This window comes from Streptomyces araujoniae, assembly GCF_050871195.1.
Classification (GTDB): domain Bacteria; phylum Actinomycetota; class Actinomycetes; order Streptomycetales; family Streptomycetaceae; genus Streptomyces; species Streptomyces bacillaris.
This window is the reverse complement of record NZ_CP194070.1, coordinates 5,461,244-5,574,103: the sequence shown is the minus strand read 5'-3', so window position 1 is coordinate 5,574,103 and position 112,860 is coordinate 5,461,244. Positions and strand designations below refer to the sequence as shown.

Here is a 112,860-nt window from a genome sequence, read left to right as displayed (position 1 = left end):
GGTGGTGGACGCGGTGGCCGTCCTCTTCGACGAGCTGGAGCTCCCCGACCGGGGCAGCCTGGCCGCCGACGTGCAGGGCGTGGTGCTCCAGTTCGCCGCCCTGCTGGAGCGGCCGGAGACCCGGACGGCGCTGATGGCGGTGGTCGCCGAGTCCACCCGGGACGACTCGCTGCGGATGCGGATCCGGGACTCGATCGTGGAGCGGCAGAAGCGGCTGGTGCTGGAAGGCCGGGAGCGCGCGCAGCGGCGGGGCGAACTGCCCGTCGAGCCGGACGCGGGGGTGGCGGACCGCACCGCCGATCTGATCTTCGACGTGATCGCGGGTGCGGTGGTGCACCGGATGCTGGTGAGCGCCGAGCCGGTGGACGCCGCGTGGGCGAGCGGGTTCACCACGCTGTTGCTGCTGGGGCTTTCGGGGGCGCGGCCGGGCTAGGGCCTGTCGTCGAACTGCCGTCGTCGCCCGGAGGGCGGCCGTGCGGCGTTCGACGGTGTTGGCAGGGGCACTACAAGAATGGCGGTGCGGACTCTAGGGTCGGGGCGATCCTTCCGACCAGAGGAGTCGCCCCGTGCGTACGCGCTTACTGGCCCCGCTCGTCCTTCTGCTGACCGGCGCCCTGCTCTCCCCCACCACCGCCACGGCCGGCCCGGAACGGCCGGAGCCGGTCGCCACCGCGGCGGAACCGGCCGCCGCTCCCGGCTGGACTCCCCCGCTGAGCACCCGGGGCCGGTGGATCGTGGACGCGGAGGGCCGCCGCTTCAAACTGAGGTCCGGCAACTGGCACGGCTCCAGCGGCACCTGGAACGGCTCGGGACCGGAGGACGATCCGGCCAACAACCACGCGGGCGAGGTCGGACGCCGGGCACCGCTCGGGCTCGACCGGAAACCGATGGGCGAGATCATCGCCGATTTCCGGGAGCTGGGGCTCAACAGCGTACGGCTGCCCTTCTCCAACCAGATGATCGACGACACCCGGCCGGTCACCGGTCTGGCCGCCAACCCGGAGCTCAACGGCCTCCGCCCGCTGGAGGTGTTCGACCGGGCGGTGCGCGCGCTGACCGACGCCGGGTTCGCGGTGATCCTCAACAACCACAGCACGGCGTCCCGCTGGTGCTGCGGGGTGGACGGCAGCGAGCGCTGGAACAGCGGCCAGACCACCCGGGAGTGGGTGGACGACTGGGTGCTGCTGGCCAAGCGCTACCGCTCCAACCCCCGTGTGGTCGGAGCCGATCTGCGCAACGAGGTGCGCCGCGACGTGTGGGACGACCCCAACTGGGGGCTCGGCGACGCGCACGACTGGGCGGCCGCCGCACAGGAGGCGGGCGACCGCATCCTCACGGAGGCCGATCCGGAGCTGCTCATCATGATCGAGGGCATCAACTGGGCCGGTATCCCGGTGGACGGCTTCTGGCGCGACCGCCCCCACCTCAAGCCCGTCGCCACCCTCTCGCACACCCTGGTGCGCTCCCACAAGCTGGTCTACGCGGCCCACTACTACGGTTACACCGGCCCCCGGCACAGCGGCGCGACCGGGATCGGTGAGACGAGCGATCCGCGCTACCGCGACCTGGGCCGGACGGAGCTGTTCGCCGAGATGCAGCGCAGCTCCGCCTATGTGGCCAACACCCCCGACCGGCACTTCACCGCACCGGTGTGGATCAGCGAGTTCGGCGTGGCGAAGGACGCCGGCGCCGTGGACCGGGCGTGGTTCACCGACACCGTGGACTTCCTCGTCGCGAACGACCTGGACTTCGCCTACTGGCCCGTCGTGGGCTTCCACGAGAACGACCGGGGCAACCAGTGGGGGCTGTTGCGCTACGACGCGGACGGCGCCCGGCGCAGCGTTCTGGACCCGGACGACTGGCGCTCGGCCGCCTGGCGCGCGCTGACCTCCGCCGCCGGCCGTCAGGGCGTGGTGGAGCCGGTGCGGACCTGGTCGATGCTGAAGGGCACGCACGCCGACGCCAACCGCTCGCTGCGGGCGGCGGCCGACTGGGACAGCGGCGCCCGCAAGCTGACCTGCCCGGACGACCAGCGCCTCATCGGCATCAGCCAGCGCGGCCAGGGCGGGCTGTGCACCGACGCCGGGGCCCCGGGCCTCGGGGCTCCGGGGGCGCTGCGCACGGTGACGTCGGAGGCGGGCGTCACCACGGACTGGGCGCGCGGCTTCACCAAGTACCAGTGCGCCGAAGGCCAGTTCATGACCGGCTACAGCGTGCGCGGCAACCGGGTGTCGGCGGTCCTGTGCTCCCCGGCCCGGATCGCGCTCGCGGGTCCCGGCCGCACGCTGTGGGACGACCGGGGCGACAGCCGGCCGTCCTCGGGCGAGGGCGGGGACTACGCGACGGGCTTCTACAAGGCGCAGTGCCGGGCGGACGAGTACGCGGCGGGGATCGCCTTCTCCACGGCGATCGGCCGCGCGGGCACGCCGGACGCGCTGTACTGCCGGGGGCTGCCGGGCTGACGGCCCGCTCCCCGGCCCGCGCGGGCCGGGGGCTGCCCGGACGACGGCGGCGCTCCCCGGCCCGCGAGCACGGCGCGGGCCGGGGAGCGTGCCGCAGGGCGGGGACGTGCCGCGGGCCGGGGAGCGTGCCGCAGGGCGGGGACGTGCCGCAGGCCGGGGAGCGCCGCGGCTCAGAAGCCCGGCGGCTCCGTGTACGTGCCCCACTCCTCGCGCAGCGCCTCGCAGATCTCGCCGAGCGTGGCCTCGGCCCGGACCGCGTCCAGCATCGGCGCGATCATGTTCGAGCCGTCGCGGGCGGCGACGAGCATCGCGTCCAGCGCGGCGCTCACCTTCGCGTCGTCCCGGGCGGCCTTGCGGGCGGTGAGCTGGCTCACCTGGTCGCGCTCGACCTCGTGGCTGACGCGGAGGATCTCCAGGTCGCCGGTGACCGAGCCGTGGTGGACGTTGACGCCGACGACCCGCTTGTCGCCCTTCTCCAGGGCCTGCTGGTAGCGGAAGGCGGACTCCGCGATCTCGCCGGTGAACCAGCCGTCCTCGATGCCGCGCAGGATGCCGGAGGTGATCGGCCCGATCGGGTGCCGCCCGTCGGGGTGGGCCCGGGTGCCGCGCTCCCTGATCTGGTCGAAGATCTTCTCGGCCTCGGCCTCGATCCGGTCGGTGAGCTGCTCCACGTACCAGGAACCGCCCAGCGGGTCGGCCACGTTGGCCACCCCGGTCTCCTCCATCAGCACCTGCTGGGTGCGCAGCGCGATCTCGGCGGCCTGCTCGGAGGGGAGGGCGAGCGTCTCGTCCAGGGCGTTGGTGTGGAGCGAGTTGGTGCCGCCGAGCACGGCCGAGAGCGCCTCGACGGCCGTCCGTACGACGTTGTTGTACGGCTGCTGCGCGGTGAGGGAGACCCCGGCGGTCTGGGTGTGGAAGCGGAGCCACTGCGCCTTGTCGGTCTTGGCTCCGTACGTCTCCTTCATCCAGCGGGCCCAGATGCGGCGGGCGGCCCGGAACTTGGCGATCTCCTCGAAGAAGTCCAGGTGCGCGTCGAAGAAGAAGGAGAGCCCGGGGGCGAAGGTGTCGACGTCCAGGCCCCGGGAGAGGCCCAGCTCCACGTAGCCGAAGCCGTCGGCCAGGGTGTACGCCAGCTCCTGCGCGGCCGTCGCCCCGGCCTCGCGGATGTGGTAGCCGGAGACGGAGAGCGGCTTGTAGGCGGGGATGGAGGCGGCGCAGTGCTCCATCAGGTCGCCGATGAGGCGCAGATGGGGCTCGGGCTGGAAGAGCCACTCCTTCTGCGCGATGTACTCCTTGAAGATGTCGGTCTGGAGCGTGCCGTTGAGCACGCCCGGGTCGACGCCCTGGCGCTCGGCGGCGACCAGGTACATGCAGAAGACCGGGACGGCGGGTCCGCTGATCGTCATCGAGGTGGTGACGTCGCCGAGGGGGATGTCCTTGAAGAGGATCTCCATGTCGGCGGCGGAGTCGATGGCGACCCCGCAGTGGCCGACCTCGCCCAGCGAGCGTGATTCGTCGGAGTCGCGGCCCATCAGGGTCGGCATGTCGAAGGCGACGCTGAGGCCGCCGCCGCCCGCCGCGAGGATCATCTTGTAGCGCTCGTTGGTCTGCTCGGCGTTGCCGAACCCGGCGAACTGGCGGATGGTCCACGTACGGCCCCGGTAGCCGGTGGGGTGCAGCCCCCGGGTGAAGGGGTACTCCCCCGGCCAGCCGATCCGCTCGAACCCCTCGTACGTGTCGCCGGGGCGGGGCCCGTAGACGGGCTCCACCGGGTCCCCGGAGAGCGTGGTGAAGTCCGCGTCACGCTTGCGGGCCTTGTCGTAACGGGCCTGCCAGCGGAGGCGGCCCTCCTCGATCGCGTCAGCGTCCATGCTTCGAATTTACTAGGACGTCCTAGTAAATGTCGATGGCAAACCGCCCGGCGCTTGCGCGCGGGGCGGTTGGGGGTGCCGTACCGGTCAGGCCTTCGCGGGCGCCGGGGCGGTCCCGTCGACCAGCGCCTGGGCCTCGCGGCTCACCTTCGGCTCGACGAAGAAGGAGGCGAAGGGGATGCAGCCGGCCGCCAGCACCCACAGGAGCTTGCCGAACGGCCACTTCGCCTTGGAGCCGAGGTCGAAGGCGAAGATGACGTAGACGATGAACAGCACGCCGTGGATCTGGGAGATCACCATGGTGTCGCCGGTGTCGAACCCGTACTTCGCGATGATCGCCACCGTGAAGACGAGCAGCCAGATGGCGGTGACGTAAGCCATCACCCGGTAGCGGGTGAGCACGTTCTGTTTCATGGAACGAGCGTAACCGTGCGCCCGGGGCGATCTTCGCGCGGGCCCGCCGTTACGAGGACGCCGCCCTCACCCCTCGTCGAAGTCCTGGGCCGCCACCCGCAGCGGCCGGAGCATGGCGAAGATCTCCGCGCACTCCTCGGCGTCGTACGCCCCGAGCCCGAACTCCATCGCCATCAGCTCCTCGGTGGCCGACTCGACGACCTCGCGCCCCTTGTCCGTGATGGAGGCGAGCGTCCCGCGGCCGTCGTTGGGGTTGGGGCGCTTGCTGACCAGGCCGGACCTGACCAGCCGGTCCACGGTGTTGGTGACCGAGGTGGGGTGCACCATCAGCCGCTCCCCGATCTTCGACATCGGCAGCTCGCCCGCCTTGGAGAAGGTGAGCAGCACCAGCGCCTCGTACCGGGCGAAGGTGAGTCCGTACGGCTTGACGACGGCGTCCACCTCGGCCAGCAGGATCTGCTGCGCCCGCATGATCGAGGTGATCGCCCCCATGGCGGGCACGGGCCCCCAGCGCTGCCGCCAGAGTTCCTCGGCACGGGCGATGGGATCGAAAGGAAGGCTGAGCGGCTTCGGCACGGCAATGACCTTACCGACTGGTCATATGCCGGTCAGCCCCGTCTCGCCTTTCGGTATCGGACATCCGTCCGGGGGCCGTCCGGCGGACCTCCGCGACGACGAGCAGCGTGGTGACGGTACCGATGATTCCGGATCCGGCGACCACCTGGTGCACGGGGAAGAACTCGGCCGCGAGCCCCGCCAGCGCCATGCCCGCGCCCTGGATCGTCATCAGCCCGGCGGTGAGCAGCGTCATGGCCCGGCCGCGCAGCTCCGGCGGTACGGCGTCCACGAACCACTGGTCCAGCCCGATGACGTACGAGGCGCCCATCCCGGCCAGCGCGAGTGCGGCGAGGGCGAGCGGCAGCCCCGGCCGGACCGCGTACACCACCAGCGGCAGCAGCCCTGCGGCGGCGACCGGCAGCACGATCCTCGATCGGGTACGGGGCCGGAGCCCGGCCCCCACGAACAGCTCGGCCCCCACGTGCCCCACCGCCATCGCGCAGAGCAGCAGCCCGAGGGCGGCGGGCGGGGCCCCGATCGCGTCGGCGTACGGAGCGGCCAGCGCCTCCGGGGCGACCACGAACATCGCGGGCAGCCAGAAGAGCAGGAGCAGCGCCCGGACGCGGCGGTTGCCGAGCACCAGGCGGGCCCCGGAGAGCGACTCCCCCAGCAGGGTGGCGCCGCCCCCGGAGGACGCCGTACGGGCCGGGCGGTCACGGGTGCCGAGGCGGAGCAGGGCCGCCGAGCAGAGGAACGTGACCACGGTGACGGTGATCGCCCCGCGCGGGGAGAGGACGGTGAGCAGCACCCCGCCCGCGCCGAAGCCGAGGAGCATCGCGCTCTGCGAGACGATCCGCAGGAGCGAGCGGCCCAGGACGTAGAGGTCGCCCTCGCCCAGGATGTCGGTGAGCGCGGCCATCCGGGTCCCGGTGAAGACCGGCGCGATCGCGGCGACCAGACAGCGCAGGGCGAGGAGTCCGGCGACCGGGGTGGCGGGCAGCAGCATCGCGGCGACGCAGACCGCGCAGACGAGATCGCAGACGACCAGGACCCGGCGGGCCGGGTAGCGGTCGGCCACGCCCGCGAGGAGGGTCCCGCCGACCGCGTACGGGAGGAGCCCCAGCGCGAACGTCAGCGCGCTGAGCAGCGGGGAGCCGGTGAGGTCGTAGACGAGGACGGTGAGGGCGAGTTCGCTGACGACGACGCCGAGGAGCGAGAGCAGGTGCGCGGCGAAGACGGCCCGGAACTCGCGGACGGCGAGGACGGCGCGGTAGCCGGTGGGAAGGACGGAGGAGGACGCCTGGGACATGACCCGCAGCCTGGGGCCGGGGCGTGGATCGCCCTAGACTTTCGGCCGGGGACGAATCTTCGACGCGGGGGCCGGTATGCCGTTCCAGCTGCACTTCGACGAGAGCGACCTGCTGCGCTGCCGGTTCGCGCTCTCGCCGCTGGTCGAGACCCAGGAGGCGGTCCGCACCCTGGCCCGCCGCCACCGGCACGGCTACCACCTGCCCTGGCTGCGGCGGATCAGTGCGGCGGCCGCGACGCTCGCCCTGGAGCCGCTCTGGCTGCTGATGCCGGACGGGGGCCACAACCCGGACTTCATCTGCCCGCCGCCGATCGGACCGCTCGCCACCTTCGAGGAGGAGATCGCGGGCGTGCGGGCGGTCGATCCGGAGGTGGCGCGGGCTGACATGGAGGCGGCGCTGGCGGAGCGGCCCGGCGCCCGGGAGTCCGTGACGGGCCGTCGGCTGCTGGCGGACCCGGCGCGGGCCGTGCGGGAGATCGCCGACCTGCTGGAGCGGGCCTGGCAGGTGCTCATCGAGCCGTACTGGCCCCGGCTGCGGGCGCTGCTGGAGGCGGACATCGCCTACCACTCGCGCAAGCTCGCGGACGGCGGGCTGGCGGGGCTGCTGGGCGAGGTGAGTACGCAGCTGAGCTGGAACGGCGCGACGCTCACCGTGCAGGGGACCCGGGGCGACCACGAACAGGTGCTGGGCGGGCAGGGGCTGGTGCTGATGCCGAGCGTCTTCGTCTGGCCCGAGGTGGTGGGCGGCCATCGGGAGCCGTGGCAGCCGGGGCTGATCTACCCGGCGCGCGGGATCGGCGGGCTGTGGAGCGGGGCCGGGGAGCGGACGCCGGAGACTCTGGCCCGGCTGCTGGGCCGGGTGCGGGCCGATGTGCTCTGCGCGCTGGACGAACCGGCCGGCACGAGTGTCCTGGCCCACCGGCTCGGCCTCGCCCCCTCCTCCGTGTCGGCACATCTGTCGGTGCTGCGCGGGGCGGGGCTGCTGACCTCGCGGCGGTACGGACACCAGGTGCTGTACGAGCGGACGCCGCTGGGGATCGCGCTGGCCGCCGCCACCTGAGCGGCGCCCGGTGGCGGATGGTGTGGCGGCGCCACTCCCGGTGACCGGTATGCCACGATTATTCACGTTTCCGTATGCGTGTTCAGGCGACCCCGACGCCTGCCCGCCGTGCGGCGTCCCGTATCCGTGAGCCACCGCCGTCCGAGGGGGCTGGATGTCCGGCCGTAGAACCATGTCCAGAGGCTTCGGCCTGTTCTCCGCCCTTGCCGCCGCCACGCTCGCGGCCGCTCTCACCGCCGGGTGCTCGACGCCCGGTTCCCCGAGCCCGACGGCCGCCGACGCCGACCCCGTACGCGGTGAACCGGCGCCGAGCGCGGCCTCCCCGTACTGGGTCGACCCGGACAGCGACGCCGCCCGCCAGGTGCGCGCCTGGGACCGGGAGGGACGGAAGGACGACGCGAAGGCGCTGCGGCGGATCGCGGACCGGCCAGTGGCGCTCTGGCCCGCCTGGGACGCGCCCGGGCCGGAGATCGTGGCGGCCACCAAGGACGCGGCCCGCACGAAGAAGACCGTCGTGCTCGTCGCGTACAACATCCCGCACCGCGACTGCGGCCTCTACTCCGCGGGCGGCGCCAAGGACGCGGACACCTACCGGTCCTGGATCCGGGAGTTCGCGGACGCCATCGGGGACGCCCCGGCCACCGTGGTCCTGGAGCCCGACGCGCTCCCCCACATCGCGGACGGCTGCACCCCGCCCGAGCACCACGCCGAGCGCTACCAGCTGCTCTCCGAGGCCGTGGACACGCTCAAGGCCGGGGCCCGGACCACCGTCTACCTGGACGCGGGCAACCCGGACTGGATCGTGGAGCCGGAGAAGATCGCGGAGCCGCTGCGCCGGGCCGGGATCGACCGGGCCGACGGCTTCTCGCTCAACGTCTCCAACTTCCAGTCCAACGCGAGCGTGAAGGAGTACGGCGCCCTCCTCTCCGGCTCCCTCGGCGACGCGCACTACGTGATCGACACCAGCCGCAACGGCGGCGGCCCCCTCACCGGCGACCGCGCCGAGGCCTGGTGCAACCCGCCGGGCCGGGCGCTCGGCACGCCCCCGACCACCGACACCCGCGACGACCGCCTCGACGCCTACCTGTGGATCAAGCGGCCCGGCGAGTCGGACGGCACCTGCCGGGGCGGCCCGGAGGCGGGCACCTGGTGGCCGGAGTACGCGCTGGGGCTGGCCTCCCGCGCCACGTCCTGAGCGGCCCGGGACCCGTGGCACCGTAGTTCAAAGATTGCGCAAGCTCTAAAGTGTTGCCATGGGATACGAAGCCAGGGCACACACCACCACACCCCAGGAACGGCGGCGGGCACAAGAGGCGTCCGCCGCCGCGGAACCCACCCAGGAGGCCGCCGTACTCGTCGGCGGCCCCGCGGACGGCACCCGGATACGGGTCGCCGGCCGCCCCTCCGTCGTGCAGATCACCTACCCCTGCGAGCTGGACGGACCGGCGGGCGGCGCCCGGGCGGACGCGCTCTACGTCTACCGGCGCGATCCGCGCGTGGCGAGCGAACCCCTGCGCTACGGGGTCGACCCGGCCAGTCCCTGACGTACCGCTCGCCGGGCGGCGCGGGAACGTCTGGCCCGCAGGAGCGCGGGCTCAGGACGCCTTGACCCACTTCGCCACCGACGGGACGCCGTCGGTGTCCGTCACGAAGAGCATGTACCAGCCGGGCGGCACCAGCGTGGCGTCGTCCGGCACGGTCACGCTCACCTCGCCCTTCCCCTTCTTCAGCGTCAGCTCGATGGAGCGCTGCTCCACGTCCGTGGTGTGCGTGACCGCGCTCGGCCGCATCAGCCGGGCCGTCGCGATCCGGTCCGCGTCACCGGTCTCGAAGGTGACCGTCTTCCCCAGCTCCACCGCCTGCGGACCGGCCCCGATCACCGGCCGCTCGCCCTTGGCCCGGTGCAGGGCGGGCGGGGTGTAGACCTCCATGCGCTGCTCGAACTTGCCGAGCTTGGTGTTGTCCTTGTCCCCGTAGAGCGAGTCGGAGCCGAAGGTGGCGACCCGGCCGTCGGGCAGTAGCAGCGCCTCGGAGTGGTAGTTCCGGCCGATCGTCGGCTCGGCCGCCTCCTCGAAGGTGTTGGTCCTGGGGTCGTAGGACTGCGCCTTGAGGATGTTGCTGTCCCCGCGGCCCCGGTAGTCCTCGGAACCGCCGCTGGTGAAGACGGTGTCGTCCGGCATGATCACGCTGTTCAGGTAGCGCGTGCCCTGCGGCAGATCGGGTCCCGCCCTGAAGGCCGGGCTGGCCTCCTTGAGGTCGATGACGGCCGTGCGGGCGGTCGACTTCTTCGACTCACCGACCCCGCCGCCGCCCAGCACCATCACCTTCTGGTCCTGCACGGGCGGCAGCAGCAGCGAGGCCGCCGTCTCCAGCTGGTCGGTGTCGGTCAGCCCGGGGATCTTGGTGAAGGTGTTCTTCTCGATGTCCCACATCCCCGGGTCGCGCCCCTTGTCGGCCGGTCCGTAACCGGCGTTGGCGCCCGGGTAGAAGAGCTTGCCGCCCTTGGTGAGGAAGAGCGCCGGGTAGGTGGGGAAGTACTGGAAGGGGCCCTTGGTCCACTTCTTGGTCTTCGGGTCGTAGATCTCGTTGTCGCCGGGGAGGATCGCGCCCACGTCGTCGAGGCCGGAGACCGAGAGCACCCGGCCGTCCTCCAGGCCGACGAGCGTCGGATACCAGCGGGCCTCCTTCATCGGGTCGACCTTGATGTACTTCTCCGCCGTCGGGTCGAACTCGTAGGCGGCCTTGATCCCCTGGAAGTCCTGCTTGTCCATGGTGATCTTCTCGGCGAGCCCGTACGAGTTGTCGGCCTCCTTGCCCTTCAGCCCGACGATCTCGTACTGGGCGGCCTTCGTCGCCACCGCCTCCGGGCCGTCCTTCACCGCCTCCACGAAGACCCGCTGCTCGGCCGCCGTCACCTTCGTCTTCCACGGCTTCATCTGGCCGCTCTTGAAGTACGTGACCTCGAACTCGCGCTTCGCCTTGGGCACGGTGACGTCGAACTTGGCCACGTACTCGGCCCCGGAGGGCGAGCGGAAGACCGTGCCCTTCTTCAGCTTCAGCGGCTTGTCCGGGTTCTCGTTCTTCACCCGCATCCCGCCACCGGCCCGCTGCACCTTGTCGTCCAGCACCTCGTAGCGGGCGGTGCCGCCGGCGATCAGCAGCCGCCCGTCCGGGAGCTGGGCGTGGCCGCTGCAGAAGAAGTCCTCCGGGGTGGGGACCTTCTGGAAGGTGTTCTTCGCCGGGTCCCAGAGCACGGTGTCGAAGGTGCCCTCGTCGAAGTGCTTCTGGTCGTTGCCCGACCCCGCGACGATCAGCACCTTGCCGGTGTGCAGGAGCGCCGCGTGGATGGCGTTGGTGCGGTACTCCTTCGGGATCTCGACCTGCTCCCAGGAGCCGTACCGCGCCTTGTACTTCGGCTGGGCGATCTTGTACGCGTGGTACTGGTCCTCCGCGAAGGAGAGCGCCGCCGGCGCGTTGAGCCCCGCGAGCACGACGACCGCGCCGCCGCCCAGGAGCGTCTTCCTCATCTTCTTCGAAGGCCGGTAGGCCATGGGTCAGTTCCCTCCTGCGGTGGTGGTGGCGGTGGTCCCGGCCGTCGCGGTGCCGGGTGCCGGGGCGGTGGGAGCGGCGGCGGTCGTCGTGGTGACGAACGCGGCCTCCGGCAGCGGCTGTACGGGGGTGGGTGCGAGCGCGGCCGCGGGCGCGGACGCGGGGACGGTGCTGCGGGCACGCTCACGCCGGTCCTTCCACTCCGTCCAGACCCACACCACGACCGGGGAGAGGGCGATCGCGAGCCCGAGCGTGGCCCAGGTCCGCATCGCCACATGCGTGTGGTCCAGATAGACGGAGGCGATGAGCGAGGAGAGCAGGACCGCGGCCCAGAAGAGGTGGATACGGAAGGTGAGCAGCCGGTCCGGGGAGACCTGGCCCCCCTTGGGGGTGACGACGAACCGCCCGTCGGTGCGCAGCAGCGCCGAGCCGAGGGACTTGAGGTAGATCGGCGCGGAGAGCGCGGACATGGCCATCCCGGCGAGACCGCCGGAGCCCTCGGGTTCGTGCGGGGAGACGTTGTGCCGCCGGTTCCAGAGGTAGAGGCCGATCTGGAGGGCCGCCGCGTCGCTGTAGAGCATCAGCCAGATGGAGGCGGCGACCTGGGTGCCGGAGGCCCCGAACCAGAGGAAGAGCACACAGCTGCCCACGCCGAGCAGCCAGTTGACGGCCGTCATGGGGTAGTAGACGAGCATCAGCGTGTAGCTGAGGAGCCGGCCGGGCGGCACCCGGAAGAGCATTTTGGCGTACTGCTTGAACAGCGTCTCGTACGTCCCCCTCGACCAGCGCAGCTGCTGGGTGAAGAAGTCCGTCCAGGAGGCGGGCCCCTCACCGACGGCCAGCACGTCGGGGGTGTAGACGGAACGCCAGTAGCGCCCCGTGGCGGGGTTGCGGCGGCGGTGGATCTCGAAGCCGGTCGCCATGTCCTCGGTGATCGAGTCGTAGAGGCCGCCGACCTGCCGCAGCGCGGCGACGCGGACGACGTTGTTGGTGCCGACGAACATCGGGGCGCCGTAGCGGTTGCCCGCGCGCTGGATCAGGGCGTGGAAGAGGAACTGCTGCGACTCGGCGGCCTTGGTGACGGCCGAGTCGTAGTTCCCGTACACCTGCGGTCCGACGACGAAGGCGACGTCGGGATCGCGGAAGTAGCCCAGCATCCGTTCCAGGAAGTTGGACATCGGCACGTGGTCGGTGTCGACGGAGGCGAAGAAGTCGTAGTCGTCTCCGTGCAGGGCGATCCAGGCGTTGTAGTTGCCGTGCTTCGTCCTGGCCTTGTGGGCGCCCTTCCTGCGGTTCCACTCGGGCACCCCGCGCCGGGTGAAGTGGTGCACCCCCAGCTCCGCGCAGAGCATCCGGGCGGCGGGGTCGTCGCCCTCGTCCAGGAGCCAGATGTCCAGCGGTCCGGAGTGCGTGAGGCGCACCGCGCCCTTCAGGGTGGCGCGCACCATGGAGAGCGGTTCCTTGCCGGGGACGTACGTGGTGAGGAAGGCGACCCGGGTGCCCGGCTCGGGCGTGACGGGTACGGGGTCCCGGGCGACCAGCGTCGCGTGGGCGATGGAGACCACGTTGACCAGCATGAAGAGCCCGATCAGGCCGATCGAGACCAGCATCGCGGTGTCGGCGACGACGAGCCAGCGCTCCCCGTTCTCCCGGTCGGTCCAGTGGGTGGGCCAGACCAGGTAGAGCATCAGGGTGGCGGTGAGGACCGGGGCCAGCGTCATCAGGAGGACGGCCCTTATTCGGTGCTTCTCCGTAGAGAGCAGGGATCGGTACCGCACCCGGTATCCCTCGGGGTCCGGCTCGGTGAGCGGTCCCGCGAGCCGGCTGTAGGTGTCGTAGTCGTAGCCCTCCGACCGCACCGGTGCCCTCCTACTGTCGAACAGGTGGATACCCCTACAGAAGGGGACATGTTTCACCGTGTCGACCCGGCAGGTCCGAGTGAGCGGTTTTCGACCCGGGAACGGAAGAGCCCCCGGCCGTGTGGCGCCGGGGGCTTATCGGGTGAACGCGGGGCGGTGGGCGGCGGACGGGCCGTCAGGGGGCAAGATAGCGCTCCACCGTCTCGACCTTCGAGGTCAGACCGTCGGTGACACCGGGCCGGATGTCGGCCTTCAGTACCAGGGAGACGCGTCCCGCGCGGGCCTCGACGGCGGCCACGGCGCGCTTGACGACGTCCATGACCTCGTCCCACTCCCCCTCGACGGAGGTGAACATCGCGTCGGTCCGGTTGGGCAGACCCGACTCCCGTACGACCCGCACGGCGTCGGCCACGTACTCCCCGACGTCCTCACCGACACCGAGCGGGGAGACCGAGAACGCGACGATCATGCGCTGACCGTGCCCTCGCGGCGGGCGCGGGCGGCGATGACGCCGTCGGCCTCGTACTTCTTGAGCAGCTTGTCGCCGTAGAGACCGCCGAAGGGGATCACGGCGAGGAGGAAGAAGAAGGCGACGCGCTTGAGCGGCCACTTGGCCTTGATCCACACGTCCAGCAGGAACACCACGTAGATCGTGAAGAGGATGCCGTGGATCATGCCGAGGGGCGGCATCAGGAAGTCGATGTCCGAGACCCGCATGAGCAGCGAGCCGAAGATCAGCAGGGCCGGGAAGGAGAGCGCCTCGGGGAGCGAGATGAGGCGCAGCCGGTGCAGGGCGGAAGCGGTCTTGATGTCCACAGGGGCACCTTCGGTGGAGGGGGTCGTGTGGGCGGGAAAGGGCCGCACGGGCTTGTGAACGCGGGCACAAGCCGCCTCCATTGTGGCATCGCGCCGGGCGGCCCCCGGCGCCGGGGGCCGCTCCTCCCCCGCGGGCACGTACCGCCGCACAACCGGTCGCGCGGACCGCCGCGTATCAGGGCCGGTCCGGGTACGCATCACCAGGACCGGTCCAGGTGCGCATCAGGGGGGCATCAGGGACGTAACGGTTCCGTAGGACCTGGTCCGGGCGGCGGCCGGGCGGCTACCTTCGTCGCGTGGCGATGTTCCGACTCCAAGGCAGCAAGACGCTCGCCGTCGATCTGACGGGCGATGCCGTCAAGGCGAAGAACGGCTCGATGGTCGCGTACGACGGCCGGATGACCTTCAAGAAGATGACCGGCGGCGGTGAGGGGCTCCGCGGGATGGTGACCCGCCGGCTGACCGGCGAGCAGATGGCCGTGATGGAGGTGTCCGGGCAGGGCACCTGCTACTTCGCCGACCGGGCGAGCGAGATCAACCTGGTCGCGCTGCACGGCGACAAGCTGTACGTGGAGGCGAGCAACCTGCTGGCCACCGACTCCGGGCTGCGCACGGGCACCACGTTCACCGGCCTGCGCGGCGGGGCGAGCGGCAACGGCCTCTTCACCACCACGGTGGAGGGCACCGGCCAGGCGGCGATCATGTCGGAGGGCGAGGCGGTGCTGCTGCGGGTGACCCCGCAGTATCCGCTGATGGTCGACCCCGGCGCGTACATCGCCCACCAGGGCAATCTGCGCCAGCAGCTCCAGAGCGGGGTGAACTTCCGGACGCTGATCGGCGAGGGCTCGGGCGAGGCGTTCCAGATGCGGTTCGAGGGCGACGGCCTGGTCTACGTGCAGCCGAGCGAGCGCAACACCGTCGGGGGCGATATCTGATGCCGTTCCGGGAGATCAACTCCAAGATGGTCGAGGCCCTGGTGTCCCCGGGCCAGCGGCTCTTCAGCCAGCGCGGCGCGATGCTGGCCTACCGGGGCGAGGTGTCCTTCACCCCGAACATCCAGGGCGGCCAGGGCGGCTTCGCCTCGATGATCGGCCGCCGGGTGGCGGGCGAGGCGACCCCGCTGATGACGGTGGAGGGGTCGGGCACGGTGCTGTTCGGCCACGGCGGCCACCACATCCAGGTGATCAACCTGGCCGGCGACACCCTGTACGTGGAGGCCGACCGGCTCCTCGCCTTCGACGGCTCCCTCCAGCAGGGCACGATGTTCATGGGCTCGCAGGGCGGGGTGATGGGCATGGTCCGGGGCCAGGTGACCGGCCAGGGCCTGTTCACGACGACGCTGACGGGCCACGGCGCGGTCGCGGTGATGGCGCACGGCGGGGTGATCGAGCTGCCGATCACCCCGGGCCGGGACATCCACGTCGACCCGCAGGCCTACGTCGCCCACCACGGGGACGTCCGCAACAAGCTCTCCACCGCGCTCGGCTGGCGGGACATGGTGGGGCGCGGCTCCGGCGAGGCGTTCCAGCTGGAGCTGAGCGGGAGCGGCGCGGTGTACGTCCAGGCCTCGGAGGAGAAGCTGTGAGCGCGCCCGTGACCGTCGGGGAGAAGCCGATCGAGGAGAAGTCGTGAGCACCCCTGTGATCTTCGATCCGATGACGCTGCCGTCGGACGACAACGTCAACTCCTACACCTTCTGCGTGGAGCTGAAGGGGAGCCGGTGGTTCCTGCAGAAGGGGAAGATGATCGCCTACTACGGGCAGATCGCCTTCGACGGCATCGGGCACGGCCGCTTCGAGCGGCTGGTGCGCACCAGCTTCCATTCGCCGCTGCACGCGAGCGACTGGGTGGTGGCCGAGGGCAGCGGGAAGATGCTGCTGGCGGACCGGGCCTTCGACGTCAACTCCTTCGACCTGGACGACGGGAACCTGACGATCCGGTCGGGGAACCTGCTGGCGTTCGACCCGGCGCTCTCGCTGAAGCAGTCGATCGTGCCCGGGTTCGTGACGCTGATCGGTACGGGGAAGTTCGTGGCCGCGTCGAACGGGCCGGTGGTCTTCATGGAGCCGCCGCTGCGGGTCGACCCGCAGGCGCTGGTGGGGTGGGCCGACTGCCCCTCGCCGTGCCACCACTACGACCACGGCTACCTGACGGGAGTGATGGGCGGAATCCGGTCACTGACGGGCATCGGCGGCACCTCGGGCGAAGAGCACCAGTTCGAGTTCGTGGGCGCGGGCACGGTGCTCATGCAGTCCAGCGAGGCACTGATGGCGGAGCAGGCGACGGGTGCCGTACCGAGCGAACCGGGCGTTCCGGGCGGCGGATCCACACCGCGCATGCCCGGCCAGCTGGGGGACCTCCAGCGTCGCTTCGGCTTGTGAGCGGTAGGCTGCGGAGTGTGACGTCGAACGTCTGCGCCCAGCTGTCGGTCCTTGCCAACAGGCCCGCCGCCTCCCCGGCCCCGCCCGTCGGCACTCCGGTCCCCCCGGGGTGCCCGCCGTCACACCCGTTAATTTCGTCCGGCTTTCAACTTCTTAGGTAGAATCCATATATGGAGACCGAGACGGCCACCCGCTGGCTGAGCGACACGGAGCAGTGCGCCTGGCGCACCCACCTGGACGTCAGCAGGCTGCTGACGCACCAGCTGGAGAAGGACCTCCAGCCGTTCGGCCTGACCATGAACGACTACGAGATCCTGGTCAATCTCTCCGAGTCCGAGGACCAGCGGATGCGGATGAGCGACCTCGCCGCCGCCACCCTGCAGTCCAAGAGCCGGCTCTCGCACCAGATCACCCGCATGGAGACGGCGGGCCTGGTCCGCCGCACCCACTGCGAGTCCGACCGGCGGGGCCTGTACGCGGTCCTGACCGAGCACGGCGCCGAGACCATGCGCAAGGTCGCCCCGCACCACGTCGAGTCGGTGCGCAACCACTTCATGGACCTGCTCTCCCCGGAGGCCCTGGACCAGCTGCACGCGGCGCTGACCCCGATCGCGGAGCACCTGAGGGGGCGGCGGGGCAAGCCGTAGGGGCGTCGGCGCCGACCGGTCCGTACGGGGCGGGGCGGACGGGCGGTTCGTACGGCTCAGGTCACCCGGCGCGGGCCCCGCGTGACGGCTCCGGTCGACTGCGCGCCGGCCCCTTGCCTGACGGCGTTCAGGCGACTCCGTACGGCGCCGGCGGACCCGGCGCGGGCCCCCGCGCGAGGACTCCGTGCTCCCGTGCGGGCCTCTGCCTACCGGCGGCCGGGCGACTCCGTACGGCACCAGTCACCGGCGCCCCCGCGTGACGGCACCGCTCACGCCGCCCGGGGCAGCCACAGGCGGAACGCGGCGCCGCCCTCCGGGGCGCGGTGGACCGTGAGGGTCCCGCCGTGGCGGGCGGCCACGTCGCGGGCGATGGCGAGGCCGAGACCTGCGCCGCCGTCGTCGCGGCTGCGGGCGTCGTCCAGCCGGACGAACCGCTCGAAGATCCGCTCCCGCTCGTCCTCCGGAACGCCCGCCCCGTCGTCGCGGACCTCCACGCGCACGCCGCGCCCGTCGGCCGCCACCGACACCGCGACGAGCCCCTCGGCATGGCGCTGGGCGTTGTCCAGCAGATTGCCGACCACCCGGGCCACCTGCCCGCGCGACCCGTTCACCTCGTACGCCGCCTCCTCCGTGACCTCCACCGTCACCGGGATCCGGTCCGCCGCCCGCTGGGACACCTCCTCGCGGACGAGCGCCCCCACCTCCAGCCGGGCGGTCCCCGGCCTCTCCCCCGCGTCCAGCCGGGCGAGGAGCAGCAGGTCGGCCGCCAGGACCTGGAGGCGTACGGTGTCGGCGACCGCGCCCGGGAGGTCCAGCAGCTCCGGGTGGGCCTCGGCCACCTCCAGTTGGGTCCGGAGCGAGGCGATCGGGGAGCGCAGCTCGTGGGAAGCGTCCGCGACGAACCGCCGCTGCCGCTCCACGGACGCCTCCAGGACGGTGAGCGTCTCGTTGGTGGTGCGGGCCAGCGCCGCGATCTCGTCGCGCGAGTCGGGCTCCGGGACCCGGCGGGCCAGGTCCTCGGAGGCGGTGATCGCGGCCATCTCGCGGCGGATGCCCTCGACGGGCCGCAGCGCGCGCCGGGTCACCAGCCAGGTCACCCCGGCGACGACGGCCAGCAGGACCGGCAGCCCGGTGAGCATGGCCCCGCGGACGGTGTCGACGGCCTCCTGCTCGGGGGCGAGCGGGGCGCCCGCGTGGACGGTCAGGGTGATACCGGCGGAGGTGGTGGCCTCGACGGCGGCGAACCGGTAGTCGGCGTGCTTGCCGTCGACGGTGGCGGTGCCGTCGGAGAGGTCCGGGTCGTCGGAGGAGACCTCGCCGCGCGCGGGCCGCCGGCCGTCGTCCCCGTCGTCGTCATCGTCATCGTCGTCGTCGGGCGAGGCGGTGGCGCCCACCGAGGCGGAGGGTACGGGGCTGACGCCCGGCGAACGGGTCCCGGAGACGGCCTGGAGCCCCTGGGAGACGAAGACCACCCGCCCCTCCTCGTCGGTCACCTGGACCGGGTGGTCCTCCGCGTCGTCCAGGTCGAGATCCTCGAACCGGGTGTCCAGGGCGAGCTGCCCGGCCACCTCGCGGGCGGCCACCTCCGCCTGGAGGTCCGCCTGCCCGATCAGGTTGTCCCGCAGCACGAGCAGCACGGCCAGCCCGGCGGCGACCAGGGCGACGGCGACGACCAGGGTGGCGCCGATGGCGGCCCTGGCCCGTACGGACCTCATCCCGCCTCCAGCCGGTAGCCGGCGCCACGCACCGTACGGATGGAGGCGGCGCCCAACTTGCGGCGGAGGGTGGAGATGTAGACCTCCACGATGTTCGGGTCGCCGTCGTAGGCGAAGTCCCAGACGTGCTCCAGGATCTCCGCCTTGCTGACCACCTGTCCGGCGCGCAGGGCGAGTTGCTCCAGGACCGCGAACTCCTTGGCGGTGAGGGCGCATTCGTCCTCGCCCCGGTGGACCCGGCGAGCGGCGGTGTCGATACGGAGGGTGCCGACGGTCAGCACGGGCGCGGCGGTCCCGGCGCCCCGCCGCCGCAGCAGGGCCCGCACCCGGGCGACGAGAACGACATAGCTGAAGGGCTTGGTCAGATAGTCGTCCGCGCCCGTGTCGAGCCCCTCGGCCTCGTCGTACTCGCCGTCCTTGGCCGTCAGCATGAGGATCGGCACTTCGTGCCCGGCGGCGCGCAGGGCCCCGCAGACCCGGTAGCCGTTCATGCCGGGCAGCATGATGTCGAGGACGACCAGGTCGTAGCCGCCCTCGCTCGCGCGGTGCAGCCCTTCGAGCCCGTCGTGCACGACGTCCACGGCGAAACCTTCGGCGGTGAGTCCCCGGGCGAGGGACACCGCGAGACGCTTCTCGTCCTCCACGATCAACAGGCGCATGCGCACAGCCTCGCAAACTCCACCTGAAGACGCCTTCAGGTGGCTTCAGGCTGCGTTCAGCAAGCGGTCGGCAGTGTGGAACCCGTCGAACAGCACGCAGTTCTCGGGGAGGAACCTCATGAAGCGCAACGCCACCATCGCAGCGATCACCGCGGCCGTCCTGATCGGCGGCACGGCCGCCGCCACCGTGGCCTTCGCGGACGACGACGGCGACCGCCGCCCGGCCACGACAACCCAGCAGCCGACGACGACCGGCCGGGACACGGACGACCGCGACGACGACCGCGACGACCGGAACGACGACCGCTCCCCCGCCACCGGGACCGGTACCGGCACCACCGCCATCACGCTGGACCAGGCGGTGGCGGCGGCCCTGAAGAGCGTCCCGGGCACGGTCACCGAGGCCGAGCTGGACGACGACGATGACGACCACGGCGGCCGCACGGTCTGGGAGCTGGACGTCCACGGCTCCGACAAGAAGTGGCACGACGTCACGGTGGACGCCACCACCGGCAAGGTCCTGAAGACCCGCCAGGACGACGACAACGACGACCGCGACCGCCACGCCCCCCGCTCGGCCCCCGTCACCCTGAACGCGGCGGCCGACGCGGCCCTGAAGACCGCCCCGGGCCGCATCACCTCGATCGACCTGGACGACGATGACGATGACGACGACGGCCGCCGGGGCAACGTCCTGCGCTGGGACGTCGACATCACCGGCAAGGACGGCAGGCAGCACGAACTGAAGGTCGACGCCAAGACCGGCAAGGTGACGGTGGACCGGGACGACGACCGGGACGACCGCGACGACGCGGACGACCGGAACGACGACCGCGACGACGACTGACGCACCGCCCCACCCCCGGGCCGGGCCCCGTACCGCTGCGGCGGTACGGGGCCCGGCCGCTCCCGGTGCCCTACTCGTCGTTCTCGGGCGGCAGGACGAAGCCCCGCGTCGGCCCGCTCCGCCGGCGGTCGACGGGTTCGGAGGAGTTGGCGGCGGACGGCTGAAGTGTCGCCGCCAGGGCTGCCAACGCGTCGGCGGTGATGTCCTTGCGGTTCGCCGGGTCGGCCGTGTCGTACACACGCCACGGCCCCGTCAGGTTCTCCGGGTCCTCCGGCGCGACGACGCCCGGAATGCCGAGCCGCCGCAACACGCTGTCGACCTGTCGGGCCTGTTCCGCGTCCATGGGGTCACCTTCCGTCGTCTGCGGGGAGCCTAGTCATCGCCTCCACCGTGGGTGGCACAGTTGCCCGGCCGGATCGGGCCGCACGGCGTGTGGTTGCACCGCGCCGCCACGGACACCAGGGACCTGGCGGGGCCCGTCCACAGTTCCGGTCGGTCTCGTACCCCGCCTGTTCGATGGTCGCCACAGTGCGGGTGACGACCTCATGGCAGGGCGCAACCCGAATGCGGTCTCCGGCGCCATTCAACCCCTGACCAGGGCGGAGCTGTCCGCCATCACGGGGCACCCGTTCCGCAAGGTCGGAGGCCTGAACGTCATCGTGAGCGACATATTGCGTTGGGGGCCCGGGGCTCGAGGCATCGTGGGCGCCTGGCCGGAAAAGGGGGTCGGACACTACTTCAACGTCGTCAACATTGACGGGAAGGTAGTCTTCCTCGACTTCCAGCAAGGCAAAGCCGCTCCGGCCGCAGAGCGGTACCGGCACTATTACCTCATGAGGACGAACTGACATGCTCGACAAGGGAAGCGCCGAACGCGCGGCTGCAGAGTTCCTCTCCTCCGAAAGCAAGTCCTGGGGAGCTTCCGGGCATGTCCGGATCATTGCCGAGTACTGCTTCATCGACGGTGACCAGTACATCGCTCCCTACGACCACGTCGATTACCTCGACCACGGTCGTGAGGACATGCAACTCGGGGGAAACCTGCCGGTAGCAGTTGACCTGACCACCGGGGCGTGCCGATTCATCGACTGGGACGAGGTGGAGGTCTTCTCGGACCGCGGTCTGCTCTGAGCAACCGCGCCGTCGGCGTGCCGGCGGGTCCTGCAGACTCCATCAGAACCCGCCACGACGCCGCGGAGCCCGTACGACGGGGCCCCTGGAAACAGCGCGTACTCCGCTTCCAGGGGCCCCGCCTCACGCCAGAACACCCGTACGACGCCCCAGCACGCTTTCCTCATACGGTCAGACGTCCCCCGTGACCCCCGCCACCAGCTCGTCCGCCGCCGCGTACGGGTCCAGGTTCCCCGCCACGATGCGCTCGGCCAGGGACTGGAGGCGGCGGTCGCCCCGCAGGTCGGCGATCTTCTCGCGGAGGGTCGTCACCGCGATGGTTTCCACCTCGTGGGCCGCTCGGGCCGTGCGGCGGGCGGCGAGGACGCCGTGCTCCTCCATCCAGGCGCGGTGCTTCTCCAGGGCCTCGACCACCTCGTCGATGCCCTCGTTCCGGGCCGCGACCGTCTTGACGATCGGGGGGCGCCAGTCGCCGGGGGCGCGGGACTCGCCCAGGCCGAGCATGTGGTTCAGCTCGCGGGCGGTGGCGTCGGCGCCGTCGCGGTCGGCCTTGTTGACCACGTAGACGTCGCCGATCTCCAGGATTCCGGCCTTGGCCGCCTGGATGCCGTCGCCCATGCCGGGGGCGAGGAGGACGACGGAGGTGTCGGCCTGGGAGGCGATCTCCACCTCGGACTGGCCGACGCCCACCGTCTCGACCAGGACCACGTCGCAGCCCGCCGCGTCCAGGACACGGATGGCCTGCGGGGCGGACCAGGCGAGGCCGCCCAGGTGGCCGCGGGTGGCCATGGAGCGGATGTAGACGCCGGGGTCGGAGGCGTGGTCCGACATCCGGACCCGGTCGCCCAGCAGGGCGCCGCCGGAGAACGGGGAGGACGGGTCGACGGCCAGGACGCCGACCCGCTTGCCCGCCCGGCGGTAGGCGGAGACCAGGGCGGAGGTGGAGGTGGACTTGCCGACGCCCGGCGAGCCCGTCAGCCCGACGACGTACGCATGACCCGCCAGCGGGGCCAGTGCGGCCATCACCTCGCGCAGCTGCGGGGACGCCCCCTCCACCAGCGAGATCAGCCGGGCCACCGCACGCGGCCTGCCTGCTCGCGCCTGCTCGACCAGCGTGGGGACGTCCACGTCCACGTTCACCGCTCCGTTCTCGCCTTGCCTCGTGTCGTTACGGTGTTACTTGCCCGGGACGCGGATGATCAACGCGTCGCCCTGGCCGCCGCCTCCGCAGAGCGCCGCCGCGCCCGTGCCGCCGCCGCGCCGCTTCAGCTCCAGGGCCAGGTGCAGCACCAGACGGGCGCCGGACATGCCGATCGGGTGGCCGAGCGCGATGGCGCCGCCGTTGACGTTGACCTTGTCCGGGGTGACGCCCAGGTCCTTCATGGACTGGACGGCGACGGCCGCGAACGCCTCGTTGATCTCGATCAGGTCCAGGTCGTCCACGGTCAGGCCGTCCTTCTTCAGGGCGTGCCGGATCGCGTTGGAGGGCTGCGACTGGAGGGAGTTGTCGGGGCCCGCGACGTTGCCGTGGGCGCCGATCTCGGCGATCCACTCCAGGCCCAGCTCCTGCGCCTTGGCCTTGCTCATGACGACGACCGCGGCGGCCCCGTCGGAGATCTGCGAGGAGGTGCCCGCGGTGATCGTGCCGTCCTTGGTGAAGGCCGGGCGCAGCTTGCCGAGGGACTCGGTCGTCGTCTCCGGGCGGATGCCCTCGTCCTGCGAGAAGAGGACCGGGTCGCCCTTGCGCTGCGGGATCTCGACGGGGGTGATCTCGGCCTCGAAGAGCCCGTTCTTCCGGGCGGCGGCGGCCCGCTGGTGGGAGAGGGCGCCGATCTCGTCCTGGGCGGCGCGCTCCAGGCCCAGACGGCCGTTGTGCTTCTCGGTGGACTCGCCCATGGGGATGTTCTCGTACGCGTCGGTGAGACCGTCGTACGCCATCGAGTCGAGCATCTCGATCGCGCCGTACTTGTACCCCTCGCGGGACTTGGGGAGCAGGTGCGGGGCGTTGGTCATGGACTCCTGGCCGCCCGCGACCACGACGTCGAACTCGCCGGCGCGGATGAGCTGGTCGGCCAGGGCGATGGCGTCGAGCCCGGAGAGACAGACCTTGTTGACCGTGAGGGCGGGCACGTTCATCGGGATGCCGGCCTTGACGGCGGCCTGCCGGGCGGGGATCTGGCCCGCGCCCGCCTGGAGCACCTGGCCCATGATCACGTACTGGACCTGGTCGCCGCCGATCCCGGCCCGGTCCAGCGCGGCCTTGATCGCGACCCCGCCGAGGTCGGCCGCGGAGAAGCTCTTGAGCGAGCCGAGGAGACGGCCCATGGGCGTCCGGGCGCCCGCGACGATCACTGAGGTGGTGGTACCGGTCGTTGCTGGCATGGGCACGGCCCCTTGGGATCGGATGTGAACGAGGGTTTACCTGAATGTACTGAGCGCTCCCGCGCCCGTCATCCGGCTACCGGTGTGACGGCGCGCACGTTGCGTAACCATGGCGGGGGCCGGGGCGCGGAGCCATGCTGAAACCATGCTGACGCGCATCGACCACATCGGAATCGCCTGCTTCGACCTGGACAGGACGGTGGAGTTCTACCGTGCCACGTACGGGTTCGAGGTGTTCCACAGCGAGATCAACGAGGAGCAGGGCGTCCGGGAGGCCATGCTCAGGATCAACGGGACCTCGGACGGCGGGGCCTCCTACCTCCAGCTCCTGGAGCCCACCCGCGAGGACTCCGCCGTGGGCAAGTGGCTGGCAAAGAACGGGGAAGGCGTGCACCACATCGCCTTCGGCACGGCGGATGTGGACGGGGACGCCGCCGACATCCGCGGCAAGGGCGTCCGGGTGCTGTACGACGAGCCCAGGACGGGTTCGATGGGGTCCCGGATCACGTTCCTGCACCCCAAGGACTGCCACGGCGTCCTCACCGAACTGGTCACGAGCAACCCGGAGCACTGACCCGGCGCAGACCCGGCCCGGTAGAGTGGGCGGTTCCGGGCCGGGGCCGGGTCGGGGCCGTACCGCGTCCTCGTCGTTTGTCTGTCACCATTCCCCGAGGACAGTCCGTCGGCGGGCGGTCCTCGTGTGCAGAGTTGCGACCAGGGTTGGGGTCTCCCCCGCTCGAACAGAGTTGAGAGCTCGGGGAAGGATGGGACCGCGCAGTGCGGGGCTACGAAAGCCAGGAGAGCCACCGGGCTGAAGTCGACCATCTCTCGCGGTTCGAAGCCGAGATGGACCGGCTGAAGACCGACCGGGAGAAGGCCGTCCAGCACGCCGAGGACCTCGGCTACCAGGTCGAGGTCCTGCGCGCCAAGCTGCACGAGGCGCGCCGCAGCCTGGCCACCCGTCCCGCCTACGACAGCGCGGACATGGGCTACCAGGCCGAACAGCTGCTGCGGAACGCGCAGATCCAGGCCGAGCAGTTGCGCAGCGACGCCGAGCGCGAGCTGCGCGAGGCGCGCGCCCAGACGCAGCGCATCCTCCAGGAGCACGCCGAGCACCAGGCGCGCCTGCAGGCGGAGTTGCACAACGAGGCCGTCCAGCGCAGGCAGCAGCTCGACCAGGAGCTGGCCGAGCGCCGGCAGACCGTCGAGTCCCACGTCAACGAGAACGTCGCCTGGGCCGAGCAGCTGCGCGCCCGCACCGAGTCGCAGGCCCGCCGGCTGCTGGACGAGTCCCGCGCCGAGGCCGAGCAGGCGCTCGCCGCCGCCCGGGCCGAGGCGGCCCGGCTGGCCGAGGAGACCCGGCAGCGCGTCGGCTCGGACGCCGAGGCGGCCCGGGCCGAGGCGGAAGCGATCCTGCTGCGCGCCCGCAAGGACGCCGAACGGATGCTGGGCGCCGCCTCCGCGCAGGCCCAGGAGGCCACCAGCCACGCGGAGCAGCTGCGCTCCAGCACCACGGCGGAGACCTCGCAGGCCCGCCGGCAGACGGCCGAGCTGAACCGGGCCGCCGAGCAGCGGCTCCAGGAGGCCGAGACCCGGCTGCGCGAATCCCGGCTGGAGGCCGAGAAGGTCCTCGCCGAGGCGAAGGACGCGGCCGCCAAGAAGCTGTCCTCCGCCGAGTCGCAGAACGAACAGCGCACCCGTACGGCCAAGTCGGAGATCGCCCGGCTGGTCGGGGAGGCCACCAAGAGCGCCGAGACGCTCAAGGAGGAGGCCGAGCAGGCCCTCGCCGACGCCCGCGCCGAGGCCGAGCGGCTGGTCGCGGAGGCCGCCGAGAAGGCCCGTACGGCAGCGGCCGAGGACGCGGCGGCCCAGCTCGCCAAGGCCGCCCGGGGCGCCGAGGAGGTCCTCACCAAGGCCTCCGAGGACGCGGAGTCCACCACGAAGGCGGCGCGCGAGGAGGCCGAGCGGATCCGCCGCGAGGCGGAGGCCGAGGCGGACCGGCTGCGCGGCGAGGCGGCCGAGCAGGCCGACGAGCTCAAGGGCGCGGCCAAGGACGACACCAAGGAGTACCGGGCCAAGACGGTCGAGCTCCAGGAGGAGGCCCGTCGGCTGCGCGGCGAGGCCGAGCAGCTGCGCTCCGAGGCAGTGGCGGAAGGCGAGCGGATCCGGGGCGAGGCCCGCCGCGAGGCGGTCCAGCTGCTGGAGGAGGGCGCCCGCAAGGCGGAGGAGCTGCTGACCGAGGCGCGCTCGGACGCCGACGAGCTGCGCACCAAGGCCAACGGCGAGAGCGAGCGCATCCGCGCCGAGGCCGCCGAGCGGGCGGCCGCCCTGCGCAAGCAGGCCGACGAGACGCTGGAGCGCACCCGCGCCGAGGCCGAGAAGCTGCGGGCCGACGCCGAGGAGCAGGCGGAGGCCACCACCGCCGAGGCCGAGCGGGCCGCTGCCGCCCTGCGCGAGGAGACCGAGCGCGCGGTCGAAGCCCGGCAGGCCGAGGCCGCCGATGAGCTGGAGCGGCTGCACACCGAGGCCGAGGCCCGGCTCGCCGCAGCCGAGGAGGCGCTCGGCGAGGCCCGTACGGAGGCGGAGCGGATCCGCCGGGAGACGGCCGAGGAGAGCGAGCGGCAGCGCACCGAGACCGCCGAGCGCGTCCGTACGCTGACCGAGCAGGCCGAGGCGGAGGCCGAGCGGCTGCGGGACGAGGCCGCGGCGGACGCCTCCCAGTCGCGGGCCGAGGGCGAGAACATCGCCGTACGGCTGCGCGGTGAGGCCGCCGCCGAGGCGGAGCGGCTGAAGACCGAGGCGCAGGAGACCGCCGACCGGGTGCGCGCGGAGGCCGCGGCCGCCGCCGAGCGGGTCGGCGCCGAGGCGGCCGAGGCGCTGGAGGCCGCCCAGGAGGAGGCCACGCGCCGCCGCCGGGAGGCCGAGGAGATCCTCGGCGCGGCCCGTACGGAGGCGGGGCAGGAGCGCGAGCGGGCCCGCGAGCAGAGCGAGGAGCTGCTGGCCTCCGCCCGGAAGCGGGTGGAGGAGGCGCAGGCCGAGGCGCAGCGGCTGGTCGAGGAGGCGGACGCGCGGGCCACCGAGCTGGTGGCGGCGGCCGAGCAGACCGCCCAGCAGGTGCGGGACTCCGTGGCCGGGCTCCAGGAGCAGGCCGAGGAGGAGATCGCCGGGCTGCGCTCGACCGCCGAGCATGTCGCGGAGCGCACCCGTACGGAGGCGCAGGAGGAGGCGGACCGGGTCCGTTCCGACGCGCACGCCGAGCGGGACCGGGCCTCCGAGGACGCGAGCCGCATCCGCCGGGAGGCCGACACCGAGGCGGACCGGCTGCGCCGGGAGGCGCACGAGGAGGCCGAGGCGGCGAAGGCGCTGGCCGAGCGTACGGTCTCCGAGGCGATCACGGAGTCCGAGCGGCTGCGCGCGGACACCTCCGAGTACAGCCAGCGGGTGCGTACGGAGGCCTCCGACGCCCTGGCGTCGGCGGAGCAGGACGCGTCGAAGGCGCGGGCCGAGGCCCGGCAGGACGCCAACCGGATCCGTTCGGAGGCGGCGGCCCAGTCGGACCGGCTCGTCGGCGAGGCGACGAGCGAGAGCGAGCGCATCCGCACGGAGGCCGCCCAGTCGTCCGAGCAGCTCGTCGTGGAGGCCACGACCGAGGCCAACCGGCGCCGCAAGGACGCGAACGAGCAGGCCGACCGGCTGCTGGCCGAGGCGACCGAGGAGTCCGAGCGGCTGCGTACGGAGGCGGCCGAGCACCTCGGCTCCGCGCAGGAGCACGCCGCCCGCACCCGCGAGGAGGCCGAACAGCTGCGCGCCGAGGCGGAGTCGGCGGCCGAGGAGCTGGGGTCGCAGGCCCGCCAGGAGGCGGACCGGGTGCTGGACGAGGCGCGCGAGGCGGCGGCCAAGCGCCGGGCGGACGCAGCCGAGCAGGCGGACCAGCTCATCAACAAGGCCCGGGAGGAGGCGCTGCGTACGGCCACCGAGGCGGAGACGCAGGCCGACACCATGGTCGGCGCGGCCCGCAAGGAGGCCCAGCGGATCACCTCCGAGGCGACCGTCGAGGGCAACTCCCTGGTGGAGCGGGCCCGTACGGACGCCGACGAACTGCTGGTGGGCGCCCGGCGCGACGCGACCCAGATCCGGGAGCGGGCCGAGGCGCAGCGGGCCCGGCTGGAGAGCGAGATCGAGGAGCTGCACGAGCGGGCCCGCCGGGAGACGTCCGAGCAGATGAAGACCGCCGGCGAGCGGGTCGACCATCTGATGAAGGCGGCGACCGAGCAGCGCGACGAGGCCGAGGCGAAGGCCAAGGAGCTGCTGGCGGAGGCCAATTCGGAGGCGAGCAAGGTCCGGATCGCCGCGGTGAAGCGGGCCGAGTCGCTGCTCAAGGAGGCCGAGACCAAGAAGGCCGAGCTGGTCCGCGAGGCGGAGAAGCTGCGGGCCGACGCGGCGGCCGAGGCCGAGAAGACGGTCGCCGAGGGCAAACGCGAGCTGGATGTCCTGGTGCGCAGGCGCGAGGACATCAATACGGAGATCTCCCGTGTCCAGGACGTGCTGGAGGCGTTGGAGTCTTTCGAGACTCCCGGCGGGGGCGGCAAGCCCGCGGGCGGATCGGCGGGCGGCAAGGCCCCTGCGGCGGCGGGCACCCGGTCGGGGGGCAAGTCCTCGGAGAGGTGAGCGGCGCCCGTACGGGGAGGTCCGGCGGACGCACGGGGGGAACGCGGTGGAGATGTACGGGGGAGCGCCCGGCACACAGAAGACTTACGGGGGAGAGACAGAGGATGTCCGGGAGGGAGCAGGCGTTCGGGGGCGCGTGCTTCGTCATGGACATTCAACCCTTCGAGTGGCAAGCACTCCGGGGGTCAGCCACTCAAAAGGGGTGTCATTCTCCAGATCAAACCGGCATCTGCACGCTGACACGCCGCTATGGCCCCTAGGATTCCCCTATCACCTCAACCGGTCTCATTCGACAGGAACCCCATGAGTGACCCTTCCTCCCCCTTCGGCTTCGAGCTCGTGCGACGTGGTTACGACCGCGGTCAGGTGGACGACCGCATTACCAAGCTCGTCGCCGACCGTGATAGCGCGCTCGCCCGCATCACGTCTCTGGAAAAGCGCATCGAGGAGCTGCACCTCGAGACGCAGAACGCCCAGGCCCAGGTGAACGACGCGGAGCCGTCGTACGCCGGGCTCGGTGCCCGTGTCGAGAAGATCCTCCGCCTCGCCGAGGAGGAGGCCAAGGACCTGCGTGAGGAGGCCCGTCGGGCCGCCGAGCAGCACCGCGAGCTGGCCGAGTCGGCCGCGCAGCAGGTACGCAACGACGCCGAGTCGTTCGCCGCCGAGCGCAAGGCGAAGGCCGAGGACGAGGGCGTCCGGATCGTCGAGAAGGCCCAGGGCGAGGCGAACACGCTCCGCGCCGACGCCCAGAAGGACGCCCAGCAGAAGCGCGAGGAGGCCGACGCCCTCTTCGAGGAGACCCGCGCCAAGGCCGCGCAGGCCGCCGCCGACTTCGAGACGAACCTCGCCAAGCGGCGCGAGCAGTCGGAGCGCGACCTCGCGTCCCGTCAGGCCAAGGCCGAGAAGCGGCTCGCGGAGATCGAGCACCGCGCCGAGCAGCTCCGCCTGGAGGCCGAGAAGCTCCGCACGGACGCCGAGCGCCGGGCCCGCCAGACGGTGGAGACCGCGCAGCGCCAGGCCGAGGACATCGTGGCCGACGCCAACGCCAAGGCCGACCGGATCCGCAGCGAATCGGAGCGCGAGCTGGCGGCGCTCACCAACCGCCGCGACTCGATCAACGCGCAGCTGACCAACGTCCGCGAGATGCTGGCCACGCTGACCGGTGCCGCGGTGGCCGCCGCCGGCTCGCCGGTGGACGACGAGCCCGCCCAGCGCGGTGTTCCGGCCCAGCAGACCCGCTGACCTCCCCCGCCGCGGTTTCTTCCGTGCGCCCGGCTCCCCCGTTTGTGGGTGGCGCCGGGCGCGCGGGCGTTCTAGCGTGTGCGCATGATCGAGCTTGAGGGACTGACCAAACGATTCGGCAGTAAAGTCGCCGTCGACCAGCTGACATTCCAGGTCAGACCAGGCGTGGTGACAGGGTTTCTGGGGCCGAACGGGGCCGGCAAGTCCACCACGATGCGGATGATGCTCGATCTGGACAACCCGACCAGCGGTACGGTCCGCATCGACGGCAAGCACTACAACGAGTTGCAGGAACCGCTGAAGTACATCGGGGCGTTGCTGGACGCCAAGTCGATGCACGGCGGCCGCAGCGCCTACAACAACCTCCTCTGTCTGGCGCAGAGCAACCGCATCCCGCGCAGCCGGGTGGACGAGGTGCTCGACACCGTCGGTCTGAGCGCGGTCGCGAAGAAGAAGTCCAAGGGCTTCTCCCTCGGCATGGGCCAGCGCCTCGGGATCGCCTCGGCCCTGCTGGGCGACCCCGAGATCCTGATGTTCGACGAGCCGGTCAACGGTCTCGACCCCGAGGGCATCCACTGGATCCGCAACCTGATGAAGGCGCTCGCCGCCGAGGGCCGGACCATCTTCGTCTCCTCGCACCTGATGAGCGAAATGGCGCTGACCGCCGACCACTTGATCGTGATCGGCCAGGGCAGGCTGCTCGCGGACACCTCGATGGCCGACTTCATCCAGGAGAACTCCCGCAGTTACGTACGGCTGCGCTCGCCGCAGCAGGAGCGGCTGCGGGACGTGCTCCACCAGGAGGGCTTCACAGCCGTCGAGGCACAGGGCGGTGCGCTGGAGATCGACGGCGCCACCACCGAGGCGCTCGGCGAGCTGGCCGCCCGCCACCAGGTGGTGCTGCACGAGCTGAGCGCCCAGCGGGCCTCGCTGGAGGAGGCGTTCATGCAGATGACCGCCGGCTCCGTGGAGTACCACGCGCACTCCGGTCCCGGCGGGGCGCTGCCTCCGCCGGGGGCCGCGGCGGCCGGAGCCGCCGGAGCGGTGGGAGCGGGGTGGGGCGAGGGCTGGAACAAGCCGGACTCCGACGCTCCCGGGTCCGCCGCGGGCACCGAAGGTACCACCGGCACCACGAACGAGGGGGCCTGACGACCATGGCTTCGGTACCCGCAGTCCTCAACTCCGAGTGGACCAAGATCCGCACGGTCTCCTCCACCACCTGGACGCTCATCTGCGCGTTCGCCGTCACGGTCGCCATGAGCGCGGCCCTCTGCGCCCTGCTGAACGCGACGTTCGACGACCTCTCGGAGGCCGAGCAGGTCACCTTCGACCCGACGCTGGTCAGCTTCTCCGGGACGGTTCTCGGCCAGCTCGCCATGGTCGTGTTCGGGGTGCTCGTGGTCGGTACGGAGTACAGCTCCGGCATGATCCGCACCTCGCTGGCGGCCGTGCCGCAGCGCGGCACGCTCCTCTTCAGCAAGATCGCCGTGGCCGGTGGCCTGGCCCTCGTGGTCGGCCTGCTCACCAGCTTCGTCTCGTTCTTCCTCGGCCAGGCGCTGCTGGGCGACCGGGGCACCACCCTCGGCGAGGAGAACGTCCTGCGCGCGGTGGTCGGCGCCGGGCTCTACATGGGGCTGATCGCGATCTTCTCCATGGGCGTCGCGGCGATGCTGCGCAGCTCGATGCTCTCGCTCGGCATCCTGATGCCGTTCTTCTTCCTGGTCTCGCAGATCCTGATCGCGGTGCCTTACGCGAAGGACGTCGCCCGGTACTTCCCGGACCAGGCCGGGTCGAAGATCATGCAGGTCGTCCCGGACGCGATGGGCAGTGGCTCCGCTCCGTACGGGCCCTGGGCCGGGCTCGGGATCATGGTCGCCTGGGTGGCGGCCTCGGTGCTCGGCGGCTACCTGGTCCTGAAGAACCGGGACGCGTAGCACCACCGCGCGGCTCTCCGGCAGGCACACGAGCGGCCCGATCGGCCCGTCACGCACGACGCGTGGCGGGCCGTTCCGCGTGAACGGGCCGGGCGAGGTGTGACCGGCGGGCCCCGCTCAAGGCGTGACCGGTCGCTCGCAGCGTGTACGGAACTTGGCCGGAACCGTCAAGGCCTGGTTATCCTCCTAACTCTTACGGGGGGTGTGCGGCCAGGCGGCCCCAGCCCCGACCACAGAGTGAGTCGATGGGGCTGGAGCATGATCGAGGCAGTCGGCCTGACCAAGCGCTACGGCGCGAAGACGGCCGTGGACGACCTTTCCTTCCAGGTACGACCGGGGTTGGTCACCGGCTTCCTCGGCCCCAACGGGTCGGGCAAATCCACCACCATGCGTATGATCCTCGGCCTGGACCGCCCGACGGCCGGCCACGTCACGATCGGCGGCCACCCCTACCGCAGCCTGCCGAACGCCCCCCGCCAGGTGGGCGCCCTGCTCGACGCCAAGGCCGTGCACGGCGGCCGGACCGCCCGTACCCATCTGCTCTCGCTGGCCCAGCTGGCCGGCATCCCGGCCCGGCGGGTCGACGAGGTCCTCGGAGTCGTCGGCCTCCAGAACGTGGCCAAGCGCCGCTCCAGCGGCTTCTCGCTCGGCATGGGGCAGCGGCTCGGCATCGCCGCCGCGCTCCTCGGCGACCCCCAGGTGCTGCTCTTCGACGAGCCGGTCAACGGCCTCGACCCCGAGGGCATCCACTGGGTCCGCAACCTGATGAAGACGCTGGCCGCCGAGGGGCGTACGGTCTTCGTCTCCTCCCACCTCATGAGCGAGATGGCCCTCACCGCCGACCATCTGATCGTGATCGGGCGCGGCCGGCTGCTCTCCGACATGAGCGTCACCGAGTTCATCTCGGCCAACTCCGCCGACTTCGCCCGGGTCCGGGTCCCCGGGGACGCCCCCGAGGGACGCGAGAAGCTCACCTCCTCGCTGATCGAGGCGGGCGGCAGCGTGCTCTCCGAGCCGGACGGGGCCCTGCGCGTCACCGGCCTCCCGCTGCCCCGGATCAGCGATCTGGCGCACGCCGCCGACGTACGGCTCTGGGAGCTCTCACCGCACCGGGCCTCGCTGGAGGAGGCGTACATGCGGATGACGCAGGGCGTGGTGGACTACCGCTCGACGGACGACGCCAAGGCCGGGCTGGTGGAGCTGCCGGAGGCGCCGTACGGGCCCTACGCAGACCCCCTGGCGGGCCGTCACGGGGACGGTCCCGGCCACCGGCCGCCCGAGCCGGCGCAGGCGCCCCAGCAGAACTGGTACGCACCGCCGCCGCCCGGCGAGAACCCGTACGCCAGGCCCGTGACCGCCCCCGAGCCCTCCCCCGCCACCCCGGCCGGGGAGCAGAAGACCAGCGAGGACCCCCGATGACGCCGCAGGCCCACGCGCACCCGCAGCCGGAGCCGGCGCCCGGAGTCCCGGGGTACTACGAGTCGCCCATCCCGATCCGCCGCGCCACGCTCGGTGACGCGGTCGCGTCGGAGTGGACGAAGATCCGTTCCGTCCGCTCCACGATGTGGACCCTGGGCGTGATGATCGTGCTGATGGCGGCGGTCGGGCTGATGTCGGCGCTGCTGGTCACCGCCGCCGACGGCAACATGGGCGGCGTTCCGGTCGTGAGCCTCGGCTTCTTCGGGGTGCTGCTGGGCTCGATCTGCGTGATCACCCTCGGCGTGCTGACCATCGGCTCCGAGTACAGCACCGGCATGATCCGTACGACGCTGACGGCCTGCCCCAGCCGGGCCCGGGTGCTGACGGCGAAGGCGATCGTCTTCTCCCTGGTCACCTTCGTCATCACGACCGTGACGGCCACCGTCGTCGCCGCGTGCCAGACGGTGATCCTGGGCGGCGGCGTCGACCCCGGCGAGGTGTGGCTGCGCGCCACGGTGGGGGTCGGGCTCTACATGGCGGGCCTGGGGCTGGTGTCGCTGGCGATCGGCGCGATCGTCCGGCACTCGGCGGGCGCGATCACGATCATGATCGCCGTGGTGCTGCTGCCGCTGGTCCTCGCGCTCTTCATGTTCGCCGACAGCCTGCGCGGAGTGCAGCGGTTCCTCTTCGAGTACTCGATCCCCAACCAGCTCGCCGGGCTGTACGGAACGGGCGTCACCGAGACCGGCCCGACGGGCTGGGAACCGCTGCTGGTGATGGTGGGGACCGCGGCGGTGGCCATGGGCGCGGCCTTCCTGGCGCTGGAGCAGCGCGACGTCTGACCCGGGGCGACGCCTGCCCTGGCGCGGTGCCCGACGCGGTCGCCGCCATGTCCGGCCCGGCGGTACGTCCAGCCCGGCAGTGCGCCGGCCGATCCGCCGTGCCGCGCCGTCCGTCGCTCAGTGACGGGGGGCGTTCCTGGACCGCTGCACCCGGGTGGTGCGGCGGTCCTTCGCGTTCCAGCAGGCCTTGTGCCAGTGCCTGCGGTCGTCGACGCCGCCGTACTCGGACCAGGCCACCAGATGCGGGACGCCGGAGGGGATCTCCTGGTCGCAGCCGGGGCAGCGGTACCGCTTGCCCTGGGCGCTCGCACCGCTCACCGGGCGCACCGACCACTCCTCGCCCTGCCAGCTCTCGGTCGCCCCACCCCCGCCGTACCGCCCCGGTGCCGTACCGGGATGTTCGTCGGGACGGTCGCCGCCACGGGGGCGGTTGCGGCGCGGGGACACGGGACACCTCACGGGGGCGGTTCGGGCACGGTGTGTTCCCAAGCCTAGAGGCTGCCGCCGGGGCCGTGGGGTGGGCGTGGCGGGGGGCACGATCGGGCACGGGTGGGCACGATCGGCGCACGGGAGTGAGTTAGCGGAAAATCGCAAGAACTTCGGGCCGGACCGTGCCTTTGGCACGTGTCAGACGTTGTTGCCAGTGGGGGAGACACGCGTCGGCCGCGAGGAGGCAACACGCGATGCGCATCGGAACGTTCGTTCTGGCAGCTCAGTTCCCGGGCCAGGGGCCGGGCGAGGCCCTGCACCGGGCCGTCCGGTCCGCCGAGGCGGCGGAGGAGTCCGGGCTCGACTCGGTCTGGCTGGCCGAGCACCACTTCGTGCCGTACGGGGTCTGCCCGTCCGCCACCACGCTGGCCGCGCTGCTGCTCGGCCGGACGCGCCGGATCCGGGTCGGCACGGCGGTCAGCGTGCTGCCCAACCACCACCCGGTCGCCCTCGCCGAGCAGGCCGCCCTGCTCCATCTGACCAGCGGCGGACGGTTCTCGCTCGGCGTGGGCCGGGGCGGTCCCTGGGTGGACCTGGAGGTCTTCGGGGGCGGTCTCGACGCGTACGAGAACGGCTTCCCCGAGTCGCTGGGGCTGCTGCTCGACTGGCTGCGGAAGCCGCGCGTCGCCGGGCGCGGGGAGCGGTTCGGCTTCCGCGAGGTGGCGGTGGTGCCGCGGGCGGACGAGATGCTGGCCGACGGTGCGGCGCAGGGGCCCGAGGTGATCGTGGCGTGCACCTCGCCGAAGACGGTGCGGCTGGCGGCGGGCCGGGGGCTGCCGATGCTGCTGGGCATGCACTGCGGGGACGAGGAGAAGGCGGAGATGGTCGCCCTGTGGCGGACGGCGGCCCGGGAGGCCGGTCAGCCGCCGGAGGTCGTCGAGGGGGCCGCCCATGTCTCCGCCGGGGTGGCCCAGATCGAGGACGGGCCGGGGGCGGCGACGGAGACGCTGGTCAAGACGATGCCCGGCTGGCTGCGCCAGGGGCTGGACGCCCATGTCACGGTGGACGGGCGGCACCGGGTGATGCGGGACCCCGTCGCGTACACGGAGCTGCTCTGCGGGCTGCATCCGGTGGGCCCGCCGCAGGTGGCCGCCGACCGGCTCGCCGCCACCGCCGAGCGGACGGGCATCAGCCGCTTCGCGCTCCTCGTGGAGGGGTCGGGCGATCTCGCCGCGACCGAGGAGAACGTACGGCGCCTGGGCGCGGACGTGCTGCCGCTGCTCACCTGACCCGGGACACCCGTGCATGCGGAACGACCTCGCGCGGAACGTGCGGAACGTGGAACGTGGTGCGGTGGTACGGGAGCTGCCGCCCCGGAGCCAGTTGCACCTCCCGCGGCCCGAAGCGGCAGCAGAAGCGTTCAGCAGTCCCGTAGTTCGGGCGACTGGTTGAGCAACTGGCCCCTCACCGAAGTGAACTTGGCCAGCCGGTCGTCGACCGAGGGGTCCAGCGGGAACACCGCGACGCGGTGGCAGTTCTGGAAGGCGATACGCACTCCGAAGTGCCGCTGGAGCGCGCCGCGTATCGCATCACTCGCGAGCGCGCGCAGCAGCTGACCACGTGCCTGCTCGTCCGGCGGCGGCGTCTGGTTGTCGGCGAACTGACCGCCGTCGACCTTCAGCTGAGCCACCAGCGAGCTGATCATCTCCCACGCGAAAGGCAGGGAGGTCCGGACGCAGTCGACGAAGTCGGCTTCGTCGACCTCGCCTCGCTCGGCCTGTTCCAACAGGGCCGGTGAGACGTCGAGCGACATGGGTTCTCCTCTCGCGACCCCGGACGGTGACCGGGGTCTTACGGGCAGGGAAGAAGGGCGACGACGCAGCGTGCACGGGCGGCGACCTCCTGCATCCACGGTAAGCGCGCAGTCGGGGCCGCACCAGAAGATTGGGAACACAACCGGCCACCAACGAAGGTGCGCAAAGAGGGGCAAGCCCACTGCGCCCCCGGTGGTGAGGAACGAGTGACGGGGGACGACGGGTGGGGAAATCGCGTCGGGGCCCCGTCGTCGAGTAGCGTTGCCGACCATGCGTCTCGTCATCGCCCGTTGCTCCGTCGACTACGCGGGCCGGCTCACAGCCCACCTGCCCTCCGCCCCCCGTCTGATCCTGGTGAAGGCGGACGGCAGCGTCTCGATCCACGCCGACGACCGGGCGTACAAACCGCTCAACTGGATGTCCCCGCCGTGCACCCTGAAAGAGGGCACCGGTGACGAGGCCGGTGTCTGGACCGTGGTGAACAAGGCGGGCGAAAAACTGATCATCACGATGGAGGAGATCCTCCACGACTCCTCGTACGAGCTGGGCGTGGACCCGGGGCTCATCAAGGACGGTGTGGAGGCCCACCTCCAGGAGCTGCTCGCCGACCGGATCGAGATCCTCGGCGAGGGCCACACCCTGATCCGCCGTGAGTACCCCACCGCCATCGGCCCGGTGGACATCCTCTGCCGCGACGCGAACGGCGGCACGGTGGCCGTGGAGCTGAAGCGGCGCGGGGACATCGACGGGGTGGAGCAGCTGACCCGCTATCTGGAACTGCTCAACCGCGACCCGCACCTCGCGCCGGTGAGGGGCGTCTTCGCGGCCCAGGAGATCAAGCCCCAGGCGCGCGTACTGGCGACCGACCGGGGCATCGGCTGTCTGGTGCTCGACTACGACGCGATGCGCGGCATCGAGGACGACAAGCTGCGCCTGTTCTGACCCTCTGGACGTACGTACGGAAGCCGGGTGCTCTGATCAGGGGCACCCGGCTTCCGTGTGTCAGGCCGCCGCTTCGGTGGGATCGCCGTCCTCGGCCGGGGGCTCGCTGCCGGCCGTGGGACTCGCGCTGGCGCTGGCACTGGCACTGGCGGATTCGGCGGGGCCGCTGGCGGAGGTGGAGGTGCTCGGCGTCTCGGTGGGGGTCGTCTCCGACGGGGTCGGCTCCGGCTCGGACTCACTGGGCGTCGGGCTCGGTTCGGTCTCGGACGGCGACGGCCCGGGCGAGGTCCTGGTCGGGCTGGGCGTTCCCGATGTGCTGCTCGGCCCGCTCGACGGATCGCCCGTACCCGGCGACGAGGCGTCCGGCGACGACGGGCCCGGGGAGGGCGAGCCGGAGGTGCTGGGGGTGGCCGGTTCCGAGGCGCTCGGGGTGGCGGAGGTCCCGCCGCCCGGGGTCCCGCCGGTCGGTACGGGGACGTCGCCCGGCTCGTCGTCGGGGAACCCGTCGTCGGGGGTGGATTCCGGGGACGACTGCTCGGTGGTGACGTTGCGGCTGCCCGGCTCCTCGGGGTCGCCCGCGGTGAGGCCGAGGGTGACGACGGTGCCGAGCACGGCGACCAGCAGCGCGCCCGCGCCCGCGGCGGCCAGGTTGCGCCGGGCGCCGCCCAGGATCGCCCGCCCGCCGTGCTTCCCCGGTGCGGCCCCGGGGACCGGGGCCACCACGGTCGGGGCCTCCTCCCCCGGCTGCCGGGCGAGGAACTGGGGCGCCGGGTACGCGGCCGGCGGCGTACCGGACGGAAGCTCCTGGCGTACGACGGGCACCTCGTCGCCCGGCTGGGACCGGACCGGGGGCACGAGCCCGCCGGAGCGGTCCGCGACCAGGGCGAGGGCGCGGCGCCCGGCCACCGCACCGGACTTGTCGGCGAGCGCGCCGCGCATGGAGATCGAGGTCTCCAGCTCCGTGCGGGCCCGGTCGAGGTTGCCCGTACAGAGCGCGAGGACGCCCAACTCATGGTGGAAGTAGGCTTCTTCGGCCACCTCGCCAGCGATCCGGGCAGCCTCCTGGCCGACCCGGAGAGCCTTCTCCCAGGCGCCCCAGCTCAGCCCGGCGGCGAGGGCCGGAGCGGCGCTGCGGGCCAGCAGGACGGCCGCGCTGGCCCGGCCCGCCTCGCCGTCGGGGACCAGGCGGCCCATCGCGGCGACGATGGCGTCGGCCTCGGCGACGGCCCGCTGCGGGGTGACCGAGGGGTGCGAGACCCACCAGGCGTAGTGCTGGGCGGCCGTGAGGGCGTGGGCGGCGGCCTCGTCCGCGTATCCGCCCGCCTCCAGCTGGGCGAGGACACCGGCGGCGAGCCGGTAGCGGGGGCCGGCCGGGGAGAGCAGTCCGCAGTGGGCCAGCTCCCCGAGGGCGGCGTCCGCGTGGGTGTCGCCCACGAGGGCCGGCAGATGGGCCTGGTGGGGCACCTCGCCGCCGAGCGCGACGGTGAAGCGCAGGGTCTCGCGGGCCGCCTCGCTGAGCCGGGAGGCGAGCAGCACGGCGGGCGCGGCCCCTTCACCGAGGCTCGGCAGCGGCACGTCCAGGGTCTCGGGGGTGGGCGCTTCGGAAACCGGAGGCACGTCGTCCGGACGTGGCTCGAAATAGTCGTACTCGTCGAAGGCGGTGGGGTCGGTGTTCAGCCGGTCCCGCTGGCGCAGCAGCGACCCGGCCTGGACGAAGCGGAGGGGCAGCCCCTCGGACTCGAACCAGAGGTCGCCCGCCCAGTTCTTCTCCTCCTCGGTGAGGGGGCGCTCGACGACCTTGGCCAGCAGCTCCAGCGAGGCGGCGCGGCCGAGTCCGGCGAGAAGGACCTCCTCCAGGTGGGCGTCGATGCCGGGGGCGGGGAGGTCGGGCGCGGTGCCGAGGAGGAAGGCGCACTCGGGGGTGGCCTCCAGGAGTTCGTCGAGGGCGGCCCCGCCGATCTCCAGGTCGTCGATGACGACGACGGCACCGATGGAGCGGACGAGGGCGAGCAGCTCCTCGGGGGCCGGGCGGTGGAGCGGGGCGTGGTGGACCGCGTCGAAGAGGCCGTACAGCAGGTCGGTGGCGGTGCGCCGGTGGCCGTTGAGGCGGACGACGCCGTCGGGGGCCAGTCCGGCGCAGTCGGCGGCGACGGCGTCGAGCAGCGCGGTGCGGCCGGATCCGGCCTGGCCGGTGAGGCGGACGCTGCGGCCGCGCGCGAGCAGGCCGACGAGGCGCTCGCGCTCCGCCTGGCGCTCCAGCAGCGGGAGCTGCGGCGCGGGCGGGCCCGCAGGGACGGGAGGCGCGCCGGCCCGCTCGTGGTCGGCCCGCTCGGCGGGGGTGCGGCGGACGGGCGGCTCGGCCTCCGCACCGGGCGGGACGGCCTCCACCTCGCTGCCGTCGACGGGGTTGACCGTCAGCAGGAGGTCACCGGCCGTCAGCCGGACCACACGGGTCTGCTGCGGTGCGTGCTGGCCGAAGTCGGCGGCGCTGGACTCGCGGGACGCCCTGCGACGGCCGTCGGAGCGGCCGGGGTCGTCGGCGTTCTGCCCGTACTCTTCCGGCCCCTGGTGTGTCGGGTCCATCAACAAGTCCCCCAGACGCGTCGCGCTCGGTTCTGCCCCTCCGGCCTCGCACGCCCCGCTGTCGCTTCCGGTCCGGTGTCTGCCACGGGTGGGTGTCATGGGGCAGACGGCCGAACCCTAGACCTTCGCACAGTATCCACGCACGGGCGGGGTGCCGGGCCGTCCGGGACGTCACATTCCGGTGAGGATTGCGCGTCTTCTGCCCTCTCGGCCCGTCCGTACTCCGATGCGCGGCGAACGTGGCCCGGTTTCGACGCGGAGACAACCCGGACACGGCTGCCCGGACACGGCTGCCCGGGTGTGGCTCGTACAGCTGGGATACGGCTCACGGCTCATACGGCTCGTACAGCGCACACGGCCCGTACGGCTCACGCGGCGCGGACGCGGGACCGCTCGGTCGCGGCTCAGACGCGCGGCAGGGAATCGGCGGCGATGCCGCCCTCGATCGCCAGGATGCGGTGCAGCCGGGTGGCCACCAGGAGCCGCTGCATCTGCGGCGGGACTCCGCGCAGCACGAGCCGGCGTCCGGCCCGGCCGGCCCTGCGGTGGGCCCCCATGATGACGCCGAGTCCGGTGGCGTCCCAGGAATTCAGCTCGGTCAGGTCCAGCACCAGATCGCCGGCTCCGTCGTCGACGGCCGAGTGGAGGACCGTACGGGCGTCCGCCGCGCTTCGGACGTCGAGGCGGCCCCCGACGACCAGCTCGGCGTGGTCGCCCCTGATATGCATATGCGCTCCCCTGCGGTTGCTCCGTAGCGAGGTCCGTCTGTCTGCTTCTTCTTTTCCACAACTGACTGCCGCGGCGACGGGGAAGTTGCCGTCTGTAAGCGAACCGATACCGAATTCACTCGGTGGAGTGACGTCGGTTCGCCGGAGACCGGGCCCGGCCGGGTACACTCACCGGCTCCCCCGGCCCCGGCGGCGGTGGGCCTGCGGGGCGGGGAGGGCCGGTGGGGTGCGGCCTCGGTCAGTACGTGTAGAAGCCCTGCCCGCTCTTGCGGCCGATGTCACCTGCGTCGACCATCCGGCGCATCAGCTCGGGGGCGGCGAACTTCTCGTCCTGGGACTCGGTGTAGATGTTGCCGGTGGCGTGGAGCAGGATGTCGACGCCCGTCAGGTCGGCCGTGGCGAGCGGGCCCATGGCGTGGCCGAAGCCGAGCTTGCAGGCGGTGTCGATGTCCTCGGCCGTGGCGACGCCCGACTCGTACAGCTTGGCGGCCTCGACGACGAGCGCCGAGATGAGCCGGGTGGTGACGAAGCCCGCCACATCGCGGTTGACGACGATGCAGGTCTTGCCGACCGACTCCGCGAACTCCCGTGCGGTGGCCAGGGTTTCGTCGCTGGTCTTGTAGCCGCGGACCAGCTCGCAGAGCTGCATCATCGGGACCGGGGAGAAGAAGTGCACGCCGACGACGCGCTCCGGACGCTCCGTCACGGCCGCGATCTTGGTGATCGGGATGGCCGAGGTGTTGGAGGCGAGCACGGTGTGCTCCCCGACGATCTTGTCGAGGGTGCGGAAGATCTCGTGCTTGACCTCCAGCTTCTCGAAGACCGCCTCCACCACCACGTCCACGTCCGCCACGGCGTCCAGGTCGGTGGTCGTGGTGATGCGGGCGAGGGCGGCCTCGGCGTCGGACGCCTCCAGCTTCCCCTTGGCGACGAACTTGTCGTACGAGGCCTTGATGCCGTCCAGGCCGCGGGTCAGCGCCGCGTCGGTGACATCGCGCAGCACGACGTCCCAGCCCGCCTGGGCGGAGACCTGCGCGATCCCGGATCCCATGAGTCCGGCCCCGATGACGGCGAGCTTCCTGGCCACGTTCGCACCCCTTGTCCTCTGTCCGTGCCACGTCCGCGTGCACGGCTTTTCGCAACGGCTCTTCCTATGCTCTCCGGCGGAGATTAGTACCCGCCGGGGGCCCTGGGGCCGTGAAGAGATGCGCGTCACGTCTCGAATGACGGACATCACACCGGGACGCGTCATTCGGCTCCGCGCCACGCGTAGTTGGGGGCCGCGGCCTCACTACGCTGGCCCCATGGTCAATCTGACGCGCATCTACACCCGGACCGGCGACCAGGGCACGACGGCCCTCGGCGACATGAGCCGCACCGCCAAGACCGATCTGCGGATCGCGGCGTACGCGGACGCCAACGAGGCCAACGCGGTGATCGGGACCGCCATCGCGCTGGGGCAGCTCTCCGAGGACGTGGTGAAGGTCCTCGTACGGGTCCAGAACGACCTCTTCGACGTGGGCGCCGACCTGTCCACCCCGGTGGTCGAGGACCCCAAGTACCCGCCGCTGCGGGTGGAGCAGAGCTACGTGGACAAGCTGGAGGCGGACTGCGACCGCTTCCTGGAGGAGCTGGAGAAGCTGCGCAGCTTCATCCTTCCCGGGGGGACGCCCGGGGCCGCCCTGCTCCACCAGGCGTGCACGGTGGTCCGGCGCGCCGAGCGGTCGACCTGGGCGGCGCTGGAGGTGCACGGGGAGTCGATGAACGCGCTGACCGCCACGTACCTCAACCGCCTCTCCGACCTCCTGTTCATCCTGGCGCGGAGTGCGAACAAGGAGGTCGGGGACGTGCTGTGGGTGCCGGGCGGTGAGCGCTGACGAGCTCGTCAGAGCCGGTCGGCCGGCTCGCGTCCCACCGCGTCCGCGCCGGTGTCCCCGGGCGGCTGCTTCGGGAAGAGCGTGTAGCCGCCGGCGATGATCAGGTTGATGCCGATCACCAGGCCCATCTTCTGCTGCCAGCTCTGGAGCGTGCTGATGTCGCCGCCGGGGCCGACGTACCAGACCGCCGCCTGGAGGAGCCCCAGCGCGACCGCCGCGGCGAGGATCCAGCGGGCGGCGCTGCGCCACTCGTGGACGGCCCGGGCCATGCCGTACTTCGGCGGCTTCACCGGCGGCGGGCCGCCGAACCAGCGGTGGGCGACCCAGGCGTCCACCTTCTTGATGGTGTGGTGGCCGAGGCCGACCGTGAAGCCGATGTAGACGGCGGCCAGTCCGTGCTTCCAGTCGGGCTCGGCGCCGCTCTTCAGGTCGATCGCCGTCACCACCAGCAGCACGACCTCCAGCAGCGGCTCGCAGAGCAGCACGGCGGCGCCGAGCTTCGGCTTCCTCGCGACGTACCGCAGGGCGAGCCCGGCGGCCAGCAGGACCCAGAACGCGACCTCGCAGGCCACGACCAGTAGGGCGATCACAGCGTCTCTCCTCCCGTTTCCCCCAAGCCTCCCGTCGGCCGGGCGGGGTGACGTCGTCGGCAGTGACGAAACGTGACTGCATCCTTCGATGTACCGCGCCGCCGCAGCGCTTCACCCCGCGAAGGGGGTCCGGGGCCGGTCCGGCGTGTTGGATGGAGGGGTGTCCTCCTCCCTCCGCCCCGACCGCGACGCCGTGGCCCTCGCCGTCTCCGGGCTGCTCGGGGGGCTGCTCCTGTGGCGCCTGGGCCTCCACACCCAGGGCGGCCGCCCCTTCTCGGCGCCCTGGGTCACCCTCGTACCGGTGACCGCCATGGCCGCGGCCGAGCTGCTGCGCCGCAACGCCCCGCGCACCGCGCTGACGATCGGGGTGCTCGCGCTGGTCGCGGACCAGCTCACCCGGGGCAGCCTCGCCACCGTGCTGATGTTCACGGACGTCATGTACGCGGCCGCGCTGTACGGGACCCCGGCCGCCGCCCGCCGTCTCCCGGTGGCCACGCTCCTGGTCACCGTCGCCTCCACCATCGGGTTCCTGGCCTGGTTCCGGCGGCCCGAGGCGCTGCTGATCGGCCTGGTCATCGGGCTGGTCTCCTTCGTCCCCGCCCTCACCGGGGTGAGCGTGCGCAGCCACCGCACCGCCGCCGACACCGCCCGGCTGGCCGCCGCCCAGACCGCGCGGCTGGCCGAGATGGACCGGATCCAGGCGGTGGTGGCGGAGCGGGCCCGGATGGCCCGGGAGCTGCACGACATGGTGGCCAACCACCTTTCCGCCGTGGCGATCCACTCCACGGCGGCCCTCTCCATCGACGACCCGGAGACCTCGCGGAACGCCCTGAAGGTGATCCGGGAGAACAGCGTGGAGGGACTGGCGGAGATGCGGCGGCTGATCGGGCTGCTGCGCGAGGGCGGGGAGGACGGGGCCCCGGCGGCGGCACCGACGCTGGCGTCGCTGGACGCGCTGGTCGAGCAGGCGAACGTCAACGGGGCGGCGGGCGGGCTGGTCTGCGTACGGGAGGACGCCCGGCCGGTGGAGGCCGGTGCGCTGCCCACGCCGGTCGAGCTGGCCGCGTACCGGATCGTGCAGGAGTCCCTCACCAACGCGCTCAAGCACGCGGCGCCGGGCCCGGTGACCGTGCGGCTCGGCCTCGCCGACGAGGTGCTGACGGTCGAGGTGACCAGTGTGTCCGGCAGCCGTCCGGGACCGACGGCGCCGGGTTCGGGGGCCGGTCTGGTCGGGATGCGGGAGCGGGTGGCGCTGCTGGGCGGGACCTTCTCGGCGGGCACCGAACCGGGGGCCGAGGGGACGAAGTTGTGGCGGGTCCGGGCGGAACTGCCGGTACGGGAGAGGGAGTCGCGGGAATGACGATCCGGGTGCTGGTCGCGGAGGACCAGGCGGCGGTGCGGGCGGGGCTGGTGCTGATCCTCTCCAGCGCCCCGGACATCGAGGTCGTCGGGGAGGCGGGCGACGGCGAGGCGGCGGTGCGGCTGGCGCGCGGACTCCGGCCGGATCTGGTCCTGATGGACGTGCAGATGCCCCGGCTGGACGGGGTGTCGGCGACCCGGCAGGTGGTGGCGGAGGGGCTGGCGGACGTCCTGGTGCTGACCACGTTCGACCTGGACAGCTACGTCTTCGGGGCGCTGCGGGCGGGGGCGTCGGGGTTCCTGCTGAAGAACACCGAAGCCCGCGAACTGCTGGAGGCGGTCCGGACGGTGGCGCGCGGCGAGGGGCTGATCGCCCCGGCCGTGACACGGCGGCTGATCGCGGAGTTCGCGGGTGCCACGCCCCGACGCGCGTCGGGTACGGCCGATCCGGCGGTGCTGGACTCCCTGACGCGGCGGGAGCGCGAGGTGCTGGGGTGTCTCGGCGAGGGGCTGTCGAACGCGGAGATCGCGACGCGGCTGGCGATGGCGGAGGCGACGGTGAAGACCCACGTCAGTCGGCTGCTGGCCAAGCTGGGGCTCCGGAGCCGGGTCCAGGCGGCCGTACTGGCACAGGAGTTGGGGGTCTGACACCGGTCGGGCCCGGGGCCCGGCGCAGAGGGGCCGATGGCCGGATTCCGTGCCGATTACGGGCCGATTCCGGGCCAATTCCGGACCGGTTCCGGTCTTCGATCTTTGGTCCAGACCTCTTGACGATTGGTCCAGACCTTCCTAATGTCACCGAACACACACTGCGGTGAGTACGAGAGCACCCGTACTCAGGGCGGCGCAGGGTTTGCAGTCCACGAACTACCCCCGTTACTGGACCTCACCCCAGGAGCACCGTTGAGTACTGAGACCCCCCAACGCCGATCCAGATTCAGATGGATACCCACCCGCAGTGGCCGGTCGAAGGTCATCGCCGGCCTCACCGCTCTCGCCGTCCCGTTCGCCGCCATGGTCGGCCTGGCCTCCCCCGCGTCGGCCGCCACCTCGGCCACGGCCACGTACACCAAGAAGTCGGACTGGGGCAGCGGCTTCGAGGGCCAGTGGACGGTGAAGAACACCGGTACCACGGCGCTCTCCTCCTGGACGATCGAGTGGGACTACCCGACCGGCACCCGGGTCAACTCCGCCTGGGACGCCACCGTCACCAACTCCGGCACCCGCTGGACCGCCAAGAACCTGGGCTGGAACGGGTCCATCGCCCCCGGTGCCAGCGTCTCCTTCGGCTTCAACGGCTCCGGCTCCGGCGCCCCCAGCGGCTGTACGCTGAACGGCGGGGCCTGTGACGGCTCCACCGTCCCCGGCGACAACCCGCCCTCGGCCCCCGGCACCCCCACCACCAGCGATGTCACCAACACGTCGGTGAAGCTCAGCTGGAGCGCGGCCACCGACGACAAGGGCGTCAAGAACTACGACGTCCTGCGCAACGGCGCCAAGATCGCCACGGTCACCGGCACCACGTACACCAACACCGGCCTGACCGCCGGCACGGACTACACGTACGCCGTCCAGGCCCGCGACACCATCGACCAGCTCGGCCCGGTCTCCGGCTCCGTCTCGGTCCGCACCACCGGCGGTGGCGGCGGCGAGGAGCCCCCGCCCGGCGACAAGATCAACCTGGGCTACTTCACCAACTGGGGCGTCTACGGGCGCAACTACCACGTCAAGAACCTGGTGACGTCCGGGTCCGCGGCGAAGATCACGCACATCAACTACGCCTTCGGCAACGTGCAGAACGGCCGCTGCACCATCGGTGACTCCTACGCCGACTACGACAAGGCGTACACCGCCGACCAGTCCGTCGACGGCGTCGCCGACACCTGGGACCAGCCCCTGCGCGGCAACTTCAACCAGCTCCGCAAGCTGAAGGCCAAGTACCCGCACATCAAGGTCCTCTGGTCCTTCGGCGGCTGGACCTGGTCCGGCGGCTTCGGCCAGGCCGTCCAGAACCCCGCCGCGTTCGCCCAGTCCTGCTACGACCTGGTCGAGGACCCGCGCTGGGCCGATGTCTTCGACGGCATCGACCTGGACTGGGAGTACCCCAACGCCTGCGGTCTGAGCTGTGACAACAGCGGCCCGGCCGCCATCAAGGTGATGGCGGACGCCATGCGGGCCAAGTTCGGCCCGAACAACCTGGTCACCGCCGCCATCACCGCGGACGCCTCCTCCGGCGGCAAGATCGACGCCGCCGACTACGGCGGCGCCGCCCAGTCCTTCGACTGGTACAACGTGATGACGTACGACTTCTTCGGCGCCTGGGCGAACAAGGGCCCGACGGCCCCGCACTCCCCGCTGAACGCGTACACCGGCATCCCGCAGGCGGGCTTCAACTCCGCCGAGGCCATCGCCAAGCTGAAGGCCAAGGGCGTCCCGGCCAAGAAGCTCCTCCTCGGCATCGGCTTCTACGGCCGCGGCTGGACCGGCGTCACCCAGGCCGCCCCCGGCGGCACGGCGACCGGTGCGGCGCCGGGCACGTACGAGGCGGGCATCGAGGACTACAAGGTCCTCAAGAACACCTGCCCGGCCACCGGCACCATCGCCGGCACGGCCTACGCCCACTGCGGCACCAACTGGTGGAGCTACGACACCCCGGCCACCATCGGCACCAAGATGACCTGGGCGAAGAGCCAGGGCCTGGGTGGCGCGTTCTTCTGGGAGTTCTCCGGCGACACCACCAACGGTGAACTGGTGAGCGCGATCAAGAGCGGTCTCCAGTAATCCCCACGCCGTAACGGCAAGCACCACCCCCGGAAAACCGCCGGGGAGACGGGTCCGCCCCCCGTCTCCCCGGCTTTTCGCTGTGTACGGGTGCGGGAGGGGTACGGGCTCGGGCAGGCGTGCGCGTGCCGGAGGGGTACGGGTCCCGGGCACGGCCAGGCGTAGAGGTAGGGGGCGGGGTGCGGGTGCGGGGTACGGGGGGTGTGCGGCCGGAAGCCCCGGCACCCCCGCACACGTCGGCGGCCCCGGTCCGAGAACCGGGGCCGCCGACGTACGTCGTCCGCTCGCCGCACTCCCCTACGCGGAGCTCACCCGCCCCCGGCTCCGGCCGGGGTGGCCGCTTCCAGCGGGGCGCTCTCCTGCGCTGCTCCTACGCCACGTTGACCCGCTGGCCGGGCGGTGCCGCCTCCAGCCAGGCGAGGAAGCCGGTCAGGGCGTCCTCGCTCATCGCCAGCTCCAGGCGGGTCCCCCGGTGGAGACAGCCGAGCACGACGGAGTCGGAGAGGAGCGCCAGCTCCTCCTCGCCCTCCGGGAGGCGGCGGGCGATCACCTCGATCGCAGAACGCTCCAGGCCCCGGCGGGGGCGAGGAGCGTAGGAGAAGACACGGAACCAGTCGACACGGTCACCGCTGTAGCGGGCGACCCCGTAGACCCAGCCTTTGCCGGAGGGGTCCGGCTCCTCGGAGAGGTCCCAGCGGAGGCTGCAGTCGAAGGTGCCTCCGGAGCGCTGGATCAGCCGCCGGCGCAGACCGAAGACGAACAGACCCACCAGGACCAGCACGATGACGGATACGCCCACCCACAACGCGAGGACCATCTCCACCGACCTCCTCGCATCGTCGAGTAACGGGAAACGAACCGATTCGAACTGAATTGCACCTGCATCGCCTCAGCCGCGACACGGCTGGATTTCTCCAGCGCGGGCCGCGGCTGAGTAAAAACATCTGTCCGTGGGGTGCTAGCGCACCGCCACCGCGCGCAGACGGATCTCCGCGCGCCGCTCGGCGGCGGCGTCCGCGTCGGACTTCGCGCGCTCCAGCGCACGCTCGGCGCGCTGGACATCGATCTCGTCCGCCAGCTCGACGATCTCGGCCAGCAGCGACAGCTTGTTGTCGGCGAACGAGATGAAACCACCGTGCACAGCGGCGATGACGGTACCGCCCTCGCTCGTGCGGATCGTCACCGGGCCCGATTCCAGCACACCGAGAAGCGGCTGGTGACCGGGCATGATGCCGATGTCGCCGGACGTGGTGCGCGCCACGACCAGCGTGGCCTCGCCGGACCAGACACTGCGGTCCGCGGCGACCAGCTCGACATGCAGCTCAGCAGCCAAGGAGACTCCTCGGGTCACCACCCGGCCGACCGGCCGGGTGTTGGGTCAATTCTACGGGGCGTGGTGAGGGGGGCGGGACACACCCGCCCCCCTCGGTGAGCCGGGGGTCAGGAGACGCCCAGCTCCTTGGCCTTCGCCTTGAGGTCGTCCAGGCCACCGCACATGAAGAACGCCTGCTCGGGGAAGTGGTCGTACTCACCGTCGCAGATCGCGTTGAACGCGGCGATCGACTCGTCGAGCGGAACGTCCGAACCGTCCAGGCCGGTGAACTGCTTGGCGGCGTGGGTGTTCTGCGACAGGAAGCGCTCGACACGACGGGCACGGTGGACGACGAGCTTGTCCTCCTCGCCCAGCTCGTCGATACCGAGGATCGCGATGATGTCCTGGAGGTCCTTGTACTTCTGCAGGATCCCCTTGACGCGGCTGGCCGCGTTGTAGTGGTCCTGGGAGATGTAGCGCGGGTCCAGGATGCGGGACGTGGAGTCCAGCGGGTCCACGGCCGGGTAGATGCCCTTCTCCGAGATCGGACGGGAGAGCACCGTCGTCGCGTCGAGGTGGGCGAACGTGGTGGCCGGGGCCGGGTCGGTCAGGTCGTCCGCGGGGACGTAGATCGCCTGCATCGAGGTGATCGAGTGACCACGCGTCGAGGTGATGCGCTCCTGGAGCACACCCATCTCGTCGGCCAGGGTCGGCTGGTAACCCACCGCGGAGGGCATCCGGCCGAGGAGCGTGGAGACCTCGGAACCGGCCTGCGTGAAGCGGAAGATGTTGTCGATGAAGAGCAGCACGTCCTGCTTCTGCACATCGCGGAAGTACTCCGCCATGGTCAGGGCGGACAGGGCCACGCGCAGACGCGTCCCCGGCGGCTCGTCCATCTGGCCGAAGACGAGCGCGGTCTTGTCCAGAACGCCCGAGTCGGTCATCTCGTCGATGAGGTCGTTGCCCTCACGGGTGCGCTCACCGACACCGGCGAACACCGACACACCGTCGTGCAGCTTCGCCACACGCATGATCATTTCCTGGATGAGGACCGTCTTGCCGACGCCCGCACCACCGAAGAGACCGATCTTCCCACCCTTGACGTACGGGGTGAGGAGGTCGACGACCTTCAGGCCGGTCTCGAACATCTCGGTCTTGGACTCGAGCTGGTCGAAGGCCGGGGCCTTGCGGTGGATCGGCCAGCGCTCGGTGATCTGCGCCTCGGCCTCGGGCTGGTTCAGGATCTGACCGAGGGTGTTGAACACCTTGCCCTTGGTGATGTCACCGACGGGGACGGTGATGCCCGTGCCCGTGTCGGTCACCGGGGCCTGGCGGACCAGGCCGTCGGTGGGCTGCATGGAGATCGCCCGGACCACGCCGTCGCCCAGGTGCTGGGCGACCTCGAGGGTCAGCGTCTTGCGGGCGCCGGCCTCGGCCGGGTCGTCCACCTCGACGTGAAGGGCGTTGTAGATGTCCGGCATCGCGTCGACGGGGAACTCCACGTCGACGACCGGGCCGATGACCCGGGCGACGCGGCCCGTGGCAGCGGCCGTCTCAACAGTGGTCGTCATTACTTGTCACTCCCCGCGGTCGCGTCGGCCAGGGCACTGGCACCGCCGACGATCTCGCTGATTTCCTGGGTGATTTCGGCCTGGCGGGCCGCGTTGGCAAGCCGGGAGAGGCTCTTGATGAGATCCCCGGCGTTGTCGGTCGCCGACTTCATCGCGCGGCGGCGGGCGGCGTGCTCGGAAGCGGCGGCCTGCAGCAGTGCGTTGTAGATACGGCTCTCGACGTAGCGCGGCAGAAGGGCGTCGAGGACGTCCTCGGCCGACGGCTCGAACTCGAACAGCGGCAGGATCTCGCCCTTGCGGGTGGTCTCCTGCGCGACCTCGTCGAGCGAAAGCGGCAGCATCCGGTTGTCGACCGCGTTCTGCGTCATCATCGACACGAATTCCGTGAAGACGATGTGCAGCTCGTCGACGCCGCCCTCGGCCGTGTCCTTCTGGATGGCCGCGATCAACGGGGCCGCGACGCGCTTGGCATCGCCGTAGCCCGGGTTGTCGGTGAAGCCGGTCCAGGATTCCTCGACCTTGCGCTCGCGGAAGCCGTAGTACGCGACACCCTTGCGGCCGACGATGTACGTGTCGACCTCCTTGCCCTCGGAGGCAAGGCGCTCCCGCAGCCGCTCCGCCGCCTTGATGGCGTTGGAGGAGTAGCCGCCGGCCAGACCGCGGTCGCTCGTGACGAGCAGGACCGCGGCACGGGTCGGCGTCTCGACCTCGGTGGTGAGCGGGTGGTCGGCGTTGGAGCCGGTCGCCACCGCGGTCACCGCGCGGGTGAGCTCGGTCGCGTACGGCTGCGATGCCGCCACCTTGCGCTGCGCCTTGACGATGCGCGAGGCGGCGATCATCTCCATCGCCTTGGTGATCTTCTTGGTCGCGGTGACGGCTTGGATGCGGCGCTTGTAAACGCGAAGCTGAGCGCCCATCGATCAGCCCTCGCCCAGGAGCTTGCCGTCCGAGGTCTCGAACTGCTGCTTGAAGGCGGCGATCGCGTCGGCGATCGACTGCAGCGTGTCGTCGGACATCTTGCCGCCCTCGGCGATGCTGGTCAGCAGGTCCTTGCGCTCGCGGCGCAGGAACTCCAGCAGCTCGGACTCGAAGCGGCGGATGTCCTCGACCGGGACGTCGTCCATCTTGCCCGTGGTGCCGGCCCAGACCGAGACGACCTGCTCCTCCATCGGGAACGGGGCGTACTGCGGCTGCTTGAGCAGCTCGACCATGCGCTTGCCGCGCTCCAGCGAGGCCTTCGAGGCCGCGTCCAGGTCGGAACCGAAGGCGGCGAACGCCTCCAGCTCGCGGTACTGGGCGAGGTCCACGCGGAGCCGGCCGGAGACCTGCTTCATGGCCTTGTGCTGGGCGGAGCCACCGACTCGGGAGACCGAGATACCGACGTTGAGCGCCGGACGCTGACCCGCGTTGAACAGGTCGGACTCCAGGAAGCACTGGCCGTCGGTGATGGAGATGACGTTGGTCGGGATGAACGCCGACACGTCGTTCGCCTTGGTCTCGACGATCGGGAGGCCCGTCATCGAACCGGCACCCATCTCGTCGGAGAGCTTGGCGCAGCGCTCCAGCAGACGCGAGTGCAGGTAGAAGACGTCACCCGGGTAGGCCTCACGGCCCGGCGGGCGGCGCAGCAGCAGGGACACGGCGCGGTAGGCGTCGGCCTGCTTCGAGAGGTCGTCGAAGATGATCAGGACGTGCTTGCCCTGGTACATCCAGTGCTGGCCGATGGCCGAACCGGTGTACGGCGCCAGGTACTTGAAGCCGGCCGGGTCGGACGCCGGGGCGGCGACGATGGTCGTGTACTCCAGCGCACCGGCCTCTTCGAGCGCACCACGCACGGAGGCGATGGTGGAGCCCTTCTGACCGATGGCGACGTAGATGCAGCGCACCTGCTTGTTCACGTCGCCCGAGCGCCAGTTGTCGCGCTGGTTGATGATCGTGTCGACGGCCAGAGCGGTCTTACCCGTCTGACGGTCGCCGATGATCAGCTGACGCTGGCCGCGGCCGATCGGCACCATGGCGTCGACGGCCTTGTAGCCGGTCTGCATCGGCTCGTGCACCGACTTGCGGACCATGACGCCAGGGGCCTGCAGCTCGAGGGCGCGGCGGCTGTCGGTCGCGATCTCGCCGAGACCGTCGATCGGGTTGCCGAGCGGGTCGACGACGCGGCCGAGGTAACCCTCGCCGACGCCGACGGAGAGCACCTCACCGGTGCGCTGCACCGGCTGGCCCTCCTCGATGCCGCTGAACTCGCCGAGGACGATCGCACCGATCTCGCGCTCCTCGAGGTTGAGGGCGAGACCGAGGGTTCCGTCCTCGAACTTCAGCAGCTCGTTCGCCATGGCGGAGGGCAGGCCCTCCACCTTCGCGATGCCGTCGCCGGCAACGCTGACCGTACCGACCTCCTCGCGCGAGGCCGCGTCCGGCTGGTACGACTGGACAAAGTTCTCCAGTGCGTCCCGGATCTCCTCCGGCCGGATCGTGAGCTCCGCCATCTGGGTTCCCTGCTCTCCTTGTTGGGCCCGAAGTTTCTTAAGGGGGTCTGGGGGCCGACCCCCAGGAATCTTCTGCAGTTTCTGCACGGCCCAACCGGGCCGCTGGTCTTGCTTGTTCTCTTGCGCTGCGCTTGTCAGCCGGCGATGCGGCGGGTCGCCTCTTCGAGACGCTCCGCGACGGTGCCGTTGATGACCTCGTCACCGACGCGCACCGAGATCCCGCCGAGGACCGCGGGGTCCACGTCCAGGTTCAGGTGCATCTCGCGGCCGTACAGCTTCGCCAGGGCGGCGCCGAGGCGCTGCTTCTGCCGGTCGCTGAGCGGCACCGCCGAGGTGACGACGGCGACCGCGCGGTCGCGGCGCTCCGCGGCGAGCTTGGACAGGGACTCGATCCCTGCCTCCAGGCTACGTCCCCGCGGCTGGGTCACCAGGCGGACGATGATCCGCTCGGTGACCGGCTGCGCCTTGCCGCCGAGCAGGCTGCGGAGCAGCTCGCCCTTGGCGGTGGCGGTGGCCGTACGGCTGGTGAGCGCCGAACGCAGCTCCTGGTCGGAGCCGACGATCCGGCCGAACCGGAACAGCTCGTCCTCGACGTCGTCGAGGGCACCGGCGCGCTGGGCCGCGGTGAGGTCCGCGGTGTTCGCCAGTTCCTCGACCGAGTCCACCAGGTCACGCGACTGCGACCAGCGGGAGCGGACCAGCCCGGAGACCAGGTCGACGGCTTCGCCGCTGACCTGACCGCTGAGCAGGCGCGCGGCCAGCTCGGCCTTGCTCTCGCCGCTCTGGGCCGGGTCCGTGAGGACCCGGCGCAGGGAAACTTCGCGGTCGAGCAGCGCGGTGACCGATGCCAGGTCGTCGGCGAGGGCCGCCGCGTCGACCGACGTGTTGTCGGTCAGCGCGTCGAGCCGCTCGCGTGCGGCGGCCAGTGCCTCGCGGCTCGCACCGTTCATCGGGCAGCCTCGGCCTTCGCCTCGAGCTCGTCGAGGAAACGGTCGACGGTGCCGCTCTGCCGGGCGTGGTCCTGGAGGGACTCACCGACGAGCTTGCCGGCCAGGTCGGTGGCGAGCTTGCCCACGTCCTGGCGCAGCGCGGAGGCCGCGGCCTTGCGGTCGGCCTCGATCTGGGCGTGGCCGGCGGCGATGATCTCCTCGCGCTGCCGCTGACCTTCCGCCTTCATCTCCTGGATGATGACGGCGCCCTGCTCCTGCGCCTCCTGGCGCAGACGGGCGGCCTCGTGACGGGCCTCGGCGAGCTGAGCCTTGTACTGCTCAAGAACGCTCTGGGCCTCGGTCTGAGCCGCTTCGGCCTTCTCGATGCCACCCTCGATCGCCTCACGGCGCTCTTCCAGGGCCTTGTTGATCACCGGAAGGAGCTTCTTCGAGAAGACGAAGAAGACGATGCCGAAGCAGATCAAGCCGATGACGATCTCGGGCCACACCGGGAGCAGAGGGCTCTGCGCTTCCTCAGCTGCCAGGTACATCATGGTGGACCTTTCGTCGAATGGAGCTACAGGCACAACGTCACTTGACGATGAACGGGACGACGAAGCCGATCAGGGCCAGGGCCTCGACGACGGCGAAGCCGAGCAGCATGTTCTGGCGGATGAGGCCGGCAGCCTCGGGCTGGCGGGCGATGGCCTGCACACCGTTACCGAAGATGATGCCGATGCCGATACCGGGGCCGATCGCGGCGAGGCCGTAGCCGATGGTGCCGACGTTGCCGTTCACGGCCGCGAGGGTCTCGAAAGCAGCAGACATGTCCGTGGTTCCTTCTCTTGGTGGGACCGGTGGAAAGTGTCTTCGCACCGGGCGTCTGGGGTGGGTGAGGGCTCAAGCCGGGGGCTTGGCTGGGTCCTCAGTGGGCTTCTTCGAGCGCCTGGGAGAGGTACGTGGCGGTCAGCACGGTGAACACGTAGGCCTGGAGGGCCTGGATGAACATCTCGAACACGGTGATGACCAGCGTCATGACGAACGACGCGGAGGCGTAGACCGTGCCCAGGACGGTGCCGAGCATGTACCAGGTGGCGATCGTGAAGATCAGGATCAGGATGTGGCCCGCGAACATGTTCGCGAAGAGTCGCACCGCCAGCGTGAACGGCCGGACGAAGACGTTGGAGATGAACTCCAGCGGCGTCAGCAGCACGTAGATGGGCTTCGGCAGACCGCTCGGGACGCAGAGGTTCCGGATACCTCCGACGAATCCGTTCGACCGGAACGTCACCGTCATGTACGTCACCCAGACCACGAGGGCCAGGCCGACCGGGTAGGCGATGACGGAGCTGACCGGGAACTGGGCGATCGGGATGAGGGCCCAGAGGTTCAGGATCCAGACGAAGAAGAACAGCGAGACCAGCAGCGGGACGAAGGGCTCGCCCTTCTTGCCGATGACCTCCTTGGCGATGCCGCGGTGCACGAAGTCGTACAGCGCCTCGGCGACCATCTGCAGCTTGCCGGGGACAACCTTCGCCTTCGAGAAGCCCGCCCAGAAGAAGGCCAGGATCGCGAAGGTCCCGATGATCGCGAGCAGCATGGGCTTGTTGAACTCGACAGGCCCGATGGTGAAGAGCGGCTCGAAGATGAACGACCACACGCTGGGAGCCTGGAATCCGCATCCCTGGAACAAGTGGCAGTCAGTCTCGAAAGCGAGCGTCTGGGCGTCAGTCACCAAGAGCTCCTTCTGCATGGCGCATGGATGCGGCTACCTCGTTGTGTCGGAGCGGCGGGTGGCCGCAGGTCGGCACCGGACTGGTTCTTACGGTGAGGAGGCGGCGGCCGGGCCCGAAGCCTCGCGATGAATCAAGCGACCGCCCTGTTGCCCGCGCTCGCACTACCGCAACCGAGACCGGACGATAGCAGCACGTCGAACACGGCTTTATCCCGGCCCTACTCGTCACGATCTCCCCCAGCTCCACCCGGTCGGTTCCGGGTGTCCGCGTCGGGGTCGACGTAGAGGGTCTTGCTCCGCGAATGCAGCACGGCCTGCGTGGTGATCCACGTGATCACGGCTGCGACCAGCGAGAGGGCGAAAACCTGAAGATCGAAGAGGGTGGTGTTCCGGATGCTCAGGATGAAGATGAGCAGGAGCACGAGTTGGGCCGAGTAAATCATCAGCCCCATGCCCTGGAACAGGTGAGGCATGTTCTTGCCGACCCAGTTGAGCGCGAGCAGCCCGAGCGCCATGAAGACGATCACGACCACGCAGCCCACCGCGGCACCGATCGCCCCTTCGCCGCCGGCGAGCAGACCGCCCACGAGCGTGGCGATGGCGCCGACTGCGGCGGTGGGGACGGCGATGCGCAGTAGTTCGCGCATGTCGGACTGCATGGCGGCAGCTCCACTGGTCTTGGGAGGAATGGGGCGTCGTCATGGACGAGCGTAGGCCCGGTCCGCGAGGCGGATTCCCAGGCCGAGGAACCGTCTCACTAGGGTCCTTCGGCTCCGTCGCCGGGTCTCGTGAACGGTATCACAAACTATTTGATGAGGTCTTTACCTGGAAAGTGTGCCAACTGTCACACATGAGGGCTACCCCGCGCGTGTGTGCACGACAAGGCAGCGCTATGTCTGGTAATGGACAGCGGAATCCGAAACGTCAGCGCGAGGAGTCGATGGACCTGCGTTCAGGAAGACGCGAACGGGGGCCGATCGCGGTCGCTCCGTTGACGCCGGACACCCCGACCGCCACAGGGGCCCGTTCGGGGCTCTCCTGGCCCATCTGAGCCTCCGCCAGGGCCGGTTGGGACTCCGGGGGCGCGGGCTCCGGCTTCTCCCCGTACGAGGACGTGGACGGGGACCCGGACGCGGAGGCCCGCTCGGGCGCGCGGCGCCGGTAGCGCGGCGGGACGAAGCGGTTGGCCCAGTGCGGGGTCCGGGGGGTGAAGCGGGGCATCAGGAGGAGGACCAGGCCCACCGCGCTCGCGGCGATGATGACGAAGACGATCCACATCGAGGCCGAGTGGACCGAGTAGCCGACGGCGCCGAAGGCGATCAGGGCCGACCAGAAGTACATGATCAGGACGGCACGGCTGTGCGAGTGGCCGATCTCCAGCAGGCGGTGGTGCAGGTGGCCGCGGTCGGCGGCGAACGGGGACTGGCCGTTCCAGGTGCGGCGGACGATGGCGAGGATCAGGTCGGCTGCCGGGATCGCGATGATCGTCAGCGGCAGCACCAGCGGGATGAAGACCGGGAGCATCGCGTGGGTGGCCCCGCGCTCGCTGCCCTCGAAGAAGATCTTCATGTTGTCCGGGTCGACCTGGCCGGTGACCGAGATCGCGCCCGCCGCCAGCACCAGCCCGATCAGCATCGAGCCCGAGTCCCCCATGAAGATCCGCGCCGGGTGCATGTTGTGCGGCAGGAACCCCAGGCACATGCCCATCAGGATGGCCGCGAAGAGCGTCGCGGGGGCGGCCGCCTCGATGCCGTACCCGTACCAGAGGCGGTAGGCGTACAGGAAGAACGCCGCCGAGGCGATGCACACCATGCCCGCCGCGAGCCCGTCCAGGCCGTCGACGAAGTTGACCGCGTTGATCGTGATGACGACCAGCGCGACCGTGAGGAGCGTGCCCTGCCACTGGGTGAGGGCGACCGTGCCGATGCCGGGGATCGGCAGCCACAGGATCGTGAGCCCCTGGATGACCATGACGGCGGCGGCGATCATCTGGCCGCCGAGCTTGATCAGGGCGTCGATCTCGAACTTGTCGTCGAGCACGCCGATCAGCCAGATCAGGGCCGCACCGGAGAGCAACGCCCGTGGTTCGTTGGAGAGTTCGAAGACACCCTTGAGGTTGAACAGGTGGTCGGCGACGATCAGTCCCGCACAGAGCCCGCCGAACATCGCGATCCCGCCGAGCCGGGGGGTGGGCTCCCGGTGGACGTCGCGCGCCCGGATCGCCGGCATCGCGCCGACCGCGATGGCGAACTTGCGCACCGGCCCCGTCAGCAGATAGGTCACCGCAGCCGTGACACAGAGCGTCAGCAGGTAATCACGCACGGGCTGCCCCACAGGTTTCGCCGGCCATCCAAGCACCACACCCTAGTCTCTGAACAAGGACTCCACGGTACGGGTGATGGTTGCACAGCCCTCGTCTACCCCGGGTACGGCGGATTCCGCAGGGCCAGCTCCCGGACCTCCGCCGCGACCCTGTCCGCCTCCCCCGGCTCGCGCACCGCCGCCCCGAACAGGGCCGCGATCCGTGCCATGTCCCCCTCGTCCATCCCCTGGGTGGTGACGGCGGCCGTCCCCAGCCGGATGCCCCGGGCCTCCCCGTACGGCAGCGCGCAGGTGTCCAGCACCATCCCGGCGGCGGCCAGCCGCTCACGGGCGGTGCGGCCGTCGACGCCCAGCGGGGCCGGGTCCGCGACGATGATGTGGGTGTCCGTGCCGCCCGTGGTCACCTCGAACCCCTCGGCCTCCAGACCCGCGGCGAGCACCCGGGCATGGGCGACGACCTGGTGCGCGTAGAGCGTGTACGCCGGTGTCCCGGCCTCCCCGAACGCGACCGCCTTCGCCGCCACCGTGTGCATCTGCGCCCCGCCCTGGGTGAACGGGAAGACCGCCCGGTCGATCCGCTCGGCCAGCTCCGCGCCGCACAGGATCAGCCCGCCGCGCGGACCGCGCAGCACCTTGTGCGTGGTGGCGCAGACGACATCCGCGTAACGCACCGGGTTCGGCGCCGCTCCCCCGGCGATCAGCCCCATCGGGTGCGCCGCGTCGACGATCAGATAGGCCCCGACCTCGTCCGCGATCTCCCGGAACGCCTCGTAGTCCGGGTGACGGGGGTAGGAGATCGAACCGCAGACGATCGCCTTGGGGCGGCGGGCGCGGGCCAGGGCGCGCAGCCGGGTGTGGTCGATGAGCCCGGTCACCGGGTCCACCCCGTACCCGACGAAGTCGAACCAGCGGCCGGAGAAGTTGCCCGGCGCCCCGTGGGTGAGGTGTCCCCCGTACGGGAGTCCCATCGCGAGCACCGTGTCGCCCGGGCGCAGCAGCGCGGCGTAGGCGGCGAGGACGGCCGAGGAGCCCGAGTGCGGCTGGACGTTGGCGTGTTCGGCCCCGAAGAGGGCGGTGGCCCGGCGGACGGCGATGCGTTCGGCGGCGTCCGCGTGCGCGCAGCCGCCGTGGTGGCGGGCGCCCGGATACCCCTCGGCGTACTTGTTGGCGAGCGGGGAGCCGAGGGCGGCCAGCACGGCGGGCGAGGTGAAGTTCTCCGCGGCGATCAGCTGGAGCGTGGTGGTCTGCCGGTCCCGCTCGGCGAGCAGGACCCCGGCGATCTCCGGGTCCTGGCTGAGCAGGGCGCCGAAGTCCTGGGGCAGGGACTCGGGCGCGGTCGGCGCGGGGACGGAGGCGGCGGGAGAGGTGACCGGCATGGGACGGCTCCGGGCCTGGAGGTGGGTACGCCGGCGAGGGGTGCCGGTGTCAGCTCCAATGTAGGCCGGGCCGGGTCGGCGTGCCCGCTGTCGGCCCTCCCGTACGCCGGTCGGCGCACCGGCGGGGGCGGGGATGCGGGGCGCGTACGGCGGGGCGGGCGTACGGCTACCGGCGCACCGGCCACCGGTGGGGCGCGAGGCGTGCGGCGGCGCAGGCGCAGGGCCCGGCGCGGAGCGGGTACGGCGGTGGGACCGCGTACGGATGCCGGCGCGGAGATCGGAGGCCTGGCGGGACGCGTGCACGGCAGTACGGCTCGCGGCGCGGAGCGCGGGGGCGCGGAGCGTTGAACCGGTGGCTCCGGGCGCGTGCGCCGTCGCACGGGCGGGGACCGTCAGCTGCTCGGGGCCCGTACGCCCGTCAGTGCCGTGACCACCGGGTCGAGGGCCTGGTTGATCTCGTCGCCGATGGAGCGGAAGAAGGTGATGGGGGCGCCGTAGGGGTCGTAGACCTCGTCCGCCTCGGCGGTGGGGGCCAGCAGCCAGCCGCGCAGGGCGGCGGCGGCGCGGACCAGGGCGCGGGCGCGCTCGACGACGCCCTCGTCGCGCGGGTCGGGCAGGGTGGCCGGGTCTATCGCCCGCACCAGCCGGGTGAACTCCTTGAGCGTGAAGGTGCGCAGGCCCGCGGAGTGGCCCATGGAGATGACCTGGGCACGGTGGTCGCGGGTGGCGGTGAGGACCAGGTCGGCGCGGATGACGTGCTCGTCGAGCAGTTCGCGGCCGACGAAGCCGCTGGCGTCCGCGCCGAAGTCCGCGAGGACGATCTCGGCGTTGGCCTCCATGGGTGCGCCCTCGTGGCCCCAGGTGCCCGCGCTCTCCACGATGAGGCCGCCGCTGAGCGGGTCGCCGAGGCGGTCCATCAGGGCGTGGCGGGTCAGCCGCTCGGTGATGGGCGAGCGGCAGACGTTGCCGGTGCTGACGTGGAGGATGCGGAAGGTGTCGGTCCGCCCCGCTATGCCACGCCCCTCGGGGGCGGTCAATTGGCCACCTCGAGGTCGGGGACCACCTTGCGCAGCTCTTCGACGGAGAGCGCTCCGGCCCGCAGGAGGACCGGGGTGGCGCCGGTGACGTCGACGATCGAGGAGGGCACGATGCCGGGCGTCGGGCCGCCGTCGAGGTAGACGGAGACGGAGTCACCGAGCATGCCCTGGGCCGCGTCGCAGTCCTCCGGCGCGGGGTGGCCGGTGAGGTTGGCGCTGGAGACGGCCATCGGGCCGACCTCGGTCAGCAGCTCGATGGCGACCGGGTGCAGCGGCATCCGGATGGCGACCGTGCCCCGGGTGTCCCCCAGGTCCCACTGGAGGGAGGGCTGGTGCCGGGCGACCAGGGTGAGCGCGCCGGGCCAGAAGGCGTCGACCAGTTCCCAGGCCTGCTCGGAGAAGTCGGTGACCAGGCCGTGCAGGGTGTTCGGGGAGCCGATGAGGACGGGGGTGGGCATGTTGCGGCCGCGCCCCTTGGCGTCCAGCAGGTCCGCGACGCCCTCGGCGCTGAAGGCGTCCGCCCCGATCCCGTACACCGTGTCGGTGGGCAGCACGACCAGTTCGCCGCGGCGGATCGCGGAGGCGGCCTCGCGCAGCCCGCTGGTCCGGTCGGTGGCGTCGTTGCAGTCGTATCGCCGTGCCATCAGCCGGCCTCCTCAAGCGGGTACGGGTACGGGGTGCGGTGCCGGGGGCCGGTCACGGGGTGGCCTTGCGGGCGGTGGCGAACCGGGGGCGGTTGTTGAGGTCGGGGTGGTCGGCCGCGTCGGCCCAGCCCCGCTCCTCGGTGAAGATCCACGGCACCTGGCCGCCCTGGGTGTCGGCGTGCTCGATGACGACGAGGCCGCCGGGGCGGAGCAGCCGGTGGGCGGTGCGTTCGATGCCGCGGATGGTGTCGAGGCCGTCCTCGCCGGAGAAGAGGGCCATCTCCGGGTCGTGGTCGCGGGCCTCGGGGGCGACGTACTCCCACTCGGTGAGCGGGATGTACGGCGGGTTGGAGATCACCAGGTCGACCTGGCCGTCCAGCTCCGGGAGGGCGCTCAGGGCGTCTCCCTGGTGGACGGTGACCCTGGACCCCTCGGCGTTCTTCCGCGTCCACCTGAGGGCGTCCTCGGACAGCTCCACGGCGTGGACGCGGGAGCGCGGGACCTCCTGGGCCATGGCGAGCGCGATGGCGCCCGATCCGGTGCACAGGTCGACGACGACGGGCTCGACGACGTCCATCGCGCGCACGGCGTCTATGGCCCAGCCGACGACCGACTCGGTCTCCGGGCGGGGCACGAAGACACCGGGTCCGACCTGGAGTTCCAGATAGCGGAAGAAGGCGCGGCCGGTGATGTGCTGGAGCGGTTCGCGGGCCTCGCGGCGGGCGATCGTCTCCCAGTACCGGGCGTCGAAGTCGCCGTCGGGGACGGCGTGCAGCTCGCCCCGCTTCACCCCGTGGACGAAGGCCGCGAGTTCCTCGGCGTCGAATCGCGGTGAGGGGACACCGGCGTCGGCCAGCCGCTGGGTGGCCTGGGCCACCTCGGCGAGCAGCAGGTTCATCGCGGTTCTCCGTACGGGTTACGGGGTGTGCGGGGCGGGCGGTGCGCTCCCGGGCCCTGGGGCCCGCGAGCGCTCAGGCGCTCACGCGTTGGCGAGCTTGGCGGCGGAGTCGGCGTCGACGCACGCCTGGATCACTGCGTCCAGGTCGCCGTCGAGGACCTGGTCCAGGTTGTAGGCCTTGAAGCCGACACGGTGGTCCGAGATGCGGTTCTCCGGGAAGTTGTACGTACGGATCTTCTCGGAGCGGTCGACCGTGCGGACCTGGCTGCGGCGCACGTCGGAGGCCTCCTGCTCGGCGGCCTCCTGGGCGGCGGCCAGCAGCCGGGAGCGCAGGATGCGCATGGCCTGCTCCTTGTTCTGGAGCTGGCTCTTCTCGTTCTGGCAGGAGGCGACGACGCCGGTCGGCAGGTGCGTGATGCGGACGGCGGAGTCGGTCGTGTTGACGGACTGGCCGCCGGGACCGGAGGAGCGGTAGACGTCGATGCGGAGGTCGTTGGCGTGGATCTCGACGTCGACCTCCTCGGCCTCGGGGGTGACGAGAACGCCCGCGGCGGAGGTGTGGATGCGGCCCTGGGACTCGGTGGAGGGCACGCGCTGCACGCGGTGCACGCCGCCCTCGTACTTCATCCGGGCCCAGACGCCCTGGCCGGGCTCGGTGGCGCCGTTGCCGCCCTTGGTCTTGACCGCGACCTGGACGTCCTTGTAGCCGCCCAGCTCGGACTCGGTGGAGTCGATGATCTCGGTCTTCCAGCCGGCCCGCTCGGCGTACCGCAGATACATGCGCAGCAGGTCGCCGGCGAAGAGGGCCGACTCGTCGCCGCCCGCGCCCGCCTTGATCTCCAGGAGCACGTCCTTGTCGTCGCTGGGGTCGCGCGGGACGAGGAGGAGGCGGAGCTTCTCCGTGATCTCCTCGCGCTGCTTCTCCAGCTCCTTGACCTCGGCGGCGAAGTCGGGGTCGTCCGCGGCGAACTCGCGGGCGGTCTCGATGTCCTCGCCGGTCTGCTTCCAGGCCCGGTACGTGGAGACGATCGGGGTCAGCTCCGCATAGCGCTTGTTCAGCTTGCGCGCGCCCGCCTGGTCGGCGTGGACCGACGGATCGGCGAGCTTCTTCTCGAGATCGGCGTGCTCACCGATCAGTTCCTCGACCGCCTCGAACATGCGGGGGCTCCTGGTTGGTCTGAAAATCTGCGGGCCTGCTGGAGGGCGTACTGCCCGGTGGGGTGTCCGGCGGGTCTCCCCCGGACACCCGACCGGAAAAAACGCCGGTTCCGACGCCCCCGGGAAGAGGGCGCCAGGAACCGGCGCAGTGGCTCGCTACTTGCTGGCGGAGCCGGCAGCCTTGCCGAAGCGGGCCTCGAAGCGGGCCACGCGGCCGCCGGTGTCGAGGATCTTCTGCTTGCCCGTGTAGAACGGGTGGCACTCGGAGCAGACGTCGGCACGGATGGTGCCGTTGTCGATGGTGCTCCGGGTGGTGAACGACGCACCGCAGGTGCAGCTGACCTGCGTCTCGACGTACTCGGGGTGGATGTCGCGCTTCAAGGTGTCTCCTAGTTTCGGGAGGGCTCCGGGTCGTCCGCGCGGATTTGCGCGGCCGTGAACCGGGGCCGACGTACCAGTCTGCCAGGACCGGCCGTATCTCCCAAAACCGGGGGCGGACCGCAGGTATTCCCGGGGCCCTCCGCCCGGTGCGCCTCAGCGCACCACCTGTCCGGCCTCGCCCTTGTCCCCGGCGGACTTCTCGGTGGCGGAGGCCGGGATCGGCCGGTCCTGCTTCAGCGCGGCCCACACCTGCTTGCCGGCCTCCTCCTGCGGGAGGACCCGGTTCGGGTCGGCCGGGTCGTACTCCACCGGCAGGGTCACCATGTGCACGTTCTCCGCGCCGAGCCCCTTGAGGCCGTTCGCGAAGCCGGTGAGCTTCTTGACCGAGCCGAGGCCGGAGTCGGTGGTGAGCGCCTTGGTGGCGGCGTCCGCGAGGCCGAAGAGCTTCTGCGGGCTGGAGAAGATCCCGACGCTCTTCGCCTGCTTGATGAGCGCCTTGATGAACGCCTGCTGGAGCTGGATGCGGCCGAGGTCGCTGCCGTCCCCGACGCTCTTGCGGGTACGGACGAGGCCGAGGGACTCCTCGCCGTCCAGGGTGTGGGTGCCCGGCTCCAGGTCGAGGTGGCTCTTGGAGTCGTTGATCGCGGTGTTCGTCGTGATCTCGACGCCGCCGAGTTCGTCGATGAGCTTCTTGAAGCCGGTGAAGTCGACCTCGACGTAGTGGTCCATGCGGATGCCGGACAGCGACTCGACGGTCTTCACCGCGCAGGCCGGTCCGCCGACCTCGTACGCCGTGTTGAACATGGCCCGGTGGGCGGCCGGGACCGCCTCGCCCGTGGTGTCGCTCTCGCAGGAGGGGCGTTCGACCAGGGTGTCGCGCGGTATCGAGACGACGCTCGCGGACCGGTGGCCCTTGTCGACGTGGACCACCATCGCGGTGTCGGAGCGGGCGCCGCCCTCGTCGGTGCCGTACTCACCGTTGTCGCCGGAGCGCGAGTCGGAGCCCAGCACCAGGATGTCCTGCGAGCCGTCGTCCACGTCGTCGGGGCGGTCGGTGCCGAGTTTGGCATCGATGTCGACGCTGGAGAGGTTCCCGTCGAGCGTGACGTACGCGTATCCGAGCCCGGCCCCGCCGACGCCGACCACCCCCGCCACCGTCCAGGCCGCGACGACCTTGGCCCGGTGACGCCCGGTGGGCCTCTTCCGGCGGGTGCCGGTGCCGCGTATCCGCCCCGGGGTCTTCCTCTGCTCGCTCACGCGTCTCCCTCGTCCGGCGTCCACTGCTCCTCGCCCCCGGCCGTGACGGTTCGACGGTTCCGGGAGGGTTTGTCATCTCTTGATCAGACGGCGAAGCAGCAAGAAGGGTTGCACAGCGCTCTGTGGGATCCCGGTGGGCGGGGAGGGGTGCGCGAGCGGCGGCGTACGGCCCGCGTTCCGGCGCCCACCTGCGGTTTCCCTCGCCGGGGCGGGGGGACGGGGAGCGCGGCGCGACGGCCCGGCGTGTGGCAAAGGTCTCGGGCGGCGTACGGGGCCGGGGCGCCGGTTCCGTACGCGTACGGGAAGGGCTCGGCCGTGGCCGTACGGCTGCGCGCGGGCCGGGCCCGGCCGGGGGCCCGCGAGGACGCCGCCCCCGGAACGCGCGAGGCCCCGTCACCGGAGTGACGGGGCCTCGCGCTCAACTGCCGTACCGGGGTCAGTCGTTGCCGTTTCCGGCGCCCGGCGTGGTCTTCTGGATCTGGAGCAGGAACTCCGCGTTGGACTGGGTCTTCTTCATCCGGTCCAGGAGCAGCTCGATGGCCTGCTGCTGGTCGAGGGCGTGGAGCACCCGGCGCAGCTTCCAGACGACGGCCAGCTCGTCGGTGCCGAGCAGGATCTCTTCCTTGCGGGTGGAGGACGCGTCGACGTCCACCGCCGGGAAGATGCGCTTGTCCGAGAGCTTCCGGTCGAGCTTGAGCTCCATGTTGCCGGTGCCCTTGAACTCCTCGAAGATCACCTCGTCCATGCGCGAGCCGGTCTCGACGAGCGCGGTGGCCAGGATGGTCAGCGAGCCGCCGTCCTCGATGTTGCGCGCGGCACCGAAGAAGCGCTTCGGCGGGTAGAGCGCGGTCGAGTCGACACCACCGGAGAGGATGCGGCCGGAGGCGGGCGCCGCGAGGTTGTACGCACGGCCCAGACGGGTGATCGAGTCGAGCAGGACGACCACGTCGTGGCCCAGCTCCACCAGGCGCTTGGCGCGCTCGATGGCCAGCTCCGCGACGGTGGTGTGGTCCTCGGCGGGGCGGTCGAAGGTCGAGGAGATGACCTCGCCCTTCACCGACCGCTGCATGTCGGTGACCTCTTCCGGACGCTCGTCGACCAGGACGACCATCAGGTGGCACTCGGGGCTGTTGACCGTGATCGCGTTGGCGATGGCCTGCAGGATCATCGTCTTGCCGGTCTTCGGCGGGGCGACGATGAGTCCGCGCTGGCCCTTGCCGATCGGGGCGACCAGGTCGATGATCCGCGTGGTCAGGACGTTGGAGTCGGTCTCCAGCCGGAGCCGGTCCTGCGGGTAGAGCGGGGTCAGCTTCTGGAACTCGGGGCGGCCGCGGCCGGACTCCGGCGCCATGCCGTTGACCGAGTCGAGGCGGACCAGCGCGTTGAACTTCTCGCGCCGCTCGCCGTCCTTGGGCTGGCGGACCGCGCCGGTGACGTGGTCGCCCTTGCGCAGGCCGTTCTTGCGGACCTGGGCGAGCGAGACGTACACGTCGTTCGGGCCCGGGAGGTAGCCGGAGGTCCGGATGAACGCGTAGTTGTCGAGGATGTCCAGGATGCCCGCGACGGGGATCAGGACGTCGTCGTCGGCCACCTGCACATCGCCGGCGAAGTCGTCGCGGCCGCGGCGGCCGCGGCGGTCGCGGTAGCGGCCACGGCGGCCGCGGCGGCCGCCCGCCTCGTCGTCGAAGTCGTCCTGCGGGCCGTTGTCCCGGTTCTGCTGGCCCTGACCGCCCTGACCGCCCTGGCGCTGCTGGCGCTGTCCGCCGCCGCCCTGCTGGCCCTGGTCGTCGCCCTTGCCCCGGCGGTCGCGCTGGCGCTCACGGCGGCCCTCGCGGTCACCGCGCTCGCCCCGGTCCCGGCCCTGGCGGTCGCCGCGGCGGCCCTCGGCGGTGTCGGTGGCGGCCTCGGCCTTGGCGTCGCCCTTGGGCTCGGCGCGCTCCTCGGTCTTCAGCTCGGTCTGCTGCTCCGCCTTGACCTCGGTCTTCGCCTCGGTCTTGGTGTCGGGGCTGCCCGCCTGCGCGGTGGCGCGGCGGCGACGGCGCTCGCCCGCGGGCTGGTCGTCGCTGGCCGGCTGGCCGGGGATGTCGATCTGCTGCTGGGCCGCGGGCTTCTCGGCGGCGGCCTCGTCCCCGGTGCGGGCCTTGGAGGTGGCGCGCCGCTTGGGCTTGCTCTCCGCCTCGGCGGCGGGGGCCTCGGCGGCCTTGGCGGAGGCCTTGGGGGCGGCGGCTCCGCCGCCGGCCTGCGCCTCCTTGATGACCTCGATCAGCTGGCTCTTGCGCATCCGCGCGGTACCCCTGATGCCGAGGCCGGACGCGACCTGCTGCAGCTCGGCCAGGACCATGCCCTCGAGGCCGGTGCCGGAGCGGCGGCGCCGTGCGGTGGTGCCAGAGGCAGCACCTTCGGCGGGCGCGGCGCTGTCGACGTTCTTGTCGGCAGTGACGCCCATCAGATCGGTGGTGTCGCTCACGAAGGGTCCTTCCCTGGAGCGGACGTCGGCCTTCTGGCTCGGCGACCGGTTGTGCTGTCCGACTGCGGTCTGTCGATCTTGCTGGATCGCGGACCTTGCCGGGGCGGTGGTCCGCCGGGTACGGCGGAGAGATGAACGTGCGGGGTCCGGCGCGAGATCCCCCTGCTCGGCCCACTCCTGGACGAGCGAGGGGTGTCGTGCCGGTTCCGGAGCGTGCTCGAATCTGCTCAGGCAGGCTGCTCAGGCAGTTGGGGAGGCTCCCGGAAGAATGGTGGTCCCGGAAAGGGACACGAAGCAACGCGCCTCGAAGACGTCTGTTGCAGACTTGAGGTTAACACTACCGGCTCCAACAAACATTCCCCCTCTCGGCCACCGGTAATCACATGCGGTTACGCGGCCAGCGGCAGCACGGTGGCGCCCGAGGCGTCGAGGGCCAGCCGGTTCGCGGCCCAGCCCTCCCCCGCCAGCCGGGCGACCTTGTCGGCGGAACCCTCCTCGGCCAGCGCGAGCACCGTGGGGCCCGCGCCGGAGATGACCGCGGGCACGCCGTCGGCGCGCAGGCGGTGCACCAGCTCGACGCTGTCGGGCATCGCGGGGCCCCGGTACTCCTGGTGGAGGCGGTCCTCGGTGGCGGCGAGCAGCAGCTCGGGGCGCCTGGTCAGCGCCTCGACGAGCAGGGCGGCCCGGCCCGCGTTGAGGGCGGCGTCGACGTGCGGGACGGTGCGCGGGAGCAGTCCGCGCGCCGTCTCGGTGAGCACGGGCCGACCGGGCACGAAGACCACCGGAACGACGGATTCCGCAGGGTCCATCCGGATCGCGCGGGCCGATCCGCCGTCCATCCACGCGAGGGTGAACCCGCCGAGCAGACAGGCCGCGACGTTGTCGGGGTGGCCCTCGATCTCGGTGGCCAGCTCCAGCAGGGCGGCGTCGTCGAGCCGGGCGTCGCCGCCGGTCGTCACGGCGCGGGCGGCGACGATTCCGGCGCAGATGGCGGCGGAGGAGGAGCCGAGGCCGCGGCCGTGCGGGATGCGGTTGGCGCAGACGATCTCCAGGCCGCGGGGCTGGCCGCCGAGCAGATCGAAGGCGGTGCGCAGGGAGCGCACGAGCAGGTGGCTCTCGTCGCGGGGCAGCGTCTCACTGCCCTCACCTGCGATGTCGATGTGCAGCCCGGAGTCGGCGACCCGGACGACGACGTCGTCGTACAACCCCAGCGAGAGGCCGAGGGCGTCGAAACCCGGACCCAGATTGGCGCTGGTTGCGGGGACGCGCACCCTGACGGCGGCGGCTCGGAACGCGGGACCGGCCATCGGTTGGACGACTCCTTGTAAGGCGGCGGGGATTGCGGTGCGGTGGCTCTGCGGCGTGGGGGGCTGTGCGTGTGGGGGCTGGGCGGTGGCAGGGGTACGGGGATGGGCCGGTGGCCCGGCCCGTACGCGCCGTCACGACGGCGCTCGCGCCGCGGCAGACCCTACGGGCGGATGTCGGGCGGATGGAGTACAGCTTATCGAAGGAAGGTTCCGTCGCGACATAGGGCGCACAGGAGGCGCACGGTGCGTGTCGCCCGCCTCCTATGCGCTCTCCGCCCCGAAAAGAGGGTGGTTGAGCTGGGTTGTCGCGGTTGACGGCCGGTACCGGGCGGGTTGACGGGAACGTGGCGTCGGCGGTGCGGTGCGCGGGCGCCCGGACCGTGGACGCGGGCCGTCTCCGGACCGTGGACGCGGGCCGTCTCCGGACCGTGGACGCGGGCCGTCTCCGGACCGTGGACGCGGGCCGTCTCCGGACCGTGGACGCGGGCCGGGCCCCGGCGCACCGCGCGGCTTCGGGTCGCGCGGCCGGGCGGCCCCGGACCGTGCGCTCCGGATCGCGGGCCGACCGGTGCGCACCCGGACCCGCCCGGCCCCGTAAGCCGGGCTCTCCGTCCTCACCACCCGGAGCCGGGTTCACCGGACGGTCAGGGCCGGATGGCGGCGGGACCAGGGCCGGGGCGGGCCGCCGGCTCGACGACCCGCCTCTCCCTCACTCTGCGGAGCACCGACCGGCGCACCGCGTCAGACGAGGCCGAGCTTCTGCGCCGCCGTGGCCGCGTCGACCGGGACCGTGACCGGCTGCGGGGCACCCGCGACGGCCCAGTCCGGGTCCTTGAGGCCGTTGCCGGTGACCGTGCAGACGATGCGCTGGCCTGGGTCGACCTTGCCCTCCTCGGCGGCCTTGAGCAGGCCGGCGACGGACGCGGCCGACGCGGGCTCAACGAAGACGCCCTCCTGGGAGGCCAACAGCCGGTAGGCGGACAGGATCTGGCGGTCCGTCACCTCGTCGATGAAGCCGCCCGACTCGTCCCGGGCGGCCAGGGCGAAGTCCCAGGAGGCCGGGTTGCCGATGCGGATCGCGGTGGCGATGGTGGACGGGTCCTTGACGACCTCGCCGCGCACGAGGGGCGCCGAGCCGGAGGCCTGGAAGCCCCACATACGCGGGGTGTGCGTGGCGATGCCGTCGCCGGCGTACTCGCCGTACCCCTTCCAGTACGCGGTGATGTTGCCCGCGTTGCCGACCGGCAGGACATGGATGTCGGGGGCGTCGCCGAGCGCGTCGACGATCTCGAACGCGGCGGTCTTCTGGCCCTCGATACGGACCGGGTTGACCGAATTGACCAGCGCCACCGGGTAGTTGTCCGAGAGCGAGCGGGCCAGGGTCAGGCAGTCGTCGAAGTTTCCGTCGACCTGGAGGATCTTGGCGCCGTGCACGAGCGCCTGGCCCATCTTGCCCAGGGCGATCTTGCCCTGCGGCACGAGGACGGCGCAGACCATGCCCGCGCGGACCGCGTAGGCGGCGGCGGAGGCCGAGGTGTTGCCGGTGGAGGCGCAGATAACGGCCTTGGCGCCCTCCTCCTTGGCCCGGGTGATGGCCATGGTCATGCCGCGGTCCTTGAACGAACCGGTGGGGTTGGCGCCCTCGACCTTGAGGTGCACCTCGCAGCCCGTGCGCTCGGAGAGGACCTGCGCCGGAACGAGCGGCGTACCGCCCTCACGAAGCGTGACGACCGGCGTCGTCGCCGTGACCGGGAGCCGGTCCCGGTACTCCTCGATGATGCCGCGCCACTGGTGGGTGCCCTTGCTGGTCATGGGTCTCTTACTCCCCTTCAACACGCATGATGCTGGCGACACCGCGCACGGTGTCGAGCTTGCGCAGCGCTTCGACGGTCCCGGAGAGGGCGGCGTCGGGCGCGCGGTGGGTGACGACGACGAGGGAGGCCTCGCCGCCTCCGTCCGGGCGTCCTTGCTGGCGGACGGTATCGATGGACACGCCCTGCTCGGCGAAGACCGTTGCCACCTGGGCGAGTACACCCGGCTTGTCGGCCACGTCGAGGCTGATGTGGTAGCGCGTGACGACCTCGCCCATGGGGCTGACCGGCAGGCGCGTGTAGGCGGACTCACCGGGACCGGTGGCCCCGCCCAGCTTGTTGCGGCAGACCGCGACCAGGTCCCCGAGGACCGCGGAGGCGGTCGGGGAGCCGCCGGCGCCGGGGCCGTAGAACATCAGCTGCCCGGCGGCCTCGGCCTCGACGAACACCGCGTTGTAGGCCTCGCGCACGGAGGCCAGCGGGTGGCTGAGCGGGATCATCGCGGGGTGGACGCGGGCGGTGACGGACCGGCCGTCGGCGGCGCGCTCGCAGATGGCGAGGAGCTTGACCGTGCACCCCATGCGGCGGGCGGAGGCGATGTCGGCGGCGGTGACCTCGGTGATGCCCTCGCGGTGGACGTCACCGATCTTCACGCGGGTGTGGAAGGCGATCCCGGCGAGGATCGCGGCCTTCGCGGCGGCGTCGAAGCCCTCGACGTCGGCGGTCGGGTCGGCCTCCGCGTACCCGAGGGCGGTGGCCTCGTCGAGCGCCTCGGAGTAGCCGGCGCCGCTGGTGTCCATCTTGTCGAGGATGAAGTTGGTGGTGCCGTTGACGATGCCGAGCACCCGGTTGACCTTGTCACCGGCGAGCGACTCGCGCAGCGGCCGTACCAGCGGGATGGCCCCCGCGACGGCGGCCTCGTAGTACAGATCACGGCCGTACTTCTCGGCGGCGGCGTGCAGGGCCGCGCCGTCCTCGGCGAGGAGCGCCTTGTTGGCGGAGACGACGCTCGCGCCGTTCTCGAAGGCGGTGGTGATGAGCGTACGGGCCGGCTCGATGCCCCCGATGACCTCGACGACCACGTCGATGTCGCCGCGCCGCACGAGCGCGGTGGCGTCGGTGGTGATCAGTGCGGGGTCGATGCCCTCACGGACCTTGGAGGGGCGGCGGACGGCCACGCCGACCAGCTCGACGGGTGCGCCGATACGCGCCGCGAGGTCGTCGGCGTGCGTCGTCATGATGCGCGCCACCTCTGAGCCGACCACTCCGCAGCCCAGCAGCGCCACCTTCAGCGGACGCGTACGCATCATCCGACCTCGTTTCTCATACCCGGACCCCGGGGCGATCGGGGCGGCGTCCCCCGATCGCCCCGGGGCCATGCTCATGTGTGGACCAGTCTCACTCACCGGACGGGCGTTTCTGACCCTCGTCCGGATCCTGAGACGACTATTTCATCAGCCGACATCGAGACGCAGGAGATCTTCCTCCGTCTCGCGCCGGACGATCACGCGCGCCTCACCGTCCCGGACGGCGACGACCGGGGGGCGCAGGGCGTGGTTGTAGTTGCTCGCCATCGAGCGGCAGTACGCGCCGGTGGCGGGGACCGCGATCAGGTCCCCGGGTGCCAGGTCGGCGGGGAGGAACGCGTCCTTGACCACGATGTCCCCGCTCTCGCAGTGCTTGCCGACGACCCGGACGAGCATCGGCTCGGCGTCCGAGGTGCGCGAGACGAGCGCCACGCTGTACTCGGCGTCGTACAGCGCGGTACGAATATTGTCCGACATTCCGCCGTCGACGCTGACATACGTCCGCAGCCCTTCGAGGGGCTTGATCGTGCCGACCTCGTACAGCGTGAACGCGGTGGGTCCGACGATGGCCCGCCCCGGCTCGACGGAGATGCGGGGCGTACGGAGCTTCGCCGCCTCGCACTCGCGGGTGACGATGTCGCTGAGCGCCTTGGCGATCTCGTGCGGCTCACGGGGGTCGTCCTCGGAGGTGTACGCGATCCCGAGGCCGCCGCCGAGGTCGATCTCGGGCAGCTCGACGCCGTGCTCGTCCCGTACTTCGGCGAGCAGCTGCACCACGCGCCGGGCGGAGACCTCGAAGCCGGCCATGTCGAAGATCTGCGAGCCGATGTGCGAGTGGATGCCGACGAGGTCGAGCCCGTCGAGCGAGAGGGCCCGGCGCACGGCCTCGGCGGCCTGCCCGTCGGCCAGCGCGATGCCGAACTTCTGGTCCTCGTGCGCGGTGGCGATGAACTCGTGGGTGTGCGCCTCGACGCCGACGGTCACCCGGATCTGGACGCGCTGGCGGACGCCGTGGCGCTGGGCGATGTGCGCGACCCGGACGATCTCCTGGAAGGAGTCGAGCACGATCCGCCCGACCCCGGCCTCGACGGCGCGCTCGATCTCGGCGACGGTCTTGTTGTTGCCGTGGAAGGCGATGCGCCCGGCGGGCATGCCGGCGTCGAGCGCGGTGGTCAGCTCGCCGCCGGAGCACACATCGAGGTTCAGCCCCTCCTCCTTCAGCCAGCGCACGACGGCGCGGGAGAGGAAGGCCTTCCCGGCGTAGAAGACGTCGGCGTCCGGCCCGAAGGCGTCGGCCCAGGCCCGGCAGCGGGCCCGGAAGTCGCTCTCGTCGAGGAAGTAGGCGGGGGTCCCGAACTCCTCGGCGAGCCGGGCGACGGCGATCCCGCCGACGGTGAGGGCGCCGTCCTCGTCACGGGTGACGGTACGGGCCCAGACCTTCTCGTCCAGGACGTTGAGGTCGGCGGCGGGGGCGGAGTAGTGCCCCTCGGTCAGGACGTCGGCGTGACGGGGACCGGCGGGGTGTGCGGAGCGGCTCATGGTGAGGTCTCTCGGATTCTTCGGATTCGTCAGAGGTGTGCGGGCGCGCTGATACCGAGCAGGGACAGGCCGCCTGCCAGCACCGTCCCGGCGGCTTCGGCGAGGGCCAGCCGGGATCGGTGGGCGGCCGAGGGTTTCTCGTCACCCAGGGGCAGCGGCGGACAGGCGTCGTGGAAGTCGAAGAAGGCGTGCGCGACGGCTTCCAGCTGCCGGGCGACCCGGTCGGGCGCGCGGTGACGGGCTGCGGCGAGGAGGACACCGGGGTGATCGGCGAGGAGATCGAGGAGGGGCCGGGCGGGGGGCTCGGCGTACGCGGTGGCGGGCTGGGCGTACGGGCCGGGCTCGCGGTACGGGACGGGGGGCCCGGTGTACGGGGTGGGCTCGGCGTACGGGCCGAGCTCGCTGTACGGGACGGTGGGTCCGGCGTACGGGGTGGTGGGCTCGGCGTACGGGATGGGCTCGACGTACGGGCCGGGTTCGGCGTCCGGGGTGGCGGGCACGGGGCTTCCGTGGGCGGCGGGCTCCAGGCCTGCTGCGGTGGGGCGTGCGTACGGGGTGGGGCCCACGCGCGGGCCGGGATCCCGGCCCGCGGAAGGTCCGGCCGGAGGGGCACCCTCCGGCGCGGCCGCGAACCCCAGAGCGGCGGCGTTACGGGTGAGGGCCCGGGTCCTGGCGTAGGCGTACCGGACCCGGAAGAGCGGGTTGGCCTCCCCCTGGACGAGCAGGTCGGGGCCGAGCGGGGCCCGGTCGTGCGCGGCGGGCCGCAGCAGCCCCCAGCGGGCGGCATCGCGCCCGAGGCGCGCCAGCAACTCCGCGCCGGTGGCTCCGGCAGGCACGGGCCGGATCACGATGCGCTCCGGCGCACCCGCCCCGTCCACATCCGGCCCGTGCGCATCGGGCCCGTCCGCATCCGGCCCATACGCACCCGGCCCGTACACGTCCGAGCCGACCCCGAGCCGCCCCCACTCCTCTTCCTCCGTCGCGACCGCCTCCTCGCACCCGACCCGGACGCGGGCGCCCTGGGCGGTGAGGAGGCGGCGTACGGCATCGGCGGTGACGGCGGCACGGACCTCCCGCGCGTGGTGCAGCTGAAGAGCCTCGACCCGGAGCGCGTCCCCGTGCCCGTACGCGAGGCCCCGTCCCCGTACGGCGTCGAGAACGGCCCGGTCACGGTCGGCGGGCGCGTCCAGCGTGAAGCTCAGGAACCCGGGCCCGGTGACCTCGACCCGCCCGATGCCCGGCTCGGCGGCGACCCGCTCGCGGAGGATCCGGGCGACTTCCAGGGCCGGCAGCCCGGCCTCTCCGGCGAGCTGGAGGGCGACCGCACAGGCGTAGTCCCCGCTGCCGCCGGGCCGGGTCCTCTCCACCCGCACACGCGCGGGCACCGGCGCGCGCAGCACGTCCTCGTCGACCGCGCGGCGCACGGCGTGCAGCACGGTCCGGGAGAGATCGGCGGGGGTCACGGGACAAGCGTAGGGGAGGAGGAGGGCCCTTCCGCGACCCGGTTTCGCCATCCGGTCAGCGGGGGGGGGCGCCTGCGCAGGTCAGCGGGTGCGGCCGACGTGGGGCAAGCAGTGCGGCCCGGCTGGGCAGGCCGTGGTGGACCCGGCTGCCCGGCCCGTGGGGCCGCTGCCGGTCGGCTCGGGGTCGGCCCGGCGCATGGTCCGCCCGCCGCTCAGCCGGTGGTGGTCCCCGCGCACCCGGCCCCGCTCCGCCCGTCGACCGACGGCCGCTCCTCCCCGGTCGCCAGCCGGTGCACCATCCGCACCAGCTCGCTCGGCTCGAACGGCTTGGCCAGGAAGGCGTCGACCCCGGCCGACACACCCGCGTCCACCTCGTACGGTGTGCAGGCGCTGATGACGGCGATGGGCAGATGACGGGTCCGGGGATCGGAGCGCAGCCCGGTCGCGGTCTCCAGCCCGCCGAGGCGGGGCATCACGACGTCGAGGGTGACCACATCGGGACGGATCCGGTGGACCAGGTCCAGGCACTCGACACCATCGGCCGCGGTCACGACCTCGAAGCCCTCCAGCTCGAGATTGACCCTGATCAGCTGCCGGATGACCTTGTTGTCGTCGACAACAAGCACGCGGCCGTACGCCCCTGACACCCTTCGAGAGTAGGTCGGCCCCGGTGACCGCGTCCGGCGTTTGCCCACTTCCGCCCCGGACGGGGGACGTGCTGCCACGACGGAATACCTGTTCACGGACACCCGTCAGAAGCTGGTAGTGTTTCACCCGTCGCAGAGCAACACCGCGATACGCCCCCGTAGCTCAGGGGATAGAGCATCGGCCTCCGGAGCCGGGTGCGCAGGTTCGAATCCTGCCGGGGGCACTCCGGATCAAGGCGCTGACCAGCAGAAATGCAGGTCAGCGCCTTTGTGTATGCCAGAACAGCAGTACTCCGAAGGTCCGTGCGCGACGCGGTGTCAGCTTTCCGACGAGGCACTGTGCGCAGCAGATCGAATGCGGCAGGGTGGCCGACCACCAGGCCCCCGAGCATGGTGACGGAGACGTCGGCCGTCTCGGTCAACCGCTCAGGGGCCTCGCTTTCGCGCCTCCTGGCCTGCCACTCGGTCGGTGGCCGCCTCGACGAGGGATTTTCTTCAGTCCGCTGCCGGCCGCCACCGGTCGGCCAGGCTGTGTGCCGTGCGGGCACCCCACGCCCAGCTGATCACAGCCAGGGTCCCGGCCAGGATCAGCAGCGCGGCCAGGAAGGAATCGGTGAGCACCGCGCCTTTGGTGGTCATGGGCGCGGAGAGCCAGGCCGAGACCACTACACCGAGTGCCCCGGCGACCGTGAGGGGAAGCAGGATCGTCCAGCCGGCGCTCACGTAGAAGATGCCGGGCTTTCCGACCAGAACGTTCAAAGGCGCCAGCGACCGGCCGAAGCGGAGGAATTCGCCGAGGTTGTTGACCGCCGCCGCGAACGCGAGAAGCGCGACGCCGACGAACCCCAGAAGCAGGGTCCAAGCGGCGGGCTTCGCCAACTGGGCGGCTCCCCCCAGCCATTCCCCGCCGATCGACATGATCTGCGGCGCCGGAAGCTCTCGATACGCGGTGCGCTTGACCTCGGCGACGGGAAGGTCACCAGGGGCGGTGCCGACCAGAATCAGCTGCTCCGCTTCCTTCTCCATGGCGGTGACGGGATTGCCTTCCCTCAGCATCACCGATTGCCCACCGCCGAACCACGCCGCCAACTCTCCGATGCGGGCATCGGAGGGATCGGCCTTCCCCGGTCCGCAGGGCGCGCCCAAAGCTCCCAGGGCCGCGCAGTCGCCCTCCAGGAGGAGGCCGCCTTCGTCGGTCGCTCCCATGGCCAACGCGTGCGTCCCTGAGGGCAAGGTCTCGACGAACGCGCGGTTCTGCTCCTGGCGCGCGCTGGACGTGACGGTGAGCACGGAGTCCCCCACGCGCTCGTGTGCCGCACGGGCCACGATCATAGGGTCGGAGAGGAGACTGGCGTTGAGCTGGATCTGGGTGATCAGGCCGATGGCAATCACCACCGCCGCCACGAGCCTCGCCGTGACGCCGGGATGGGTGACCGCCCAGCGGCCGGCGACCAGAGCTCCCGGTCGGCCACGGCGATTGGCCCATCCGACAAGCCCACGACCCACCGCGGAGACGAGCACGGAGACGAGTGCGGGCAGGGTGGCCAGGGTGCCCACCACGCCGACCGTATAGACCAGACGCCACATCGGGCCGGTGGCGCTGCCCCCGACCAAGTCGGCGCCACGCGTGGCAACAAGGAGAAATACCAGGCAGAGCCAGACCAGTGGGCGCGCCGTGAAACGCGACCGGGGCGCGGGACGTGGTCCGGTGCTGCGGCTGGTCCGGTGGAGCAGCAGCACGACGGCCAGCGCCACCACCGAAGCTACGACCGCAGCCGCGAGAAGCGCAGGAGCCCAGCGACGCAGGTCGGCGGACGGAAGAGTGAAGTCCACCACGGGAACGGTGAGGTCGGTGGGCAGAGCGCAGGCGACCACGGCGCAGGCGAGTGCTGCCCCGATAGCGACCGGCAGCGCCGCCTCGCCGGCGTTCACCAGGGCGCGGGCGCGCGCTCCGGCTCCGAGAGCGCGCAGCAGAGCCATTCGGCGATCCCGGTTCGCCGCGCCCGAACGGGCGGCGATGACGACCAGGACCAGCGCCGGAAAGAGCACCATCGTGGCGGCGAGTCCCACGAAGGCCGAAAGCGGCGGCACCGTGGCCCGGTCACCGTAGACCGAGCGTTCGGCCGACCCGAACCCCTTGGCGGCCGTCATGCTCGAACGGTCCATGAAACCGGCCGGGGGCCTGATGTAGGCCAGCCTCTCTCCGGGCACTTCCAGGCCCTGAGGGCCGATGGCGCCGGTGACCGGGCCGTAACGGTCGAGTGCTCCCTCGGCCAGCAGCTCCTCGCGAAGGGCCGGCGAGAGCAGCACCTCGCCCGGAGCAGGCCAGGCAGCCACACCGGGAGGGGGCTCGACCGTACTGTCCAGAGGTTCCATGTAGACGATCGAGCGCTGCCCGTCATCGACGTCGTCGCCCGCGTCCCGCAAGAGGACAGCTGCGTCCTTGGAGTCAGGTCCGGACACATATTGCGGGGCGCGGCCCGCCCCCCGCGTCTCACGGCCGTCGTAGACGGCGAAACCCGCGACGAGGACGGCCGCAGCCAGCCCCAGGGAGAAGGCGGCGCAGAGCAGACTGACGAAGCGGATGCCGCCGCCCGTCGCCCCCCGGCCGGCGGCGCGTCCTACACGCAGAAGTTGCAGCCAGGTACGTGTGGACGTCATGCCTTCCCGCCCTGAGCGACGGAAAGGCCGACAGGGTTGCCGGTTCCGGCCGTTCGCAGACGTCCCCCGCTCAGGGCCAGATGCCGGTCGGCGCGTGCCGCGATCGTCGCGTCATGAGTCACCACGAGCAGGCCGCAGTTCCAGCGGCTCGGCACCGAGAAGAGCAGTGCGGCCACGTCGTCGCGGGTGGCCTCGTCCAATGCGCCCGTCGGCTCGTCGGCCAGCACGAGAGCCGGCCGGTTGATCAGCGCCCGGGCGACGGCGGTCCGCTGCCGCTCACCGCCGGAGAGTTCCGCGGTGGGCGTGCCCTCGTCCGGCACCCCGAGGTCGGCGAGCAGGCTCTGGGCCCGCGTGTACGCCTCTTCGCGCGCCGTACCGGCGAGCAGGGCAGCAAGCGCGGTGTTCTCCAGCGGAGTCAGCTCGGGAAGCAACTCACCGAATTGGAAGACCATCCCGAGATGGTCGCGCCGATGGCGGTTGAGTGCCCGCTCACGCAGGGGTACGAGGTCGGTACCCGCCACCGAGACCGAGCCGGACTGGGGCTTCACCAGTCCCATCAGACACATCAGCAAGGTGCTCTTGCCGCTACCGCTGGGCCCGGTGATCGCCACCGACTCCCCGGCCGCCACTGACAGGTCCAGCCCGTCGAGCAGAAGCCTTCCGGCGACTTCATACCGTACGCCGGACACGGTGAGCACATGCTGGTCCACGGCTGTCTCTCCCCCTGATCGCACTACCGGCTCCGCCATGCTCGGCAAGCCTTCCCTCTGCTCATCACGCGCTCTTCGACGGGGCGTGCCGCTGCTCGGTCGAGCGGCGGCACGCCCCGTCAGGACACTGTCAGGGGTTACGAACCCAGCTGGAGCAACGGTCCGGCCACAGGTCGATGGAGACGCATGCCTTCTGGTCGAGAATCTTGCTTCCCGAGCCGCTCACCGCGTGGGTCCCGGAACCGCCTCGGTTGTGCAGGGTGCGCTCGGTCGACGGACTGGCCTGCCGGTGGTAGTTGCCGTAGACCGAGTTGCTGTCCCCCTTGGTGTCATAGACACGGATGAGCTTGTAGCCCTCTTTCTTCTTCGTGCTGGCCTTGGCTCCGTCGATCTCCACCGAGAGCGCGAAGGCCGGTGAGGCCGTGGCAAGGAGCGTAGCCCCAATGATTCCCGCCATGAAACGACGGGCACGCAAACTGGCCATGTTTCCCCCTCTGTTGGCTTCAGGAACAGAACGCCCCCGTAGCACTCCTACGCCACACACGGCACGGAAAGTGCTCCATGTATGCGGCCGACAGTTGATACGTTCTGACCCACCTGGGCCTACGAGAGATCCTGCCCCCCGGAGCAGACAGGGGGAGCCCCCTCATCGGGGGAACTCGATCCGAGCCCCCGCCCTTTCGGGGGAGGGCGATGGGCGGGGCCAGGCTCGTTCCCCCTGCGGAGGGATCATCATGACGATTCGCGCACATGTGGTGGCTGACCACGAACTCATAGGTGAAGGGCTGCGCAGCATCATCGGAGCAGGAACCGCTCTCCATGTGGTGGAGCCGAGACGCGGTATCCGGCGCATGGCGTTAGCGCGGGTGCTCCCACCCGATGTCGTGATCCTTTCTGTGAGCGACTGGAATGACACTTCCGCTCTGCTTGAACAAGCGATAAAAAGCGGCGGCTCGGTCCTGGTACTTCTCCATGAAGTGGAACTTGAGCAGGCCGGTCAACTGCTGGCCAGGGGGGCCACCGGCGTCCTGAAACTCTCGCAGGCCGCAGACTGTCTCCACTGGGCCGTTCCGGCCGCGTCACGCGGAGCTCTGGTCCTTCCACCGGAATTCAGTTCCCGCTTCCTGGACACCTATTTGAAGCCCGTCCATGCCTGCATGAGGAAGAACGCGGCACGGGACCGGCTGGCCCTGCTGAGCCCTCGGGAGCTGGACGTGCTGCGGCGGGTGGCTCTCGGGCGGACCAACCCCGATGTCGCCAAGGACCTCTCGCTCAGCGTTCACACGGTCAAGGACCACCTGCGCAATATCAGCCGAAAGTTCAGCGAGAGGACGCGCGTCGGCATGGCGCGGATTGCCTGGGAGGCAGATCCGGCATTCGGGCGGGACAAACCCCCCGTGTAGGTCCGTGACCAACCGACAGTGCCAGGCTGTCGGCCCTCTGCCCGGGTCGGCGCTGCCGAACCGAACGGCCTGTTGGGTGGAACCGTGTGTCCGGGTCCGGGGGGGCGCCGCAACCTGGAAGAAGGCTACCGGCTGTCATCCACCCGTCGCGGACTGCCGCGTTCGAGGTGTGTGGGCAGGCATCGCGGACCCGCCTCGCTCAGCCTTCCTCGCGCGGGTTCTTCTCGATGACCTTGCCGTTCAGTTCGGCGGTGAGGTAGGCGCCGCCGTACTTGTCGGAGACGTAGACGCGCAGCACCGGGCGGTCGCCGTGGAAGGGCGACGACGGGTCCACGATCACGTAACTGTTCTCCGGCTCCGGGATGTTGAGTGTCGTCCTGGCCGTCCGCAGCAGGGCGGGCAGGGCGTCCCAGTTCACCGAGTCCAGGTCGACCGGCTTGTCGCCGGACATGAGGGTGCCGCCCATGTCGTCGTTCTTCGCCTGGCCGTCCCGGTAGGTGAAGCGGTCGTAGAGGCGGGAGTTGGACTTCAGCGGCGCCTTGGCGGAGGCGTGCTTGTCGTAGAGGGTGAAGTCGGTGACCTTCGTGCCGCCCATCAGCGGCTTCAGCCCCGCGATGGCCTGCCGTACCCCCTGCGGGGTGAGCAGGTCGGTGACGGCCTCGGCCTCGTCGTCGCCGTCGTCCGCCCCCGAATCGTCGCCGTCCGCCACCGGTTGGCCCGCCGCGCCGGGCGGTGTGGCGCCGCCGTCGTTCGCCGGGGCGCTCGTCGTGTTCTCCGGACGGCCGCCGCCGCCCTTCGCACGGTCGTCACCGCCGCCCCGGAAGAACGAGGGGTCGATCATCCAGAAGACGCCCACCAGCACCGCCGCCGAGACGATGGTCGCGACCGTGCTGATGACCCTCGTCCGGCGCTGGAGGCGGTGCCGGCGCTCCTCATCGGTGACCGTCGGGACCGTCGCCGAGGACGGGGCCCCTGCCGGGGGCGGGGTCGGGGCCACGTACGGGTTGTTCGCGTACGGGTTGCGCGGGGCGTCCACCGGGGTCGCGAACGCCTGCGGGTGGCCGAACCCGGTCGGCGGCCGCGTCGGGTGCGCGGGGGACGGCGGCGGTGATCCGTAGGCGCTTCTGGGGTCGGGCGTGGGCGGTACGGGAGCGGGCTGTGCGGGGGTGGCCGCCGGGCTCGTCGCCGCCTCCGCAAGCATCCGGTCCAGGGTGGCGGCGTCCGGGCGGGCCGGGATGTCCCGGGTCAGCAGCGCCTTCAGTACGGGGGTGAGCGCCCCGGCCCGTGCCGGCGGGGGGACCTCCTCGTCGAGCACGGCGGCCAGGGTGGCGAGCGTGGTGGCCTTGCGCAGCGGGTGGTGGCCCTCGACCGCGACGTACAGCATCATGCCGAGCGACCAGAGGTCCGAGGACGGGTCTCCCTCGGTGCCCCGGATGCGCTCGGGGGCTATGTAGTCGGGCGAGCCGATGAGCGCGCCCGTCATGGTGAGGCTGGTCGACTCACGGATCGCGGCGATGCCGAAGTCCGTGAGGACCGGGCGGCCGTCGGGGCGCAGCAGGACGTTGGCGGGCTTGACGTCGCGGTGCTGGATGCCGGAGGCGTGGGCGGCGACCAGGGCGGAGAGGATGCCGCGCCCCAGTTCGGCGGCCTCGGCCGGGTCCATGGGCCCTTCGGCCAGCCGGTCCTGGAGGGAGGAGCCGGCCACCAGCTCCATCACGATCCAGGGGTAGCCGTCCTCGCCCGGGTCGACGATGTGGTGGACGGTGACCACGTTCGGGTGGTCCAGGCGGGCCAGGGCGCGGGCCTCGCGCAGGACCCGGGCGCGCAGGGTGCGGGCGCCCTCCGGGTCGTACTCGGCGAGGGCCGGGTCCGGGGGCCGGACCTCCTTGAGGGCGACGTCGCGGTGGAGCGCCTCGTCGCGGGCGCGCCAGACCATGCCCATGCCGCCGCTGCCGAGCCGCTCCACCAGGGTGAAGCGGCCGTCGATCACCCGTCCCGAGGGGGCCTCTTCGCTCATGCGCCGTAGCGTACGGGGGAGGTACGACAAGGGGGACGCGGGGCCGGGGATCGGACGCGCATCCCGCCGCGCGACGGGATGCGCGGACGGGTGCGTGACAGGGTTCGCGGCGGAGTTCTCGGCAGGTCGCTGCGGGGGGCGGCAGGCTGCTCCACGGGAGGGGCGCGGCAGGTTGCTCCGCGAGGGGGCGAGGCAAGTCGCTCCGCAGCGGTCGCGGCAGGTCAGGCCGAGGCGCGTTTGCGGGGCGCGGACGCCGTCTTCTTGGTGCTCTTCGCGGAGGTCTTCCCGCCGCTCTTGGCCGTGCCCTTGGCCGTGCTCCGGGTGGCGGTCCCGGCGGTGCTCTTCGCCGTGCTTCTCGCCGTGCTCTTCGTGGCGCTCCGGCCGCTCTGCTTCTTCGCGGAGGCCGACGCCGTCTTCCGCTGCGTCTGCGCCGTCTTCCCCGCCGAGGACGAGCCGGACGCCGTCGACTTCTTCGCGCCCGTCTCCTTGGGCGTCGGCTTCGGCCGTGCCGCCGTCGGCTTCCTCGCCGCCTTCTTCTTGATGGGGTGGACCTCCGCCATGTCCCCCTCGGCCCCGGTCTCTTCGGCCGCCCCCTCCCCCTCCCCGCGCGACTTCTTCGCCGCCCGCACACTGCTCTCCAGGGCCGCGATCAGGTCGATGACCTTGCCGCCGCCCGGCTCCTCCGACTCCGAGGGCTCCACGGCCTCCCCCGACGCCTTCGCCGCGATCAGCTCCTCCACCGCCTCCCGGTAGTCGTCGTGGAGGCTGTCCATGTCGACCTCGCCGAGGGTGTCCATCAGGGCGTCCGCCAGGTCGAGTTCGGCGTCGCGGACCGTGACGTCGCTCTCCGGGGCGACCCCCTCGGGGGCCCGGATCTCGTCGGGCCAGAGGAGCCCGTGCATGGCGATCACGTCGTCCACGACCCGGAGCATGCCGAGCCGTTCGCGACCGCGCAGGGCGAACTTGGCGACGGCCACCTTGTTGCTGCGTTTGAGGGCCTCGCGCAGCAGGGTGTACGGCTTCGCGGCCGGGACCCCGTTGGCGGAGAGGTAGTACGCCGTGTCCAGCTGGAGCGGGTCGATCTCGTCGGCGGGCACGAAGGCGACGATCTCGATGGTCTTGGCCGTGGGCAGCGGGAGCTGGGCCAGGTCCTCGTCGGTGATCGGGATCATCGTGCCGTCGGCGTCCTCGTACGCCTTGCCGATCTCGCCGCCGGACACCTCCTCCTCGTCCAGCTCGCAGACCTTCCGGTACCGGATCCGGCCACCGTCGGCGAGGTGGATCTGCCGGAAGTGGACCGAGTGGTTCTCGGTGGCGTTGACCAGCTTGATCGGGATGCTGACCAGCCCGAAGGAGATCGCGCCGTTCCATATGGACCTCACCGTTCACCCCTTTACGCCCGCGCCCTGTACCCGTATATCCGTGAAGGGGGTTTCAGGCAGGTTTTCGTACGGTTCGTGTGACTCTTATCGTATGACGCCGATCACGGAGGTGGAGGGGCGGCGCCTCTCGCTGAGCAATCTCGACAAGGTGCTCCATCCGGCCACGGGCACCACCAAGGGCGAGGTCCTGCACTACTACGCGGCCACGGCGGCGGGCGCGATCCTGCCCCATCTGCGCGACCGCCCGGTCTCCTTCCTGCGTTATCCGGACGGGCCCGGGGGCCAGGTCTTCTTCACCAAGAATCCGCCGCCCGGTACACCCGACTGGGTGCGCACCACCCCCGTGCCGCGGAGCGAGGACCCGGGCGCCCGGCAGGTGATGGTCCAGGACCTGGCCTCGCTGATGTGGGCGGCCAACCTGGTGGTGGAGTTCCACACCCCGCAGTGGCGGGCGGACGCCCCGGGGATCGCGGACCGGATGGTCCTCGACCTGGACCCGGGCTCCCCCGCGACCGTCGTGGAGTGCTGTGCGGTGGCCCGCTGGCTGCGGGAGCGGCTCGCCGCCGACGGGCTGTTCGCGTACGGGAAGACCTCCGGCGCCAAGGGGCTGCACCTGCTGGTCCCGCTGGAGCCGGCCCCGGCCGCCGAGGTGTCCGCGTACGCCCGGCGGCTCGCGGTGGAGGCGGAGGACGCCCTGCCGGACCTGGCCCTGCACCGGATGAAGCGCGCCCTGCGGCCGGGCAAGGTCTTCGTCGACTTCAGCCAGAACTCCGCCTCCAAGACCACCGCCACGCCCTACACCCTGCGGGCCAGGACCGAGCCCACCGTCTCCGCGCCGGTCACCTGGGACGAGATCGAGGGGTGCCGGACCCCGGAGGCGCTGGTCTTCCGGGCGGACGACATGGCCGGGCGGCTGGAGCGGTACGGGGACCTGCTCGCGCCCGTCCTCGACCCGGACCGGGCCCGGCCCCTGCCGACGGGATCGGGCTGACCCCTGGGGCTTTCCGTCCCGGCAGGAGTCCCCTGTCCCCACCAGGACTCCCCCACCCCGACGGGACTCCCCGGGCCGACGGGACTCCCCGGGCCGCGTCCGGCCCGGCACGGCCTGATCCCGGCCGGACTCCCCCGACGGTCACGGCCTGATCCCGGCCCGACCCCCGAACCTCCCGGCCTGATCCCGGCCCGGCTCGCCGAACCTCCCCGGCCTGATCCCGACCGGCGGTCCGGCCTGATCCAGGCGTACGGCGTCGGCCGCGCCGGGGCTCGTTTCCGCTGTTTCACAGGCTGCTCACAGGCCGTGGGGATGCCATTGCGTCATGGCAGGGTCATGACCTGGTCACGGCACGAGGAAAGGCCACATGTGACGGGTGGATTGTCGGAGCCGTGGTGCACACTCTGCGCAGGCGCTTTCTTCGGGATACGCCGACAGGGGTGCGGGGAACAGGCGTGCGGGGGCGGGAGGAGCCTCCGGACACCGCCGTGACGTGGGGAGGGGATGGCGTGTTCTCGGGGATCGATGAGGTCGACTGGGCTTCGATGGAGCATGCCTACGGGCCCGCCGACGACGTACCGGCGCTCCTGCGGGGGCTCGCCTCCGACGATCCGGCGGAGCGGGAGAGCGCGCTCGACGGGATGTACGGGGCCGTGCACCACCAGGGGGACGTCTACGCCTGCACCCTCGCGTGCATCCCCTTCCTCTTCGAACTCGCCGTCGACCCGGGCGTGCAGGACCGGGGCAGCGTGGTCGAACTGCTCACCAGCATCGGCGGCTTCGACCTCGACGAGGACGACGAGGAGATCGACGAGGACGAGTTCGAGGGCGCCGCGAACTACGCGATGGCGGCGGCCGCGGTCACCGCCGGGGCGGGGGTCTTCTTCGAGCTGATCGCCGACGAGGACCCCGGGGTGCGGCTGGCGGCCCCGCTGGCGCTCGCCACCCTGCACCGGCACCCCGTGCGGGTCCTGGCGCTGCTGCGGGAGCGGCTGCCGGTGGAGCCCGACGAGGAGGTGCGGCTCGCACTCGTGGAGGCGGCCGGGCGGATCGCCCTGCGCCACCGTCCGCTGGCGGGGCAGGTGGCCCAGTGGCTGACCCTGCTGGTGGGCCGGGAGCGGGCACCGGGGCTGCGGCTCGCGGCGCTGGCCCAGCTGGCGCGCTGTTCGCCCGACGCGCTGCCCCGCGATGTGGTGCCCGTCGTGTCGGGGCTGCTGCGCGAGCTGCGTACGGCCCCCGGGGCCGGTGCCACCGCCCCGGAGCACGCGCCGTACCCGGGCCAGGGGCCGTACGAGCCCTACGAACCGCAGCACGGACCGTACGAACCCCAGCACGGCTACGAACCGCACGAGCCGCTCGACCCGGACGGCGAGCCGGACCCCGACGCCGAGGCCGAGCCGGAGGCCGACCCGGTCGCCTCCGCGGACGCCTCCGGGGCCGAGCAGGCCGCGGCGCCCACGCTGGTGGGCCAGTTGCGGGCGCTCTCCGCCCAGGAGAACGCCGGGCGCGGCGCCCCCTGGGCCGCCGATCTGCTGCGCACCCTGCACGTCGGCCTCGACGACCGGGTGGGCGACCGCACGGCCCTGCTCGTGGACCAGCTCCGCAGCCCCGACCGCTGGCAGCGGATCGACGCCGTACGGATGAGCGGCGGGCTGATACGGGCCTGGCGCGGCTCGTACGAGGAGTTGGTGGGGCTCGTCGGGGACCAGCTCTCCGACCCCGAACCCCGGCTGGCCGAGGCCGCCTCCCACGTGCTGGAGGAGCTGTTCTCGCTGGCGGCCCCCACCGCCGACGCCCTGGCGGCCCGGCTGGCGGCCGATCCGGCGGGCTGGGTGAAGGAGTGGGCCAGCGGTCCGCCGGGGCTCGGCTCCACCGTGAAGGCGCTGGCCCGGCTCGGGGACGCCCGCGCGGTGCCCGCCCTGGCGGCGGCCCTGGAGTTGCCGGAGGTGCCGCACGACGTGGGGTTCGCCGTCGCCCATCTCGGGGAGGCCGCCCTTCCGCTGGCCGGGGCGCTGCGGCGCAGGCTGGCCGGGGTGCCGTTGGACGAGGGGGCGTACGACCGGGCGAGCCCGTTACTGGCCGGGCTGACCGGGCTGCGGGCGGGCGAGGCGACCCCGGAGGTGCTGCGGGTGCTGCGCGGGGCGCCGGCGTACCGGGGCGAGTGGCTGCGTACGGCGGCCCTGCGGGCGCTCGGCTCGTTCGGGCCCGCCGCCCGGGAGGCGGTGCCGGAGCTGCGGGCGATGCTCGGGCGCCCGGGGACGGCCACGGAGGCGGCCGAGGCGCTGTGGGCGGTCGCCGGGGACCGGGACGCGGTGCTGCCGGTGCTGGTCGAGGAGCTCGGCTCGGACCAGGTGCACGACCGGCGGGCGGCCGCGGCGGCGCTGGGGGCGCTCGGTCCGCAGGCGGCGGCGGTGGCGCCGCGGCTGCGCGGGCTGCTGGGCCATGACGAGCTGTGGCTGCGGGTGGACGCGGCGATAGCGCTCCGCAAGGTGTCGGGGCGGACGGAGGAGAGCACCGAGGTGCTGCTGGACGCCTGGGAGAAGAACCGCCATGTCCGCGTCCGGGTGGCAGAATGCCTGGCGCGGACGGGACCGGTCGACCCGGCGTCGACGACGGCACAGGTGCTGCGCGCCGAACTCTCCTCCGTGCGCCGTCACAACGCGCTGGACGGCGGGTACGGCAGCCATGACACCTACGAGGACGAGAAGCTCCTGGCGCTGTGCCGGCAGGCACTCCGGGGGACGGGGAAGACGGGGAGAGGGAGCACGGCATGATCATTTTCGGCACCAAGGGCTATCTGTACCAACTGGCCATCCTGACGATGGTCTGCGGCTGGTGCGGCAACCCGGCAGCGCACACCCTGCGCAAGCGGGTCACGAAGTTCACGCTGTTCTTCATCCCGCTGTTCCCGTTCTCGACGAAGTACGCCACGCAGTGCACGTTCTGCGGCGGTGAGCAGCAGATATCCCAGGAGCAGGCCGATCAGCTCCTCGCCCAGCACGGGGCCGGTCCCGACGGCCGGTCCGGTCCGGCGGCGCAGCAGCCGGGGTTCACCCAGCCGGGACAGCCCGGTCAGCCGGGACAGAGCCCTTTCCAGCGCTGAGCGGATTCCGGCCGGGGCTCCCGGCCGGTCCGGGGCGGGACGCGGACGGTCACGTACAGGTACGAAGTGGGCATTGCGTACGGTCACGTCCTAGGGTGTAGGCCCCCCGTCCCCCACGAGAAGGGCCAGCCGTGCGCCCGGTCCGCGTCCGTACCGTCGCCGCCGCCGTGGCCGGGCTCGCCCTGCTCTCCGGCTGCGGTTCGGCCGGCGGGCTGGAGAGCACCGGTGAGGCGCCTTCGGCGGTCGGGCCCGCCCGGCTCTGGCCGGATCTGCCGCCCGCCTCGGCCGCCCCGTACGACTACGGCGAGGGCGAGACGGCCAGGATCCCCGGGATCACGGTGCCCGGCGACGATGTGCACCGGCTGGACCCGGTCACGGTGGCGCAGGCCGGGCTGAAGGCCAGGACGAAGCGGGACAGCGGGCTGGACGAGCTGCCCGACGCGACGGTCCGGCAGATCCGGGACTGCCGGACGGCACCCGGTGACTGCCCGGTGCTGACCCCGTACTACTTCGACCTGACCGGCGACGGCAGGGACGAACTGGTGATCGGTGTCCGATTGCCCGAGCGACAGCTCGCCGTGCGCGCCTACCGGGCCGACGAGGGCGTGCTGACCCGGATCATGTCCACGGTCGACGCCGTGATCAGCGTGGAGCTGGCCGGGCGGGACCTGGTCCTGCGGGCCCCGTCGGTGATCTCCGGGTACGAGTACCGCACCGCGTGGTCCTGGGACGACCGGCAGCAGGCGATGCTGGCCACCCGGGACGAGATCCTGCGGGTGCCCGAGCGGCGCGGGGAGCGGACGGCCCCCACGCCCACGGCCCCCGCACCGGAGGGCTCCCGGCCCGCCCCCTCGGAGACCCCGACGGCGGCGGCCTCGACGGCGGCGTCCTCGGCGGCGGGCGGGCGATGAGGCGGCGCCGGTTCCGTGCCCCCGCCTGGGCCTCGACCCTCACCTGGAAGGCCGCGGTCTTCCTCACCGCCATGTGCTGCACCCTGGCGGCCCTGCTCGGCGTCCTCGTGCACACGGCGGTGACCCGGCAGACGGTCTCCCACGCCCGGGAGAAGGCGCTGGCCCGGCTGGAGGTCGTCACCGACGCGTACGAGGCCGGGGAGCCGCTGCCCCGGGGCTCCGGCATCGATCCGCCGGGGCTGCCCGCCGCGCTGCGCGCCCTGGCGGCGGACGGCGAGCGCGGCACCATGGTCGCGGACGGCCCGCACCGGCCGGGCGACCCGGACGGGCGGGGCGGCCCCGCGATGTGGGCCGCGGGGCCGGCGGACGGGCGGGCGCTGGCCACCTGGACGGACTACAGCCACAGCGCCCGCACCATCGCGGGGCTGGACCGGGCGATCATCGGCTCCTCGCTGCTGGCCATCGCCGCCACACTCGTCGTCGGCCTCTTCGCCGTCGGCCGGGTGACCCGCAGGCTCCACCAGACGGCCCGGGTGGCCCGCCGGATCAGCGCGGGCGACCTGGACGCCCGGGTCGACGACCCCCGTACGGCCCGTCCCGTGCGCGGCCAGGACGAGGTGGCGATCGTCTCGGGCGCCCTGGACACCATGGCCTCCAGCCTGCAGCGCAAGCTCCAGACGGAGCAGCGGTTCACCGCCGATGTGGCGCACGAGCTGCGCACCCCGCTCACCGGTCTCTCGGCCGCCGCGGAGCTGCTGCCGCCGGGGCGTCCGGCGGAGCTGGTCCGGGACCGGGTGCGGGCGATGCGCGCGCTGACCGAGGACCTGCTGGAGATCTCGCGCCTGGACGCCCGCACCGAACAGGTCGACCTGGCCGTGCACGACCTCGCCCCGGTGGTGGAGCGGGTCGTCCGCGCCTCGGGGACGGAGACCGGGGTGCGGGTCGGCGGTCCGGCGCGGGTGGAGACGGACCGGCGGCGGCTGGAGCGGGTGATCGGCAACCTGGTGGCCAACGCCCACCGGCACGGCTCCCCGCCGGTGGTGGTGGAGGTTTCGGGTGCGGTGGTCTCCGTACGCGACCACGGGGCGGGCTTTCCGGCGTACCTCCTGGAGGGCGGCCCGCAGCGGTTCCGCACGGACGGCGCAGGCAAGGGCCACGGACTCGGGCTGACCATCGCGGTGGGCCAGGCCGCGGTGATCGGAGCGCGGCTGGAGTTCGTGAATCCCCCGGACGGCGGGGCGCTGGCCCGGCTGACGCTGCCCGAGTACGTCCGCCTCGACGAGGGGGATTCCGCCGGGAACACGGGCGAACAGGGCACCGGGACCGCCGAGTAGCCACCCTCCGTCACGCACAGTGCGCGTTGCGGACTCTCCGTGGCCAATTTAGCGTGACGAAGGCGAGCCCGGCTCGCGTCCCCCACGCCCCCCTCTCCTCTCTCTGGAGGCAGCATGTCCCCCCTGTCCCGCCCCTCGCGGTTCCGCCGGATCGGTCTCTGCGTCGCCACCGGCGCCCTCGCGGCGGTCACGGCCGCCGCCCCCGCTCTGGCGGCGGACCCGAGCCCCACCGACCACCGGGACCAGGCCGCCACCGCGGCCCCGGCCTCCGACGAGCTTTCCGCCTCCGCCCTCCAGCGCGAGCACGAGGCCCGGCAGGACGCCCAGGCACAGAACCAGGCGCAGAACCAGGCCAGGCCCCAGGCCCCCAAGCGGACCTACAAGGGCCGCGTCATCGCCAAGCCGTACCTGCTGCTGCGCGACCGGCCGACCCGGAGCAGCAAGGTCGTGGGTTCGGTGAAGTACGGCACCGTCGTCAACATCTTCTGCAAGACGACCGGTGACAACGTCGACGGCAACAACCGCTGGTACCTGCTGACCGACGGCACCTGGGCCTGGGGTTCGGCCCGCTACATCGAGAACATCGGCGCCGCACCGCGCCCCTGCTGACGCGTCCCGCCCCTGCTCGCCCCCTCCGCCCGGAAGCCACCCGCTTCCGGGCGGAGGTCTGTCGACACCGGCGGAGGTGCAATGACATGGGCGGCGGACACTATGACATAAGGGAAATACGGCACGCCTCTTGCTACGTTGCGACGCATGACCGCAACGACGGCGGACACTCCCCCGCCCGAGCTCCGCCTGCCCAGACGGCGCGGGGTCGAGCTGTCGCTCCTCATCGGCGCCGTCCTGATCTCCGTCTACGGTTACGCCGCCGTCGGCCTCGCCCACGACGGGGCCGTGCCCCCCGACGTGGCCGGTTACGGTGCCGGGCTCGGCACGCTCGCCCTGCTGGCCCATGTCGCGGTCCGCTTCCGCGCCCCGTACGCCGATCCGCTGCTGCTGCCGATCGCCGTCCTGCTCAACGGGCTGGGCCTGGTGCTGATCTACCGGCTCGACCTGGAGACCCCGCGCGACCAGGCCGCCCCCACCCAGCTGATCTGGTCCACGCTCGGGGTGGCGCTCTTCGCCGTCGTCGTGGTGCTGCTCCGCGACCACCGGGTGCTCGCGCGCTACGCCTATCTCTCGGTCGCCACCGCGCTCGTCCTGATGATCGTGCCGATCTTCTTCCCGGCGGTGAACGGGGCGAAGATCTGGATCCGCATCGGCGGACTCTCGTTCCAGCCGGGCGAGTTCGCCAAGATCCTGCTCGCGGTCTTCTTCGCCGCCTATCTCGCGGCCAACCGCAACGCGCTCGCGTACACCGGGCGCACGTTCTGGAAGCTGCAGCTGCCCACCGGCCGGGTGCTCGGCCCGATCGTGGCGATCTGGCTGCTCAGCGTGGGTGTGCTGGTGCTGGAGCGGGACCTCGGGACCTCGCTGCTCTTCTTCGGCCTCTTCGTCATCATGCTGTACGTGGCGACCGGGCGGACGGGCTGGATCGCGGTCGGGCTGCTGCTGGCGGCCGTCGGGGCGTTCGTCGTCGGCTCGTTCGAACCGCATGTGCACGGGCGGGTGCAGGACTGGCTGGACCCGTTCGCCTCGATCGACGCGGGGCGGGGGCCGGGCCAGCTCGCCCAGTCGCTCTTCGCGTTCGCGGCGGGCGGGATGCTCGGGACCGGGCTCGGGGCGGGCCACTCGGTCCTCATCGGCTTCGCCGCCAAGTCCGACTTCATCCTGGCGACGGCGGGCGAGGAGCTGGGGCTGAGCGGGCTGACCGCGATCTTCCTGCTGTACGCGCTCCTGGTGGCGCGCGGCTTCCGGACCGGGCTCGCCCTGCGCGACCCGTTCGGGCGGCTGCTGGCCATCGGGCTCGCCTCGATCCTGGCGCTCCAGGTGTTCGTGATCGCGGGCGGGGTGATGGGGCTGATCCCGCTGACCGGGATGGCGATGCCGTTCCTCGCGCAGGGCGGCTCGTCCGTCGTCACCAACTGGATCATCGTGGCGCTGCTGATCCGGCTCAGCGATGTCGCCCGCCGGCCGCACCCGGAGCAGGTGGAGACCGGGGTCATCGCGAGCGCCCTGGACCGCGTCGAGGAGGACCGGTGATCCGTTGCATCCGGCGGGCCGCCGCCCTCTGTCTGCTGCTGCTCGTGGCGCTGCTCGCCAACGCGGCCCGCGTCCAGCTCTTCGAGGCCGACGAGCTGGACGCCAACCCGGCCAACCGCCGTACCACCATCGCCCGTTACGACCAGCCGCGCGGCAACATCCTGGTGGGCGAACGGGCGGTGACCGGCAACAAGGAGACCGGCGAGCAGCTCAGCTTCGAACGCACCTATCTGCACGGCCCGTTGTACGCCCCCGTGACCGGCTACGCCTCGCAGACGTACGGCACCACGCTCATCGAGCACGCCGAGGACGGCATCCTCTCCGGTACGGCTTCACTGCTGGCCCCGCTGCCCTTCTGGAACGAGTTCACCCGGGGCCGGCAGCCCGGCGGCAACGTCGTCACGACGGTCAAGGAGTCCATGCAGCGCGCCGCGTACGCCGGACTGAGCGGGCGGCGGGGCGCGGTCGCCGCCCTGGAACCGTCGACGGGCAGGATCCTGGCGCTGGTCTCGACCCCGTCCTACGACCCCGAGCGGCTGTCCGGAACCGGCCCGGCCGTCACCGAGGCGTGGACCCGGCTGAACGCGTCCAAGAGCCTGCCGATGCTCAACCGGGCCATCCGGCAGACCTATCCGCCGGGCTCCGCCTTCAAGATCGTGACGGCGGCGGCGGCTCTGGACGCCCGGGTGGTGACGGATCCGGACGCCGCGACGGACACCCCGTCCCCGTACATCCTGCCGAACACCCGGACGGTCCTCCCCGACGAGGCGCGCGGCTGCGAGAAGGCCTCGCTGGCGGATGCGATCCGGGTCTCCTGCAACACGGTCATGGCCCGTCTGGGGGTGGAGGTCGGGCTGGCGGGGATGGTGGAGACGGCGGGCCACTTCGGCTTCAACGACAGCGGGCTGCGGATCCCGTCCGGGGTGGCGCGGAGCAACTTCGACACCGACATGAGCGAGGACCAGCTCGCGCTCTCCTCCATCGGGCAGTTCAACACCACCGCGACCCCGCTCCAGATGGCGATGGTCGCCGCCGCAGTGGCCAACGGCGGCGATCTGCGCTACCCGTATCTCGTCGACCGGGTGACCACCGGCGGCGGGGACACGGTCCGGCAGCAGGGCCCGCGCTCCTACGCCCGGGCGATGAGCCCCTCCACCGCCGTGCAGCTCCAGCGGATGATGGTCGACGTGGTGGAGAACGGCACTGGGTCCAACGCGGCGATCGACGGGGTGACGGTCGGCGGCAAGACCGGCACCGCCCAGCACGGCGTCGACAACTCCGGCCTCCCGTACGCCTGGTTCATCTCCTGGGCCCAGCCCCGGGACTCCGGCCGCCCGGCCGTCGCGGTCGCGGTGGTGGTGGAGGACGCGGCGGCGGAGCGGGCCGACATCAGCGGCGGCGGCAGCGCGGCCCCGATCGCCCGGGCGGTGATGGAGGCGGCGCTGGAGGGGTGAGGAGCGCCGGGCCGGGGGCTTGCGGACGCGGCGAGCGGAGGGCGGGCCGGGGCAGGGGACGGACCGGGGAGACCGTACGGGGAGACTGGCGGGCAGGGGGCGGGTCGGGTCGGGTCGGGTCGGGTCGGTCGGGTCGGGTCGGGTCGGTCGGGTCGGGTCGGGTCGGGTCGGGTCGGGTCGGGTCGGGGAGACCGTACGGGGAGACTGGCGGGCATGACGTCGAGACCGTCCGCCGTGGCGCGGGCGCTGGAGCGGATCGCCCAACGGGACCCCGCGCTGGGCGCGTTCATCGAGGTGTGGCCGGAGGAGGCCCTCGCCCGTGAGCCCGGCGCCCGGGAACTCCCGCTGCGCGGGCTGCCGTTCGCGGTGAAGGGCCGCACGGGCATCCGCTCGTACGCGGCCCGTCGGCTGATCGCGGCGGGCGGTGTACCGGTCGGCGCGACCTCGGTGCCCGGACCCGGTACGGTCTGGCAGACCTGGGGGCAGGGGGCCCACGGCCGTACGGTCAACCCGTGGCGGAGCGACCGTACGCCCGGCGGTTCGTCGGCGGGCTCGGCGGTCGCGGTGGCGGCGGGGATGGTGGAGCTGGCGACGGGGAGCGACGGGGCCGGGTCGGTGCGCATCCCGGCCGCCTGGTGCGGGGTGTTCGGGCTGAAGACGACGAACGGGCTGCTGCCGTCCCCGGACGCCTCGGGCCTGGCGTCGGCGGGGGTGCTGGCCCGCTCGGCGGCGGTCGCGGAGGAGTACGTACGTCATGTGCTGCCCGGGTACGGGGAGCCCGCCGCCCCCTCCCTGCCCCTGGCCGCCGTGTACAGCGAGGACCTGGGGTTCGCGGAGGTGGACCCGGAGGTGGCGGGCCTGGTGCGGGCGGCGGTGGACCGGCTGGTCGCGGCGGGGACCGTACGCCTGGTGGACGCCCCGTGCGCGCTGCTCGACCCGGGTCGGGCCTGGCAGGCGGTACGGGGCGGGGCGGCCGGGGACCCGGAGGCGGTGGCGGTCCGGCGGGCGAACGACGAACGGCTGGAGGCGGTCCTCACCGCCGCGCCCCTGCTGCTCACCCCGGTCACCCCGAACCGGCCGCACGGGCACGAGGGGCCGGGCGACCGCTACTCCACGGCTCTGACCTGGGCGTTCAATCTGAGCGGCCATCCGGCGGCGAGCGTACCCGCCGGATTCACCGGGGACGGCTGCCCGGTGGGGCTCCAGTTGGTGGCGGCGCGCGGGGCGGACGTCTCGCTGCTCGGAATGGCCCGCGCGGCGGAGAACGCCCTGCCTACCGTGCGGCCATGACGACGACTATCGAGACAGAGGCCACCGGACCGAAACACGAGTTGGCCCAGGTGAACATTGCCCGCCTCCGATTCCCGCTGGACTCACCGCAGTTGAAGGACTTCGTCGACGGGCTGGACCCGGTGAACGCGGTCGCCGACGCGGCGGAGGGGTTCGTCTGGCGGCTGCGCTCGGACTCCGGCAACGCGACCGACGTCCCGGTCTTCGGGGACGACTGGCTGATCGTCAACATGTCGGTGTGGCGGGACGCCGACGCCCTCACCGACTTCATGTACGCGGGGCAGCACCGGGAGTTGCTGAAGCGGCGCCGGGAGTGGTTCGCGCACACGCGGGAGGCGATGTCCGCCCTGTGGTGGGTGCCCTCGGGTGAACGCCCGACGGTGGCGGACGCGGAGGAGCGCCTGCTGCATCTGCGCGAACACGGCCCGACCGAGCGGGCGTTCACCCTGCGCACCCGCTTCCCGGCCCCGGCGGGGGCGCGCTGAGAGGCGAGGGCCGGGGCGAGTCGAGAAGCGCGGACCGGGACGCGGGCCGGCGAGGGCACGCCGACGGCGGGAGCGGGGGGCGCTGAGAGGCGGGGCGGGCGAGGGCACGCCGAGGGGCCGGGGGCGGGGGGCGCGGCACAACACCCCGCCACACCGACACCCCCGCCCCCGCCCCCGCCCCCGGCCGCTCAGCCGACCGGTCGACCGTGCGGCTCAGCCGATCGGCTGCCGGATCTCCTCGCGGATCTTCGCAGTCTCGGCCGCGGCCGCCTCCAGGTCGATCGACCGGGCGTCCTTGAGGGCGGTCTCGGCGCGGATGATCCCGACGGAGACGCCCGTGTTGTCGTCGCCCCAGGCGCACATCGGCACATTGGCCTTGACGCCGCCCTTGGCCGACTGGAGCACCTGGCACTCCAGCGTGATGTCGTACCCGGCGGGGGTGAACTTCTTCGGCGGTACGACGACGGTCGCCCCGTCCCCGGCGGCCCCGCCCTCCATCATCTTGCCGGTCATCACCTCCGGGTCCGCGAACCGCCCGTACATCCCGGAGATCACCAGCGCCCCGCCCTTGGCCGAGCTGTACTGCCCGACCACCGCCTTCGCGTCCCGGACGGTGGGGTCGTACATCTTCTCGATCTTGCTGCCCTCGGTGGACGAGAGGTCCTGGGCGAGGGTGAACTCGCCGTCCAGCAGCTTCTGTTCCAGGACCAGCTTGTACTCGGCGTCCGGGAACGCCGCGTCGGCGGTCTTGCCGACCAGCTGGGAGACGCCGAAGGCGATGCCGCCCGCCAGCACGACCGCACCGGCCACGATCCCGACGATCAGCCCGGTCCGCTTCTTCCGCGGCGGCTGCGGACCCGGCCCCTGCGGCGGCCAGGCGCCCGCGCCGGGTGCGACCGGCGGCTGCCCCCAGCCGCCGGGCTGCTGCTGGGGCGGGTAGCCGTACGGCTGCTGGGAGTGGTGCTGCGGCGGCACCCCGGGGGCGGCGGGCCCACCGTAGGGGCTCTGCGGCGGATGCGCGGGCGGCGGGCCGTACGGGCCCTGCGGCGGCTGAGGCGGGGTGGTCATGCGCTCACCGTACGACACGTTTGCGAACGGAATTTCGACGCGGACGATATCGGTACAGAGCCGGGACGAACCCCACCAGGTGCCGGGGGCCGGGCGCCGGCCCCTGCGCCCCTCAGCCGCCTCCCGCCGGAAGCGGCTCCTCAGGCCGCCGCCTCCCCTGCCCCTCCGGCCCCCTCGCCGGCCCCCTCCCCGATCGCCTCCGCGACCTCCGCCACCCGGGCCCGCTCCTCGGCCGCGAAGCGTTCGCGGTCCAGTTGCTCGGCTATCTCCTCGTCCTGGGACATCAGCAGGTCCAGGTTGGAGTCGCCCAGTTCCAGGACGCCCATGTCGACGTAGGCCTTCTGGAGGCGCGGGCCCCAGAGGCCGATGTCCTTGACGCACGGGACGATCCGGCTGAACAGGAGCTTGCGGAAGAGCTGGAGGAACTCGGAGTGCTCCGAGAGGTCCTTCGCCTCCTGCTTGCCGATGCCGAAGTTCTCCAGGACCTCGACGCCGCTGAGCCGGTCGCGCATCAGGTAGCAGCCCTCGATGACGAACTCCTCGCGCTCGCGCAGTTCGGCGTCGCCGAGCTGCCGGTAGTAGTCGCGCAGCGCCATCCGCCCGAAGGCGACGTGGCGGGCCTCGTCCTGCATGACGTACGCGAGGATCTGCTTGGGCAGCGGCTTGGTGGTGGTGTCGCGGATCATGCCGAAGGCGGCGAGGGCCAGTCCCTCGATCAGGACCTGCATCCCGAGGTAGGGCATGTCCCAGCGGGAGTCGCGCAGGGTGTCGCCCAGCAGTCCCTGGAGGTTGTCGTTGACCGGGTAGAGCATGCCGATCTTCTCGTGCAGGAACCGGCCGTAGATCTCCGCGTGCCGGGCCTCGTCCATGGTCTGGGTGGCGGAGTAGAACTTGGCGTCCAGGTCCGGGACGGACTCCACGATCCTGGCCGCGCAGACCATCGCGCCCTGCTCGCCGTGGAGGAACTGGCTGAACTGCCAGGAGGTGTAGTGCTTGCGCAGCTCGCCCCGGTCCTTCTCGGTCATCTTCGCCCAGTGCGGGGTGCCGTGGAGCGTGAGCGCCTCGTCGGGGGTGCCGAGGGGGTCGGTGGGGTCGACCTCCTGGGACCAGTCGATGCGCTTGTTGCCGTCCCACTGCTTGTCCTTGCCCTTCTGGTAGAGGGCGAGGAGGCGTTCGCGGCCGTCGTCGTAGTCCCAGCTGAACCGGGCGGCCCCGGTGGCGGGGACCTGCCAGAGGGGTTCGGCGGGCGGGGTGGTGTAGAGGTCATGAGTGGACACGGACGGCTCCTTCGCCTCGACCGACTCGAACGGCTTGACGGGTTCCGTGAGCAAGCCGCGTGACAAGTTCCGTGACACCGAAGGCGGTTGGGCACGGACGGCCACCGCCTACCGGCAGGTTCACACGTTGGTAGACAGCGAGTCAACAAGTTGCACAGAGCCGGACCGAGTCGCGCGCGAGGGATTGACGCCCTTGCTGACGAGGCGTCTCATAAGACGTGACCGCCGGTAACTCCCCCTGGCTCCCCCGTGTGAGGTGCTCACCATGACGACCGCGACCGACCGCGACCTGACGCTGCTCCGCGACGCCCTCGGCCCGCTCCGGGACCGCGAACAGGTCGCCGCCCGCCTGCTGGAATCCTCGGCCAAGCACTCCTTCGACCCCGACACCGAACTCGACTGGGACGCGGCGGTCGAGGAGGGCAGGTGGTTCTGGCCGCCGGAGCTGCTCTCGCTCTACGACACCCCGATGTGGCACCGGATGTCGGAGGAACAGCGCCTGGACCTCTCCCGGCACGAGGGCGCCGCCCTCGCCTCGCTCGGCATCTGGTTCGAGATCATCCTGATGCAGCTGCTGGTGCGGCACGTCTACGACAAGCCCGTCACCAGCAACCACGTCCGCTACGCCCTCACCGAGATAGCCGACGAGTGCCGCCACTCGATGATGTTCGGCCGCATGATCGACTGGGGCGGCGCACCGACGTACGAGGTGCCGCGCGTCTACCACAACCTGGCGCGGGTCCTGAAGACCGTCTCCACCACGCCCGGTTCGTTCGCCGCGACCCTGCTCGGCGAGGAGATCCTCGACTGGATGCAGCGGCTGACGTTCCCGGACGACCGGGTGCAGACCCTGGTGCGCGGGGTGACCCGTATCCATGTCATCGAGGAGGCCCGGCACGTCCGGTACGCCCGCGAGGAGCTGCGCCGCCAGATGGTGACCGCCCCGCGCTGGGAGCGCGAACTCACCAAGGTCAGCTGCGGCGAGGCGGCCCGGGTCTTCTCCGTCTGCTTCGTGAACCCGCGGGTGTACGAGAACGTCGGCCTGGACCGCCGGGAGGCCGTCGCCCAGGTGAGGGCGAGCGGCCACCGCACGGATGTGATGCAGACCGGCGCCAGGCGGCTGACGGACTTCTTCGACGACATCGGGCTGCTGAACGGCGTCGGCCGCAGGCTGTGGCGCCGCTCGGGACTGCTGGCCTGATCGCATGCGGTCCGCAGCCCCACGGCTCGACGGCCCCGGCCGGAGACCCTTTACCCTCGGGGGCATGACGTCCACCGCCGCAGCCCCGCCGCCGCCCCGCGCGTACCGCAGGCTCAGCGTCGAGGAGCGCCGCGCCCAGCTCCTGGTCGCGGCGCTGGGCCTCTTCGCCCACCGGGCCCCCGACGAGGTCTCGCTCGACGAGGTGGCGGTGGCGGCCGGGGTCTCCCGGCCGCTGGTCTACCGCTACTTCCCGGGCGGGCGGCAGCAGTTGTACGAGGCCGCGCTCGGCTCGGCCGCCGACGAGCTGAAGCTCTGCTTCACCGAGCCGCCGGTGGGGCCGCCCACCGAGCGGGTCGCCCGGGTCCTGGACCGCTACCTCCGCTTCGTCGACGAGCACGACACCGGGTTCAGCGCCCTGCTGCGCGGCGGCAGCGTCGTGGAGACCTCCCGGACGACGAGCATCGTGGACGGCGTCCGGCGGGCGGCGGCCGAGGAGATCATCAGCCACCTCGGCCGGATCGGCGGCGCCGACGCCGGGGAGCGGAGCGCCGGACCGCGGCTGCGGATGATGGTCCGCAGCTGGATCGCGGCCGTCGAGGCGGCCTCCCTGATCTGGCTGGACGAGGGCAAGCGGCCTCCGGCGGCCGAGCTGCGCGGCTGGCTGGTCGACCACCTCATCGCCCTCCTCGCGGCGACGGCCGCCACCGACGAGGAGACCGCGGCGGTGGTCCGCGACCTGCTCGCCCTGGAGGCCCCCGGCGGACCGGCCGGACGGCTGGCGGAGCTGGTGATCCCGGTCGTCGCCGACGCCGCACACCTGCTGGCGCCCGCCCCTGCGGCAGACTGACCGGGTGAAGAGCGAGAACACCCCTTTCCGGGGCGGCCCCCTGGACGGCCGGGTCCTGCCGGTCCTGGTCGGCCCGACCGGCCACCCGCCGAAGTGGTACGAGGTCCCCGTGCCCTCCCCCGACGGCTCCCCGCCCACGGTGTACGCGTACGAACGCGTCCCGGCGGGCTACACCAAGCGCCTCGGCCTCCAGCGCGGCTGGGTCTACGAGTACGCCCCCGGCGGCCGCACCCGCCGCACCCTCAACTGGCCCTGGTCCAAGCCGGAGAGCCGCGACTAGGGTTTCGCGTACGCACATGCGCACAGGCCCTAAGATCGTCGGTCAGGTGCGGCGGGGCGGGTCGCCCGGGTGTGCCGCAAGACCCTAGGGGGGTGCGCCATGGAGGCGCTGCGCAGCGAGGATCCACGGCGTTTCGGGCGCTTCACCGTGCTGGCCCGCTTCCAGGAGACCGCGAGCGCCGTGCGGTACGTGGCGCGGGACACCGGCACCGGGGAGACCGCCGTGCTCACAGCCGCGCGCCCCGCGCTCGCCGCCGTACCGGCCTTCCGGCGCCGCTTCGAGGCCGAGGCCCGTACCGCCGAACGCCTCGCGGGCGGCTGGGTGGTCCCGCCCCTGGAGACCGGGGGCGGTGAGGGCGAGGGGGCCGGACTCCTATGGACGGCGGCCGGTTACGTCCCCGCTCTGCCGCTGGCCGAGGCCATCGGGATCGCCGGTCCGCTGCCGGAGCGCGCCCTGCGGATACTGGGTGCGGGCATCGCCGAGACCCTCTCCCGGGTGCACGCGGGCGGCGCGGTGCTCCAGGGGCTCGCCCCCGACACGGTGCTGCTGGCCGAGGACGGGCCCCGGCTCACCGCGTTCGGCGCGCTGGGCGCGGCGGCGACGGCCGAGGCGCGGCCGGGCGGGCAGCTCTCGGTGCGGCTGGGCTACCTCACGCCGGAGCAGGTCGCGGGGAAGGCGGCCGGTGCTCCGTCGGACCTGTTCGTGCTGGGGCTGCTGCTGGCGTACGCGGCCACGGGGGCGACCCCGTTCACGGAGGGCCCGCCGGAGGACGCCGCCCGCCGGATCGCGGAGGCCGATCCCGAACTGGGTGCCCTACCGGAGGAGTTGCGTGCCCTGGTCGCCGGCTGCCTGGCGAAGGACCCGGCCGAGCGTCCCACCGCCGGTACGGTCGCCGCCGAACTGGCCCTGGAGGGCGCGGCGGGCCTCGCCCGGGGCGGCTGGCTCCCCGAGCGGGTGGCGGCGGCGGTCGCGGACCAGGAGGCGCACGTGCGGGCGCTGGAGGGAGCGTGGGAAGCGCCTGAGGTGGCGGACGCGGTGCCGGGGGTGGCCGATGCGGTGCCGGGGGATGCGGTGCCAGGGAATGCCGTACCCGGGGAAGCCGTGCCCGGGAAGGCCACGCCTCGGGAGGCTGTGCGCGGAGAGGCGGTGCGCGGGGAGGCCATGCCTCGGGAGGCGGCGCCCGGGGAGGCCACGCCTCGGAAGGCGGCGTCCGGGAGTGCCGTGCCCCGGGAGGCCGTGCCCGGGGAGGCCGTGCCCGGGGAGGCCGTGCCTCAGGATGCGGTGCCCAGGGAGACCATGCCCGGGGAGACCGTGCCCGGGAAGGCCGTGTCTCGGGAGGGCGGTGCTGCGGCGGCACCGGCTCCGGCCGACGCGCCGGCCCTCCTCGCCCCCGGAACCCGCACCGATGCCGCCCACGACACCGGCGGCACCCGTGAGGACCGGGGCACCACCCGCTTCCTCAACACCGGCCCCGAGCCGCCCCGCTCCGACCGCGCGACGGCCCAGCTCGCCCTCCCCCACCAGCCGCCCGTTCCCCCCGCCGTCCCCGCTCGCCGGCACACCCACGGCAGCCCCGCCCCCTACCCGGCCGCCGTGCTTCCGGGCTCCGCCGGACCGGGGAGCGGCCAGGCCTCCAACGGTCAGGGCGCCAACGGCCAGGGAGGCAGCGGCGGCGGCAGCCCCATGGTCACGCTGCCGCTCCCGCCCGCTCCGCCGCCCGGCGGCCCCGCCGTCGGCCGGCGCGCGCTGCTGACCGTCGCGGCCGCCGCGGTCGGCGGGCTCGTCGTGGGCGGCGGGGCCGTCGCGGTGATCGGCGGCGGGGAGAGCGCGGTGGCCACGGACGCCAGGCCCGTGCCGCCGAAGCCCCGGCGGACGCTCCCGGGGCAGCCCCCGGAACCGCGCTGGATCTACGCCCACCCCTCCTCCGAATCCGCCCCGCTGACCGCCGCGCTCTGGCAGGACCGGCTGCTGGTGGTGACGAGCGAGAGCCAGGCGAGCGCCGTCGACCTGCGGACCGGCGAGCGGGTCTGGCAGCGCGCGGACGCCGCCGACGGCCAGGCGGCGCTGCCCGCCGGGGACCTCTGTCTCGTGGCGGGGCCGACGGAGTTCCTCTGGCTGGCGCCGAAGGACGGGGCGGTCGTGCACCGCCTGCGGTACGCGGACGGCTTCACCGACCTGCCCGGCCTCCAGGTCGGACGACTGGCGGGCCACTCCGGGACCGTCGTCTGGTTCACCGGCTCCCACACGGTCACCGTGAAGGCCCCCAAGCCGAAGAAGGGCAAGAAGCAGGAGCCGGACAAGAAGGTCGTGCAGGCGCACCTCTTCGCGTACGACATCGTCCGGCGCGCCGAGCTGTGGCGGACGCCCGTACCCGCGGGCCGCGCCCCCGGCACCCCTCTGTACCGGGTCGTTGCGGAGAGCCCGGCCGACATCCTCGTACGGCAGGAGCCGTCCACCCTGACCCCGGCCGACGTCAAAGCGGCCAAGGGGAAGGGCTCCCTCCGCTGCTTCGACCGGGAGACCGGCAAGCTGCGGTGGACCAAGCAGTACGGCACGGCCGGTCCCAACGCCGGTATCACGGGCGACGAGGGCGGGGTCCTGTACGCGTCGGTCGGCGCCGATCTCCAGTCGTTCGAGGCGGACACCGCCAAGCCGCTCTGGCGGGTGACGGGCACGGAGGGTTCGTACTTCGGCACCCCGCTCGTGGCCGGGCCCTTCGTCCACACCTCCGAGCGCAGCCAGCAGATCGGCGCGGTGGAGCGGGAGACCGGGCGCTTCGTCTGGCGCCGCTCCACGGAGGTGCCGGCCGCCGGGGGTGCCCCCGCCCTGACCGTGAGCACCACCGGGGAGACGCTGTTCGCCGCCGACGCCGCCCAGGTCACCGCGTTCTCGGCGGCCGACGGGGAGCGCCTGTGGAAGTTCCAGGACATCGGGGTGCCCGGCCCGAAGGGGGAGACGGTGAGCGCCCCCTACCGCGCGCTGGCCTCCGGAACGCACGTCATCGTCCAGCGGGCGAGGTCCTTCTACGCCTTCCCGGTGGCCTGAGCCGGGACGGCCGTTCCCCGCGTACGGGCGTTCCCGCATACGGCCGTTGGCCGCGTGCGGCCGTTCCCCTATACGACCGTTCCCCGCGTACGGCCGTCCGGGGCATCCCCCGGGCGGCACGCCGTGCGGTGCTTGCATCACCTGACACCGGATGACCGGATTAATCGGATGAGATCCCTTGCCCAGGGACGGGTCCGGCTTCTCCGGGGCCGTCCCCGTCACGGAGGTGATGCTGTCGTGTCACGCAGGCTCCTGCGGGCGGTCTGCACCGCCGCCCTCGCCACGGCCCTCGTGGTCTCCCCCGCCACCGCCGCACCGGCCGAGCCGAACCCCGTACCGCCGCCCACCGGGGATTCCCCGCAGCCCGAGGACGCGGCGGAGGTCGACGCCGAGACCGCCCTCGCGGCCCCGGAGGCCCCGGAGGCCCTCGGGGCCCCCAAGGGCGTGGCCACCCTGCTGCGGGAGCTGCAGACGCTCTACCAGGAGGCGGAGGAGGCGACCGAGACGTACAACGCCACCGCCGAGAAGCTGAAGCAGCGGACGGCCGAGGCGAAGAGGGTCGGCGGCGAGCTGGCGACGGCGCGGGCCGCGCTGGAGCTGAGCCGGGGGGACGCCGGGCGGCTGGCCCGGGAGCAGTACCAGGGGCGCACCGAGTTCTCCGCCTACCTCCAGCTCCTGCTGGCCCGCGACCCGTTGCGCGCCCTGGACCAGAGCCATGTCGTCGAGCGGGTGGCGGCGGGCCGCGCGGCGACCGTGGAGCGCCTCACCGCCGACGCCCGCCGCGCCGACGCCCTGGCCGCCGCCTCGCGCAGGGCGGTCGACCAGCAGAAGCGGCTGGTGGCCGAGCAGCAGAAGCAGCGCGACGCGGTCCAGGGCAAGCTGAGGAGGGTGGAAGGGCTGCTGGCGGCGCTCTCCGCCGAGCAGCTGGCCCAACTGGCCGGGCTGGAGCAGCAGGGTGTGGCCGCGGCCCAGCGCGAACTGGTCGCCTCCGGGGCGCTCAGCACGGTCCGGCCGCCGACCCGGCAGGGCGGTGACGCCATCGCGTACGCGATCGGGCAGATCGGCAAGCCGTACGTGTGGGGCGCCGAGGGCCCCGGCTCCTTCGACTGCTCCGGACTGACCTCCCAGGCCTGGGCGGCGGCCGGACGGCCGGTCCCCCGGACCTCCCAGGAGCAGTGGAGGCAGCTCCCGAAGGTGCCCGTCTCCTCGCTGCGCCCCGGCGACCTGGTGGTCTACTTCCCGAAGGCGACCCATGTGGCGCTCTACATCGGTGACGGCCTGGTCGTCCAGGCACCCCGCCCCGGCGCCAGGGTGAAGGTTTCCCCGATCGCCTCCAACCCGCTGCTGGGCGCGGTCCGCCCCGACCCCGGCGGCGTACCGCTGTCCTCGTACACCCGCCCCGCGCTCCCCGAGGGCGCCCGCGACGGCGCGGACACCGGCTACAGCGCGGACGGGGCGCCGGAACAGGCACCGGAATAGACCTGGTGGCCGGACCGGCGGTGCGGGTCCGGCCACCAGGACGGCGGGGCGCCCGGCTCTCCACCGCCCGGCGGGGACCGGCTCTCTACCGTCCGGCGGGGACCGAGGCCAGGTAGGCGTTCGTCTTCTCGGGGTCGTAGAAGAAGTTCTCGAAGTCCGCCGGGTCGTTGAAGCCGTTGGCGAAGCGGTCCGCGACCGGCTGGAGCTGACCGGCCGCGCCGATCAGGTTCAGTACGTGCTCCGGCGGGACGCCCAGCATGGCGTTGGTCCACTTCACGACGTGCTGGGCGGTCTCCCAGTAGCGGTCGAAGGTGGACTGCATCCAGGCCGCGTCGAACTCCTTGTCACCGTGCTCCAGGATCGAGTCCAGGTAGGAGTTGGCGCACTTGGAGGCCGAGTTGGAGCCCTGGCCGGTGATCGGGTCGTTGGCGACGACGACGTCCGCGACCCCGAGGACCAGGCCGCCGCCGGGGAGCCGGCCGATCGGCTTGCGGACGGTGGGGGCGTACCGGCCCGCGAGGGTGCCGTTGGCGTCGGTCAGCTCGACCTTGGTGGCGCGGGCGTACTCCCACGGCGTGAACCTCTCCATCAGCTCCAGCGTCTTCGCCAGGTGCTCGGAGGGGTCCTTGATGCCCTGGAAGGCGTCGAGCGGGCCGCCCGGTACGCCCTCCCAGAAGAGGATGTCGGCGCGGCCGGAGGTGGTGAGCGTCGGCATCACGAACAGCTCGCCGACGCCCGGCACCAGGTTGCAGCGGACCGCGTCGAACTCCGGGTGCTCCGGGCGCGGGCCCATCCCGTGGACGTAGGCGACGGCCAGCGCCCGCTGCGGGGCGTCGAACGGCGAACGGGCCGCGTCCCGGCCGAACATGGAGACCAGCTCGCCCTTGCCCGCCGAGACCATCACCAGGTCGTAGGTGCGGGAGAAGTAGTCCAGGTCGGAGACGGCCGCCCCGTGGATGACGAGCTGCCCGCCGCGCTGGGCGAAGGTCTCCATCCAGCCGGCCATCTTCACCCGCTGGTCGACCGACTGGGCGTACCCGTCGAGCCTGCCGACCCAGTCGATGGCGCGCGAGGAGTCGGGGGCGGCGACGGAGACACCGAGGCCCTCGATCCGCGGGGCCTGGGACTCCCAGAAGTTCAGCTGGTAGTCCCGCTCGTGCTGGAGCGCGGTGTGGAACATGCACTGCGTCGACATGACCCGGCCGGTGCGGATCTCGTCGGCCGTGCGGTTGGACATCAGGGTGACTTCGTACCCCTTGGACTGCAGCCCCAGGGCCAGCTGGAGCCCCGACTGCCCGGCTCCGACTATCAGTATCTTCCGCATCGCGGCTCTCCGTTGTGTGTGATCGGTGCGGTGTACGCGTTCTCAGGCGGGGGTGACGTCGAGAGCATGGCCCACCAGGGCCAGCAGCGACTCGACGACCGTGATCCTGTTACGCGCGTCCATGATCACTATCGGCACCTGCGGCGGTACGGTCAGGGCCTCCCTGACGTCCTCCGCCGCGTAACCGGGTGTGCCCTCGAAGTGGTTGACCGCCACGATGTACGGCAGCCCGCAGCTCTCGAAGTAGTCGAGCGCGGGGAAGCAGTCCTCCAGGCGCCGGGTGTCGGCCAGGACGATCGCACCGATCGCACCGCGCACCAGGTCGTCCCACATGAACCAGAAGCGCTGCTGGCCCGGGGTGCCGAAGACGTACAGCACGAGGTCGTCGTCCAGGGTGAGCCGGCCGAAGTCCATCGCCACCGTCGTGGTGGTCTTCTCGGGCGTCGCGGAGAGGTCGTCGGTCTCCTCGCTGGCCTGCGTCATCAGCGCTTCGGTCTGCAGCGGGGTGATCTCGGAGACCGCGCCGACGAACGTCGTCTTGCCGACGCCGAATCCGCCCGCCACCACGATCTTGGTCGCGGTGGGCGCGCGGGTGTGGTCGAGCTGCCAGGGCTGGAGGGCCTCCTCCGGCCGGTCCCGGGAGCGGGACGGCTGGTCCGGGGAGAGCGACGGCCGGCGCGGGGCGAAGAGCGGCGCCTCAGAGACGGCGGAGTCCATTGAGCACCCTTTCGAGCAGTGCGCGGTCGGGCTGGCCGGTGCCGTGACCGGTCCCGTACACGCGGATCTTTCCCTGGTCGGCCAGGTCGCTGAGCAGCACCCGGACGACTCCGAGCGGCATCTTCAGCAGAGCCGAGATCTCCGCGACCGTACGCATCCGGCGGCAGATCTCGACGATGGCCTGGAGCTCCGGCATGACGCGCGAAGCGAGGTTGCCGTTGGTCAGCTCGCGGCGCTCCTCGGGTGCTTCGAGGGCGGCGACGAACGTCTCGACGAGCAGTACGTGCCCGAACCGGGTGCGGCCGCCGGTGAGGGAGTACGGGCGGACCCGGGCGGAGCGCTTGTCGGCCCCGCGGACGGGGAGGCGCGGAGCCGGCTCGGCTGCGGCACTCGTCACTGGGTACTCTCCATCGATTTGCGCAGCTCGCTGCGGAGTTCGGGGGTGAGGACGTGTCCGGCCCGGCCGACGAAGAGGGCCATGTGGTAGGCGACGACGCTCATGTCGCAGTCAGGGGTGGCGTGGACGCCGAGAAGGGAGCCGTCGCTGATCGACATGACGAAGACGCTGCCCTCGTCCATGGCGACCATGGTCTGTTTGACCCCGCCGCCGTCCATCAGCTTGGCGGCGCCGACGGTGAGCGAGCCGATGCCGGAGACGATGGTGGCCAGATCGGCGCTGGAGCCCTTCGGCCCGTCCGAGGGCCCGGCCTCCTTCACCTCGTGGTGGCCGGGGTCGGAGGAGAGCAGCATCAGCCCGTCGGACGAGACGACGGTGACCGAGTGGACCCCTGGCACCTCCTCCACGAGATTGCTCAGCAACCAGTGAAGGTTCCGGGCCTCGGTACTCAGCCCGAACGTGCTGGGCGCAGTCAACTGCGTGCCTCCTCGACTGTGTCCCCCGTCTCTCCGTTTCGGTGGTCCGCCGCGCGGCCGCCGCTCTGCTCGGTACGTGTGCCGTGTGCGGTGCCGGTGGCGCCGTCCGTGGTGCGGGGGGTCTCGTGCCCCGTACCCGCGGTGGTCACGCCTTCGCGGTCGGCCGCGCGCCCGGCGGTGCGGTCGCCCTCGCGGTCGGCCAGGGCGATGGAGCCGGTGGACCCGGCGATCTCCGCCTCGACATCGCGCCGGCCCTCCTTCGCCGCCTGGTGGAAGCTGCCCAGCCGACGGCGCAGGTCCTCCTTGTCGAGGCCGCCGGTACGCCCGGTGGTGGGGGCGCCCTCGGGCCGGACCACGTTGGGGGTGCGCTTGGGGAGCCCCTTGTCGGTGATCCGCCGCTCCTCCGGCCTCCGGGGGCCGGGGACGGTCTCGGCGGCGGCCTGGGCACGGGGCTCGGGGCGGAAAGCGGAACCGTCCGGCTCCTGACCTCCCGGACCGCTCTCGGCGGGACGCTCGTGCCGGTCGGGGCCGATGGCGTACGGGTCGGGGGCGGGGGCCTCCGCGGCCGGGGCCGGATCCGGGGCCGCCGGGGTCTGGTCCGCCGGGTCCGGGTCCGAGTCCGAGTCCGAGTCCGCCGGGGGCTTCGGCAGGCGGACCTGCATCGTGATTTCGGCGTCCGACTCCGCGGGGGCCCCGGTGGCGGGCTCGGCGGCCGGACCGGCTGCCGCCGGGTCGGCGGCGGGGAATGCCGGTTCCGTACCGGCGCCCGCGTCCGTGCCGGACTCCTGCCGCGGTACGGCGGTGGCTTCGGGCCCCTCGGCGGGTGCGGGTTCCCGTGCTCCGGCCTCGCGGATCGCGCGCTCGGCGGCGGCGATCATCGGGTCGACGACGGGCAGGGAGGCCGTGGTCTCGGCGTCCCCCGGGATGGCCTCGGCCGCGTCCCGGTCCGGGTCCGCGTCCCGGTCCGGGGCCGCGGTCGGCCCGGCGGTCCGCTCGGGCGCCGCGGCGCCCTCGGCCTCCGGTGCGACCGGGGTGGGGTGCGCGGCCGGCGGCGGGATCGGCGTACGGCTCGGCAGGGCGTTGGAGTTGGCCTCGGCCACCGAGCCCGGCAGGTTGAGCGTGGGCGCCTCGCCGGGCAGTTGGACGGCGGGCGGCGAGGAGGCGGGCAGCGAGTTGGGCAGCAGGGCCTGCGGCAGGACGACGACGGCCGTCACTCCACTCCCCTTCTGCTCGCGCAGCTGGACCCGTACACCGTGCCGGGCGGCCAGCAACGAGGTGACCTGGAGGCCGAGTCCGGCCCCGTCGGCGCTCTGCTCCCCCGCCTCGAAGGAGGCCGGGTCGGCCAGCCTCGCATTCAGCTCGCCCATCCGGACGCTCGACATGCCGATGCCCGCGTCCTGCACGGAGAGCATCACCTCGCCGCTCTCCAGCAGCCAGCCGGAGAGCTCGACGTGCGAGTCCGGCGGGGAGAAGGAGGTGGCGTTCTCCAGGAGTTCGGCCAGGAGGTGGCTGAGGTCGTCGGCGGCGAACCCGGCGATCTGGGCGTGCGGGGGCAGGGACTGGATGGTGACCCGCTCGTACCGCTCGATCTCGCTGACGGCCGCGCGGGCCACGTCGACCAGCGGGATCGGGCCCGCGTGGCCGTGGCCGTGCTCGGCGCCCGCGAGGACGAGCATGTTCTCGCTGTGGCGGCGCATGACCGTGGCCATGTGGTCCAGCTTGAACAGGGTGGCGAGCCGCTCCGGGTCCTGCTCGCGCTCCTCCAGGCTCTCGATGACGGCGAGCTGGCGCTCGACGAGGCCGAGGTTGCGCAGCGAGAGGTTGACGAAGGTGTGGTGGACGGTGTTCTTCAGCCGCTCCAGCTGGGATGCCAGCTCGGCGGTCTGGACCTGGAGTTCGGCGCGCTGGAGGGTGAGCGCCTCGCGGCCGGCGATGAGTTCGGCGCGCTCGGTGCCGAGGCTCTCGAAGCGGCCGGTGAACTCCTGGTGCAGCCCGGTCAGCTTGGCGTGCAGGGTGTTCATGGACCGGACGACCTGGGCGAACTCGTCGTTGCGGCCGGTGTAGCGGACCGGGTCGGCCGTCTCGGGCTCCTCCGCGAGGCGGGCGGCTCCGATACGCAGGACGGCGAGCGGCTGGGTGAGGGTGCGGGCGACGGCGGTGGAGACGCCGACGGCGACGAGGAAGCAGCCGCCGAGCAGGGCGATGCTCAGTTCGAGGGCGGTGACGTCGTCGTCGCGGATGCCTTCGAGCCGCTGGACCTGGGTGGTGGCGAGGGCGGACTCTACGCCGCGCATCCGGTCGATGCGGGCGGAGAGCGCGGCCTCCAGCTGGGCGGCGTCGGTCTTGCGCTCGCTCTCGGAGAGTTCGGGGCGGTCGGTGAGGCGGGTGAGGTACTTCTCCGCGCTGTTGACCTCGGGGCCGGTGACGGTGGCGGCGAGCTTGTCGCGGGCGACGGGGTTCGCGGCCTGGTCGAACGCGGCGAGCGAGGCCAGCTCCCGGACCCGGGCCTGCTGGGCGGCGGCGCTCAGCTCGTCCCGGTCGCGGTCGGCTCGTTTGCTCTCGTCGTCCTCGGTCTCGACCGGCAGCCCGGTGAAGGGGTCGATCTGCGGGGCGGCGGGCTCGGGGCTCGGCACGGCGAGGGCGGCGAGGAGGAGCCCGCGGGTGGCGGAGGCCTGCTCGGCGGCGCCGCCGAGCGCGAGCGGGGCGCGGGTGGCCTCGGCGGCGCGCGGCGGGGTCTTCTCGGCCAGTTCGGCGGCGATGCCGTGCAGCTTGGCGATGACCTCGGAGTACGCCTGGTGGGCCTCCAGGGCCGAGCCCTTGCCGGTGAGGGCGTCCCGGCGCAGGGAGGGCACGGTGGAGAGGTCGCGGCGCAGGGCGGCGGGGGCCGGTCCGTGGATCTCGTCGATCTGCTGGTCGACACGGGTGGTGCGGGTGAGGCGGCTCTCCTCGCCGTCCTTGCCGTCGTCGGCCCGGCCGCCCGCGATGTACGCGGTGACGGCGTCGCGCTCGTCGGCCAGGGAGTGCGCCAGGGTGACGGCCTGCCGGTTCAGCTGGGAGAGGGTCACCAGCCGCTGGGACTCGGCCAGGTCCGAGGAGGCACCGAGCGCGGCGGGGGCGCCCGCCGCGATGACGGTGATCCCGACGACGGCGACCCCGGCGACCAGCCGGCTCCGTACCCGTACGGTCCGCTTCCCCGTCCGCTTACCGGTCCGCCGGTCGGCTCCCTGGTCCGCGCCCTGAGCCGGAGGCGTCGCCCCGGAACCGTCGCGCGTGCTGCCCTGGCTCCGCGGCCGCTTCTTCTGCACCGGTGCTCGCAATCTTGACTCGTCCACCCTTGAAGCAGAGGTGACGCTCGGTCACGTAGAAGGCCCCCGCTCCTGGTACGGCTTCCGACCATTCCAGTGGTTTTGAGAGGGGGGCGCGCATCAACCGCTCCGCCACTCGAACGAGTGAACATCACTCCTGAGTTGGCGAACAAGTCTCCCCAGACGCGCCCCTGACCATGCATAGGGGGCGGGGTGGAACTTCGGCGCCGCCTTTGGCAGGATGCCCGCCCGCACCCGGCCGGGAGCCCGCGCTCCGTCCACCGGGCCCGCGTTGACCTGCTGGTACGGCCGAAAACCGCTCCCGTGCGGGGCTGGTGAAGGCCTCGTGCAGACTGGCCCCATGCGCCTCGAACTCGCCACCGTCCCCGGCGACCCCGAACGCCCCAACGAGGACTGGGCATCCGCTGCCCTCCCCGCGTCCGGCCAGGGGGGAGTGATGGTGGCGCTCGACGGGGTGACGCCACCCCGGGGGGACGACGGTTGTGTGCACTCCGTCCCCTGGTTCACCGCCCGGCTGGGCGGCGCGCTGGTGGAACTGTCGGGTTCACGGCGAGATATGGATCTGGCCGAGATTCTGTCGTCGTCCATCCGCCGCACCGCCGACGCCCACCGGGCGACCTGTGACCTTTCTCACGCACGCACGCCTCAGGCGACCGTGGCCCTGGCGCGTTGGGGCGAACACACGATCGAGTATCTGGTCCTCTCCGATGCGGCACTTCTGCTGGAGGCCCCGGACGGCACGGTGCGGGCGGTGGTGGACGACCGCCTCGACCGGCTGCCGCCGGGCTCGCTCTCCTCCGTGGCGGACGTGGACGCCCGGCTGCGGAACAAGGAGGGCGGCTTCTTCACGGCCGCCGCCGACCCCTCGGTCTCCTCACGCGCGGTGACCGGCAGCGTCCCGGCCGCCGAGGTCCGCTCGCTGGCCGCGCTGACGGACGGGGCGGGCCGGTGGACGGAGCTGTTCCGGGAGGGCGACTGGGCAGCCACGGTGGAACTGCTGCGCGAGGAGGGGCCCCGGGGGCTGATCCGCCGGGTACGGGAGCTGGAGGCGGCCGACGCGGACGCCGGGCGCGTACGGCTGCGGCGGAGCAAGACGCACGACGACGCGACGGCGGTGTTCATGGAGCTGTAGGGGCGGGGGCGGGGTGCGCGCGCTCGGGGCCGCAAGACCGCACGGCCGGACGCCACCTCCGCATACGGGCCGGGAGTCACCTCTCCGCGCGCCCCGGGAGCAGGGTCACCGCAAGGGCGGACCCCACCCCTCCACCCGACCCCGGTGGCAAGGCCGCCGCCCGGTCCGGGGAGGGGAAGGTCACCGGCCGGTCCGGGAGCAAGGTCACTCCTCCGCGCGGGTGTTCAGCTGGTGCAGCAGCCGGGCCAGCTCGGCCACCTCCGCCCGGTCCCAGTCGGCCAGCTTGCGGACGTACCGCCCGCGCCGGGCGTCGCGGACGCTGCGGAAGCGGGCCAGGCCCTCGTCGGTCAGCCGGACGAGCCAGGCGCGGCCGTCCGCCGGATCGGGTTCGCGGGCGACCAGCCCCAGGTCCTCCAGGGCCCGCAGCTGACGGCTCATGGTGGCCTTGCCGACGCCGAAGTAGGCCGCCAGTCCGGTGGCCCGCTGCCGGCCGGCCGACTCCAGGCGGACGAGGAGCCCGTAGGCGGCGGGCTCCAGTTCGGGGTGGACCTCCCGGGCCATCTCCCCCGAGCTGGCCCGCGCCCGGCGCAGGAAGACCGCCAACTCGCGCTCCAGCGCCAGGAACTCGTGATCCACACCAGCTCCGGCGGTCGCGTCCGGCTCCCGCGCGCTCTCGCTCCCGTGCACGTCAGCACCCCTCGTACGGTTCCCTGCCGATGAAAGTCTCTTCCACGGCCGGTCAACGCCGCAGCCGGGCCAGTATTTCGCAGGCGTAGACCAACGGCGGCCGCCAGGCCCCCTTCCGCCCGCCGGGTCTCCGTGCGTAGCGTCACGACCGGAACGTACAGATGACATGAGCACGCCACATCGTACGACCGCACCTCACCCGCACGGCTGTGCGGGCCCCCGCCCCCACTCCCGGCACCGCCACCCCCGGAGGCACACCCAAACCCCTGCACCGCCACAGATCCGGCGCCACCAACCCGCTCCGGGCGGCCCGCTACGACACGACGGTCGGCGAGCCGCCGACCGGCTGGCCCGTCCACACGATGTGGCAGTACACCGCGACCGGCCCGATCGTCGGCGACCACAACCGCTTCAACGGCGCGCCGGACCGCGTCCAGGCCCTGGCGAACGGCTGACACCGAAGGGCCGCCACCCCGACCCCGGCGCCCCTGCGCAGGTCACCGGGGTGCGCGGCACCCCGCACCCCCACTATGCACTCGATGTATACGCGCTATGTATAGTCACCGCGTACCGCACGCCTGTGCGGAGACTTCGGCGCGGAGGAGTGCAGAGGAGTGGTGTCCGCCATGCCCAGGAAGATGTCCGTACTCGGTGGCGGGTTGGCCGCCGCCCTGGTGGCGACGCTCACACTGGCGCTCGCCGGCTGCTCGATGGAGACGACGGCTCCCGGCTCGGCCCGGCAGGACGCGGCGGCCGACGCCAAGGGTTCCTTCGGGCGGGCGGACTGCCGCAAGGCGAAGTGCATAGCCCTGACCTTCGACGCGGGGCCGGGCAAGGACACACCGGAGCTGCTGGACATCCTGAAGGAGAAGAAGGTCTCCGCGACCTTCTTCCTGCTGGGTGAACACCACGTCCTCAAGCACCCGGACACCGTGCGGCGCATCCACGACGAGGGCCACGAGGTGGCCAACCACACCTGGACGCACAAGATCCTCACCGACGAGGAGCCGGAGGAGATCCGGGCCGAGCTGGAGAAGACCCAGGAAGCGATCGAGGAGATCACCGGGAAGCGGCCCCGGCTGATGCGCCCGCCGCAGGGCCGCACCGACGACCGGGTCTCCGGGATCAGCAAGGAGCTGGGGCTCTCGCAGGTGCTGTGGAGCGCGACCGCCAAGGACTACTCGACGAACGACTCCG

The 112,860-nt window shown here is 72.2% G+C and carries 100 protein-coding genes, 1 tRNA gene and 1 pseudogene (2 of these 102 only partly in view); 45 read left to right on the top strand and 57 right to left on the bottom strand.

The features are described 5' to 3' along the window. Positions 1-433, top strand: partial view of a TetR/AcrR family transcriptional regulator gene (locus ACQ9ZG_RS24190; protein WP_109914802.1) — the 3' portion only. The gene continues 194 nt to the left of window position 1, outside the view; only the last 433 of its 627 coding nucleotides appear in the window; its start codon lies beyond the left edge, outside the window; its stop codon occupies positions 431-433. A gap of 133 nt (positions 434-566) precedes the next feature. Beyond that, complete coding sequence (locus tag ACQ9ZG_RS24185) at positions 567-2,462, top strand: glycoside hydrolase family 5 protein (protein WP_499281220.1); 1,896 nt, start codon at positions 567-569, stop codon at positions 2,460-2,462. 170 nt (positions 2,463-2,632) lie between these two features. Here the strand turns inward: ACQ9ZG_RS24185 and icmA are convergent, their stop codons facing one another. The 4 genes from icmA to ACQ9ZG_RS24165 all read right to left on the bottom strand — a co-directional run bounded on the left by icmA (position 2,633) and on the right by ACQ9ZG_RS24165 (position 6,614). Then, a complete protein-coding gene (gene icmA, locus ACQ9ZG_RS24180) occupies positions 2,633-4,333 on the bottom strand; it encodes a coenzyme B12-dependent isobutyryl-CoA mutase large subunit (protein WP_109916784.1) in 1,701 nt (566 codons plus the stop codon). A gap of 87 nt (positions 4,334-4,420) precedes the next feature. Continuing rightward, positions 4,421-4,747 (bottom strand): DUF3817 domain-containing protein, encoded by a 327-nt coding sequence (locus tag ACQ9ZG_RS24175; RefSeq protein ID WP_032754883.1) that lies wholly within the window; start codon positions 4,745-4,747, stop codon positions 4,421-4,423. A gap of 66 nt (positions 4,748-4,813) precedes the next feature. After that, positions 4,814-5,323, bottom strand: coding sequence for a MarR family winged helix-turn-helix transcriptional regulator (locus tag ACQ9ZG_RS24170; RefSeq protein WP_026238266.1), 510 nt, complete (start codon positions 5,321-5,323; stop codon positions 4,814-4,816). A 10-nt stretch (positions 5,324-5,333) separates the two neighbouring features. Next, the gene (locus tag ACQ9ZG_RS24165) at positions 5,334-6,614 is read right to left on the bottom strand and encodes an MFS transporter (protein WP_109916783.1); all 1,281 of its coding nucleotides are present in this window, start codon (positions 6,612-6,614) and stop codon (positions 5,334-5,336) included. 76 nt (positions 6,615-6,690) lie between these two features. Between ACQ9ZG_RS24165 and ACQ9ZG_RS24160 the strand changes: the two genes are divergently transcribed. The 3 genes from ACQ9ZG_RS24160 (at position 6,691) to ACQ9ZG_RS24150 (ending at position 9,218) form a co-directional block, all read left to right on the top strand. Then, positions 6,691-7,674: an ArsR/SmtB family transcription factor gene (locus ACQ9ZG_RS24160; protein WP_109916782.1), complete on the top strand. Its 984-nt coding sequence runs from the start codon at positions 6,691-6,693 to the stop codon at positions 7,672-7,674. Between the two features lie 154 nt (positions 7,675-7,828). Beyond that, positions 7,829-8,869 carry a glycoside hydrolase family 6 protein gene (locus ACQ9ZG_RS24155; protein ID WP_109916781.1) on the top strand — a complete coding sequence of 347 codons (1,041 nt, stop codon included), beginning with the start codon at positions 7,829-7,831 and terminating at the stop codon, positions 8,867-8,869. Positions 8,870-8,927: 58 nt separating this feature from the next. Next, positions 8,928-9,218 carry a hypothetical protein gene (locus ACQ9ZG_RS24150; RefSeq protein ID WP_109916780.1) on the top strand — a complete coding sequence of 97 codons (291 nt, stop codon included), beginning with the start codon at positions 8,928-8,930 and terminating at the stop codon, positions 9,216-9,218. A 51-nt stretch (positions 9,219-9,269) separates the two neighbouring features. On the opposite strand, the gene glxA is transcribed toward ACQ9ZG_RS24150, so the two are convergent. The 4 genes from glxA to ACQ9ZG_RS24130 form a co-directional block, all read right to left on the bottom strand. After that, a complete protein-coding gene (gene glxA, locus ACQ9ZG_RS24145) occupies positions 9,270-11,225 on the bottom strand; it encodes a radical copper oxidase GlxA (RefSeq protein ID WP_109916779.1) in 1,956 nt (651 codons plus the stop codon). A 3-nt stretch (positions 11,226-11,228) separates the two neighbouring features. After that, positions 11,229-13,082 carry a glycosyltransferase family 2 protein gene (locus ACQ9ZG_RS24140; protein ID WP_109916778.1) on the bottom strand — a complete coding sequence of 618 codons (1,854 nt, stop codon included), beginning with the start codon at positions 13,080-13,082 and terminating at the stop codon, positions 11,229-11,231. A gap of 175 nt (positions 13,083-13,257) precedes the next feature. After that, positions 13,258-13,551, bottom strand: coding sequence for an MTH1187 family thiamine-binding protein (locus ACQ9ZG_RS24135; RefSeq protein ID WP_018492224.1), 294 nt, complete (start codon positions 13,549-13,551; stop codon positions 13,258-13,260). Continuing rightward, positions 13,548-13,898, bottom strand: a complete 351-nt coding sequence (locus ACQ9ZG_RS24130; RefSeq protein WP_018492223.1) for a DUF3817 domain-containing protein — start codon at positions 13,896-13,898, stop codon at positions 13,548-13,550. The genes ACQ9ZG_RS24135 and ACQ9ZG_RS24130 overlap by 4 nt, the downstream gene beginning before the upstream one ends. A 302-nt stretch (positions 13,899-14,200) precedes the next feature. Between ACQ9ZG_RS24130 and ACQ9ZG_RS24125 the strand changes: the two genes are divergently transcribed. The 4 genes from ACQ9ZG_RS24125 to ACQ9ZG_RS24110 all read left to right on the top strand — a co-directional run bounded on the left by ACQ9ZG_RS24125 (position 14,201) and on the right by ACQ9ZG_RS24110 (position 16,926). Further along, positions 14,201-14,833, top strand: coding sequence for an AIM24 family protein (locus tag ACQ9ZG_RS24125; protein WP_109916785.1), 633 nt, complete (start codon positions 14,201-14,203; stop codon positions 14,831-14,833). Further along, positions 14,833-15,483 (top strand): AIM24 family protein, encoded by a 651-nt coding sequence (locus tag ACQ9ZG_RS24120; RefSeq protein WP_019762249.1) that lies wholly within the window; start codon positions 14,833-14,835, stop codon positions 15,481-15,483. The genes ACQ9ZG_RS24125 and ACQ9ZG_RS24120 overlap by 1 nt, the downstream gene beginning before the upstream one ends. Positions 15,484-15,526: 43 nt before the next feature. Continuing rightward, entirely contained in the window at positions 15,527-16,279 is a 753-nt protein-coding gene (locus ACQ9ZG_RS24115) for an AIM24 family protein (protein ID WP_109916777.1), read from the top strand. Between the two features lie 170 nt (positions 16,280-16,449). After that, positions 16,450-16,926, top strand: a complete 477-nt coding sequence (locus tag ACQ9ZG_RS24110; protein WP_028416406.1) for a MarR family winged helix-turn-helix transcriptional regulator — start codon at positions 16,450-16,452, stop codon at positions 16,924-16,926. A 269-nt stretch (positions 16,927-17,195) separates the two neighbouring features. On the opposite strand, the gene ACQ9ZG_RS24105 is transcribed toward ACQ9ZG_RS24110, so the two are convergent. Continuing rightward, entirely contained in the window at positions 17,196-18,641 is a 1,446-nt protein-coding gene (locus tag ACQ9ZG_RS24105) for a sensor histidine kinase (protein ID WP_499281219.1), read from the bottom strand. After that, positions 18,638-19,300 carry a response regulator transcription factor gene (locus ACQ9ZG_RS24100; RefSeq protein WP_109915311.1) on the bottom strand — a complete coding sequence of 221 codons (663 nt, stop codon included), beginning with the start codon at positions 19,298-19,300 and terminating at the stop codon, positions 18,638-18,640. The genes ACQ9ZG_RS24105 and ACQ9ZG_RS24100 overlap by 4 nt, the downstream gene beginning before the upstream one ends. A gap of 118 nt (positions 19,301-19,418) precedes the next feature. Here ACQ9ZG_RS24100 and ACQ9ZG_RS24095 point away from each other — a divergent pair, with 118 nt between their 5' ends. After that, positions 19,419-20,147: a PepSY domain-containing protein gene (locus ACQ9ZG_RS24095; RefSeq protein ID WP_109915313.1), complete on the top strand. Its 729-nt coding sequence runs from the start codon at positions 19,419-19,421 to the stop codon at positions 20,145-20,147. A 70-nt stretch (positions 20,148-20,217) separates the two neighbouring features. Here ACQ9ZG_RS24095 and ACQ9ZG_RS24090 read toward each other — a convergent pair whose 3' ends face one another. Then, a complete protein-coding gene (locus tag ACQ9ZG_RS24090) occupies positions 20,218-20,490 on the bottom strand; it encodes a hypothetical protein (RefSeq protein WP_109915312.1) in 273 nt (90 codons plus the stop codon). Positions 20,491-20,692: 202 nt separating this feature from the next. On the opposite strand from ACQ9ZG_RS24090, the gene ACQ9ZG_RS24085 reads away from it, so the two are divergent. Both ACQ9ZG_RS24085 and ACQ9ZG_RS24080 read left to right on the top strand, forming a co-directional pair. After that, positions 20,693-20,995, top strand: a complete 303-nt coding sequence (locus ACQ9ZG_RS24085; RefSeq protein WP_258312149.1) for a toxin glutamine deamidase domain-containing protein — start codon at positions 20,693-20,695, stop codon at positions 20,993-20,995. A gap of 1 nt (position 20,996) precedes the next feature. Continuing rightward, complete coding sequence (locus tag ACQ9ZG_RS24080) at positions 20,997-21,278, top strand: hypothetical protein (protein ID WP_070202281.1); 282 nt, start codon at positions 20,997-20,999, stop codon at positions 21,276-21,278. A gap of 171 nt (positions 21,279-21,449) precedes the next feature. On the opposite strand, the gene meaB is transcribed toward ACQ9ZG_RS24080, so the two are convergent. Then, positions 21,450-22,418 (bottom strand): methylmalonyl Co-A mutase-associated GTPase MeaB, encoded by a 969-nt coding sequence (gene meaB, locus ACQ9ZG_RS24075; RefSeq protein ID WP_181398227.1) that lies wholly within the window; start codon positions 22,416-22,418, stop codon positions 21,450-21,452. Between the two features lie 36 nt (positions 22,419-22,454). After that, positions 22,455-23,630 (bottom strand): acetyl-CoA C-acetyltransferase, encoded by a 1,176-nt coding sequence (locus tag ACQ9ZG_RS24070; RefSeq protein ID WP_028416399.1) that lies wholly within the window; start codon positions 23,628-23,630, stop codon positions 22,455-22,457. Between the two features lie 175 nt (positions 23,631-23,805). Here ACQ9ZG_RS24070 and mce point away from each other — a divergent pair, with 175 nt between their 5' ends. The 7 genes from mce (at position 23,806) to ACQ9ZG_RS24035 (ending at position 33,765) form a co-directional block, all read left to right on the top strand. Then, entirely contained in the window at positions 23,806-24,234 is a 429-nt protein-coding gene (mce, locus tag ACQ9ZG_RS24065) for a methylmalonyl-CoA epimerase (protein WP_028416398.1), read from the top strand. A gap of 203 nt (positions 24,235-24,437) precedes the next feature. Beyond that, positions 24,438-28,328 carry a polarized growth protein Scy gene (gene scy / locus ACQ9ZG_RS24060; RefSeq protein ID WP_499281218.1) on the top strand — a complete coding sequence of 1,297 codons (3,891 nt, stop codon included), beginning with the start codon at positions 24,438-24,440 and terminating at the stop codon, positions 28,326-28,328. A 303-nt stretch (positions 28,329-28,631) separates the two neighbouring features. After that, positions 28,632-29,570: a coiled-coil domain-containing protein gene (locus ACQ9ZG_RS24055; protein WP_018492210.1), complete on the top strand. Its 939-nt coding sequence runs from the start codon at positions 28,632-28,634 to the stop codon at positions 29,568-29,570. Between the two features lie 84 nt (positions 29,571-29,654). Continuing rightward, positions 29,655-30,719 (top strand): ABC transporter ATP-binding protein, encoded by a 1,065-nt coding sequence (locus tag ACQ9ZG_RS24050; protein ID WP_109914666.1) that lies wholly within the window; start codon positions 29,655-29,657, stop codon positions 30,717-30,719. 5 nt (positions 30,720-30,724) lie between these two features. Next, positions 30,725-31,504 (top strand): ABC transporter permease, encoded by a 780-nt coding sequence (locus ACQ9ZG_RS24045; RefSeq protein ID WP_028416395.1) that lies wholly within the window; start codon positions 30,725-30,727, stop codon positions 31,502-31,504. Between the two features lie 258 nt (positions 31,505-31,762). Continuing rightward, a complete protein-coding gene (locus ACQ9ZG_RS24040) occupies positions 31,763-32,923 on the top strand; it encodes an ATP-binding cassette domain-containing protein (protein ID WP_109914665.1) in 1,161 nt (386 codons plus the stop codon). Then, the gene (locus ACQ9ZG_RS24035) at positions 32,920-33,765 is read left to right on the top strand and encodes an ABC transporter permease subunit (RefSeq protein ID WP_028416393.1); all 846 of its coding nucleotides are present in this window, start codon (positions 32,920-32,922) and stop codon (positions 33,763-33,765) included. Before ACQ9ZG_RS24040 ends, ACQ9ZG_RS24035 begins: the two co-directional genes overlap by 4 nt. Before the next feature lie 117 nt (positions 33,766-33,882). Here the strand turns inward: ACQ9ZG_RS24035 and ACQ9ZG_RS24030 are convergent, their stop codons facing one another. Beyond that, positions 33,883-34,212, bottom strand: coding sequence for an Rv1322 family protein (locus ACQ9ZG_RS24030; RefSeq protein WP_018492205.1), 330 nt, complete (start codon positions 34,210-34,212; stop codon positions 33,883-33,885). Between the two features lie 236 nt (positions 34,213-34,448). Between ACQ9ZG_RS24030 and ACQ9ZG_RS24025 the strand changes: the two genes are divergently transcribed. Further along, positions 34,449-35,483 carry an LLM class flavin-dependent oxidoreductase gene (locus ACQ9ZG_RS24025; protein ID WP_109914664.1) on the top strand — a complete coding sequence of 345 codons (1,035 nt, stop codon included), beginning with the start codon at positions 34,449-34,451 and terminating at the stop codon, positions 35,481-35,483. Between the two features lie 131 nt (positions 35,484-35,614). On the opposite strand, the gene ACQ9ZG_RS24020 is transcribed toward ACQ9ZG_RS24025, so the two are convergent. Next, on the bottom strand, positions 35,615-36,007 hold the full coding sequence (locus ACQ9ZG_RS24020) for an SCO5389 family protein (protein ID WP_019764131.1): 393 nt from the start codon (positions 36,005-36,007) through the stop codon (positions 35,615-35,617). Between the two features lie 271 nt (positions 36,008-36,278). Here ACQ9ZG_RS24020 and nucS point away from each other — a divergent pair, with 271 nt between their 5' ends. Continuing rightward, positions 36,279-36,950: an endonuclease NucS gene (nucS, locus tag ACQ9ZG_RS24015; protein WP_109914667.1), complete on the top strand. Its 672-nt coding sequence runs from the start codon at positions 36,279-36,281 to the stop codon at positions 36,948-36,950. A gap of 60 nt (positions 36,951-37,010) precedes the next feature. Here nucS and ACQ9ZG_RS24010 read toward each other — a convergent pair whose 3' ends face one another. The 3 genes from ACQ9ZG_RS24010 to ACQ9ZG_RS24000 all read right to left on the bottom strand — a co-directional run bounded on the left by ACQ9ZG_RS24010 (position 37,011) and on the right by ACQ9ZG_RS24000 (position 41,348). Further along, positions 37,011-39,533 carry an ATP-binding protein gene (locus ACQ9ZG_RS24010; protein ID WP_499281217.1) on the bottom strand — a complete coding sequence of 841 codons (2,523 nt, stop codon included), beginning with the start codon at positions 39,531-39,533 and terminating at the stop codon, positions 37,011-37,013. A gap of 404 nt (positions 39,534-39,937) precedes the next feature. After that, complete coding sequence (locus ACQ9ZG_RS24005; protein WP_018492200.1) at positions 39,938-40,261, bottom strand: STAS domain-containing protein; 324 nt, start codon at positions 40,259-40,261, stop codon at positions 39,938-39,940. Positions 40,262-40,499: 238 nt separating this feature from the next. Beyond that, positions 40,500-41,348 (bottom strand): 3-hydroxyacyl-CoA dehydrogenase family protein, encoded by an 849-nt coding sequence (locus ACQ9ZG_RS24000; RefSeq protein ID WP_018492199.1) that lies wholly within the window; start codon positions 41,346-41,348, stop codon positions 40,500-40,502. Between the two features lie 217 nt (positions 41,349-41,565). On the opposite strand from ACQ9ZG_RS24000, the gene ACQ9ZG_RS23995 reads away from it, so the two are divergent. Further along, on the top strand, positions 41,566-42,138 hold the full coding sequence (locus tag ACQ9ZG_RS23995) for a cob(I)yrinic acid a,c-diamide adenosyltransferase (RefSeq protein ID WP_019762938.1): 573 nt from the start codon (positions 41,566-41,568) through the stop codon (positions 42,136-42,138). Positions 42,139-42,146: 8 nt separating this feature from the next. Here the strand turns inward: ACQ9ZG_RS23995 and ACQ9ZG_RS23990 are convergent, their stop codons facing one another. Further along, positions 42,147-42,728 (bottom strand): hypothetical protein, encoded by a 582-nt coding sequence (locus ACQ9ZG_RS23990; protein ID WP_028416388.1) that lies wholly within the window; start codon positions 42,726-42,728, stop codon positions 42,147-42,149. Positions 42,729-42,888: 160 nt separating this feature from the next. Here ACQ9ZG_RS23990 and ACQ9ZG_RS23985 point away from each other — a divergent pair, with 160 nt between their 5' ends. The 3 genes from ACQ9ZG_RS23985 to ACQ9ZG_RS23975 all read left to right on the top strand — a co-directional run bounded on the left by ACQ9ZG_RS23985 (position 42,889) and on the right by ACQ9ZG_RS23975 (position 46,868). Continuing rightward, complete coding sequence (locus ACQ9ZG_RS23985) at positions 42,889-44,088, top strand: sensor histidine kinase (RefSeq protein ID WP_109915205.1); 1,200 nt, start codon at positions 42,889-42,891, stop codon at positions 44,086-44,088. Next, entirely contained in the window at positions 44,085-44,735 is a 651-nt protein-coding gene (locus tag ACQ9ZG_RS23980; RefSeq protein WP_084992216.1) for a response regulator, read from the top strand. Before ACQ9ZG_RS23985 ends, ACQ9ZG_RS23980 begins: the two co-directional genes overlap by 4 nt. Positions 44,736-44,990: 255 nt before the next feature. Next, positions 44,991-46,868, top strand: a complete 1,878-nt coding sequence (locus ACQ9ZG_RS23975; protein WP_026238258.1) for a glycoside hydrolase family 18 chitinase — start codon at positions 44,991-44,993, stop codon at positions 46,866-46,868. A gap of 370 nt (positions 46,869-47,238) precedes the next feature. On the opposite strand, the gene ACQ9ZG_RS23970 is transcribed toward ACQ9ZG_RS23975, so the two are convergent. The 25 genes from ACQ9ZG_RS23970 to ACQ9ZG_RS23850 all read right to left on the bottom strand — a co-directional run bounded on the left by ACQ9ZG_RS23970 (position 47,239) and on the right by ACQ9ZG_RS23850 (position 74,521). Beyond that, the gene (locus tag ACQ9ZG_RS23970; RefSeq protein WP_018492193.1) at positions 47,239-47,685 is read right to left on the bottom strand and encodes a DUF2550 domain-containing protein; all 447 of its coding nucleotides are present in this window, start codon (positions 47,683-47,685) and stop codon (positions 47,239-47,241) included. A gap of 141 nt (positions 47,686-47,826) precedes the next feature. Then, positions 47,827-48,201: a F0F1 ATP synthase subunit epsilon gene (locus ACQ9ZG_RS23965; protein ID WP_018492192.1), complete on the bottom strand. Its 375-nt coding sequence runs from the start codon at positions 48,199-48,201 to the stop codon at positions 47,827-47,829. A 107-nt stretch (positions 48,202-48,308) separates the two neighbouring features. Next, positions 48,309-49,751, bottom strand: a complete 1,443-nt coding sequence (gene atpD / locus ACQ9ZG_RS23960) for a F0F1 ATP synthase subunit beta (protein ID WP_109915206.1) — start codon at positions 49,749-49,751, stop codon at positions 48,309-48,311. Further along, positions 49,751-50,668, bottom strand: coding sequence for a F0F1 ATP synthase subunit gamma (locus ACQ9ZG_RS23955; RefSeq protein WP_109915207.1), 918 nt, complete (start codon positions 50,666-50,668; stop codon positions 49,751-49,753). Before ACQ9ZG_RS23955 ends, atpD begins: the two co-directional genes overlap by 1 nt. A gap of 3 nt (positions 50,669-50,671) precedes the next feature. Next, positions 50,672-52,243 carry a F0F1 ATP synthase subunit alpha gene (gene atpA / locus ACQ9ZG_RS23950; protein ID WP_018492189.1) on the bottom strand — a complete coding sequence of 524 codons (1,572 nt, stop codon included), beginning with the start codon at positions 52,241-52,243 and terminating at the stop codon, positions 50,672-50,674. A gap of 134 nt (positions 52,244-52,377) precedes the next feature. After that, positions 52,378-53,193, bottom strand: coding sequence for a F0F1 ATP synthase subunit delta (locus ACQ9ZG_RS23945; RefSeq protein ID WP_028416384.1), 816 nt, complete (start codon positions 53,191-53,193; stop codon positions 52,378-52,380). Beyond that, positions 53,190-53,726 carry a F0F1 ATP synthase subunit B gene (locus tag ACQ9ZG_RS23940; protein ID WP_028416383.1) on the bottom strand — a complete coding sequence of 179 codons (537 nt, stop codon included), beginning with the start codon at positions 53,724-53,726 and terminating at the stop codon, positions 53,190-53,192. The genes ACQ9ZG_RS23945 and ACQ9ZG_RS23940 overlap by 4 nt, the downstream gene beginning before the upstream one ends. A gap of 37 nt (positions 53,727-53,763) precedes the next feature. Next, positions 53,764-54,000 (bottom strand): ATP synthase F0 subunit C, encoded by a 237-nt coding sequence (atpE, locus tag ACQ9ZG_RS23935; RefSeq protein WP_003966254.1) that lies wholly within the window; start codon positions 53,998-54,000, stop codon positions 53,764-53,766. Between the two features lie 97 nt (positions 54,001-54,097). Next, positions 54,098-54,925 (bottom strand): F0F1 ATP synthase subunit A, encoded by an 828-nt coding sequence (gene atpB / locus ACQ9ZG_RS23930; protein WP_026238256.1) that lies wholly within the window; start codon positions 54,923-54,925, stop codon positions 54,098-54,100. A 200-nt stretch (positions 54,926-55,125) separates the two neighbouring features. Then, complete coding sequence (locus tag ACQ9ZG_RS23925; protein WP_018492185.1) at positions 55,126-55,566, bottom strand: Cg1360 family ATP-synthase-associated protein; 441 nt, start codon at positions 55,564-55,566, stop codon at positions 55,126-55,128. Positions 55,567-55,831: 265 nt separating this feature from the next. Beyond that, a complete protein-coding gene (locus tag ACQ9ZG_RS23920; protein ID WP_181398215.1) occupies positions 55,832-57,241 on the bottom strand; it encodes an MraY family glycosyltransferase in 1,410 nt (469 codons plus the stop codon). A gap of 83 nt (positions 57,242-57,324) precedes the next feature. Further along, positions 57,325-58,605, bottom strand: a complete 1,281-nt coding sequence (glyA, locus tag ACQ9ZG_RS23915; RefSeq protein WP_109915209.1) for a serine hydroxymethyltransferase — start codon at positions 58,603-58,605, stop codon at positions 57,325-57,327. Positions 58,606-58,997: 392 nt separating this feature from the next. Next, on the bottom strand, positions 58,998-59,642 hold the full coding sequence (locus ACQ9ZG_RS23910; protein WP_018492182.1) for an arsenate reductase/protein-tyrosine-phosphatase family protein: 645 nt from the start codon (positions 59,640-59,642) through the stop codon (positions 58,998-59,000). After that, entirely contained in the window at positions 59,639-60,286 is a 648-nt protein-coding gene (locus tag ACQ9ZG_RS23905; RefSeq protein WP_018492181.1) for an L-threonylcarbamoyladenylate synthase, read from the bottom strand. The genes ACQ9ZG_RS23910 and ACQ9ZG_RS23905 overlap by 4 nt, the downstream gene beginning before the upstream one ends. Positions 60,287-60,338: 52 nt before the next feature. Next, the gene (prmC, locus tag ACQ9ZG_RS23900; protein ID WP_018492180.1) at positions 60,339-61,184 is read right to left on the bottom strand and encodes a peptide chain release factor N(5)-glutamine methyltransferase; all 846 of its coding nucleotides are present in this window, start codon (positions 61,182-61,184) and stop codon (positions 60,339-60,341) included. A gap of 81 nt (positions 61,185-61,265) precedes the next feature. Next, a complete protein-coding gene (gene prfA / locus ACQ9ZG_RS23895) occupies positions 61,266-62,342 on the bottom strand; it encodes a peptide chain release factor 1 (protein ID WP_018492179.1) in 1,077 nt (358 codons plus the stop codon). A 156-nt stretch (positions 62,343-62,498) separates the two neighbouring features. Further along, a complete protein-coding gene (gene rpmE, locus ACQ9ZG_RS23890) occupies positions 62,499-62,723 on the bottom strand; it encodes a 50S ribosomal protein L31 (RefSeq protein ID WP_003966263.1) in 225 nt (74 codons plus the stop codon). 153 nt (positions 62,724-62,876) lie between these two features. Continuing rightward, complete coding sequence (locus ACQ9ZG_RS23885) at positions 62,877-63,980, bottom strand: LCP family protein (protein ID WP_109917447.1); 1,104 nt, start codon at positions 63,978-63,980, stop codon at positions 62,877-62,879. Between the two features lie 436 nt (positions 63,981-64,416). Next, positions 64,417-66,447: a transcription termination factor Rho gene (rho, locus tag ACQ9ZG_RS23880; protein ID WP_099220432.1), complete on the bottom strand. Its 2,031-nt coding sequence runs from the start codon at positions 66,445-66,447 to the stop codon at positions 64,417-64,419. Between the two features lie 389 nt (positions 66,448-66,836). Beyond that, positions 66,837-67,754 (bottom strand): homoserine kinase, encoded by a 918-nt coding sequence (thrB, locus tag ACQ9ZG_RS23875; protein WP_028416377.1) that lies wholly within the window; start codon positions 67,752-67,754, stop codon positions 66,837-66,839. 741 nt (positions 67,755-68,495) lie between these two features. Then, positions 68,496-69,566, bottom strand: a complete 1,071-nt coding sequence (gene thrC / locus ACQ9ZG_RS23870) for a threonine synthase (protein WP_018492175.1) — start codon at positions 69,564-69,566, stop codon at positions 68,496-68,498. A 7-nt stretch (positions 69,567-69,573) separates the two neighbouring features. Further along, positions 69,574-70,875, bottom strand: coding sequence for a homoserine dehydrogenase (locus ACQ9ZG_RS23865; protein WP_028416375.1), 1,302 nt, complete (start codon positions 70,873-70,875; stop codon positions 69,574-69,576). Between the two features lie 144 nt (positions 70,876-71,019). Further along, entirely contained in the window at positions 71,020-72,411 is a 1,392-nt protein-coding gene (gene lysA, locus ACQ9ZG_RS23860; protein WP_084992226.1) for a diaminopimelate decarboxylase, read from the bottom strand. Positions 72,412-72,440: 29 nt separating this feature from the next. Then, positions 72,441-73,874 carry an ArgS-related anticodon-binding protein NrtL gene (gene nrtL, locus ACQ9ZG_RS23855; RefSeq protein WP_499281216.1) on the bottom strand — a complete coding sequence of 478 codons (1,434 nt, stop codon included), beginning with the start codon at positions 73,872-73,874 and terminating at the stop codon, positions 72,441-72,443. Positions 73,875-74,086: 212 nt separating this feature from the next. Continuing rightward, positions 74,087-74,521, bottom strand: a complete 435-nt coding sequence (locus tag ACQ9ZG_RS23850) for a response regulator (protein ID WP_175452023.1) — start codon at positions 74,519-74,521, stop codon at positions 74,087-74,089. 152 nt (positions 74,522-74,673) lie between these two features. On the opposite strand from ACQ9ZG_RS23850, the gene ACQ9ZG_RS23845 reads away from it, so the two are divergent. After that, positions 74,674-74,745 (top strand) — tRNA-Arg (locus tag ACQ9ZG_RS23845). Positions 74,746-75,016: 271 nt separating this feature from the next. Here the strand turns inward: ACQ9ZG_RS23845 and ACQ9ZG_RS23840 are convergent. The 3 genes from ACQ9ZG_RS23840 to ACQ9ZG_RS23830 form a co-directional block, all read right to left on the bottom strand. After that, positions 75,017-77,182: an FtsX-like permease family protein gene (locus ACQ9ZG_RS23840; protein WP_109915655.1), complete on the bottom strand. Its 2,166-nt coding sequence runs from the start codon at positions 77,180-77,182 to the stop codon at positions 75,017-75,019. After that, positions 77,179-77,931, bottom strand: a complete 753-nt coding sequence (locus ACQ9ZG_RS23835; protein WP_109915656.1) for an ABC transporter ATP-binding protein — start codon at positions 77,929-77,931, stop codon at positions 77,179-77,181. Before ACQ9ZG_RS23835 ends, ACQ9ZG_RS23840 begins: the two co-directional genes overlap by 4 nt. 91 nt (positions 77,932-78,022) lie before the next feature. Next, positions 78,023-78,376: a hypothetical protein gene (locus ACQ9ZG_RS23830; protein WP_136016385.1), complete on the bottom strand. Its 354-nt coding sequence runs from the start codon at positions 78,374-78,376 to the stop codon at positions 78,023-78,025. A gap of 250 nt (positions 78,377-78,626) precedes the next feature. Between ACQ9ZG_RS23830 and ACQ9ZG_RS23825 the strand changes: the two genes are divergently transcribed. After that, positions 78,627-79,295, top strand: coding sequence for a response regulator transcription factor (locus tag ACQ9ZG_RS23825; RefSeq protein ID WP_499281215.1), 669 nt, complete (start codon positions 78,627-78,629; stop codon positions 79,293-79,295). 199 nt (positions 79,296-79,494) lie between these two features. Here ACQ9ZG_RS23825 and ACQ9ZG_RS23820 read toward each other — a convergent pair whose 3' ends face one another. Together ACQ9ZG_RS23820 and ku are read right to left on the bottom strand one after the other, a co-directional pair. Next, positions 79,495-81,312, bottom strand: a complete 1,818-nt coding sequence (locus tag ACQ9ZG_RS23820; protein WP_499281214.1) for a serine/threonine-protein kinase — start codon at positions 81,310-81,312, stop codon at positions 79,495-79,497. Between the two features lie 221 nt (positions 81,313-81,533). Beyond that, positions 81,534-82,694 (bottom strand): non-homologous end joining protein Ku, encoded by a 1,161-nt coding sequence (gene ku, locus ACQ9ZG_RS23815; RefSeq protein ID WP_109916596.1) that lies wholly within the window; start codon positions 82,692-82,694, stop codon positions 81,534-81,536. A 91-nt stretch (positions 82,695-82,785) separates the two neighbouring features. Here ku and ligD point away from each other — a divergent pair, with 91 nt between their 5' ends. The 10 genes from ligD (at position 82,786) to ACQ9ZG_RS23765 (ending at position 94,407) form a co-directional block, all read left to right on the top strand. Continuing rightward, a complete protein-coding gene (ligD, locus tag ACQ9ZG_RS23810; RefSeq protein ID WP_109916597.1) occupies positions 82,786-83,685 on the top strand; it encodes a non-homologous end-joining DNA ligase in 900 nt (299 codons plus the stop codon). 509 nt (positions 83,686-84,194) lie between these two features. Next, positions 84,195-86,459: a HEAT repeat domain-containing protein gene (locus ACQ9ZG_RS23805; RefSeq protein ID WP_499281213.1), complete on the top strand. Its 2,265-nt coding sequence runs from the start codon at positions 84,195-84,197 to the stop codon at positions 86,457-86,459. Continuing rightward, on the top strand, positions 86,456-86,788 hold the full coding sequence (locus ACQ9ZG_RS23800) for a zinc-ribbon domain-containing protein (RefSeq protein ID WP_018492162.1): 333 nt from the start codon (positions 86,456-86,458) through the stop codon (positions 86,786-86,788). The genes ACQ9ZG_RS23805 and ACQ9ZG_RS23800 overlap by 4 nt, the downstream gene beginning before the upstream one ends. Positions 86,789-86,919: 131 nt before the next feature. Then, positions 86,920-87,699 (top strand): hypothetical protein, encoded by a 780-nt coding sequence (locus ACQ9ZG_RS23795; RefSeq protein ID WP_499281212.1) that lies wholly within the window; start codon positions 86,920-86,922, stop codon positions 87,697-87,699. Beyond that, complete coding sequence (locus ACQ9ZG_RS23790; protein ID WP_499281211.1) at positions 87,696-89,033, top strand: ATP-binding protein; 1,338 nt, start codon at positions 87,696-87,698, stop codon at positions 89,031-89,033. The genes ACQ9ZG_RS23795 and ACQ9ZG_RS23790 overlap by 4 nt, the downstream gene beginning before the upstream one ends. A 114-nt stretch (positions 89,034-89,147) precedes the next feature. Then, a complete protein-coding gene (locus tag ACQ9ZG_RS23785) occupies positions 89,148-89,642 on the top strand; it encodes an SH3 domain-containing protein (RefSeq protein WP_099220442.1) in 495 nt (164 codons plus the stop codon). 147 nt (positions 89,643-89,789) lie between these two features. Next, positions 89,790-91,178, top strand: a complete 1,389-nt coding sequence (locus ACQ9ZG_RS23780; RefSeq protein ID WP_109917131.1) for an FtsW/RodA/SpoVE family cell cycle protein — start codon at positions 89,790-89,792, stop codon at positions 91,176-91,178. Beyond that, the gene (locus ACQ9ZG_RS23775; RefSeq protein ID WP_499281210.1) at positions 91,175-92,632 is read left to right on the top strand and encodes a penicillin-binding transpeptidase domain-containing protein; all 1,458 of its coding nucleotides are present in this window, start codon (positions 91,175-91,177) and stop codon (positions 92,630-92,632) included. Before ACQ9ZG_RS23780 ends, ACQ9ZG_RS23775 begins: the two co-directional genes overlap by 4 nt. A 213-nt stretch (positions 92,633-92,845) precedes the next feature. Beyond that, positions 92,846-93,922 (top strand): amidase family protein, encoded by a 1,077-nt coding sequence (locus ACQ9ZG_RS23770; protein WP_499281209.1) that lies wholly within the window; start codon positions 92,846-92,848, stop codon positions 93,920-93,922. Then, positions 93,919-94,407 (top strand): DUF3291 domain-containing protein, encoded by a 489-nt coding sequence (locus ACQ9ZG_RS23765; RefSeq protein ID WP_109914844.1) that lies wholly within the window; start codon positions 93,919-93,921, stop codon positions 94,405-94,407. Before ACQ9ZG_RS23770 ends, ACQ9ZG_RS23765 begins: the two co-directional genes overlap by 4 nt. 213 nt (positions 94,408-94,620) lie before the next feature. Here the strand turns inward: ACQ9ZG_RS23765 and ACQ9ZG_RS23760 are convergent, their stop codons facing one another. After that, complete coding sequence (locus ACQ9ZG_RS23760; RefSeq protein ID WP_099220447.1) at positions 94,621-95,475, bottom strand: hypothetical protein; 855 nt, start codon at positions 95,473-95,475, stop codon at positions 94,621-94,623. A 140-nt stretch (positions 95,476-95,615) separates the two neighbouring features. Beyond that, complete coding sequence (locus tag ACQ9ZG_RS23755; RefSeq protein ID WP_109916652.1) at positions 95,616-96,752, bottom strand: ferritin-like domain-containing protein; 1,137 nt, start codon at positions 96,750-96,752, stop codon at positions 95,616-95,618. A gap of 265 nt (positions 96,753-97,017) precedes the next feature. Here ACQ9ZG_RS23755 and ACQ9ZG_RS23750 point away from each other — a divergent pair, with 265 nt between their 5' ends. The 5 genes from ACQ9ZG_RS23750 to ACQ9ZG_RS23730 all read left to right on the top strand — a co-directional run bounded on the left by ACQ9ZG_RS23750 (position 97,018) and on the right by ACQ9ZG_RS23730 (position 103,604). Next, positions 97,018-97,953 (top strand): AurF N-oxygenase family protein, encoded by a 936-nt coding sequence (locus tag ACQ9ZG_RS23750; protein WP_109916651.1) that lies wholly within the window; start codon positions 97,018-97,020, stop codon positions 97,951-97,953. A 64-nt stretch (positions 97,954-98,017) separates the two neighbouring features. After that, complete coding sequence (locus ACQ9ZG_RS23745) at positions 98,018-98,800, top strand: TetR/AcrR family transcriptional regulator (RefSeq protein ID WP_028416354.1); 783 nt, start codon at positions 98,018-98,020, stop codon at positions 98,798-98,800. 4 nt (positions 98,801-98,804) lie between these two features. Next, positions 98,805-99,080, top strand: a complete 276-nt coding sequence (locus tag ACQ9ZG_RS23740) for a DUF8847 domain-containing protein (RefSeq protein WP_028416353.1) — start codon at positions 98,805-98,807, stop codon at positions 99,078-99,080. A 99-nt stretch (positions 99,081-99,179) separates the two neighbouring features. After that, entirely contained in the window at positions 99,180-102,125 is a 2,946-nt protein-coding gene (locus tag ACQ9ZG_RS23735; RefSeq protein ID WP_499281208.1) for an outer membrane protein assembly factor BamB family protein, read from the top strand. Between the two features lie 237 nt (positions 102,126-102,362). After that, entirely contained in the window at positions 102,363-103,604 is a 1,242-nt protein-coding gene (locus ACQ9ZG_RS23730) for a C40 family peptidase (protein WP_499281207.1), read from the top strand. 85 nt (positions 103,605-103,689) lie between these two features. Here the strand turns inward: ACQ9ZG_RS23730 and ACQ9ZG_RS23725 are convergent, their stop codons facing one another. From ACQ9ZG_RS23725 to ACQ9ZG_RS23705, 5 genes are read right to left on the bottom strand one after another with little or no spacing between them, the layout of a single operon-like run. Continuing rightward, positions 103,690-104,928, bottom strand: coding sequence for a styrene monooxygenase/indole monooxygenase family protein (locus tag ACQ9ZG_RS23725; RefSeq protein ID WP_028416350.1), 1,239 nt, complete (start codon positions 104,926-104,928; stop codon positions 103,690-103,692). Positions 104,929-104,970: 42 nt separating this feature from the next. After that, a complete protein-coding gene (locus tag ACQ9ZG_RS23720; protein WP_028416349.1) occupies positions 104,971-105,645 on the bottom strand; it encodes a GTP-binding protein in 675 nt (224 codons plus the stop codon). Beyond that, positions 105,626-106,042, bottom strand: coding sequence for a DUF742 domain-containing protein (locus ACQ9ZG_RS23715; RefSeq protein WP_018492145.1), 417 nt, complete (start codon positions 106,040-106,042; stop codon positions 105,626-105,628). The genes ACQ9ZG_RS23720 and ACQ9ZG_RS23715 overlap by 20 nt, the downstream gene beginning before the upstream one ends. Then, positions 106,039-106,518 carry a roadblock/LC7 domain-containing protein gene (locus ACQ9ZG_RS23710; protein WP_032780745.1) on the bottom strand — a complete coding sequence of 160 codons (480 nt, stop codon included), beginning with the start codon at positions 106,516-106,518 and terminating at the stop codon, positions 106,039-106,041. The genes ACQ9ZG_RS23715 and ACQ9ZG_RS23710 overlap by 4 nt, the downstream gene beginning before the upstream one ends. Then, the gene (locus ACQ9ZG_RS23705; protein ID WP_499281634.1) at positions 106,515-109,823 is read right to left on the bottom strand and encodes a sensor histidine kinase; all 3,309 of its coding nucleotides are present in this window, start codon (positions 109,821-109,823) and stop codon (positions 106,515-106,517) included. Before ACQ9ZG_RS23705 ends, ACQ9ZG_RS23710 begins: the two co-directional genes overlap by 4 nt. A 361-nt stretch (positions 109,824-110,184) precedes the next feature. Here ACQ9ZG_RS23705 and ACQ9ZG_RS23700 point away from each other — a divergent pair, with 361 nt between their 5' ends. Next, positions 110,185-110,976, top strand: coding sequence for a hypothetical protein (locus ACQ9ZG_RS23700; protein WP_109916217.1), 792 nt, complete (start codon positions 110,185-110,187; stop codon positions 110,974-110,976). Positions 110,977-111,180: 204 nt separating this feature from the next. On the opposite strand, the gene ACQ9ZG_RS23695 is transcribed toward ACQ9ZG_RS23700, so the two are convergent. Beyond that, positions 111,181-111,663 (bottom strand): MarR family winged helix-turn-helix transcriptional regulator, encoded by a 483-nt coding sequence (locus tag ACQ9ZG_RS23695; protein ID WP_084992263.1) that lies wholly within the window; start codon positions 111,661-111,663, stop codon positions 111,181-111,183. A 284-nt stretch (positions 111,664-111,947) separates the two neighbouring features. Here ACQ9ZG_RS23695 and ACQ9ZG_RS23690 point away from each other — a divergent pair. Further along, positions 111,948-112,118 (top strand): annotated as a pseudogene (locus ACQ9ZG_RS23690) (lysozyme); the annotation flags it as partial. 171 nt (positions 112,119-112,289) lie between these two features. Then, a protein-coding gene (locus tag ACQ9ZG_RS23685; protein ID WP_109916218.1) for a polysaccharide deacetylase family protein crosses the window boundary here: on the top strand, positions 112,290-112,860 show its 5' portion. The gene runs 194 nt beyond the window's last position; 571 of the gene's 765 nt are visible here — the first part of the coding sequence; its start codon is at positions 112,290-112,292; its stop codon lies off the right edge, out of view.

Coding starts and splice junctions, on each gene's coding strand:
- icmA (WP_109916784.1), bottom strand. CDS start 4,333: ATGGACGCTGACGCGATCGAGGAGGGCCGCCTCCGCTGGCAGGCCCGT.
- ACQ9ZG_RS24175 (WP_032754883.1), bottom strand. CDS start 4,747: ATGAAACAGAACGTGCTCACCCGCTACCGGGTGATGGCTTACGTCACC.
- ACQ9ZG_RS24165 (WP_109916783.1), bottom strand. CDS start 6,614: ATGTCCCAGGCGTCCTCCTCCGTCCTTCCCACCGGCTACCGCGCCGTC.
- ACQ9ZG_RS24160 (WP_109916782.1), top strand. CDS start 6,691: ATGCCGTTCCAGCTGCACTTCGACGAGAGCGACCTGCTGCGCTGCCGG.
- ACQ9ZG_RS24155 (WP_109916781.1), top strand. CDS start 7,829: ATGTCCGGCCGTAGAACCATGTCCAGAGGCTTCGGCCTGTTCTCCGCC.
- ACQ9ZG_RS24150 (WP_109916780.1), top strand. CDS start 8,928: ATGGGATACGAAGCCAGGGCACACACCACCACACCCCAGGAACGGCGG.
- glxA (WP_109916779.1), bottom strand. CDS start 11,225: ATGGCCTACCGGCCTTCGAAGAAGATGAGGAAGACGCTCCTGGGCGGC.
- ACQ9ZG_RS24135 (WP_018492224.1), bottom strand. CDS start 13,551: ATGATCGTCGCGTTCTCGGTCTCCCCGCTCGGTGTCGGTGAGGACGTC.
- ACQ9ZG_RS24125 (WP_109916785.1), top strand. CDS start 14,201: ATGTTCCGACTCCAAGGCAGCAAGACGCTCGCCGTCGATCTGACGGGC.
- ACQ9ZG_RS24120 (WP_019762249.1), top strand. CDS start 14,833: ATGCCGTTCCGGGAGATCAACTCCAAGATGGTCGAGGCCCTGGTGTCC.
- ACQ9ZG_RS24110 (WP_028416406.1), top strand. CDS start 16,450: ATGGAGACCGAGACGGCCACCCGCTGGCTGAGCGACACGGAGCAGTGC.
- ACQ9ZG_RS24105 (WP_499281219.1), bottom strand. CDS start 18,641: ATGAGGTCCGTACGGGCCAGGGCCGCCATCGGCGCCACCCTGGTCGTC.
- ACQ9ZG_RS24100 (WP_109915311.1), bottom strand. CDS start 19,300: ATGCGCCTGTTGATCGTGGAGGACGAGAAGCGTCTCGCGGTGTCCCTC.
- ACQ9ZG_RS24095 (WP_109915313.1), top strand. CDS start 19,419: ATGAAGCGCAACGCCACCATCGCAGCGATCACCGCGGCCGTCCTGATC.
- ACQ9ZG_RS24090 (WP_109915312.1), bottom strand. CDS start 20,490: ATGGACGCGGAACAGGCCCGACAGGTCGACAGCGTGTTGCGGCGGCTC.
- ACQ9ZG_RS24085 (WP_258312149.1), top strand. CDS start 20,693: ATGGCAGGGCGCAACCCGAATGCGGTCTCCGGCGCCATTCAACCCCTG.
- ACQ9ZG_RS24080 (WP_070202281.1), top strand. CDS start 20,997: ATGCTCGACAAGGGAAGCGCCGAACGCGCGGCTGCAGAGTTCCTCTCC.
- mce (WP_028416398.1), top strand. CDS start 23,806: ATGCTGACGCGCATCGACCACATCGGAATCGCCTGCTTCGACCTGGAC.
- ACQ9ZG_RS24055 (WP_018492210.1), top strand. CDS start 28,632: ATGAGTGACCCTTCCTCCCCCTTCGGCTTCGAGCTCGTGCGACGTGGT.
- ACQ9ZG_RS24050 (WP_109914666.1), top strand. CDS start 29,655: ATGATCGAGCTTGAGGGACTGACCAAACGATTCGGCAGTAAAGTCGCC.
- ACQ9ZG_RS24045 (WP_028416395.1), top strand. CDS start 30,725: ATGGCTTCGGTACCCGCAGTCCTCAACTCCGAGTGGACCAAGATCCGC.
- ACQ9ZG_RS24040 (WP_109914665.1), top strand. CDS start 31,763: ATGATCGAGGCAGTCGGCCTGACCAAGCGCTACGGCGCGAAGACGGCC.
- ACQ9ZG_RS24035 (WP_028416393.1), top strand. CDS start 32,920: ATGACGCCGCAGGCCCACGCGCACCCGCAGCCGGAGCCGGCGCCCGGA.
- ACQ9ZG_RS24025 (WP_109914664.1), top strand. CDS start 34,449: ATGCGCATCGGAACGTTCGTTCTGGCAGCTCAGTTCCCGGGCCAGGGG.
- ACQ9ZG_RS24020 (WP_019764131.1), bottom strand. CDS start 36,007: ATGTCGCTCGACGTCTCACCGGCCCTGTTGGAACAGGCCGAGCGAGGC.
- nucS (WP_109914667.1), top strand. CDS start 36,279: ATGCGTCTCGTCATCGCCCGTTGCTCCGTCGACTACGCGGGCCGGCTC.
- ACQ9ZG_RS24010 (WP_499281217.1), bottom strand. CDS start 39,533: ATGGACCCGACACACCAGGGGCCGGAAGAGTACGGGCAGAACGCCGAC.
- ACQ9ZG_RS24005 (WP_018492200.1), bottom strand. CDS start 40,261: ATGCATATCAGGGGCGACCACGCCGAGCTGGTCGTCGGGGGCCGCCTC.
- ACQ9ZG_RS23995 (WP_019762938.1), top strand. CDS start 41,566: ATGGTCAATCTGACGCGCATCTACACCCGGACCGGCGACCAGGGCACG.
- ACQ9ZG_RS23980 (WP_084992216.1), top strand. CDS start 44,085: ATGACGATCCGGGTGCTGGTCGCGGAGGACCAGGCGGCGGTGCGGGCG.
- ACQ9ZG_RS23970 (WP_018492193.1), bottom strand. CDS start 47,685: ATGGTCCTCGCGTTGTGGGTGGGCGTATCCGTCATCGTGCTGGTCCTG.
- atpD (WP_109915206.1), bottom strand. CDS start 49,751: ATGACGACCACTGTTGAGACGGCCGCTGCCACGGGCCGCGTCGCCCGG.
- ACQ9ZG_RS23955 (WP_109915207.1), bottom strand. CDS start 50,668: ATGGGCGCTCAGCTTCGCGTTTACAAGCGCCGCATCCAAGCCGTCACC.
- atpA (WP_018492189.1), bottom strand. CDS start 52,243: ATGGCGGAGCTCACGATCCGGCCGGAGGAGATCCGGGACGCACTGGAG.
- ACQ9ZG_RS23945 (WP_028416384.1), bottom strand. CDS start 53,193: ATGAACGGTGCGAGCCGCGAGGCACTGGCCGCCGCACGCGAGCGGCTC.
- ACQ9ZG_RS23940 (WP_028416383.1), bottom strand. CDS start 53,726: ATGATGTACCTGGCAGCTGAGGAAGCGCAGAGCCCTCTGCTCCCGGTG.
- atpE (WP_003966254.1), bottom strand. CDS start 54,000: ATGTCTGCTGCTTTCGAGACCCTCGCGGCCGTGAACGGCAACGTCGGC.
- atpB (WP_026238256.1), bottom strand. CDS start 54,925: ATGCAGAAGGAGCTCTTGGTGACTGACGCCCAGACGCTCGCTTTCGAG.
- ACQ9ZG_RS23925 (WP_018492185.1), bottom strand. CDS start 55,566: ATGCAGTCCGACATGCGCGAACTACTGCGCATCGCCGTCCCCACCGCC.
- glyA (WP_109915209.1), bottom strand. CDS start 58,605: ATGCCGGTCACCTCTCCCGCCGCCTCCGTCCCCGCGCCGACCGCGCCC.
- ACQ9ZG_RS23905 (WP_018492181.1), bottom strand. CDS start 60,286: ATGGCACGGCGATACGACTGCAACGACGCCACCGACCGGACCAGCGGG.
- prmC (WP_018492180.1), bottom strand. CDS start 61,184: ATGAACCTGCTGCTCGCCGAGGTGGCCCAGGCCACCCAGCGGCTGGCC.
- prfA (WP_018492179.1), bottom strand. CDS start 62,342: ATGTTCGAGGCGGTCGAGGAACTGATCGGTGAGCACGCCGATCTCGAG.
- thrB (WP_028416377.1), bottom strand. CDS start 67,754: ATGGCCGGTCCCGCGTTCCGAGCCGCCGCCGTCAGGGTGCGCGTCCCC.
- thrC (WP_018492175.1), bottom strand. CDS start 69,566: ATGACCAGCAAGGGCACCCACCAGTGGCGCGGCATCATCGAGGAGTAC.
- ACQ9ZG_RS23865 (WP_028416375.1), bottom strand. CDS start 70,875: ATGATGCGTACGCGTCCGCTGAAGGTGGCGCTGCTGGGCTGCGGAGTG.
- lysA (WP_084992226.1), bottom strand. CDS start 72,411: ATGAGCCGCTCCGCACACCCCGCCGGTCCCCGTCACGCCGACGTCCTG.
- ACQ9ZG_RS23840 (WP_109915655.1), bottom strand. CDS start 77,182: ATGACGTCCACACGTACCTGGCTGCAACTTCTGCGTGTAGGACGCGCC.
- ACQ9ZG_RS23835 (WP_109915656.1), bottom strand. CDS start 77,931: ATGGCGGAGCCGGTAGTGCGATCAGGGGGAGAGACAGCCGTGGACCAG.
- ACQ9ZG_RS23830 (WP_136016385.1), bottom strand. CDS start 78,376: ATGGCCAGTTTGCGTGCCCGTCGTTTCATGGCGGGAATCATTGGGGCT.
- ACQ9ZG_RS23825 (WP_499281215.1), top strand. CDS start 78,627: ATGACGATTCGCGCACATGTGGTGGCTGACCACGAACTCATAGGTGAA.
- ACQ9ZG_RS23820 (WP_499281214.1), bottom strand. CDS start 81,312: ATGAGCGAAGAGGCCCCCTCGGGACGGGTGATCGACGGCCGCTTCACC.
- ligD (WP_109916597.1), top strand. CDS start 82,786: ATGACGCCGATCACGGAGGTGGAGGGGCGGCGCCTCTCGCTGAGCAAT.
- ACQ9ZG_RS23800 (WP_018492162.1), top strand. CDS start 86,456: ATGATCATTTTCGGCACCAAGGGCTATCTGTACCAACTGGCCATCCTG.
- ACQ9ZG_RS23790 (WP_499281211.1), top strand. CDS start 87,696: ATGAGGCGGCGCCGGTTCCGTGCCCCCGCCTGGGCCTCGACCCTCACC.
- ACQ9ZG_RS23785 (WP_099220442.1), top strand. CDS start 89,148: ATGTCCCCCCTGTCCCGCCCCTCGCGGTTCCGCCGGATCGGTCTCTGC.
- ACQ9ZG_RS23780 (WP_109917131.1), top strand. CDS start 89,790: ATGACCGCAACGACGGCGGACACTCCCCCGCCCGAGCTCCGCCTGCCC.
- ACQ9ZG_RS23770 (WP_499281209.1), top strand. CDS start 92,846: ATGACGTCGAGACCGTCCGCCGTGGCGCGGGCGCTGGAGCGGATCGCC.
- ACQ9ZG_RS23765 (WP_109914844.1), top strand. CDS start 93,919: ATGACGACGACTATCGAGACAGAGGCCACCGGACCGAAACACGAGTTG.
- ACQ9ZG_RS23760 (WP_099220447.1), bottom strand. CDS start 95,475: ATGACCACCCCGCCTCAGCCGCCGCAGGGCCCGTACGGCCCGCCGCCC.
- ACQ9ZG_RS23750 (WP_109916651.1), top strand. CDS start 97,018: ATGACGACCGCGACCGACCGCGACCTGACGCTGCTCCGCGACGCCCTC.
- ACQ9ZG_RS23745 (WP_028416354.1), top strand. CDS start 98,018: ATGACGTCCACCGCCGCAGCCCCGCCGCCGCCCCGCGCGTACCGCAGG.
- ACQ9ZG_RS23735 (WP_499281208.1), top strand. CDS start 99,180: ATGGAGGCGCTGCGCAGCGAGGATCCACGGCGTTTCGGGCGCTTCACC.
- ACQ9ZG_RS23725 (WP_028416350.1), bottom strand. CDS start 104,928: ATGCGGAAGATACTGATAGTCGGAGCCGGGCAGTCGGGGCTCCAGCTG.
- ACQ9ZG_RS23720 (WP_028416349.1), bottom strand. CDS start 105,645: ATGGACTCCGCCGTCTCTGAGGCGCCGCTCTTCGCCCCGCGCCGGCCG.
- ACQ9ZG_RS23700 (WP_109916217.1), top strand. CDS start 110,185: ATGCGCCTCGAACTCGCCACCGTCCCCGGCGACCCCGAACGCCCCAAC.